This window comes from Paenibacillus sp. P36 (genome assembly GCF_045866505.1).
Lineage (GTDB): Bacteria > Bacillota > Bacilli > Paenibacillales > NBRC-103111 > Paenibacillus_E > Paenibacillus_E chondroitinus.
Window position 1 is genome coordinate 1,933,015 of the sequence record NZ_AP038372.1, and the last position, 115,343, is coordinate 2,048,357.

Annotated in this window: 112 protein-coding genes (2 of these 112 only partly in view); 84 read left to right on the forward strand and 28 right to left on the reverse strand. The window is 47.2% G+C overall.

From position 1 onward, the window contains the following. A protein-coding gene (locus ACKTT9_RS08820; protein ID WP_407871260.1) for an ATP-binding protein crosses the window boundary here: on the forward strand, window positions 1-299 show its final stretch. Its footprint begins 1,594 nt before the window's first position; only the last 299 of its 1,893 coding nucleotides appear in the window; its start codon lies beyond the left edge, outside the window; the stop codon is at window positions 297-299. Between the two features lie 50 nt (window positions 300-349). On the opposite strand, the gene ACKTT9_RS08825 is transcribed toward ACKTT9_RS08820, so the two are convergent. After that, window positions 350-589 (reverse strand): NHLP leader peptide family RiPP precursor, encoded by a 240-nt coding sequence (locus ACKTT9_RS08825; protein ID WP_407871261.1) that lies wholly within the window; start codon window positions 587-589, stop codon window positions 350-352. Window positions 590-873: 284 nt separating this feature from the next. Further along, on the reverse strand, window positions 874-1,812 hold the full coding sequence (locus tag ACKTT9_RS08830) for a hypothetical protein (protein ID WP_407871262.1): 939 nt from the start codon (window positions 1,810-1,812) through the stop codon (window positions 874-876). Window positions 1,813-2,020: 208 nt separating this feature from the next. Here ACKTT9_RS08830 and ACKTT9_RS08835 point away from each other — a divergent pair, with 208 nt between their 5' ends. The 6 genes from ACKTT9_RS08835 to ACKTT9_RS08860 all read left to right on the forward strand — a co-directional run bounded on the left by ACKTT9_RS08835 (window position 2,021) and on the right by ACKTT9_RS08860 (window position 6,697). Continuing rightward, window positions 2,021-2,467 (forward strand): MarR family winged helix-turn-helix transcriptional regulator, encoded by a 447-nt coding sequence (locus ACKTT9_RS08835; RefSeq protein ID WP_127456750.1) that lies wholly within the window; start codon window positions 2,021-2,023, stop codon window positions 2,465-2,467. Between the two features lie 36 nt (window positions 2,468-2,503). Further along, window positions 2,504-2,833 carry a DUF1904 family protein gene (locus ACKTT9_RS08840; RefSeq protein WP_407871263.1) on the forward strand — a complete coding sequence of 110 codons (330 nt, stop codon included), beginning with the start codon at window positions 2,504-2,506 and terminating at the stop codon, window positions 2,831-2,833. Between the two features lie 9 nt (window positions 2,834-2,842). Continuing rightward, the gene (locus tag ACKTT9_RS08845; RefSeq protein WP_127456752.1) at window positions 2,843-3,763 is read left to right on the forward strand and encodes an AEC family transporter; all 921 of its coding nucleotides are present in this window, start codon (window positions 2,843-2,845) and stop codon (window positions 3,761-3,763) included. A gap of 92 nt (window positions 3,764-3,855) precedes the next feature. Further along, window positions 3,856-4,158, forward strand: coding sequence for a hypothetical protein (locus ACKTT9_RS08850; protein ID WP_127456753.1), 303 nt, complete (start codon window positions 3,856-3,858; stop codon window positions 4,156-4,158). Window positions 4,159-4,194: 36 nt separating this feature from the next. Continuing rightward, on the forward strand, window positions 4,195-4,560 hold the full coding sequence (locus ACKTT9_RS08855; RefSeq protein ID WP_164819722.1) for a DUF423 domain-containing protein: 366 nt from the start codon (window positions 4,195-4,197) through the stop codon (window positions 4,558-4,560). Window positions 4,561-4,846: 286 nt separating this feature from the next. Continuing rightward, the gene (locus ACKTT9_RS08860; RefSeq protein ID WP_407871264.1) at window positions 4,847-6,697 is read left to right on the forward strand and encodes a putative bifunctional diguanylate cyclase/phosphodiesterase; all 1,851 of its coding nucleotides are present in this window, start codon (window positions 4,847-4,849) and stop codon (window positions 6,695-6,697) included. Window positions 6,698-6,741: 44 nt separating this feature from the next. Here ACKTT9_RS08860 and ACKTT9_RS08865 read toward each other — a convergent pair whose 3' ends face one another. After that, window positions 6,742-7,239 carry a hypothetical protein gene (locus tag ACKTT9_RS08865; protein WP_407871265.1) on the reverse strand — a complete coding sequence of 166 codons (498 nt, stop codon included), beginning with the start codon at window positions 7,237-7,239 and terminating at the stop codon, window positions 6,742-6,744. 115 nt (window positions 7,240-7,354) lie between these two features. Between ACKTT9_RS08865 and ybaK the strand changes: the two genes are divergently transcribed. The 14 genes from ybaK (at window position 7,355) to ACKTT9_RS08935 (ending at window position 22,635) form a co-directional block, all read left to right on the forward strand. Next, complete coding sequence (gene ybaK / locus ACKTT9_RS08870) at window positions 7,355-7,828, forward strand: Cys-tRNA(Pro) deacylase (protein WP_407871266.1); 474 nt, start codon at window positions 7,355-7,357, stop codon at window positions 7,826-7,828. A gap of 72 nt (window positions 7,829-7,900) precedes the next feature. Further along, window positions 7,901-8,080, forward strand: coding sequence for a hypothetical protein (locus ACKTT9_RS08875; protein ID WP_407871267.1), 180 nt, complete (start codon window positions 7,901-7,903; stop codon window positions 8,078-8,080). 1,405 nt (window positions 8,081-9,485) lie between these two features. Beyond that, window positions 9,486-9,788, forward strand: coding sequence for a YunC family protein (locus ACKTT9_RS08880; RefSeq protein ID WP_127456758.1), 303 nt, complete (start codon window positions 9,486-9,488; stop codon window positions 9,786-9,788). Between the two features lie 261 nt (window positions 9,789-10,049). After that, window positions 10,050-10,844: a basic amino acid ABC transporter substrate-binding protein gene (locus tag ACKTT9_RS08885; RefSeq protein WP_407871268.1), complete on the forward strand. Its 795-nt coding sequence runs from the start codon at window positions 10,050-10,052 to the stop codon at window positions 10,842-10,844. An 84-nt stretch (window positions 10,845-10,928) separates the two neighbouring features. Next, window positions 10,929-11,576: an amino acid ABC transporter permease gene (locus ACKTT9_RS08890; RefSeq protein ID WP_127456760.1), complete on the forward strand. Its 648-nt coding sequence runs from the start codon at window positions 10,929-10,931 to the stop codon at window positions 11,574-11,576. A gap of 13 nt (window positions 11,577-11,589) precedes the next feature. Continuing rightward, the gene (locus ACKTT9_RS08895; RefSeq protein WP_407872994.1) at window positions 11,590-12,312 is read left to right on the forward strand and encodes an amino acid ABC transporter ATP-binding protein; all 723 of its coding nucleotides are present in this window, start codon (window positions 11,590-11,592) and stop codon (window positions 12,310-12,312) included. Between the two features lie 183 nt (window positions 12,313-12,495). Then, window positions 12,496-13,185, forward strand: a complete 690-nt coding sequence (locus tag ACKTT9_RS08900) for an ABC transporter ATP-binding protein (protein ID WP_407872995.1) — start codon at window positions 12,496-12,498, stop codon at window positions 13,183-13,185. Then, the gene (locus ACKTT9_RS08905) at window positions 13,175-14,209 is read left to right on the forward strand and encodes an efflux RND transporter periplasmic adaptor subunit (protein WP_407872996.1); all 1,035 of its coding nucleotides are present in this window, start codon (window positions 13,175-13,177) and stop codon (window positions 14,207-14,209) included. The genes ACKTT9_RS08900 and ACKTT9_RS08905 overlap by 11 nt, the downstream gene beginning before the upstream one ends. A gap of 20 nt (window positions 14,210-14,229) precedes the next feature. Beyond that, a complete protein-coding gene (locus tag ACKTT9_RS08910; RefSeq protein ID WP_407871269.1) occupies window positions 14,230-17,136 on the forward strand; it encodes an FtsX-like permease family protein in 2,907 nt (968 codons plus the stop codon). Window positions 17,137-17,138: 2 nt separating this feature from the next. Next, the gene (locus ACKTT9_RS08915) at window positions 17,139-18,023 is read left to right on the forward strand and encodes an ABC transporter ATP-binding protein (protein ID WP_407871270.1); all 885 of its coding nucleotides are present in this window, start codon (window positions 17,139-17,141) and stop codon (window positions 18,021-18,023) included. Between the two features lie 171 nt (window positions 18,024-18,194). Beyond that, on the forward strand, window positions 18,195-19,490 hold the full coding sequence (locus ACKTT9_RS08920; protein WP_407871271.1) for a homocysteine synthase: 1,296 nt from the start codon (window positions 18,195-18,197) through the stop codon (window positions 19,488-19,490). Between the two features lie 195 nt (window positions 19,491-19,685). Next, complete coding sequence (locus ACKTT9_RS08925) at window positions 19,686-20,534, forward strand: D-alanyl-D-alanine carboxypeptidase family protein (RefSeq protein WP_407871272.1); 849 nt, start codon at window positions 19,686-19,688, stop codon at window positions 20,532-20,534. Between the two features lie 102 nt (window positions 20,535-20,636). Continuing rightward, window positions 20,637-21,650 (forward strand): Gfo/Idh/MocA family protein, encoded by a 1,014-nt coding sequence (locus ACKTT9_RS08930; protein ID WP_407871273.1) that lies wholly within the window; start codon window positions 20,637-20,639, stop codon window positions 21,648-21,650. A 34-nt stretch (window positions 21,651-21,684) separates the two neighbouring features. Then, the gene (locus ACKTT9_RS08935; RefSeq protein ID WP_407871275.1) at window positions 21,685-22,635 is read left to right on the forward strand and encodes a helix-turn-helix domain-containing protein; all 951 of its coding nucleotides are present in this window, start codon (window positions 21,685-21,687) and stop codon (window positions 22,633-22,635) included. A 352-nt stretch (window positions 22,636-22,987) separates the two neighbouring features. Here ACKTT9_RS08935 and mtnA read toward each other — a convergent pair whose 3' ends face one another. Both mtnA and mtnK read right to left on the reverse strand, forming a co-directional pair. After that, a complete protein-coding gene (gene mtnA, locus ACKTT9_RS08940) occupies window positions 22,988-24,064 on the reverse strand; it encodes an S-methyl-5-thioribose-1-phosphate isomerase (RefSeq protein ID WP_407871276.1) in 1,077 nt (358 codons plus the stop codon). Next, on the reverse strand, window positions 24,061-25,287 hold the full coding sequence (gene mtnK / locus ACKTT9_RS08945) for an S-methyl-5-thioribose kinase (protein WP_407871277.1): 1,227 nt from the start codon (window positions 25,285-25,287) through the stop codon (window positions 24,061-24,063). The genes mtnA and mtnK overlap by 4 nt, the downstream gene beginning before the upstream one ends. Window positions 25,288-25,487: 200 nt before the next feature. Here mtnK and ACKTT9_RS08950 point away from each other — a divergent pair, with 200 nt between their 5' ends. From ACKTT9_RS08950 to ACKTT9_RS09015, 14 genes are all read left to right on the forward strand, one after another. After that, window positions 25,488-25,946 (forward strand): Dps family protein, encoded by a 459-nt coding sequence (locus ACKTT9_RS08950; protein ID WP_127458389.1) that lies wholly within the window; start codon window positions 25,488-25,490, stop codon window positions 25,944-25,946. 101 nt (window positions 25,947-26,047) lie between these two features. Next, complete coding sequence (locus ACKTT9_RS08955; protein WP_157323045.1) at window positions 26,048-26,224, forward strand: hypothetical protein; 177 nt, start codon at window positions 26,048-26,050, stop codon at window positions 26,222-26,224. A 115-nt stretch (window positions 26,225-26,339) separates the two neighbouring features. Continuing rightward, on the forward strand, window positions 26,340-26,909 hold the full coding sequence (locus tag ACKTT9_RS08960; RefSeq protein ID WP_407871278.1) for a DUF1802 family protein: 570 nt from the start codon (window positions 26,340-26,342) through the stop codon (window positions 26,907-26,909). 165 nt (window positions 26,910-27,074) lie between these two features. After that, window positions 27,075-27,905, forward strand: coding sequence for a Fe-S cluster assembly ATPase SufC (sufC, locus tag ACKTT9_RS08965; RefSeq protein ID WP_167061273.1), 831 nt, complete (start codon window positions 27,075-27,077; stop codon window positions 27,903-27,905). A 57-nt stretch (window positions 27,906-27,962) separates the two neighbouring features. Continuing rightward, window positions 27,963-29,258 (forward strand): Fe-S cluster assembly protein SufD, encoded by a 1,296-nt coding sequence (gene sufD, locus ACKTT9_RS08970; RefSeq protein ID WP_407871279.1) that lies wholly within the window; start codon window positions 27,963-27,965, stop codon window positions 29,256-29,258. Then, window positions 29,255-30,481 (forward strand): cysteine desulfurase, encoded by a 1,227-nt coding sequence (locus ACKTT9_RS08975; RefSeq protein WP_407871280.1) that lies wholly within the window; start codon window positions 29,255-29,257, stop codon window positions 30,479-30,481. Before sufD ends, ACKTT9_RS08975 begins: the two co-directional genes overlap by 4 nt. Beyond that, on the forward strand, window positions 30,468-30,902 hold the full coding sequence (gene sufU, locus ACKTT9_RS08980) for a Fe-S cluster assembly sulfur transfer protein SufU (RefSeq protein WP_127458394.1): 435 nt from the start codon (window positions 30,468-30,470) through the stop codon (window positions 30,900-30,902). Before ACKTT9_RS08975 ends, sufU begins: the two co-directional genes overlap by 14 nt. A gap of 66 nt (window positions 30,903-30,968) precedes the next feature. Next, complete coding sequence (gene sufB, locus ACKTT9_RS08985; protein ID WP_127458395.1) at window positions 30,969-32,366, forward strand: Fe-S cluster assembly protein SufB; 1,398 nt, start codon at window positions 30,969-30,971, stop codon at window positions 32,364-32,366. Between the two features lie 161 nt (window positions 32,367-32,527). After that, window positions 32,528-33,637, forward strand: a complete 1,110-nt coding sequence (locus tag ACKTT9_RS08990) for a C40 family peptidase (RefSeq protein ID WP_407871281.1) — start codon at window positions 32,528-32,530, stop codon at window positions 33,635-33,637. Window positions 33,638-33,756: 119 nt separating this feature from the next. After that, a complete protein-coding gene (locus ACKTT9_RS08995) occupies window positions 33,757-33,978 on the forward strand; it encodes a hypothetical protein (RefSeq protein WP_127458397.1) in 222 nt (73 codons plus the stop codon). Next, complete coding sequence (locus tag ACKTT9_RS09000; protein WP_407871282.1) at window positions 33,975-34,730, forward strand: hypothetical protein; 756 nt, start codon at window positions 33,975-33,977, stop codon at window positions 34,728-34,730. The genes ACKTT9_RS08995 and ACKTT9_RS09000 overlap by 4 nt, the downstream gene beginning before the upstream one ends. Window positions 34,731-34,734: 4 nt before the next feature. Further along, window positions 34,735-35,931 carry a glutathionylspermidine synthase family protein gene (locus tag ACKTT9_RS09005; RefSeq protein WP_407871283.1) on the forward strand — a complete coding sequence of 399 codons (1,197 nt, stop codon included), beginning with the start codon at window positions 34,735-34,737 and terminating at the stop codon, window positions 35,929-35,931. Beyond that, complete coding sequence (locus tag ACKTT9_RS09010) at window positions 35,928-36,581, forward strand: signal peptide protein (protein ID WP_407871284.1); 654 nt, start codon at window positions 35,928-35,930, stop codon at window positions 36,579-36,581. Before ACKTT9_RS09005 ends, ACKTT9_RS09010 begins: the two co-directional genes overlap by 4 nt. Beyond that, a complete protein-coding gene (locus tag ACKTT9_RS09015; protein WP_127458400.1) occupies window positions 36,578-36,967 on the forward strand; it encodes a DUF350 domain-containing protein in 390 nt (129 codons plus the stop codon). The genes ACKTT9_RS09010 and ACKTT9_RS09015 overlap by 4 nt, the downstream gene beginning before the upstream one ends. Before the next feature lie 7 nt (window positions 36,968-36,974). Here the strand turns inward: ACKTT9_RS09015 and ACKTT9_RS09020 are convergent, their stop codons facing one another. Genes ACKTT9_RS09020 through ACKTT9_RS09030 form a run of 3 tightly spaced genes read right to left on the reverse strand, consistent with a single transcriptional unit; the run spans window position 36,975 to window position 39,852 of the window. Beyond that, window positions 36,975-38,018, reverse strand: a complete 1,044-nt coding sequence (locus tag ACKTT9_RS09020) for an HD-GYP domain-containing protein (RefSeq protein ID WP_407871285.1) — start codon at window positions 38,016-38,018, stop codon at window positions 36,975-36,977. Window positions 38,019-38,064: 46 nt separating this feature from the next. Next, a complete protein-coding gene (locus tag ACKTT9_RS09025; protein WP_407871286.1) occupies window positions 38,065-39,129 on the reverse strand; it encodes a ThiF family adenylyltransferase in 1,065 nt (354 codons plus the stop codon). A 21-nt stretch (window positions 39,130-39,150) separates the two neighbouring features. Continuing rightward, window positions 39,151-39,852, reverse strand: a complete 702-nt coding sequence (locus ACKTT9_RS09030; RefSeq protein WP_407871287.1) for a molybdenum cofactor biosynthesis protein — start codon at window positions 39,850-39,852, stop codon at window positions 39,151-39,153. A gap of 130 nt (window positions 39,853-39,982) precedes the next feature. On the opposite strand from ACKTT9_RS09030, the gene ACKTT9_RS09035 reads away from it, so the two are divergent. The 8 genes from ACKTT9_RS09035 to ytvI (ACKTT9_RS09070) all read left to right on the forward strand — a co-directional run bounded on the left by ACKTT9_RS09035 (window position 39,983) and on the right by ytvI (ACKTT9_RS09070) (window position 50,035). Then, window positions 39,983-40,453, forward strand: a complete 471-nt coding sequence (locus tag ACKTT9_RS09035) for a hypothetical protein (protein WP_407871288.1) — start codon at window positions 39,983-39,985, stop codon at window positions 40,451-40,453. After that, window positions 40,450-41,898, forward strand: a complete 1,449-nt coding sequence (locus ACKTT9_RS09040) for a bifunctional metallophosphatase/5'-nucleotidase (RefSeq protein WP_407871289.1) — start codon at window positions 40,450-40,452, stop codon at window positions 41,896-41,898. Before ACKTT9_RS09035 ends, ACKTT9_RS09040 begins: the two co-directional genes overlap by 4 nt. Before the next feature lie 103 nt (window positions 41,899-42,001). Beyond that, complete coding sequence (locus tag ACKTT9_RS09045; RefSeq protein WP_407871290.1) at window positions 42,002-42,817, forward strand: undecaprenyl-diphosphate phosphatase; 816 nt, start codon at window positions 42,002-42,004, stop codon at window positions 42,815-42,817. Between the two features lie 116 nt (window positions 42,818-42,933). Then, window positions 42,934-44,067 carry an HD-GYP domain-containing protein gene (locus ACKTT9_RS09050; protein WP_407871291.1) on the forward strand — a complete coding sequence of 378 codons (1,134 nt, stop codon included), beginning with the start codon at window positions 42,934-42,936 and terminating at the stop codon, window positions 44,065-44,067. A 65-nt stretch (window positions 44,068-44,132) separates the two neighbouring features. Beyond that, complete coding sequence (locus ACKTT9_RS09055) at window positions 44,133-46,361, forward strand: MMPL family transporter (RefSeq protein ID WP_407871292.1); 2,229 nt, start codon at window positions 44,133-44,135, stop codon at window positions 46,359-46,361. A gap of 118 nt (window positions 46,362-46,479) precedes the next feature. Then, window positions 46,480-47,607 (forward strand): radical SAM/CxCxxxxC motif protein YfkAB, encoded by a 1,128-nt coding sequence (gene yfkAB, locus ACKTT9_RS09060; protein ID WP_407871293.1) that lies wholly within the window; start codon window positions 46,480-46,482, stop codon window positions 47,605-47,607. 29 nt (window positions 47,608-47,636) lie between these two features. Next, window positions 47,637-48,974 carry a hemolysin family protein gene (locus ACKTT9_RS09065; RefSeq protein ID WP_407871294.1) on the forward strand — a complete coding sequence of 446 codons (1,338 nt, stop codon included), beginning with the start codon at window positions 47,637-47,639 and terminating at the stop codon, window positions 48,972-48,974. A gap of 14 nt (window positions 48,975-48,988) precedes the next feature. Further along, a complete protein-coding gene (gene ytvI, locus ACKTT9_RS09070) occupies window positions 48,989-50,035 on the forward strand; it encodes a sporulation integral membrane protein YtvI (RefSeq protein ID WP_407871295.1) in 1,047 nt (348 codons plus the stop codon). A gap of 161 nt (window positions 50,036-50,196) precedes the next feature. On the opposite strand, the gene ACKTT9_RS09075 is transcribed toward ytvI (ACKTT9_RS09070), so the two are convergent. Continuing rightward, window positions 50,197-50,883: a C40 family peptidase gene (locus ACKTT9_RS09075; protein ID WP_407871296.1), complete on the reverse strand. Its 687-nt coding sequence runs from the start codon at window positions 50,881-50,883 to the stop codon at window positions 50,197-50,199. A 205-nt stretch (window positions 50,884-51,088) separates the two neighbouring features. Between ACKTT9_RS09075 and ACKTT9_RS09080 the strand changes: the two genes are divergently transcribed. The 10 genes from ACKTT9_RS09080 (at window position 51,089) to ACKTT9_RS09125 (ending at window position 61,706) form a co-directional block, all read left to right on the forward strand. After that, the gene (locus tag ACKTT9_RS09080) at window positions 51,089-51,313 is read left to right on the forward strand and encodes a spore coat associated protein CotJA (protein ID WP_145659617.1); all 225 of its coding nucleotides are present in this window, start codon (window positions 51,089-51,091) and stop codon (window positions 51,311-51,313) included. Continuing rightward, window positions 51,310-51,576: a spore coat protein CotJB gene (locus tag ACKTT9_RS09085; protein ID WP_157323011.1), complete on the forward strand. Its 267-nt coding sequence runs from the start codon at window positions 51,310-51,312 to the stop codon at window positions 51,574-51,576. The genes ACKTT9_RS09080 and ACKTT9_RS09085 overlap by 4 nt, the downstream gene beginning before the upstream one ends. A gap of 16 nt (window positions 51,577-51,592) precedes the next feature. Next, window positions 51,593-52,162 carry a manganese catalase family protein gene (locus ACKTT9_RS09090; RefSeq protein ID WP_407871297.1) on the forward strand — a complete coding sequence of 190 codons (570 nt, stop codon included), beginning with the start codon at window positions 51,593-51,595 and terminating at the stop codon, window positions 52,160-52,162. A 224-nt stretch (window positions 52,163-52,386) separates the two neighbouring features. Further along, a complete protein-coding gene (locus ACKTT9_RS09095) occupies window positions 52,387-53,409 on the forward strand; it encodes a response regulator (RefSeq protein ID WP_407871298.1) in 1,023 nt (340 codons plus the stop codon). After that, window positions 53,409-55,214, forward strand: coding sequence for a sensor histidine kinase (locus ACKTT9_RS09100; RefSeq protein WP_407871299.1), 1,806 nt, complete (start codon window positions 53,409-53,411; stop codon window positions 55,212-55,214). The genes ACKTT9_RS09095 and ACKTT9_RS09100 overlap by 1 nt, the downstream gene beginning before the upstream one ends. A 95-nt stretch (window positions 55,215-55,309) precedes the next feature. Further along, complete coding sequence (locus tag ACKTT9_RS09105; RefSeq protein ID WP_127458113.1) at window positions 55,310-56,284, forward strand: sugar ABC transporter permease; 975 nt, start codon at window positions 55,310-55,312, stop codon at window positions 56,282-56,284. Window positions 56,285-56,299: 15 nt separating this feature from the next. Beyond that, window positions 56,300-57,193, forward strand: coding sequence for a carbohydrate ABC transporter permease (locus tag ACKTT9_RS09110; protein ID WP_127458112.1), 894 nt, complete (start codon window positions 56,300-56,302; stop codon window positions 57,191-57,193). A gap of 13 nt (window positions 57,194-57,206) precedes the next feature. Beyond that, the gene (locus tag ACKTT9_RS09115; protein ID WP_407871300.1) at window positions 57,207-58,850 is read left to right on the forward strand and encodes an ABC transporter substrate-binding protein; all 1,644 of its coding nucleotides are present in this window, start codon (window positions 57,207-57,209) and stop codon (window positions 58,848-58,850) included. Between the two features lie 43 nt (window positions 58,851-58,893). Further along, complete coding sequence (locus tag ACKTT9_RS09120; protein ID WP_407871301.1) at window positions 58,894-60,375, forward strand: sulfatase-like hydrolase/transferase; 1,482 nt, start codon at window positions 58,894-58,896, stop codon at window positions 60,373-60,375. A gap of 350 nt (window positions 60,376-60,725) precedes the next feature. Continuing rightward, window positions 60,726-61,706, forward strand: a complete 981-nt coding sequence (locus ACKTT9_RS09125) for an SGNH/GDSL hydrolase family protein (protein WP_407871302.1) — start codon at window positions 60,726-60,728, stop codon at window positions 61,704-61,706. Here ACKTT9_RS09125 and ACKTT9_RS09130 read toward each other — a convergent pair. The 3 genes from ACKTT9_RS09130 to nagB all read right to left on the reverse strand — a co-directional run bounded on the left by ACKTT9_RS09130 (window position 61,689) and on the right by nagB (window position 64,554). After that, window positions 61,689-62,507 carry a YdcF family protein gene (locus ACKTT9_RS09130; protein ID WP_407871303.1) on the reverse strand — a complete coding sequence of 273 codons (819 nt, stop codon included), beginning with the start codon at window positions 62,505-62,507 and terminating at the stop codon, window positions 61,689-61,691. The genes ACKTT9_RS09125 and ACKTT9_RS09130 overlap by 18 nt on opposite strands. Window positions 62,508-62,656: 149 nt before the next feature. After that, window positions 62,657-63,829 carry an N-acetylglucosamine-6-phosphate deacetylase gene (gene nagA / locus ACKTT9_RS09135; RefSeq protein WP_407871304.1) on the reverse strand — a complete coding sequence of 391 codons (1,173 nt, stop codon included), beginning with the start codon at window positions 63,827-63,829 and terminating at the stop codon, window positions 62,657-62,659. Continuing rightward, entirely contained in the window at window positions 63,826-64,554 is a 729-nt protein-coding gene (nagB, locus tag ACKTT9_RS09140) for a glucosamine-6-phosphate deaminase (protein ID WP_127458106.1), read from the reverse strand. The genes nagA and nagB overlap by 4 nt, the downstream gene beginning before the upstream one ends. 242 nt (window positions 64,555-64,796) lie before the next feature. Here nagB and ACKTT9_RS09145 point away from each other — a divergent pair, with 242 nt between their 5' ends. Beyond that, window positions 64,797-65,465, forward strand: coding sequence for an HAD family hydrolase (locus ACKTT9_RS09145; RefSeq protein ID WP_407872997.1), 669 nt, complete (start codon window positions 64,797-64,799; stop codon window positions 65,463-65,465). A 71-nt stretch (window positions 65,466-65,536) separates the two neighbouring features. After that, window positions 65,537-65,761, forward strand: a complete 225-nt coding sequence (locus ACKTT9_RS09150; protein WP_127458104.1) for a spore germination protein — start codon at window positions 65,537-65,539, stop codon at window positions 65,759-65,761. Window positions 65,762-66,081: 320 nt separating this feature from the next. On the opposite strand, the gene ACKTT9_RS09155 is transcribed toward ACKTT9_RS09150, so the two are convergent. The 5 genes from ACKTT9_RS09155 to ACKTT9_RS09175 are packed head-to-tail and all read right to left on the reverse strand — an operon-like array spanning window position 66,082 to window position 72,256. Then, window positions 66,082-67,215, reverse strand: coding sequence for a YheC/YheD family protein (locus ACKTT9_RS09155; RefSeq protein WP_407871305.1), 1,134 nt, complete (start codon window positions 67,213-67,215; stop codon window positions 66,082-66,084). 6 nt (window positions 67,216-67,221) lie between these two features. After that, window positions 67,222-68,349, reverse strand: coding sequence for a YheC/YheD family protein (locus ACKTT9_RS09160; RefSeq protein WP_157322986.1), 1,128 nt, complete (start codon window positions 68,347-68,349; stop codon window positions 67,222-67,224). Beyond that, window positions 68,349-69,713 (reverse strand): YheC/YheD family protein, encoded by a 1,365-nt coding sequence (locus ACKTT9_RS09165; RefSeq protein WP_407871306.1) that lies wholly within the window; start codon window positions 69,711-69,713, stop codon window positions 68,349-68,351. Before ACKTT9_RS09165 ends, ACKTT9_RS09160 begins: the two co-directional genes overlap by 1 nt. Before the next feature lie 29 nt (window positions 69,714-69,742). Next, on the reverse strand, window positions 69,743-70,870 hold the full coding sequence (locus tag ACKTT9_RS09170) for a YheC/YheD family protein (protein ID WP_407871307.1): 1,128 nt from the start codon (window positions 70,868-70,870) through the stop codon (window positions 69,743-69,745). A 9-nt stretch (window positions 70,871-70,879) separates the two neighbouring features. Continuing rightward, entirely contained in the window at window positions 70,880-72,256 is a 1,377-nt protein-coding gene (locus ACKTT9_RS09175) for a YheC/YheD family protein (RefSeq protein ID WP_157322981.1), read from the reverse strand. Between the two features lie 160 nt (window positions 72,257-72,416). On the opposite strand from ACKTT9_RS09175, the gene ACKTT9_RS09180 reads away from it, so the two are divergent. The 5 genes from ACKTT9_RS09180 to ACKTT9_RS09200 all read left to right on the forward strand — a co-directional run bounded on the left by ACKTT9_RS09180 (window position 72,417) and on the right by ACKTT9_RS09200 (window position 76,125). Beyond that, window positions 72,417-72,752 carry a YlbF family regulator gene (locus ACKTT9_RS09180; RefSeq protein WP_127458097.1) on the forward strand — a complete coding sequence of 112 codons (336 nt, stop codon included), beginning with the start codon at window positions 72,417-72,419 and terminating at the stop codon, window positions 72,750-72,752. A 236-nt stretch (window positions 72,753-72,988) separates the two neighbouring features. Continuing rightward, window positions 72,989-73,339 carry a hypothetical protein gene (locus ACKTT9_RS09185; RefSeq protein ID WP_407871308.1) on the forward strand — a complete coding sequence of 117 codons (351 nt, stop codon included), beginning with the start codon at window positions 72,989-72,991 and terminating at the stop codon, window positions 73,337-73,339. An 18-nt stretch (window positions 73,340-73,357) separates the two neighbouring features. After that, on the forward strand, window positions 73,358-74,344 hold the full coding sequence (locus tag ACKTT9_RS09190; protein WP_407871309.1) for an FAD:protein FMN transferase: 987 nt from the start codon (window positions 73,358-73,360) through the stop codon (window positions 74,342-74,344). A gap of 21 nt (window positions 74,345-74,365) precedes the next feature. Further along, window positions 74,366-74,938, forward strand: a complete 573-nt coding sequence (locus ACKTT9_RS09195; RefSeq protein ID WP_407871310.1) for a ferric reductase-like transmembrane domain-containing protein — start codon at window positions 74,366-74,368, stop codon at window positions 74,936-74,938. Window positions 74,939-75,075: 137 nt separating this feature from the next. After that, window positions 75,076-76,125 carry an acyltransferase gene (locus tag ACKTT9_RS09200; protein ID WP_407871311.1) on the forward strand — a complete coding sequence of 350 codons (1,050 nt, stop codon included), beginning with the start codon at window positions 75,076-75,078 and terminating at the stop codon, window positions 76,123-76,125. 1,096 nt (window positions 76,126-77,221) lie between these two features. On the opposite strand, the gene ACKTT9_RS09205 is transcribed toward ACKTT9_RS09200, so the two are convergent. Further along, window positions 77,222-78,250, reverse strand: a complete 1,029-nt coding sequence (locus ACKTT9_RS09205) for an NADH:flavin oxidoreductase/NADH oxidase (protein ID WP_407871312.1) — start codon at window positions 78,248-78,250, stop codon at window positions 77,222-77,224. Between the two features lie 180 nt (window positions 78,251-78,430). On the opposite strand from ACKTT9_RS09205, the gene nfsA reads away from it, so the two are divergent. From nfsA to ACKTT9_RS09220, 3 genes are all read left to right on the forward strand, one after another. Beyond that, window positions 78,431-79,159 carry an oxygen-insensitive NADPH nitroreductase gene (gene nfsA, locus ACKTT9_RS09210; RefSeq protein WP_407871313.1) on the forward strand — a complete coding sequence of 243 codons (729 nt, stop codon included), beginning with the start codon at window positions 78,431-78,433 and terminating at the stop codon, window positions 79,157-79,159. Between the two features lie 118 nt (window positions 79,160-79,277). After that, window positions 79,278-79,565: a hypothetical protein gene (locus tag ACKTT9_RS09215; RefSeq protein ID WP_307719955.1), complete on the forward strand. Its 288-nt coding sequence runs from the start codon at window positions 79,278-79,280 to the stop codon at window positions 79,563-79,565. Between the two features lie 190 nt (window positions 79,566-79,755). Then, window positions 79,756-81,084: a DRTGG domain-containing protein gene (locus ACKTT9_RS09220; protein ID WP_127458089.1), complete on the forward strand. Its 1,329-nt coding sequence runs from the start codon at window positions 79,756-79,758 to the stop codon at window positions 81,082-81,084. Here the strand turns inward: ACKTT9_RS09220 and ACKTT9_RS09225 are convergent. The 3 genes from ACKTT9_RS09225 to ACKTT9_RS09235 form a co-directional block, all read right to left on the reverse strand. Beyond that, complete coding sequence (locus ACKTT9_RS09225) at window positions 81,081-81,374, reverse strand: YtpI family protein (protein WP_127458088.1); 294 nt, start codon at window positions 81,372-81,374, stop codon at window positions 81,081-81,083. The genes ACKTT9_RS09220 and ACKTT9_RS09225 overlap by 4 nt on opposite strands. 94 nt (window positions 81,375-81,468) lie before the next feature. Beyond that, window positions 81,469-81,960 (reverse strand): hypothetical protein, encoded by a 492-nt coding sequence (locus tag ACKTT9_RS09230; RefSeq protein ID WP_157322955.1) that lies wholly within the window; start codon window positions 81,958-81,960, stop codon window positions 81,469-81,471. Then, entirely contained in the window at window positions 81,957-82,289 is a 333-nt protein-coding gene (locus ACKTT9_RS09235; RefSeq protein ID WP_127458086.1) for a YtrH family sporulation protein, read from the reverse strand. The genes ACKTT9_RS09230 and ACKTT9_RS09235 overlap by 4 nt, the downstream gene beginning before the upstream one ends. A 123-nt stretch (window positions 82,290-82,412) precedes the next feature. Between ACKTT9_RS09235 and ACKTT9_RS09240 the strand changes: the two genes are divergently transcribed. The 8 genes from ACKTT9_RS09240 to ACKTT9_RS09275 all read left to right on the forward strand — a co-directional run bounded on the left by ACKTT9_RS09240 (window position 82,413) and on the right by ACKTT9_RS09275 (window position 91,608). Continuing rightward, complete coding sequence (locus ACKTT9_RS09240) at window positions 82,413-86,012, forward strand: DNA polymerase III subunit alpha (protein WP_407871314.1); 3,600 nt, start codon at window positions 82,413-82,415, stop codon at window positions 86,010-86,012. A 69-nt stretch (window positions 86,013-86,081) separates the two neighbouring features. Beyond that, on the forward strand, window positions 86,082-86,582 hold the full coding sequence (locus tag ACKTT9_RS09245) for a phosphatidylglycerophosphatase A (RefSeq protein WP_157322951.1): 501 nt from the start codon (window positions 86,082-86,084) through the stop codon (window positions 86,580-86,582). Between the two features lie 173 nt (window positions 86,583-86,755). Next, entirely contained in the window at window positions 86,756-86,944 is a 189-nt protein-coding gene (locus ACKTT9_RS09250; protein ID WP_057307280.1) for a hypothetical protein, read from the forward strand. A 67-nt stretch (window positions 86,945-87,011) separates the two neighbouring features. Continuing rightward, window positions 87,012-87,878, forward strand: a complete 867-nt coding sequence (accD, locus tag ACKTT9_RS09255; protein ID WP_127457415.1) for an acetyl-CoA carboxylase, carboxyltransferase subunit beta — start codon at window positions 87,012-87,014, stop codon at window positions 87,876-87,878. After that, a complete protein-coding gene (gene accA, locus ACKTT9_RS09260; protein WP_127457416.1) occupies window positions 87,868-88,842 on the forward strand; it encodes an acetyl-CoA carboxylase carboxyl transferase subunit alpha in 975 nt (324 codons plus the stop codon). The genes accD and accA overlap by 11 nt, the downstream gene beginning before the upstream one ends. Continuing rightward, window positions 88,835-90,589 (forward strand): pyruvate kinase, encoded by a 1,755-nt coding sequence (pyk, locus tag ACKTT9_RS09265; RefSeq protein ID WP_127457417.1) that lies wholly within the window; start codon window positions 88,835-88,837, stop codon window positions 90,587-90,589. Before accA ends, pyk begins: the two co-directional genes overlap by 8 nt. 133 nt (window positions 90,590-90,722) lie before the next feature. Further along, window positions 90,723-91,199, forward strand: coding sequence for an acyl-CoA thioesterase (locus tag ACKTT9_RS09270; protein ID WP_407871315.1), 477 nt, complete (start codon window positions 90,723-90,725; stop codon window positions 91,197-91,199). A 13-nt stretch (window positions 91,200-91,212) separates the two neighbouring features. Then, a complete protein-coding gene (locus tag ACKTT9_RS09275; protein ID WP_407871316.1) occupies window positions 91,213-91,608 on the forward strand; it encodes an FxsA family protein in 396 nt (131 codons plus the stop codon). Between the two features lie 42 nt (window positions 91,609-91,650). Here the strand turns inward: ACKTT9_RS09275 and ytvI (ACKTT9_RS09280) are convergent, their stop codons facing one another. Then, window positions 91,651-92,787, reverse strand: a complete 1,137-nt coding sequence (gene ytvI / locus ACKTT9_RS09280) for a sporulation integral membrane protein YtvI (RefSeq protein ID WP_127457420.1) — start codon at window positions 92,785-92,787, stop codon at window positions 91,651-91,653. Between the two features lie 174 nt (window positions 92,788-92,961). On the opposite strand from ytvI (ACKTT9_RS09280), the gene ppk1 reads away from it, so the two are divergent. Continuing rightward, on the forward strand, window positions 92,962-95,094 hold the full coding sequence (ppk1, locus tag ACKTT9_RS09285; RefSeq protein WP_407871317.1) for a polyphosphate kinase 1: 2,133 nt from the start codon (window positions 92,962-92,964) through the stop codon (window positions 95,092-95,094). On the opposite strand, the gene ACKTT9_RS09290 is transcribed toward ppk1, so the two are convergent. Further along, on the reverse strand, window positions 95,060-96,595 hold the full coding sequence (locus ACKTT9_RS09290; RefSeq protein WP_407871318.1) for a Ppx/GppA family phosphatase: 1,536 nt from the start codon (window positions 96,593-96,595) through the stop codon (window positions 95,060-95,062). The genes ppk1 and ACKTT9_RS09290 overlap by 35 nt on opposite strands. 300 nt (window positions 96,596-96,895) lie before the next feature. On the opposite strand from ACKTT9_RS09290, the gene citZ reads away from it, so the two are divergent. From citZ to ACKTT9_RS09310, 4 genes are all read left to right on the forward strand, one after another. Further along, window positions 96,896-98,008 carry a citrate synthase gene (citZ, locus tag ACKTT9_RS09295; RefSeq protein ID WP_127457423.1) on the forward strand — a complete coding sequence of 371 codons (1,113 nt, stop codon included), beginning with the start codon at window positions 96,896-96,898 and terminating at the stop codon, window positions 98,006-98,008. 368 nt (window positions 98,009-98,376) lie between these two features. Next, window positions 98,377-99,675 (forward strand): NADP-dependent isocitrate dehydrogenase, encoded by a 1,299-nt coding sequence (gene icd, locus ACKTT9_RS09300; RefSeq protein WP_407871319.1) that lies wholly within the window; start codon window positions 98,377-98,379, stop codon window positions 99,673-99,675. Window positions 99,676-99,732: 57 nt separating this feature from the next. Then, window positions 99,733-100,674, forward strand: a complete 942-nt coding sequence (mdh, locus tag ACKTT9_RS09305) for a malate dehydrogenase (RefSeq protein ID WP_157322941.1) — start codon at window positions 99,733-99,735, stop codon at window positions 100,672-100,674. A gap of 205 nt (window positions 100,675-100,879) precedes the next feature. Continuing rightward, a complete protein-coding gene (locus ACKTT9_RS09310; protein WP_157322939.1) occupies window positions 100,880-101,308 on the forward strand; it encodes a hypothetical protein in 429 nt (142 codons plus the stop codon). 76 nt (window positions 101,309-101,384) lie between these two features. On the opposite strand, the gene yfbR is transcribed toward ACKTT9_RS09310, so the two are convergent. Both yfbR and ACKTT9_RS09320 read right to left on the reverse strand, forming a co-directional pair. Next, window positions 101,385-101,981: a 5'-deoxynucleotidase gene (gene yfbR, locus ACKTT9_RS09315; RefSeq protein ID WP_407871320.1), complete on the reverse strand. Its 597-nt coding sequence runs from the start codon at window positions 101,979-101,981 to the stop codon at window positions 101,385-101,387. A gap of 17 nt (window positions 101,982-101,998) precedes the next feature. Beyond that, window positions 101,999-103,141, reverse strand: coding sequence for a polysaccharide deacetylase family protein (locus ACKTT9_RS09320; protein ID WP_407871321.1), 1,143 nt, complete (start codon window positions 103,139-103,141; stop codon window positions 101,999-102,001). Between the two features lie 77 nt (window positions 103,142-103,218). On the opposite strand from ACKTT9_RS09320, the gene ACKTT9_RS09325 reads away from it, so the two are divergent. The 4 genes from ACKTT9_RS09325 (at window position 103,219) to ACKTT9_RS09340 (ending at window position 108,758) form a co-directional block, all read left to right on the forward strand. After that, the gene (locus ACKTT9_RS09325; RefSeq protein ID WP_407871322.1) at window positions 103,219-104,769 is read left to right on the forward strand and encodes a fumarate hydratase; all 1,551 of its coding nucleotides are present in this window, start codon (window positions 103,219-103,221) and stop codon (window positions 104,767-104,769) included. Between the two features lie 138 nt (window positions 104,770-104,907). Then, window positions 104,908-106,704 carry a two-component system histidine kinase PnpS gene (gene pnpS, locus ACKTT9_RS09330; RefSeq protein WP_407871323.1) on the forward strand — a complete coding sequence of 599 codons (1,797 nt, stop codon included), beginning with the start codon at window positions 104,908-104,910 and terminating at the stop codon, window positions 106,702-106,704. A gap of 96 nt (window positions 106,705-106,800) precedes the next feature. Continuing rightward, window positions 106,801-107,517 (forward strand): response regulator transcription factor, encoded by a 717-nt coding sequence (locus ACKTT9_RS09335; protein ID WP_127457431.1) that lies wholly within the window; start codon window positions 106,801-106,803, stop codon window positions 107,515-107,517. 158 nt (window positions 107,518-107,675) lie between these two features. Next, window positions 107,676-108,758, forward strand: a complete 1,083-nt coding sequence (locus tag ACKTT9_RS09340; RefSeq protein ID WP_407871324.1) for a Gfo/Idh/MocA family protein — start codon at window positions 107,676-107,678, stop codon at window positions 108,756-108,758. 56 nt (window positions 108,759-108,814) lie between these two features. Here the strand turns inward: ACKTT9_RS09340 and ACKTT9_RS09345 are convergent, their stop codons facing one another. Next, on the reverse strand, window positions 108,815-109,693 hold the full coding sequence (locus ACKTT9_RS09345) for a helix-turn-helix domain-containing protein (protein ID WP_407871325.1): 879 nt from the start codon (window positions 109,691-109,693) through the stop codon (window positions 108,815-108,817). 117 nt (window positions 109,694-109,810) lie between these two features. Between ACKTT9_RS09345 and ACKTT9_RS09350 the strand changes: the two genes are divergently transcribed. Beyond that, complete coding sequence (locus ACKTT9_RS09350) at window positions 109,811-110,662, forward strand: phytanoyl-CoA dioxygenase family protein (protein ID WP_407871326.1); 852 nt, start codon at window positions 109,811-109,813, stop codon at window positions 110,660-110,662. Window positions 110,663-110,671: 9 nt separating this feature from the next. On the opposite strand, the gene ACKTT9_RS09355 is transcribed toward ACKTT9_RS09350, so the two are convergent. After that, window positions 110,672-111,550 carry a helix-turn-helix domain-containing protein gene (locus ACKTT9_RS09355; protein WP_407871327.1) on the reverse strand — a complete coding sequence of 293 codons (879 nt, stop codon included), beginning with the start codon at window positions 111,548-111,550 and terminating at the stop codon, window positions 110,672-110,674. Between the two features lie 123 nt (window positions 111,551-111,673). Between ACKTT9_RS09355 and ACKTT9_RS09360 the strand changes: the two genes are divergently transcribed. Together ACKTT9_RS09360 and ACKTT9_RS09365 are read left to right on the forward strand one after the other, a co-directional pair. Next, the gene (locus tag ACKTT9_RS09360; RefSeq protein ID WP_407871328.1) at window positions 111,674-112,447 is read left to right on the forward strand and encodes a phytanoyl-CoA dioxygenase family protein; all 774 of its coding nucleotides are present in this window, start codon (window positions 111,674-111,676) and stop codon (window positions 112,445-112,447) included. 398 nt (window positions 112,448-112,845) lie between these two features. Next, window positions 112,846-113,634 (forward strand): DUF975 family protein, encoded by a 789-nt coding sequence (locus ACKTT9_RS09365; protein WP_407871329.1) that lies wholly within the window; start codon window positions 112,846-112,848, stop codon window positions 113,632-113,634. 70 nt (window positions 113,635-113,704) lie between these two features. On the opposite strand, the gene ACKTT9_RS09370 is transcribed toward ACKTT9_RS09365, so the two are convergent. Further along, entirely contained in the window at window positions 113,705-114,496 is a 792-nt protein-coding gene (locus tag ACKTT9_RS09370; protein WP_407871330.1) for an HAD family hydrolase, read from the reverse strand. A gap of 255 nt (window positions 114,497-114,751) precedes the next feature. Between ACKTT9_RS09370 and phnX the strand changes: the two genes are divergently transcribed. Further along, on the forward strand, window positions 114,752-115,343 hold the 5' portion of the coding sequence (gene phnX / locus ACKTT9_RS09375) for a phosphonoacetaldehyde hydrolase (RefSeq protein WP_407871331.1). 218 nt of this gene lie beyond the right edge of the window; 592 of the gene's 810 nt are visible here — the first part of the coding sequence; the start codon lies at window positions 114,752-114,754; its stop codon lies beyond the right edge, outside the window.

Here is a 115,343-nt window from a genome sequence, read left to right on the forward strand (position 1 = left end):
TTCTGATTAATCTAATTAAAAATAGCATTGAAGCTTTTCAGGACGATGGCGTTGTGGACATATGGGCTTACGAAAAAAATGAAGAGGTTTTTATACATATTAAAGATAATGGAGAAGGAATTGAAGCGGCGCAGTTGGCCCAACTGGGGGTACCTTATTATTCCACCAAAACAAAAGGAACAGGACTTGGGCTAATGGTTTCTTTTCAGATTATCGAAAATATGAAAGGGTATATCCAGTTTAAAAGTCAAAAAAACGTGGGCACTGAAGTTATTCTTCGCTTTCCAGCTAGTAGATAAATAGAAAGAGGTGTTACGTATGAATTACGTAACACCTCTTATGTATGCTATTACCAAGTAAGGGCTGCAGGACCCGTTGTTACCAATACCTTAGCCGGATTCGCCGGAATAACAAGCACAAAGTCCGTCGAAGTTTCTTCTACTGCTTTCAATGTAAAATCACCGGGGAGCGTAATACCAAAGGATTCTTTTAGCGCTGCTTTTGGATTGGCAAGAAGTTGGTTTTTGAATGCTTCATCTTCCCACGCTTTTTGAATGATTTTCGCTTTTAATTGTTCATGTGATGACATGATCAGTCACTCCCCTTTAATTGTAACGGACATGGAAGCCGCTATTTCTGATGTTTGGCGATGAAATGGGAAGTTATCGGACTGAGGAGGCGTTATTCACTGTTACTACCCTTGTTATAGGCTAATTTGAGTGGAATAGCGTCGCTCAGGTCCGTTAAATCCTATTTCATGCTGAAAAACCATGAATAAGGGCATTTCAGTCCGTTAGACTCAGCAACTTTGCATGAGTTATTGGTTAATATTCCCAATAAGTGGAGTATAGCATGAATATTCAAAATATTCTATCAAAAATTACTAGAATTCGACATAAAATAGGATAAACCACCAGAAAGAAGTTGGCTGCGCTTTTCTTTGATCTCTTTTGCTGTTACACGCAAACGATCAACAAGACTAAAGTGAAATTGACTAAGCTCTTTCATCGATAAATCTAACGCTAGCAGCTCCTCATGATGCCTAACGGCCACCTCGCTATATCCCTCCAACCCATCACGAACATATATCATCTGCTTGACCCAATCAGGAGTTGGTGAACCAGCTTCCGAGCCTCCAACACTTCCACGCAAAAAAGCAAGCAAACAATTATAGGAACCCTCGCCCAAATCTTCCTCCCAATCCGCCCAATCATCAAGCATTTGCAGCGTCACGAGCACTTGCTCAACAGCTCCCGTCACAGCGGGGATCAGCTCAGCTTGACCGGCGAGGAGCAGAGCTCCAGTGCTGGCGTTTTTGACAGGACTGGCTTTCCAGGCAACCTTTCTTTTGTCCGTATGAAAGTAATTGCCACCCGGCTCGCCGGCTACTGCGTCGGCCCATTCCAGCACGTAAGTCTCGTAATAATGCCAGAAAGGAGAATGCGGCGGGAACAATGCGCGGTACATCATTTGATATTGCAATTGAAATAAGTTCGCGAGTGGAAGCTTGTCCGTATGCGCCCCTTTAGTAGAATCCATAATGTCATCTACCACAAAGTAATAGAGCATAACGAAAACGTTAGCTAAGCTCAACCTTTTGACCGAATCGTTTGGCAAATGGGTGATTTCCTGCATCCAATAGGGTAGCAAGTAGCAGATATAATTTTTCGTGCTCTCTTGCTGCCGCAAGTCAAATTTAGCGAAGTAGGCTAGGCCATGACGATTCAGCGGTTCCGGAAATGCGCGAATAAGATGTTCCGCTTCTCCGAATACCTCATCCATACTCACTTTATGAGCAGAAAACCAATCCATAGGTCATATTCCCCTTTATTGGTATAATTTTGAAACAAGCGTAGCATGAATGCGGCGCGGATACAATTCCTTTTTAAACCCTGTCTGATCAACGTTTAGCAACATTTATGAACTTATCTGACTATTCGCATTGACAGTAAGATTATTTTTATATACATTTGAAGCAAATCGATTGTTCGCAATATGAATGAGAAAGGAAGCCGATGGTATGAGCACCAATGAAGAATTATTAAAACTTGATAATCAGCTCTGCTTCAGTTTATACGCCAGTTCGAGAGCTATCACACGGATGTATCGTCCTTTTCTGGAAGACTTGGGAATTACCTATCCGCAGTATTTGGTGCTGCTCGTTCTGTGGGATCAAAAAGAGAGCACCGTCAAGGAGCTCAGCGAGAAGCTGGATCTGGATTCAGGCACGTTGACGCCGATGCTCAAACGGATGGAGACTCAGAAGTTGGTAGAGCGGAAAAGGTCAATCGAAGATGAGCGTGTTGTGAACATTGTCATTACAGAAACGGGACTCGCGCTTTATGAAAAAGCATTTTGCATCCCGCAGACGCTGCTTGAATCCAGTGGGTTGTCCTTGGAAGAAATTCATAATTTCAATGTACAGTTGAAACGTATCATTAATAGTGTAAACGCATCAACGAAATGAGAAGCCGTATGGCGATAAAGGATTGGAGTTTGGAGCATGCCTAGATTAACGTTTAGAGGAGTAACGATCGAACAAGTTTGTGGAATGAGTGAGAGCTTAGTTGAACAGCTTGCAGCGATCTGCGAGTGTGACAGCGATAATTTTACGCTGGAGTGTGTCCAGCATCCGGCTATATTCGGTGGTAAAATCGTGCCCGCCTATCCGTTTGTTGAAGTCGCCTGGTTTGAAAGAGGGGACGAGATCAGGGATGCCGTCGCTGCGGCAGTTACGACCCATGTCCTTGGGCTTGGCTTGCCTGAGGTTGAAGTTGCTTTTACGACCTACAGCAAGGATGCGTACTACAGCAACGGAACTTCATTTAAGTGAGGAACAGAAATGAGTTATTTTATTTATATTCTAATTAATAATATTGTGCCGATTTCGATCATGATCGCGATTGGCGCAGTCATGTATCGTGCCTTTCATCTTGATATTAAAACGTTATCCAAGCTCAATTTCTATGTGTTTTCTCCTGCAATCGTTTTCGTCAAACTGTATGAGTCTGAAATGAACCTGAATGTCATTCTGCAAGTCCTTTTGTTTTTCGCTTTATTTTTCAGCCTTCTGTTTGCAGTGATTGAGATCTATATACGCATTAAGAAAATGAAGCGGGGCATGCGGATCGCCATGCGAAACAGCGTTATTTTCTATAACAGCGCCAACTACGCGCTGCCGCTTAATCAAACCGTATTCGGCGGGAATGCCTATACGCTTTCCATCCAAATTATTATCATGATTATGCAAAATTTGATCCCTAACACGTACGGCATTTACACGTTAAATGCCCACAAATCAACCTGGAAGGCAACGATGAAGACGATCTTGTCTTTACCTGTTATTTATGCCATTCCGGTTGCTCTATTGCTGAGATACTTTCATTTACCCGTCCCGTCGTCCATTCATCTGCCGCTGACGTACATTTCCAATGCCTTCATGGCAACTGCGCTCTTAACACTTGGCGTACAGCTTGGCGGGATGAAGTGGGAATTTCACTTCTCGAATGTGGCTGTTTCGAATATTTTACGGCTGATTGCGGGGCCATTGCTCGGATTTTTGGTCGTGTGGATGCTTGGAATCAATGGTCTGACTGCACAGGCGCTAGTTCTTTCATGTGCTGTGCCGACCTCCCTTAGCAGTGTGCTGCTGGCGATTGAGTATGAGAATGAACCGGAGTTTTCTTCACAGGCCGTGTTTACCTCCACCTTGTTTAGTATGTTTACTATTCCTGTTGTCATCTATTTTACGGGTTTTCTGTGAACATTCTTGGTCATACTGAATGATGCAGGAATTTCGACATTTTCCGGCGAATTGGTAAGTACATTTTACTAATTTAAAGGGGGCAGTTTTTGATGAAGTACCAATTTTGCCAGTATGTTACGATTGTGGACATGAATGAAGAAATTTTATCCGAGGTATTGTTTGAGCACGGGGAGTTCGAGTCTAACGCGCTTTCCATCGGTTCTTCCGTTCTGATTTATCAGTTGGGACTCAAGCAATTCGAGGTCGTTTATGACAAAAGAGAAGGCAAAATAGCCCGCAATAAAATTGTAGATATTGAGATCGATTTAATTACACATCCGACAGTCACCAAGGTTTACCTGGAGCCAGTACGACTGATCGTTGGACAGCATGATATCGGTGAAGTAGAATAAATTTAAGCTTTAATGAAGGGAAGTTTGGAAACGATGATGAAACTTTTTGTGCTGATCGGCAGCTTGAACGCGTTTCTTTCTGTCGCATTGGGCGCTTTCGGGGCACATATCTTGAAACAAAAATTAACGCCTGACAAACTAGAAGTTTTTCAAACGGGTGTGCATTATCACATGATTCATGCGGTTGCGTTAATCGCCATTGCCATTTTGTCAGATAAGCTTGGAAACACTTCGATGGTGAATGCTTCCGGATGGGCGATTTTTATCGGAATCATCTTATTCTCGGGCAGCCTATATGCGCTTAGCTTGACAGGAATCAAATTTTTTGGACCGATTACACCGCTTGGCGGCTTGAGTTTCTTAGTGGGATGGATTCTGCTCGCGATTGCCGCTCTAAAATAATAAAATTGGAAAGAGTCAGGAAATTCCGACTCTTTTTTCTTTATTTTGTGCCCTATTTGCAGGAAAAGCTCGACTTATGTAGAAAGTAGTAGTTAACGCAAATGGTTTTAAAATACATATTGATTTTCCCATAGGTGTCGGATGAATCACACAAGGAGACAAGTGAAGTGCGGGCTTGTTTCTTTCATTGCGGCAAATTCGTTATGAAGATTAAGCGGGAGAAGGAACGATAGTCCGTGCGACGCTTCCTATTACCTAGAGTGAGATTGTAAGAGGAGGCAAATTTGTGAAAAACCGGCTCTATATTGGCGGATATTTGATTGTCGCCATATTCGTAAGCCTTTACGTAAAGCCGTATGCTGTATGGATATGCGTTCTAGCTGCCCTGCCGCTGTTTATTCAGCTGCTGAGAAAAGAAAGGGACGTACAGCACTTATCAAAACCAGCTCTGCAGCATCACTCCTATCAGCATGTGCTGGATTCCTTATTTGAGCATAATCCGAATGCGATTGGTATTTTTGACCAAGAGGGGACATTCATCCGGATTAATGCAGCGGCAGAAACGATCCTCGGATATTCGGCATCGGAATTGTTGGAGAAACGTTTCAGCCATTTTGTGACGCAAGAGCAGTATGAGTTGACGATCAATCAACTTCAACTGGCGACGGATGGAGAGCCGCTTACCTTTGAAACTTCCGTGTCTCACAAAAGCGGCTATCGAGTTGACTTGCATGCAACAGCCGTTCCCGTTCAACTGAGCACGAATGATATGGGCTTTATCCTCATTTGTCAGGATATAACGGAACGTAAGCGCAGCGATGAACAAGTCCGGTATATGGCCTATTACGATGACATGACGGGGCTGCCGAATAGGCGTATGTTTAGAGACCACCTGAATGAACGGTTGAGCCTGGCCAGATCAGCGGGGCAGCAGGTCGCCGTCTTTTATCTGGATATCGATAGGTTCAAATTAGTCAACGATAGCTTCGGCTACGATTACGGCAACATGATGCTACTGCAGCTTGCTGAACGCTTCACAAGATGCATTACGGAAAATGATTATTTGGCACGGACCGAAGGCGATGAGTTTGCTTTTTTCTATACGAATGTCGCTGATTCCAATGATGTCATTGCTGTAATCGCAGAGATTAATCGCGTGCTGGAGAAACCATTTGTTCTTGAACAGTACGAGCTGCATGTTACAGCAAGTATTGGTGTCGCCATCTCTACGGCAGATGAGGAAGATGCGGATACACTGATGAAGTATGCCGATATCGCACTCGCCAGAGCGAAAGAGAAAGGGCGCAATGACTTCCAGATTTTTAACGCGGATATGAAATCCGTATCCATCAATCGCCTCAAGTTGGAGAATGAACTCCGCAGAGCGATCGCCTTGGAGGAGTTTGTTTTATTCTATCAACCACAGGTTGATATTGAGACAGGACGCATTGTCGGTGTAGAGGCGTTGATTCGCTGGAATCACCCGGAGAAAGGGCTGATCTCGCCGAACTATTTTATTTCCTTTGCAGAAGAGTCCGGTTTGATCGTACCGATCGGCGAATGGGTGCTGCGCGCGGCATGCAAGCAAAATAAAGCCTGGCAAAATCAAGGCTTTTCCCCGATGCCGATTTCTGTGAATTTATCCATGCGGCAGTTTTTCCAGCATAATCTGAAAGGCAAGATCTCTCATGTGCTGGAGCAAACGGGGCTAGATCCGCAGTATTTGGAGCTTGAAATTACGGAAAGCATGACCATGGATGTCGATCACGCGATTCAATCTCTGCTCGAGCTCAAGGAGCTGGGTGTTCACGTGAGCATTGATGATTTCGGGACCGGCTACAGCTCCTTATACTATTTGAAAAAGTTTCCGATTGATAAGTTGAAAATAGATCGTTCCTTTGTCCGCGACATTATGGTGGATCCCAATGACGCCGCAATCGTTACTACGATTATCGCCATGACGCGTCATCTGAACCTGAAAGTCATTGCGGAAGGTGTAGAAACGGAAGAGCAGCTGCACTTCCTGCATCAGAACCGATGCAACGAAGTACAGGGCTATTGGTTCAGCCCGCCTGTGAACGCCGTCCAGCTGGAGAATATGCTAAGCCATGGCGTGCATGCCGCGGCTTCGGGTTAAGAAAAAGAGGATGTCCCTGGTCGATCAGGGAACATCCTCTTTGTTTAGAAAGCGACGTAATCGTCGATTTCATTCAGTTTAAATGAGTAAACTTTCTTCTCATCCACATGATACACGGCAACGTTTTGATTGCTGCTGTCATAATTCAAAATCCGGCAGGGAAGATTGAGCTTAATGCCCTGACCTTTGATAACGGTTAGCCGAATCAATGTGTTGTTAGCTTTGTAGCCTTCTAGCTGTGAGATAATGTGATCGGCCGCTCCGCTTGGCGCTGTCGACGTCGTCGTTGGCGCGGGAGTTGCAGGCGGGGGAGAAGTTACTGCCTTTTTGCCAGTATATGAAGGAGGCGTGCTCTCTTTTTTCGTTGTGTTCAATTCAATTAGCTTACCGAGCTCGATGCCCTTGAGGATTTGATAATCTTTGACTGTCTCTGCGTTAAGAAGATGTAGGAGCTTTTCCATCGCAAGACCATTTGTAGCCTCTTCAATTAAAATTTCTACAGTGAATAAGTGACCTGTGTGGTTCTGTTTACCTTGACTCATATGGCCTCCTTGCAGCCTAGAAATTGCTCATGTCCTAACTATATCATGTTATGATATCCAAATATAGATTGGTTTTTCATTCGTACAACTTTTGTATATAAAAAGAGGAGGACCTATGTCGAACAAAACGAATGCCTGCCGAATCCTCGATTCTCTCCATATTGCTTATTCGCTACACGAATATGAGTGGGATGAGGATCAGTTGGATGCCACTACCGTTGCTGCTAAAGTGGAGCTCCAACCTAGTCAGCTGTACAAAACACTCATCTTAAAAGGGGACAAGACAGGTGTCCTCGCAGCCTGCATTCCCGGCGACCAGGAACTGAACTTGAAGAGTCTCGCTTCCGTAAGCGGGAATAAAAAAATTGAAATGGTGCCTGTCAAAGACATTCAATCCCTTACAGGCTACATACGAGGCGGAGTTTCTCCGCTGGGCATGAAGAAGAAGTACCCCTTTTACCTGCATTCGACTGTGGAGTCGATGGAGTTGGTTAGCATCAGCGGCGGCCGCCGGGGGTTGCAGATATTTCTGAGGGGGGAAGATTTGGTGACCGCCTCTGAGGGGCGGTTGGTGGATATCGCTTATTAGCCAGAGGGATCGAGGGGCCACAGTCATGCGCCGGCGAGGCGACGTGCGCCCGGATTTCGCGGGAGTTGGCTTGTGGGGAGCGTAACGGGCGAGAGTGCGCGGGTCGTGGAGAGCTATCGGACTGCAGAGCCGAGGCTTGGAGCGCTAACGACCACAGTTTCGTGGCTCGTGGAGCTAACGGACCGCAGAGCCGTTATTCTCCCCCAAATGGCCCTTTTCGCAAACCTAACGGACTCCAGAGCCGCTAATTGATCCATAAGCAGCTAAATTTCATGCTTTTCATGAGAATAGCAGCTGTGGAGTCCGTTAGAATTTGAAAATGGCCTATTTTCTCCGAATAAGGGCCGCTCGGTCCGTAAGGTTTTCGTACGGTGTAAAGTCCGAGAACGTCCAGATACTTTAGACAATAGCCTCGAGTTAACTCGGCTTGTCGTCTGAGCTAGTGGGGAGCGTAATGTGCGACTGTGCGCGGGTCGTGGAGAGCTAACGGACCGCAGAGCCGTTATTCTCCCCCAAATGGCCCTTTTCGCAAACCTAACGGACTCCAGAGCCGCTAATTGATCCATAAGCAGCTAAATTTCATGCTTTTCATGAGAATAGCAGCTGTGGAGTCCGTTAGAATTTGAAAATGGCCTATTTTCTCCGAATAAGGGCTGCTCGGTCCGTAAGGTTTTCGTGCGCGCAGATCCCGAGCTCGTCCAGTTTCTTTAGACAAAAGCCTCGAGTTAACTCGTGGTTAGTCGTCTGAGCTAGTGGGGAGCGTAATGTGCGACTGTGCGCGGGTCGTGGAGAGCTAACGGACCGCAGAGCCGTTATTCTCCCCTAAATGGCCCTTCTCGCAAACCTAACGGACTCCAGAGCCGTTAATTGATCAAAAGACTGCCAAATTCCATGCTAATCACGAGAATAGCAGCTGTGGAGTCCGTTAGAATTTGAAAATGGCCTATTTTGTCCGAATAAGGGCCGCTCGGTCCGTAAGGTTTTCGTACGGTGCAAAATCCGAGCTCGTCCAGATTCTTTAGACAATAGCCTCGAGTTAACTCGGGGCTTGTCGTCTGAGCTAGTGGGGAGCGTAATGTGCGACTGTGCGCGGGTCGTGGAGAGCTAACGGACGTGGCTCTTGGAGAGCTAACGGACCGCAGAGCCGTTATTCTCGAAAAAATGGCCCTTCTCGCAAACCTAACGGACTCCAGAGCCGCTAATTGATCCATAAGCAGCTAAATTTCATGCTTTTCATGAGAATAGCAGCTGCGGAGTCCGTTAGAATTTGAAAATGGCCTGTTTTCTCCGAATAAGGGCTGCTCGGTCCGTAAGGTTTTCGTACGGCGAAAATCCGAGCTCTTCCTGGCTTCTCGGTCTGTAATCTCCTCGAAATTTCGCTCGGTCCGTAAGCACCTGGAAGGGCCGCTGGGTCCGTAAGGTTTTCGTGCGGCGCAAATCCCGAGCTCTTCCTGGCTTCTCGATCTGTAATCTCCTCGAAATTTCGCTCGGTCCTTAAGCTCCTCGAAGTTCCACTCGGTCTTTAAGCACCTCGAAGTTCCACTCGCTCCCTAAGCACCTCGAACGACCCAAAAATTCTTTTTCCACCAAACATCACACCGTACTAGCCGCACGCGCATATACTACCGTAAGACTGCAAAGAGGAGCTGTGCAGAGCATGATGCGCGTTGAACCTATTCTCCTTGAGGGACATACTGCAATTGCGATAGAGGTTAAATTGCCCAAGACGACGCTGCTGGTAGTAACGACAGATAAAGGATACATTATGTGCGGCGCGTTAGACGTTGCACTGCTCAACGAGCGTTTGAGCGAACGCAACATTGTTGCGGCAAGAGCTACTGGCGTTCGCACGATTGAGGAGCTTTTGGAAGCTCCGCTTGAATCGGTGACGTACACGGCGGAAGACCTGGGCATTTATGCTGGAATGACGGGAAGGGAAGCCATTTTAAAAATGATGTAAGGGTCTGCATTCGGCGACGGCAACTTACGTAAATAGAACGCTTCGGATCAGCAGATCCGGGCGTTTTTCTATTTATTTTTCTATTTTTTATCAGTAAAAAGAACAAAGGCTGTCCGTTTCCATTGTGCGAAAAAACAAAAATGAAAGGGAAAGGCAATTACCTGCAATTTCCTGAGTATTTTTCTAAACACAGGCGTTGTCATTTTATTGACCAGATGTTAAAATATGATTCGTTCCATACATAGCACGGGGGGAATTTTAATGAAAAAAATATCATTTCTTGTTTTAACAGCAGCTCTAGTCATCGGATTAACGGGTTGTGGGGCTAAAGATAGCGGCGCCGGAGGCACGAAGGTCAAGTTTGCGACAGATGCTGCTTATGCGCCAATGGAATATATGGACAAAGACAAGATGACCGGTTTTGACGTCGATTTTCTTGCAGAAGTTATGAAAGAAGCAGGACTTTCCTATGAGCTAACGAATACTGGTTGGGATACCATGCTTACAAGTGTTAAACAAGGTAAAGAGTATCAAGGTGGTATTTCCAGCGTTTCGATTACGGATGAGCGTAAGCAGTCTTATGATTACTCCATCCCATATTTCGAATCCACCAACATGATTCTGGTCAAAGAAGGCAGCCCGATCAAAAGCGCGACTGACCTGAAAGACAAGAAGGTTGCTGTTCAAATCTCTACAACAGCTGATACGCTTATGAGCAAAATCATGGGTGATAAAAATCCATCCTTGAAACGTCTTGATAACAACACGCTTGCGCTGATGGAACTTGAAAGTAACGGGGTAGACGCAGTTGTTGCGGATATCGCCATCGTTCGTGAATATGTGAAAAATAACCCGAACAAAAAATTAGTCGCGATTCCTGATCCTAAGAACTTTGAGTCTGAATACTACGGTATCCTGCTTCCAAAAGGCAGCGAGCTGAAAGCGAAACTTGATCCGGCAATCAAAAAAGTGATTGAAAACGGGGCTTATGCAAAAGTGTATAAAAAATGGTTCGGTCAAGAGCCAGACACGAAAAAATTGCTTGAACAAAAATAAGAAGAGAAGCAGCATGCGTGACTTCAACCTTACGCATGCTGTTGTTCTGTTATCAGCATAATAAGGTAAGAAAGGAAGTGTGGAATGGAGTTTCGTTTTGATATTATTATTGAATATTTACCGCTTTTATTAAAAGGTACACTATGGACCATTGGGATATCCATTCTATCCATTTGTTTCGGCTCCGTGCTGGGGTTGGCAGTTGGATTAGGCAAAATGTCTCACCGCGGCTACTTAAGATGGCCAACTAGCATTTACGTGAACTTTTTCCGCGGTACACCGCTGTTGGTGCAAATTTTGCTAGTACATTTCGGGGTCGTTCCCTTATTTCTAGGTACAACCAATGCTATCATTGCTTCTATTGTTGCATTATCTTTGAACTCCGCAGGATACATGGCTGAAATTTTCAGAGCAGGTATTCAGTCCATCGATAAAGGCCAAACGGAAGCCGCGCATTCGCTAGGTATGACCCATTATCAAACGATGAAAAAGGTCATTTTACCGCAAGCGATCAAGCGGATGATTCCTCCATTTGGGAATGAGTTTATCGTGTTGATCAAGGATTCCTCCCTTTTCGCAATTATTGCTGCACCGGAATTGATGTATTGGTCTAATGCGATGCGCAGCCAATATTTCGCTGTATGGGAGCCGTATTTGACGGCAGCATTGATTTATTTCATCCTCACTTATTCTCTAAGCAAGCTGCTTAGCTATGTGGAAAGGAGAGTGTAGAGAAATGACCGCGATGATTGAAGTTAGAAATCTTCAAAAAGCTTTCGGCAATAACGTTGTTTTGCGGGATATTTCCGCAGATATTCAGCACCAAGAGGTTTTGGTTGTGATTGGTCCTTCGGGATCGGGGAAGTCGACGTTTCTGCGTTGTCTGAACCTTTTGGAGCAGCCTAATGGCGGTTCCATCAAGGTTGAGGGGAAAAACATCATGGACCCGACGAATAAAATCAATGAGATCCGCATGGAGCTTGGCATGGTGTTCCAACGTTTTCATCTTTTCCCCCATATGAAAGTTATTGATAATATTATGCTGGCGCCGATTCAAGTGCGTAAATGGCCGGAGGATAAAGCGCGTAAAAAAGCGTTGGAGCTTCTAACGAAAGTTGGGCTCGCTGATAAAGCTGATGCTTATCCGGATTCGCTTTCCGGAGGTCAAGCGCAGCGTGTTGCAATTGCTCGCGCACTTGCGATGGAGCCGAAGATTATGCTGTTCGATGAGCCGACATCCGCGCTGGATCCCGAAATGGTCGGAGAGGTGCTGGCCGTGATGAAGCAGCTGGCGAAGGAAGGGATGACGATGGTTGTCGTGACCCATGAAATGGGCTTCGCCCGCGAGGTTGGCGACCGCGTTATGTTCATGGAGCAAGGCGTCATTGTTGAAGAAGGCAAGCCGAAACAAATTTTTGAAAACCCGCAACAAGAGCGGACGAAGTCGTTTTTGTCCAAAGTGCTTTAGTACGGTGAATAAGAATAGTAGAAGCAGAAAAAAGGAGCTATCACATTGGGGCAGAAATGACCTGATGGGTGGCTCTTTTTTCTGTCTATCTTTTTGGCAAAAAATAGATTTATAATGTGTAAAGGCTTACATTTAGAAGGAGATCCAAGATTTAGGAATAAAAATGAGGTGCTAACTTTGACGATGCAGGTAGATCAGGTGCCAATGGTGCAAGCTATCGGTGTTACGCGAGTGTTTGGAAAAGGATCTGGAGCGGTCCACGCATTGCGGGGAGCTCATCTCAGCATTCCCAAAGGCAATCTCGTGGCCTTGCGCGGAAGATCAGGGTCCGGCAAGACTACGCTGCTCAATATTCTTGGGGCACTCGACCATCCCTCGGAAGGCGCCGTTTATTTGGAAGGCCTGGAGATCAGCAGCCTATCCGAGGCCAAGCGCAATGAAGTCAGACGGAAGCAGATCGGTCTTATTTTTCAATCTTTTGCCTTAGTTCCTTATATGTCCGCGTACGAGAATGTTGAATTTGGTTTGCGCATTTCGGGGATTTCTCCCAAGCATTACAAACAATTAGCTGAAGAAGCACTGGATTTCGTCGGTTTGAAAATGAGAATGAAGCATCGTCCTTATGAACTTTCTGGCGGTGAGCAGCAGCGGGTAGCAATTGCCAGGGCGATCGCTCACAAACCCAAGCTGATTTTGGCCGATGAGCCTACAGCGGAGCTAGACAGCAGAATGGGGCTTCAAGTGCTTAAATTGTTCAAAGATTTGGTGCAAGAAGGAATGACCATTATTTTGACCACGCATGATCTCGCAATTATGGAAATTGTAGATAAAGTGTATGCATTGGAGGATGGTACCATTGTCGATGAAGGTTAATCCATTTGCGTCTAAGCTCGTTCTGATCACGGGAGTTGTGCTAGTCCTGGCAGGGTGTTCCCTATTGCCCAAAGAAGAGGAGGCTCTGAAGCCGCCATTAGTTAAACCGGTGAAAGAAAACTTTGATCTTTATGAAGTGAAGAAAGGTAACATCACGAAAAAAGCGGTTTTTATGGGGACGTTCAAGTCTAGCCAAACGAGCAATTACTATTTTAAAGAGTCTGACCATCACTTATCTGGTTTGCGCGTCAAATTAGGCGATGTGGTCAAACCTGGCGATGTGCTTGCTGAGCTGGAGCAGGGGGATCTGGTAACAAGGATTGCCCTGCAGAAACTGAATTTGGAGAAAGCCCAGATTGCTAGTGTGCAGTCTAGGCAGGCTGATCCTGACCAAACGCTTGCGCTGCGTTTAAAGGATATTGATATAGAAGCTGCGCAGCTGCAATTGACTTCCTTGCAAGATCAGCTGAATAAGACAAGGTTAGTGGCAGAGACCGGTGGCGTTGTCACTTTTGTAACGGATGCTCAGCAAGGAAGTGTAATAGATGCTTTCAATACGCTTGTGGTTCTGTCCGATCCTGAGCATTTGGAGCTCTCTTATGAAGCTACAGACGTTGGGACACTTACGGGAATAGAAGTTGGTATGAACGTTGAGGTCAAGCTCACGAAGTCGGGGAATACGGTACAAGGCAAAGTGCTGCGTACTCCTTCAAGCTCGCCGCCAACAGATAACAAGGCGCAAGCCGAAAGAAACGCCAAAACGATTATTATTGGGGTTCCTGCCGGAACAGAAGGTGCAGAGATCGGCGCGTCCGGCGATATGACGATTGTTGTTGAACATCGGGAAAATGTCATCGTAATCCCGAGAAAAGGCCTTCGGACTTATTTGGGCAGAGATTATGTGCAAGTGCTGAATGGAGAGAGCCGAAAAGAAGTTGATGTCGAAAAAGGCCTTGTCACCCCAACGGAAGTTGAAATCCGGACAGGACTTAAGGAAGGCCAAAATGTCATTTTGGAGAACTAGATCAACTTAGGAGGATTGCAATGGCTTTAATTCTGATGATTCTCCGTAAAATGGTTAAAAATCGTTGGCTCGAGCTGAGTTTATTAGTTGGGCTCATTATTTCCGTAGCTCTTGCAAGCTCGATGCCTATTTATACGCACGCCATTTTACAGCGCATGCTGATTAAAGACTTGGAAGTTCTGCAAGCAGACACCACGCAATATCCGGGGCAAGTGTATGACTACGCGTACTTTGTGAGATCTGAGAAGGATCCGGATGAAGATCGTCTTCTCGCGGAAACGGATGCTTTTTTGACGGAAAAAAGTAAGGCATTTGGCGTGCCTGTTCTGCTTTCAACGACTACGCGCAGTACGATGAATTTCAATTTTAAACCTAGTGATCCGAGTAAAGTCGACCCAAGTGTAAAGCGTCTAGGCGAGCTGACAGCGATGTCGTCGTTAGATCAGCATATTCGTCTTGTGGACGGTGTCATGCCTTCCGCAGAGCCTGTGAACGGCGTGTATGAGGCATGGGTGTTCCCTGAACTGCTGACAGAGATGAAAATTGTACTTGGTAATGAATTAACCATCCAAGATGAGGATTTGAAACAAAGTATTCGCATTAAACCCGTAGCGGTCATTGATCGCAGCGATTATGCCGATCCTTATTGGACGAATAATACGTATGACTTGCGTTCAAGATTTTTCATTCCTTTTGGACTATTTGAGAAAGAAATTACGAATAACAAAGCGTTTACTAGCCTGTATTGCTTTTGGAATTACGTACTCGATTATCATCAATTAAAGTTGGAGGGGTTGGGAGCTTATACCGCTGCACATGCACAAATGGAAGGCTACTTAAGCAGTCGGTTCAATTCCTATAAAACGGAGAATCCTTCGCTTCCTACCTTGAAAGTGTACGGTGAGAAAGAGAAGAAACTAAGAATGATGTTATGGTCGCTGAACGTGCCCGTCAGTATTTTGTTAGCCTTTTATTTATTCATGGTGGCCAATTTGATTACGGAGAGGCAAAAAACAGAAATTGCCGTTCTTCGCAGTAGAGGAGCAAGCCGTACACAAATTATATTAGGTTATGTGCTGGAGGGAGCCTTGCTGGGGGGAATTGCTCTTCTGGTAGGACCAGCCATCGGCATGCAGCTGACCAAAATTTTAGGTGCCTCCAATGGGTTCCTGGAGTTCGTACAGCGCTCTGCTATGGAAGTGAAGCTGAATCAGGAAGCTTACCAATACGCTTTGGTCGCTGTGGTGGCATCGGTTTGCATGACGCTCATTCCGGCCGTTATGGCGACGCGCACGACCATTGTCGGGCATAAGCAATCGCTTGCGAGGAAAAATAAGCTTTCTTTTGTTCATAAAATCTTTCTCGATATTATTTTATTAGCGGTATCCATTTATTTATTGCAGAGTTTTAATCGACGGATGTCGGATCTGGTAGCACTTGGGCTGGATTCCATGGATATGAAGGTCGATCCCCTCCTTTTTGTTGTACCGGCTTTATTCATATTTGCAATGGGCTTGTTCCTCCTGCGGATCTATCCGTGGGTGATTCAACTGATCTATACGGTGGGGCGCAAATGGTGGCCGCCTTATCTGTATTCGACCCTCCTTCAGGTAGGCAGGTCTACTACCCAGTACCAATTTATCATGCTGTTTATTGTGATGACATTGGCCACCGGCTTGTTTAGTGCAAGTGCAGCCCGGACGATGAACAAAAACATCGAAGAGAAGATCCGCTATACGAATGGGAGCGATATTGTTTTGCAAACGCCATGGGATAACGACGCCCCACCGCCACAGTCTGGCCCTTCTGGACCTGCGGGTGATGCGAGTTCTCCTGCTAATGAAGTTATCATGAAAAAAAGAGTGCAATATACGGAGCCGCCGTTTCTCCCATTTACCCAACTGACGGGTGTAGAATCTGCTGCTCGTGTTTTTCAGAAGAAAGATGCTTACCTCTCAATCGGCAAAGAAACGAAGCGGACAACGCTGATGGGTATCGATACGGATGAATTCGGCCAAACGGCCTGGCTACGCGATCAATTGTTGGATCATCACTTCTACGATTATTTGAATTTGCTCGCTGGGGATTCCAAAGCTGTGCTTATTTCCAGGTCGATTGCCGAAGAAACAGGAGCTAAAGTTGGCGATACGGTGAATATTGGCTGGGGGGATGTAAGAGGAACCTCATCCATCGTCTATGGAATTATCGACTACTGGCCAAGCTGGAACCCTAATCCGATACTGACAGCTCCGTCGAGTAGTGGGAGCACGTCAGGCACGGCAAAGAAGACGAAAGTGGATGCGCCTAAGCTCGTCGTGGGACATCTCTCCTACTTCCAAAATAATTTGGCTGTGGAGCCGTATGAGGTATGGCTTAAACTAAAACCTGACATGACCAGTCAAGCCTTGTATGAAGCGCTAGAGCTTAAGAATATCAAGATTACCAGCTTGGTTGATACAAAACAGATGTTAGTCCGTTCCAAAAACGATCCCTTTCAACTTGCCGTTAACGGCGTTATGACGCTTGGCTTCTTGATCGCGATTGGCATCAGCTTCATGGGATTCCTTTTATACTGGGTGCTCTCCTTATCCGGTCGAATTCTACAATTTGGCGTACTTCGCGCGATGGGAATTTCTTATGCTCAATTGATCGGAATGCTGGTTGCCGAGCAGCTCTTAACCTCCGGCGCAGCCGTCCTGATTGGGATGGTTACAGGGAATACGGCCAGCCGTTTATTCGTTCCCTTGTTCCAATTAACGTTTGACTCATCGACGCAAGTACCGCCTTTTCAAGTGAGTTTCGATCCCAACGACCAGCTGCATTTATACGTCATTGTTTTAGTGATGATAGGGATTGGACTGCTGCTGCTTGGCGGGATGCTCTCCAGAATTAAGATTCATCAAGCCATTAAGCTTGGGGAGGATTAAGCATGATTCACTGTGAAAATTTGGTTAAAATTTATAAGGCCGCCGATCTTGAAGTTGTCGCTTTGCAAGGGCTTGACCTTCACGTTGAGGAAGGGGAACTGATGGCGATTATCGGGAATAGCGGCAGCGGGAAATCGACGTTGTTGAATATGCTGGGAGGGCTGGATCGGCCCTCAGCAGGCAATCTCCATGTGGATGGGAAGGATTTGTTGAAATTTAAGGAAGCTGATCTGGTCAAGTATAAAAGGGAAACCGTTGGCTTCGTCTGGCAAAATAATGCGAGAAACCTAATTCCTTATTTGACGGCTTTGGAAAATGTGGAGCTGCCCATCCTTCTCCAAGGGCGGCGCAAGCGTCACCGTGCTTTGGATTTGTTGGAAGCAGTAGGTTTAAGCCATCGTAGAAGCAATAAACTTAATGAGCTCTCTGGCGGGGAGCAGCAGCGTGTCGCTATTGCGATTGCGCTAGCGAATCAGCCCAGGCTCCTGTTGGCGGATGAACCCACGGGATCTGTCGATACGAAAATGGCGAATCAGATTCTTGATCTATTTCGTGAGCTTAACCGCAGCTTTGGATTAACCGTTGTGATTGTTACGCATGATCCGCTTTTGGCCAAGAAGGTGGACCGGGTGGTTGCCATTCGGGACGGCAAAACGTCCTCGGAGATTCTAAGGCGCAAATCCTATCAAGAGGAATTGCTGGAGCTTGAACAGGGCATCCTGGCTGCCGAAGAGGATTCCCATGTGGAATATGCCGTTGTTGATAAAGCGGGCAGACTGCAAATTCCGGCCAATTTCCTCGACTCGTTTGGAGCTTCACGGACGAATAAGGTGCGCGTTGCTATGGAGGATGGACGCATCGTCCTGTTACCGCCAGACAAGACGTGAAAGGAAGCTGGCAGAAACCTTTTCGTTCAATGAAACAGGTATAGAAAATAATGCCAGTATGGTATATTGACTAGGACTAGATATTTCCATTAGAATGAATACATAGTATTCCAGTAGGAATTATCAAGTTAATATCCACGAATCCATCCACCATCCAAGGAGGCATGTGCAATGTCAGATTCAAAACGCCAGTACTTACCGGAAACACTAGCCATTCATGCAGGTCAAGAGATCGATCCTGCAACCAATTCAAGAGCTGTTCCGATTTATCAAACAACGTCTTACACTTTTAACGATACGGACCACGCCGCTAATTTATTTGCGCTCAAAGAGTTTGGCAATATTTATACGCGAATTATGAATCCAACGACCGATGTTTTTGAAAAGCGGATTGCTGCACTGGAAGGTGCCCCAGCGGCTCTTGCCGTAGCGTCCGGGCAGGCTGCTATTACGTTTGCCATTTTGAACATCGCGGGAGCCGGCGATGAAATCGTATCGGCAGCTTCCTTGTATGGCGGAACTTATAATTTATTTTCAAATACACTAGCTAAGCTAGGAATTAACGTTAAGTTCGTTGACCCAAGCAATCCGGAAAATTTCCGCAGCGCTATTACGGATAAAACAAAAGCAGTTTACGCCGAGTCAATCGGCAATCCCAAAGGAGATATCCTTGATATCGAAGCTGTGGCGGCTATTGCACATGAGAATGGCATTCCATTGATTGTCGATAATACATTCCCAAGTCCTTACCTCCTAAGACCCATCGAGCACGGTGCTGACATTGTCGTTCACTCGGCAACGAAATTTATTGGCGGCCACGGAACGACAATCGGCGGCGTCATTGTTGACAGCGGCAAGTTCGATTGGGTAGCGAGCGGCAAATTCCCGGGCCTGACGAAGCCTGATCCAAGCTATAACGGTGTTGTCTACACAGATGCGGTAGGGCCAATTGCCTATATTATCAAAGCAAGAGTTCAGCTGCTTCGCGACTTGGGTGCCTCACTGTCACCAAACAGCGCGTTCTTGCTCCTGCAAGGACTGGAGACCCTGCATTTGCGTCTGGAACGCCATAGCTCGAATGCCTTGAAAGTGGCTCAATATTTGGAGTCTCATGATGCTGTAGAGTCGGTAAGCTATTCTGGGCTGGAAAGCCATCCTTCCCATCAGCTTGCCCAGAAGTATTTGCCTAAAGGTCAAGGGGCTATCTTGAGCTTTGAGATCAAAGGCGGCATTGATGCGGGTAAGAAGCTGATTCATTCCGTCGAGCTCTTCTCACATTTGGCCAATGTTGGAGATTCCAAATCACTCATTATTCATCCGGCGAGCACGACGCACGCTCAATTGAATGAACAGGAACAAATTTCCGCAGGCGTGACTCCTGGACTTATACGTTTATCCATTGGAACGGAAGCTATAGAAGATATCATCTATGATCTAGAGCAGGCAATTGCCGCAAGTCAAGCTTAGGCAAACGCTGCGAAACAGAAGAAACTTGTAACCAACAACCGTTAGGCATAAAATATGAGAAGGCTGCGATTTAGGCGCAAAACCTAGATGGCAGTCTTTTTTACGTTGAAATTCGACTTCATGCAACTTTTACTGGAGATGAGAAGTCTATTTCATGTGTAAGTTTTTCAATTTCGAGGAGGCATTCACCTGAGCATGAACAAAATGACAACATACTCGCTTGCCCTACTAGTGGTGTTATCCATACTAGCGGGATGCGGCAAAGAGGAAGCTGTACCAAGCACGAGCCCAACTGCCAGCGCGACGACAACGGCTACACCAAATACGGCGACTTCCACAACATCGCCTGTGACAACGGCGACAGCTTCGCCGCAAACAAGTACTAAGCCGGTTCAGAGTCCTTCGGCTTCTCCGAAGACATCCAGCACACCTTCCAAAAGCGATGGACTTCAAGTCATTGCCAAACCGGAAAGCGTAACGGTCCTTGTGAATAAACAATTTTCACTTCCTTCAAGCTATGAGCCGACGGATTTGGTCTATCCGGATATCCCTTTTACATTCGCGGAGAAGATTGAAAAACGCAAAATGCGCAGCGTCGCAGCGGAAGCGATTGAAAAGCTGGTTGCAGGCGCGAAAAAGGATGGCATTAACATAGCCGGTGTCTCGGCTTATCGGTCCTATGCCACGCAGAAGTCGCTATTCCAACGTTACGTTCAGAAGGATGGCGAGGAGAAAGCGAAGATGTACAGCGCCGTGCCGGGAACCAGTGAGCATGAAACGGGGCTTGCTATCGATGTCTCCGGCAGTGATGGGAAATGTGCCGCGGAAGACTGCTTTGGTGGGACCAAAGAAGCGAATTGGCTGGAGAAGCATGTTCAGGAGTACGGATTTGTGATCCGCTATCCTAAGGGAAAAGAGAAAATTACCGGATACCAATACGAGCCATGGCACATTCGGTATGTAGGTGTTGATACGGCCAAGGATATGGTTGCCAAAAAGATGACGATGGAAGAGTACTACAATGCAGTGCCTGTAAGCAAGTAAAGTGATGTCGTTATTTTGCACCCTTGTCTGTCGCTAATTCGAAATTTATCAAGCTGCTTAGGCATGTTAAAATGAAGCCAAGTCACTTATTTGGAGGTTAACATGATTAAAGTAGCAATGTTAAGTTTTTGGCACGTGCATGCAAGGGACTATGCAAAACAGGTTACTGAGCACAAAGATACCGAGATTGTAGCGGTGTGGGATGAAATTCCTGAGCGCGGACAAGCAGAAGCGTCGCAGCGTGGTGTTGCCTTTTATACGGATCTTGCTGAGTTACTGGCAAATAAGGATATTGACGGCGTCGTTGTAGACACACCGACAAACATGCACCGTGATGTGATGGTTGCCGCTGCCAAGGCGGGTAAACATATTTTTACGGAGAAAGTTATTGCTCCTACGTTACATGAAGTGAATGAAATTTTGGACGCGGTGAATGAAGCCGGTGTAACTTTGACTGTTTCATTGCCGCGTTTGAATCCAACGTATACATTAGCGGTTCAAGAGATTATTGAGAAGGAACTGCTGGGCCAGATTACTTTGGTGCGCACTCGTCTATCCCACAATGGCGGTATTTCGACAGATGTGAATCCGAAAGGCTGGTTGCCTGAGCATTTCTATAATGCTGAACAATGCGGCGGCGGCGCACTAATCGATCTTGGCTGTCATCCGATGTATTTAACTCGCCTATTCTTGGGTCTTCCTGAATCTGTAAGCGCTTCTTATGGCTACGTGACAGGCAGAGAAGTTGAAGATAATGCTGTAGCTACGCTTCAATATGCGAATGGCGCTCTAGGCATCGTAGAAGCTGGTTTTGTGAATGCTCATTCACCATTCGTGATTGAAGTTCATGGTACGGAAGGCAGCGTGCTGTACTCCGATCATGACGGAAGAGTTCTAGTGCGCACAAGAAAAAATGCTGACGCTGGCTGGACAGCCTATGAGAATGGGCCGAAAGAGAGACCGTCTGCTTTTGATCAATGGGTAGCTCACATTCAAAACGGAACAAAAGCTACTGAAAATATTCAATTGGCTGTGGACTTAACGAAGCTGATGGAGGCTTCCAACCGCTCCGCCGGGTCCAAACAACAAGTACGTATTGATTCTCTAGCTCAGTAATACATCATCTGCACAGAATGGATGGAGGTTCAGCATGAGTCAGCCCTTTTACTTCGAACCGATGCTTGAAAATCCAACGGCTCTTGATCGTTTGGACTTACGATTTCGGTGGGGTTCTTACGGAATCCGTGTGCTTCGCTGTCATCTGACCTCCTTTCCGGCTGGAACGGTAATCGATTTCCATCATCATTCCGAATTCGAGTTTCATTACATCCCTAGCGGAAAAGGCAAAGTCATCCTGGATGGGGTTACTCATCCTTTGCAAGAAGGGATGCTGTATGTCACAGCTCCAGGCGTTTTGCACCGCCAAGAGGCGGATGAACACGAGAAGATGGATGAGCTGTGTTTGCATGTTGATTTTGTGAGGCTGGAAGGGTCGCCGCTGGACGGAGACGCTGGAAGCGAATCGCAGGCTTGGGGTGAAGCGTGGGAGATTGCAGAGGCAGATGCATGCATCAAGCAGCTAGGCGAGCTTCCGCATCTTCCTGCCTTTGACCGTCAGGAAGCGATGAAATGCTTTCTGGTCGCCTTTGAAGCTTGGCGGGACAACCAGCTCGGCCAGTATACGATCATCAAGCAATCGATTATCCAGATGCTGCTCAGAACCATCGGCGCCTACAAAGCGGATCATCAAGGTCTCGATTTGCCGGCACGCGATATGAAAAGCTACCGCTACCAGCTGGCCGTACAGTTCATCGAAGACAACTTCCGGCGTCCGTTGACACTTGAAGGCGTTGCCGAGCGGCTGCAAATCTCCTCGCGGCAGCTTCAGCGCATCTTTAAAGAACAAGCGAACATTTCATTCAGTGAATATTTGGAGCAGGTTCGTTTAAAGCACGTGTGCACAGAGCTGTTGCAGACTACGATGACCTTGGAGAAAATCGCGGAGAAGAGCGGCTTTGCTTCCAGCAATTATTTGCATTATGTCTTTAAAAAAGCGCATGGCGTCACGCCAAACCGGTATCGTGAGCGCCTGCATGGATAAGAAAAAGGCTGTTTCTGCCGTTATCTTAGTTGAGTTCAACTAGGATACGGCAGGAGCAGCCTTTTTAGTTGGTAAGTCATTAAAGGGAGCGGACGATGCCAGGGCAGGGCAGGGTCCGAGGTCCAAGATCCGAGGTCTTGCGGCTCGGCGGGGAACTACAGGGCCCTATTTCTGCGAAAACAGCTCTTGACGCGCGGAAGGGGAACTATAGTCCCTTATTTCAACGGATTGGGCTGAAATCACGCTCAAAACGTTGAAATAAGGACCCGTAGTTCCCCAGTAACTTGAAAACGGACCGATTGGGCAGAAATAGCGTCCTCAGGTTCCGCTAATTGTGCAAAAGGCTGCCAGCTTATTCAAAAAGCTTACGCAAGTTCTCCGCATAAGGAGCACGAACGATGCCTTTTTCCGTAATAATCGCCGTTACATACTCGTTCGGTGTGACATCAAAGGCAGGGTTAAACACTTTCACACCTTGCGGTGCCGTACGTTTGCCGAAGCCTTGCGTGATTTCATCCTCATGGCGTTCTTCAATCGGAATGTCCCCACCCGTAGGTGTGTTCAAATCGATCGTGGAGATCGGGCTCGCCACGTAGAACGGAATCCCGTGTGCTTTCGCTAGCACCGCCACGCTGTACGTGCCGATCTTATTGGCTACATCGCCGTTAGCCGCAACGCGGTCGGTTCCGACGATGACCGCCTGGATCCAACCCTTGGACATGACCGCGCCGGCCATGTTGTCACAGATCAGCGTCACGTCGACGCCGGCCTGCTGCAGTTCAAAGGCTGTAAGCCGCGCGCCTTGCAGCACGGGCCGAGTCTCATCCGCGAACACTTTCAGGTTCACGCCTTTTTCCTTAGCCAAGTAAAACGGCGCTAGCGCCGTGCCGTACTTGGCTGTCGCCAAACCGCCGGCGTTGCAGTGCGTCAGCACGCCGAAGCCATCCTCGAACAGCGTCAGCGCGTGTTCGCCGATTTGGCGGTTCGTCTCCTCGTCCTCCGCTTGAATGTTCTGCGCTTCGTCGAGAAGCGCTGCTTTGAAAGCGTCAGGGCTAACGCCGGCCGCTGCCAAAACGCCTGCTTGCGCTCTCATCCGATCGAGCGCCCAGAACAAGTTCACCGCTGTCGGACGAGACGTCGCCAGGTAGTCGGCTTGCTTCTGGACTTCCGCCAGAAGCCCATCAACTGCAGCATCCACGTTACGGATGCCTAAATATACACCATACGCGGCGGCGATTCCGATAGCCGGTGCGCCGCGAACTTTCAAGTGACGAATCGCTTCCCACACCTCAATCGGTGTTTCAAGCGGCAAATACACAATCTCTTCCGGCAGCAAACGTTGATCTAACAGATCAAGCTGCTGTCCATTCCAACGCAAGGATTGCAAGGCACCTTGCGCCTCTACATTTTCTAAGTTCTTGTTAGTCATAGAACAAATCCTCTTTCTACTGCTGATTCTTTGGTGACGATGGCAATGAGCTCATCGATGGAAGTTACTTGACGGTTAGCGCGAATGCAGCTTGTGCCGATCGCTAACGCCAAACGCTGAGCGCGTTCTCTAGCGGCGTTATCCTCAATTTTATCAATATCTGCAACATGCGCAAGTCCTACGATACGGCGGACCATTTTTGCTCCGGTGAAGCCTACTGTGTCCTGAAGCAGGTTTTTAAGGAAATGATCCTGGTAGCCTGGCGTTTGGAAAACACGATCTACACCATGTTCGTTCCACAAGGCGCGGAAATTCGTTTCGAAATGCGTCCATACCTCTTTCACCGTTTTCAACAAATAAGCGCGGAAAGCTTCACGGCTTTCGTGATCTTGACTCCAGCCTTCCTGTCCGGCAAAGTTGAGAATCAGATTCGCGAGCACAGCCCCGATATCGAAGCCCATTGGTCCATAATAAGCGAATTCCGGGTCGATGACTTTTGTGGAATCCGGTTTAATGAAAATACTTCCGGTGTGCAAATCGCCATGAAGCAGCGCTTGCGCGTTCGTCAAAAATTTCTGGCGAAGAATCGCGACTTCCAAGTGAAGCTCGCTGTCCGCCCAAAGCTGCTCTGCTGCATCGCGGATCTGATCTTCAATACTGTTCGTATCGGCATCGCGGTACGGATCGTCGAAAATCAAATCCTCCGTAATTTTGCAAAGCTCCGGATTGATGAAGCGGCCTTGCTGGATTTTCTTTTCCTGTTGATTTTTGCCTAGATCCGATGTGAAGAAAAGGGTGTTTGCCATAAAGCGGCCGATATGCTCGGCGAACAGCGGATATTCGTTCCGTTCAATTAACCCTCTGCGCATAATGATATGATCGCTTAGATCCTCCATGACCGTCAGCGCGAGATCCGCATCATATGCATAAACATGTGGAACAAGATCCGGAACTAATCCTTCTTCAATAATGAGCGCTTCGCTTTCAATACGTGCCCGATCAAGCGTCAACGGCCAGGATTCTCCGACAACTTTTGCATAAGGTAAAGCTTGCTTCAAAATGATGCTTTTTCCTGAAGTCTTTTCTGAGATGCGAAAAACAAGATTTAAGTTGCCGTCGCCGATTTCCTGGCTGGTCAATTCCGATTCCGGCTGGAACAAATCCGGGATTTGACGAGCGTATTCAATCGCTTGAGCTTCACTTAAAGGATGATATGTAGACATGGTTTGCCTCCTAATAAGTCATTGAAATTAATTCCAACTAGTTTACTGTGTATTAATCGTCTTTCCCTAGTATAAGGCAAAAAGGGGCCGCTTGAAATACTCTCTTCGGAAATGTTGCACAAATTACATAAAATAAGGGCAAAGAACGCACAGTAACGTGTACATGCTCTACCGACAACAACAACTAGGAGGCATTTCTTATGGCAACTACGACCTTAACATCAGCTCAATCCATCCAAACCATTCTCAATAAGCAAATTGCCAATTGGGGCTTGCTTTTTGTGAAGCTCCATAACTTCCACTGGTATGTAAAAGGCAATCAATTTTTCACGCTGCACGTCAAATTTGAGGAACTGTACAATGAAGCAGCTCTGCACATTGATGAACTTGCTGAACGTCTTCTTTCGATTGGTGGTCAGCCTGCGGCTACCATGAAAGCCTATATTGAACTGTCCTCCTTGAAAGAAGCGCAAGGAACCGAAACAGCAACCAAAATGGTTGAAGCTGTCATCGAAGATTTCACGATTCTTACCCAAGAGTTAAAAGCCGGTATGCAGGCTTGTGAAGAAGTGCAGGACGAAACGACTTCGGACATGCTGTTAGCCATTCAGACTTCGTTGGAAAAACACCGCTGGATGCTGCAATCTTTCCTTGGATAGGTTTAAATTACCAACCTCTTTACAATTTCTTTAAGCTGAAAAAACATGCGCCTAACGATACTTCGTTATACTGGTACCAAATTCGCTTTCGGAGGATCTTTATGATGATGAAAATCCTGAATGTGCTGCTGGTAATGGCCGCGTGCTTTTTCTTGTTATTCATGGCTTTCGAGGCGGAGTCTCCCGGGAAGAATCAAGACCCAAATCCGATGAAACAGAATCAAACACAGTTTGCCCGTATACAACAATCGTATTACGCCGAAGATGTAAATAAGTAGACTTAGGGATGGCCTGAGAGCCATCCCTTTCTTTTCGTCCTTCAAGGTGTGTTGTTTTGCTTCTCCAAATTCCTTATAATAAATGGATTATTGGGTGAACAAGGAGTTGGCGTCGGTGGAAAAACCAAAAGCCCTGAAAGAATGGGCTTCGGCTATCAAAGCACTGGAAGACGGCACACAAATTTTTATTATGCGCAAAGGGGGTATTGTTGAAGAAACGAGGGATTTTCAAGTCGAATCGAATGATTTTTTTCTTTATCCTACTTACGAGCATCAGAGAAAAGAGTTACTCAAGGAAAATTATCGAAATGTGATTGACGAAACCTTGGCCCTCTGGAGTGCGCAGGATGATCAGGTCACAATCCGTTCGTATGCCCGGATGATCGAGGATATTGAGATTAGTGATGGAGAACTGCTGAATAAGCTGTATCCTTATCACATTTGGACGGAAAATTTCACGGAAGAAAGATTGAAGTGGAAACGAAAAAATCCGCTGCATCTCATGCTTTTAAGAGTGTATAAACTGGCAGAACCTTTACATATTCCAATTGAGGAAGCCTATATCGGCTGTAAATCATGGATTGCGCTTGGGGCCGAAACACCGCCCGAATCCTCGTTAGTACCGGTTTTGAGCGATGAGGATTTTGCTGCACAGGTTGCTGAAATCAAGCAAACTTTGTCGTAAATAAATGGTTGCATTTTCACAGAATGCCCATCTTTTTCAAGCAATTGCCCTTTCTTGATTTGACATAGTAAGTTATAATAGAATTATTCTAATGAGAATCAATGATAATCATTTTATGATTATTGTTTATCTAGAACATTTAAACATTATGGAGGCTTAATGAAAATGGCAAACTCACCAACATTTACAATAGACGGTCTTAGAGCGAACGTCGAAGGAAAGGAAATTTTGAAAGGGCTGAGCCTTGAGATTAAAGGCGGAGAAGTTCATGCGATCATGGGACCGAACGGTACTGGTAAAAGTACGCTTGCATCCGCGCTGATGGGTCACCCGAAATATGAAGTGACAGAGGGTTCCGTTACTTTAGAGGGCGAAGATGTTCTTGAAATGGCTGTTGACGAGAGAGCGCGCGCTGGTTTGTTCCTTGCTATGCAATACCCAAGCGAAATTACAGGCGTAACGAACGCTGACTTCTTGCGCAGTGCAATCAACGTGCGCCGTGGCGAGGGCAACGAGATCTCCCTGATCAAGTTCATCCGCCAAATGGAAGCGAAAATGAAACAGCTTGAAATGAACCCTGAGTTCATGCACCGTTACTTGAACGAAGGTTTCTCCGGCGGTGAGAAAAAACGTAACGAAATCCTGCAAATGCTTTTGCTTGAGCCTAAATTCGTTATTCTTGATGAAATTGACTCCGGTCTGGATATTGATGCTTTGCGTATCGTTGCTGAAGGCGTTAACGCTATGCGCAGTGAAGAACGCGGCTTCTTGATCATTACGCATTACCAACGTTTGCTGAACTATGTTAAACCTGATTTTGTACATGTTATGATGCAAGGTCGCATCGTGAAATCCGGCGGTCCAGAGCTAGCTGAGCGTCTGGAAGCGGAAGGTTACGATTGGATCAAAGAAGAACTCGGCATCGTGGACGAGACAGTTGGCCAAGACGAGGAAGAATTCAAAATCCCTATGAACACGACTGCGCCGAAGTACTAAAGAGAGGAGAGACTTTGATCTTAGGGTCAAAGGTCCTTATATATTAGGAGGAATACCATGAGTACTCAAACACAACTTTCCATAGATTCTAATGCTGTCATCGAGCTCTCCCGCAGCAAGCAGGAGCCGGAGTGGATGACTGCCCTTCGTACAGAAGGGTTGGCGTTAGCGAATTCTTTGGAATTACCTACGCTTGAAAAGACAAGAATTGATCGTTGGAGCATTTCCTCCTACGGTTCCTATAAAACGCAAGCCCCTCTAACTTCCCTTGAGTCTTTACCGGAAGTTGCCCAAGGTCTGACGAATTCTGATAACCTGATCGTTCAACGCAACTCCGGAGTTGTGTTCAGCCAGGTTTCCGAAGAGCTCAAAAAGCAAGGTGTTATTTTCACTGATTTGGAAACAGCGATTCGTGACCATGTCGATCTGGTGAAGCCTTACTTCATGAAAGCTGTCGAAGCGAACGAAAATCAAGTGACAGCTTTACACGCTGCGCTTTGGAACGGCGGTATTTTCATCTACGTGCCAAAAGACGTTCGTGTGGATGTTCCGCTTCAAGCGTTGTTTGTTACGGATGATGCTGAAGCTACATTCGCTCCGCACGTGCTGATCGTTGCAGAGCAATTCAGCTCTGTTTCATACGTGGATAACTTCGTATCCTCCCTTTCGGGAGCTGAGCTCGTACAAAACGGTATCGTTGAAGTGTTCGCGAAGCCGGGTGCACGCGTAAATTACGCATCCGTTCACAACTTTGAAGAGTCCGTTACGGACTTAACTTACCGCCGCGCTATCCTGGATAATGATGCTAGCATCGCGTGGGTAGTTGGAGAAATGAACTACGGGAATACCATGTCGGATACGACGTCTATTCTGAAAGGCAAAGGTTCTGACTCCGATGCCAAAGTGATCTGTGTGGGTACGCAAGAGCAGAAGCTTAACTTAACGACACGCGCTGTTCACTGGGGCAAAGCTTCCACGAGCGATATGATTACGCGTGCTGTTATGCGAGATGGCGCAACGGCAATCATCAACGGGATTACGAAGATCGAAAAAGGAGCTCAAGGCTGTAACGGTCAACAAACGGAGAAAGTGTTGATGCTTAGCCCGAAAGCTCGTGGAGACGCGAACCCGATCCTTCTCATCGATGAGGATGATGTTAAAGCAGGCCATGCTGCGAGTGTTGGTCAAGTAAATGCCGAGCAAGTGCATTACCTGATGTCCCGTGGTATTACCAAAGAAGAAGCTCAGCGCTTAATCATTTACGGATTCTTGGCGCCAGTCGTTTCCGAAATTCCGATTAAAAGCGTTGAAGAACAGCTGCAAAGCTTAGTGGAGAGGAAGCTGGGACAATGAAAACAGCCGAGATACGTGAACTTTTTCCCATTCTAAAACAAGAAGTGAACGGTCATCCACTGGTGTATTTGGACAGCGCTGCTACATCCCAGAAGCCCATTCAGGTGATTGAGGCACTCAAGCATTATTATGAATGGGACAATGCGAACGTACATCGCGGTGTTCATACCCTAGGTTCCCGGGCAACAGATGCGTACGAAGGAGCACGAGCGAAAGTCGCTAAGTTCATCGGCGCATCCAGCGAGCAAGAAATTATTTTCACCAGAGGCACGACAACAGCCATCAATATTGTGGCAAGCAGCTATGCCAAAGCGGTACTCAGCGAAGGCGACGAAATCGTCCTCACGCCAATGGAACATCACAGCAATTTGATTCCATGGCAGCAAGCCGCTAAGGCAACAGGCGCCACTTTAAAATATATTCCTTTACAGCCCGACGGATCGATTTCTCTGGCAGATGTAGAGAACACGATTACAGACCGTACCAAGATCGTTTCGGTTGTTTATGTGTCTAACGTGCTGGGTGTTATCAACCCTGTCAAAGAGATCGCCCAAATTGCCCACAAACATGGCGCAAAAATGGTGGTTGACGGCGCACAAAGCACACCGCATATGAAAGTGGATGTGCAGGATTTGGATTGCGACTTTTATGCGCTTTCCGGACATAAAATGTGTGGACCAACCGGAATTGGGGCATTGTATGGCAAGAAGGCTTTGCTCGAAAACATGGAGCCCGTTGAGTTTGGCGGCGAGATGATCGACCATGTGGATCTGTATGAATCGACATGGAAGGAACTGCCTTGGAAGTTCGAAGGCGGAACGCCAATCATCGGAGGGGCCGTTGCCCTTGGCGCGGCGATTGATTTCCTGCAAGAAGTCGGCATGGACAATATTTTCAAACATGATATTCAGCTCACGAATTATGCGATGGAACGTATGACGCAGATCGAGGATCTGACTGTCTATGGACCAACTAGCAACCGTGCGGGACTTGTTACGTTTAACTTGGGTGATGTTCATCCACATGACGTGGCAACGGTTCTGGATGCAGAGGGAGTAGCTATTCGTGCAGGCCATCACTGCGCTCAGCCTTTGATGAGATGGCTTGAAGTAAGCAGTACGGCTCGTGCCAGCTTTTATCTATACAATTCAGAAGAAGATATTGACCGTCTTGTGATGGCCTTACAAAAAACAAAGGAGTACTTCGGCCATGCAATTGGATGATTTATACCGTAGAGTCATTATGGATCACTATAAAACTCCTCGTAACCGGGGGAAATTTGAGTCTGGTGAAGCGGTCACCATCGATCTGAACAATCCAACTTGCGGTGACAAAATTTCGCTGCAAATGCTGGTGGAAGACGGTGTCGTGAAACAGGCGAAATTCACAGGTGAAGGTTGTTCGATCTCGCTGTCTTCCGCATCCATGATGACGGATGCTGTCAAAGGCAAAACGATCGAAGAGGCGCTGAAGATGGCCGAAGATTTTTCTGGTCTGATGAAGGGCGAATCTGTTGAATTTGAATATGAAGATATAGAGGCTCTATCCGGGGTGAATAAGTTCCCTGCGCGGATCAAATGCGCAACCCTGGCATGGAATGCACTTCGCAAAGGTATTGAACATACCCAAAAGACCGATAACTAACGCATTTCGCGATCGCATAGAACTTGTTATTGATCTGTAAACCATAACGCTAAGGAGGAAATAACCATGGCAAAACAAATGCCAGATCTCGAAGATTATAAGTATGGTTTCCGAGATGAGCACAAATCGATTTTCCAATCAGGAAAAGGTTTGACTCGTGAAATCGTTGAAGAAATCTCCAGAATGAAGGGCGAGCCGGATTGGATGCTGGAATTCCGTCTGAAATCCTTGGAGCAGTTCTTCAAAATGCCGATGCCTCGTTGGGGCGGCAACATGGATGATCTTGATTTTGATGACATCCAGTACTATGTGAAACCGTCCGAGAAACAAGGGAAAACATGGGAAGAAGTTCCGACCGAAATTAAAGAAACATTTGATAAACTGGGTATTCCGGAAGCAGAGCAAAAGTTCCTTGCCGGCGTATCCGCGCAATACGAATCCGAAGTTGTTTACCACAGCATGCAAAAGGAACTCGAAGATCAAGGCGTTATCTTCACAGATACGGATACAGCGCTTCGTGAACACCCTGAGCTGTTCAAAAAATACTTCGGTACCATCATCCCGCCAAGCGATAACAAATTCGCTGCTCTCAACAGTGCGGTATGGTCCGGGGGATCCTTTATCTACGTACCAAAAGGCGTTAAATGTGAAGTTCCGTTACAGGCTTACTTCCGTATTAACTCCGAGAACATGGGTCAATTCGAGCGTACATTGATCATTACGGATGAAGAAAGCTTTGTGCACTACGTAGAAGGCTGTACAGCTCCTATCTACAGCACAAACTCGCTTCACAGTGCGGTTGTTGAGATCGTATGTCTCAAAAACTCCCGTGCTCGTTATACAACGATCCAAAACTGGGCACCGAACATCTACAACCTCGTTACCAAACGTGCAGTTGCCGAAGAAGGGGCTACAATGGAGTGGGTCGATGGTAACATCGGTTCCAAGCTGACTATGAAGTACCCGGCAGTTGTATTGAAAGGCCGCGGCGCGAAAGGGATGGTTCTTTCCATCGCTGTAGCCGGCAAAGGACAACACCAAGATGCAGGCGCGAAAATGACGCATCTGGCTCCGGATACAACATCAACAATCGTATCCAAATCGATCTCCAAACACGGCGGTAAAGTAACATACCGCGGTCTGGCTTCCTTCGGACGCAACTCCCAAGGTTCCAAAGCAAATATCAAATGTGATACGTTGATTCTCGATAACGAGTCAACATCCGATACAATTCCTTACAATGAAATCATGAACGATAACATTACGCTTGAGCATGAAGCTACGGTATCCAAGGTTTCTGAGGACCAATTGTTCTACCTCATGAGCCGTGGTTTGACGGAAGCAGAAGCAACGCAAATGATCGTTATGGGCTTCATTGAGCCATTCACCAAAGAACTTCCAATGGAATATGCCGTGGAAATGAACCGTCTCATCAAGTTCGAGATGGAAGGTTCGATCGGTTAAGATTTGACGAAGCGTACCCGATGTATCGGGTACGCTTTTTTTGTGCGTCTGCTTTCCAACAAGCTCCATGCATTTCTAGACATGGCTAACGTATATTTATTTCCCACAATTCTCACCCTATAGAGGATCATAATGTGTCCCTAAAGGAGAGAAGTGAAGGTATGTGGAAAAGGCTGAAACTTGCAGCAATCGGGAGTATGGCTGTCGTCCTTGCGACAACAACAGCTTGTGGGAAGGATAATGCGGCCCCTAATCACTCAGCACCAACACCGAACGGAGTGACACAATCAGGTGCAGGCACAGCGATGCCGCACAGCTTGTCGCAAGCAGGTAACGGAATAACGAAATTAGGCAATGACGATGCTGTTTTACCCATTAAAATGATCAACAATGTTAAATATGTAGCAGCCAATCAACTCATTCAAACCTTGAAGTTTCATTCCGAGTGGGAAGCAGGAGCACAGAAGCTGCTAATTGGCGATAATGACGCGAGTTTTGAATTATCGGCAAATTCCAAAAAGGCGATGAAAGACGGAGCAGAAATCCATGTAGGTGAGCCATTCGTCAAAGAAGGCGATGCCCTCTACTTGCCGGTCTCGGCCATAGCGGACTTATTCCAAGACGAGATGTCGTATGATGTTAGTGGCAATCAATTAAACATACATCCCTCACCAGGTGCTCAGCTTGAGAATGAAGATTCTTCTGACCCTAGCGCGGATATCCCTGAGCTTGCATTTGCAGACGATCCGAATGACCCTTTCAAAGACAACACAGCGCATGGAGCGAACCCAGCCTCATTAGGAATACAGCTCAAAGACGATCTACAAGTGTGGGCATCTTCTGAAGAGAAAGCAATTCCGGTTCTGAAAAATATCAACATTAATGCGTTGATCAGTAAAGGTGAGCAGTACGAAGGGGTTAAATATAAATTTGGCACAGGGCCTTATCCTCAAACCGGAAAATTTGATTGCTCAACGTTTACCCAATACGTGTATGGTAAATACAGCGTTAAGCTTCCAAGATTGGCGCGCGAACAAGCAGCGGTGGGAAATTTGGTTAGCCGCAAATCTTTGCGGAAAGGGGATTTGATGTTTTTCTATGTCCCCGGCCGCTTCAAAACAAATAAAAAGGTAGGACATGTAGGAATCTATATTGGTGGTAAGAGAATGCTCCATGCCTCCCCAGAACCGAAGAATGGCGTTCAGATCAGTAATATCGATAAAGCGTACTGGAAAAAAACATTTCTGCGAGCAAAACGTGTTGTAACTTAAAGCTTTCAAGTCTATCCTTTAGGGGTAGGCTTTTTTTTATTTTTGGCCATTATGAAACAAAAGGCCGGTTCATGCGTTTTATCTAATAGGAAGTCATCGATGAAGGAGGAGGAAACCGAATGACAATTACACTTTTCGAAAAATTGGCCGACGGACAGCTTTTGAAAATTAGTGAACGTCCATGGGATGAAAAGCTGATGCAGGCTCTAGATGCAGCGAATTATGTGCTCATTGGCGGCAAGGAATATGAAATGATTGAAGGAAGATTGAATTTAGATTTGAATGTGTTTGAGCTTCTATTGGTTGCAATTGGTTCTGAAGGGGGAGGGAACAAGCAGTGAAAAGACCGCTCAAGGTATTTTCAGCTTCGATAAGTCTGGTATTAGTCGGACAACTGCTGCTTTTGCCAGTTAATGCCGCGGAGACGCCGGCACCGAACACAGCCTCTTCCAAGCTGGTCGAATGGTCGACCGATGAAGTGAAAGCTTATTTTGACCCAGCCGTTGACTGGAATTTACCTGTTCCTCCGGCAGCAGGCACAGCATCGCCATCACCTTCTCCAACGCCGACTGCAGGCAGCGGTTCAACGGGAGGCAGCACAGCCCCTATCATTGTTAATAACTATGGTGGAGGCAGTGGGTTTGGATGGGATGATTTGCTGCTATATCATCTTATTTTCAACAGCCCAAGTCCTTATTCCTCAAGCAGCTGGGGGAGCAGCCATCGTTCTTATTACTATCGTTCTAATACCCCTTATGTGACAAAAACATATCAACCAAGCTCGTTCTCCAATCGATCAACGACCAAAGCGCCAACGACATCAAGCGGAACGGGAACCTTTACCACCAATAAGTCATCTTCATCTAACACGAAATCGGGAACAACAGGAAGTACAGGAAATACAGGAAATACAGGAAGTACAAAAAGTACAGGTAGTACAGGAAATGTAGGAAGCACCGGGAATACAGGCTCCGTTAGCAGCTCAGGCACGAGCAGCGGTACAACTTCAAGCTCGAAATCTACATCAACTTCAACGGGCAGCATTGGCGGCAAATCGAGCGGTTTCAGCTCCTCTTCCAGCTCAGGAGGTTAACACTGTGGTTTTCGAAGTCGTAGGCACGCCAGCTCTGGATAGAGAACATCGCGTTCAACAACTATATGAGCTTGGCTTTACATGGGCTAATCTGGAAGATGAAGCGTACTGGATTGATCAGTTAGTCCTTATGGAACAATCAACTTATAACGAGCTAATTCTCGCGGCAAATTTTTTGTGGCGCGTCTTTGATAAAGCTGTTCGTTACGTGAAAGGGAACAGGCTGTTATACCAACAGTTGTCGATTCCCGAAGTGCTTTGGGATGGACTTGATCGGCTGGAACTGAATGACATAGGGGCTATAAGCCGTTATGCAAGATTTGATTTCACCGTGGATCAACAGGGCGGAATCAAGCTCTTAGAGCTAAATGCAGACACTCCTACCGGCTATGTGGAAGCAGCAATTGCGACACCATGGTTGTGTGAGCAAAAAGGTTACGCCTCCCCGAACACGGAGATGAAGGACCTGGTGCGAGCTGCATGGGCCATTGAGGCGCCCGATTTCGCAGCATGTATCGCCTATGGTCAGCATGCCGAAGATACAGGAACAATTGATGCGCTCGTTGCTCATAGCGGGAGAAATATGACGTGTGTCGATTGTCTGGATTTGTGGATTGACGAGGGAATCGTTAAGGTCGGCGAACAACAAAACATTTCCCGTATGTTCGCGCTGTATCCAAAAGAATGGATGGGTGTTGATGACGGGGGAGAGGCACTCTCTTATGCGATTGAAGAACAATTCATCGAATTGTTTAATTCTTTGCATGCGGTTATCTTGCAATCTAAAGGGCTGCAAGCCATTGTCTGGGGATTACACACGGATAACGCAGCGTTGTTCACCGCGGATGAGCATAAAGCGATAGCTGATTATATGCTGCCTACCTTTTTTTCTCCCGAGTTATCAGGGGATTATGTGTCCAAATCGATGTTTGGAAGAGAAGGAGGCTCCGTTGAGCTTTACGACGCTGAGGGGGAGCTTGAGGTTAAAGACGAAGTTGGCTTTGATACCAGTGTCTTTTTTAAACGCATCTATCAGCAGAGAGCTGACTTGCCCGAGTTAACTTTTACTCACGGAAGTAGGCATTTATTAACGGGACTGTTTGTATTGAACGGAACACCTTGTGGACTTTTAGGGCGAGCCGGCGGGAAAATTACAGGCAATGCAAGTCAATTTGTACCGATTGGAGTGAAAATACCTTGAAACAAAGACGATTCTGGCTTATGGCGTCCATTGTCCTGGTCGTCATTCTGATGATCTGGGGCATTAGCAGCCTGTTCAATAAGAAGCCTTCTGTCTTAAGCAAACCAGCTGTTGGAAGCTCGGCAGCGACAAATGTTAGCGGCATGAATGGCGATGTGCCTTGGGATTATAAGGTGCAGCAAGCAAAAGTCGGGGATTTGCTCGACGGAGATATGGTTTTGCTGCCGAACAACGAGCGCATTTCGAATGATCAGAACTTTGCAACCGGCGATCAAATCTATGTGCTTAGTTATATGCAGGCCACGATGACAACGGACAGCCAAGGGAAAAACGACGTAACACTTTCGCAATGGAAACCGATTAAGACGTTCAAAACCAAGGAAGAAGCCGATAAAGATTTGGCAGAACTGAAAGTTGAAATTAAGACGGATGTGAAGCTGATCGGTGTTTATAAAACGGAGCTGGATGGCAAATTCCGCTATTTCGCAGTGGCTGATCTGCCGACAGGGCAAAAGGTGAAACAGCCAATCCCTGAGGATCGTTATGCAAGCTTTAAAAACAAGAAGGAAGTTCAGGTTATTTTAGAGGAAGTACACGATTACAGCAATTATGATCAATCTATGGCGAAGTTCCGGGGGTGGGCAGAATGATAGTATTAAATATTGTGATCAGTTTATTTGTCATAGTCCTGCTGCAATTTGCGGGGATGTATGTGTTTAGTTTAATGACGCCCTACCGCGATATGGAAGAAATAAACAAAGGAAATGTAGCCGTCGGAATCACGATGGGCGGTAAATTTGTAGCAACTGCCATCGTGCTGGCGATTGCCGCATATAGTAATTCATCGATCTGGCACATGAGCTTGTGGTTTGCGGTAGGTTACGTCTGTTTGTTAGCGACTTATTGGGTGTTTGATTGGTTAACGCCTGGCGTTAAGCTATCCGATCAGTTAAAAGACGGCAATGTAGCCGTCGGTACATTGCTGGCTGCCGTCTATATCGGTATTGCACTAGCAATAAGTTCTTTAATCATCTAAAGAGCGGCTAAATCGCAATCGTTGCAATTTCGACGTCGCGAAGCTGCGAAAGATCCAGGAATTGATTATTGATTTTGATTAGCGGGCGGAAAAAGTCGGTAGGATTGGTCAATACGATGGTACCGACTCGTCCGTCGCTAAGGGACACTTTTTTTCCAATAAAGTTAGGAATCATGTTGCGAATAAATACCTGCGTGATTTTCGGATCAAGCTGTCCGAAGCTCATCCGGTGAAGTTCCTTAAGAACGAACAAGAGGTCACGCTTATCTTGGTATACGCGCTTGCTGATCATTGCGCTATAAACATCTGCAACGGCAACAATGAGTGAATAAGTATGTATTTCCGTGCTTTTTTTGCGTAACGGATAGCCATTGCCGTCCAAGCGCTCATGATGTTGTAAAGCTACCAGCGCCAGTGTGTTGTCCTTCAAAGAGTTTTTGATGATTTCGTACCCGTAGATGGTATGTTTTTGAATCTCATTGAACTCGTCATTCGTCAGCTTGCCAGGTTTAGATAAGATTTCATGCGGAATTTTACACTTTCCTACATCGTGCAAATAGCCGGCTTTGCCAATAGTAAGAGCTTCTTTTTCACTTTTGTTCATCCATTTGGCAATATAGTAGGAGAGCATACCGACTTGTACACTATGCTGAAAAGTGTAATCATCCTGGCTGTTTAAGGAAAGCAGCAAGGAAACGACGTCATTTTCTTCCTCAAAGCTCGCAATTAAGGGATTGAAAGCGGATTCTATCATCTCGTTGGAAAGAACATCCCCGCTTTTAGCAGAGTGGAATATGTCTTTGATGCCAGAAATGCAATCATGAAAAGAATTTATTTGAGCCGGCTTTACTTTCGGAGATTCCGCCGGCTCACTTTCTATTTCGTTAACCCTCGGCGCAATATCCACATATTCCACATTATGGCGATTAAGCATCATGATGTCGCCCGCATCAACCACGGTACCTGCTGATAGAAGATGAAGTCCTTTTGTATTGTAGGAATCGGAAATCAGTTTATCACCAACAATTAGTTGAAGTACGTGTATATGCATTGAAATTCCTCTCCCAGTCCTATATTCGTGTAGGTATATTGTAATACTACATCCCTATATAACGGCTGTAAAGACTTTTGGCTTGAATTAAATCATCCGTTCCTTGAACAAGGACGCGACCATCCGGGAAAATAACCATATACAAATCTGGGCCGGCCTGGAATTTCAAGAGGAACCGGTTTCGCTCAACCGAGCCCAGTGGTCTCAAGCGCTCTTCCCAGTATTCAAGCGGCTTGGCAGCCGGAACAACAGGATGGATCTGAACCGAATTACGACCGCATAAGGATTGAATGGTGTCGCTGTCCATGTCAGTCTCCAAGTAGTCGTACTGCTTGCTCGCACAGGCAGGGCAATCCGCTTTTAGGGCGCTGGTCACGTTAATCGCAGAGTGCTGATTGAACCAAAGGTCCCATTGCTGCATCCGGAGATTCAGCTGCTCTGTAGCGCCAACTAGTAGTTTAAGAGCTTCAGTCGCTTGGAATGAAGCGACGACATGAATAATTCCGCCTATAACACCTGCTGTATCGCAGGTTTCTGTTGTGCCCGCAGCGGGAGCTTGGGTGAACAAACAACGCAGACATGGCGTCTGTCCCGGAAGAATCGTCAAAGAGACGCCTCTTGAGGCAACGGCACCGCCATAAATCCACGGAATCCCCAATTTGATACTCACATCGTTGATAAGGAAGCGGACGGAGAAGTTATCCGTACCATCTAAAATTAAATCTACATCCCCTAACAAGTTTTCAGCATTCGTGGCATTGAGATCCATGACATGAGGTTCGACTGTAACAAGTGAGTTTACCAACTGCAATCGTTTGGCTGCGGCAATAGCCTTGGGCGTCATTGTTGCCGCATCTTCTTCGTCGTACAACATTTGCCGTTGCAAATTGCTTGCTTCTACAAAATCGCGATCAATCAAGCGAACATATCCAACCCCGGCGCGCACCATATGGTTGGCAAGCACTGTGCCAAGAGCGCCCATACCAACGATGGCGACACGGCTGCCGATTAGTTTGCGCTGCCCTTCCAGACCGATAGGGGAGAACAGCACTTGTCTTGAATAACGCGCATCTACACCATTTTCCTGCTCCGTATATAAAAAGGTATCCACGTAAGTCATCTCCAGTTCTATCTATTCCTTACTTGTCGCTTGAAGCGGGTTCCAGGGGCCTGTTTGACTGCCCTTCCATTCCGATCCATCTTCCCAAATTTCTTTTTTCCATATGGGTACAATTTGTTTCAATCGTTCTATGGCGTAGCGGCTTGCTTCGTAGCAGCTTTCCCGGTGAGGGGAAGAAACGGCAATCACGACGCTGGCTTCTGCAATCGCCACCTTGCCCAGACGGTGGGTAATCGCACTAAGCGTTCCCGGCCAACGGTCGGCTATTTCTTGACCGATTGCTTCCATTGTTTTGATCGCCATAGGCACATAGGCTTCATACTCCAAGAGGACTGTGCGCTGCCCGTGCGTCATCTCTCTCGTAGTCCCAATGAAGAGGAGCGAAGCCCCATGATTGGGATGGTTGACTTTGGCGGCAACTTGTCCGGCATCTATCGAGTCGTAGGTTATTTCATATAAGGCGGGCTGCCCTCCGGACACAGGCGGTATGAGAGCAAGCTCATCAGCAGAAGTGACCCAATCGGTCTCGCCTGCGTAAGCTTGATTTTTAGCGAAAAAACATGTTTGCAGCTGTGAAGCTGCGGCCGGATGCTTATCCGTGATCAGTTTTCTGAGATCCTCGATGGAAATGGCATCTTGATCAATCGTTATATGTAGGACGGAAGTCCCGAAAAGTTCAACAAGTCCTGCGAAAAGTTGGATGTTTATATTCACAATTTTGCTCCTAAATGCTTAGTGTGAGATTCCCTTACAGCATATCATATTTTGACCAAGGAATGGTATAATGGATGGGGCCTTGGGAAAAGCAAAAATGAGCTTATCGGATGAAAGGAGAATGGTCAGGATGCAAGCAGATTTACGCATACAAGTGTCAGACCCCCATCTAACAAATGAAACATTTACTGTACAAGAACTCGTTGATCTGGCGGAGATGAAATTGGCGCTTGAGGACCGTGTTCCGAACGTTTCAGGGGATGCCTTTGATTTAAAAGCCTGGTACCGCAGCTGGAAAACCAGTCGTGGCGGACAAGCTGAAAGCGAGCCTACGCATGTAAAGGTCGAAGCCGTTGATGAATTTCAGGCGTTAATGTCGTGGTCGGAGGTAGACTCAGCTCTTATTCTCTACGCCCAAGACGATGAACCTTTGAAGAAGGGGTACCCGATTCGCCTGTATGTGCCGGATGGAAGCAGTGAATGCCTTAATGTCAAGAGTGTTGTACATATCTGGTTTCTACATGATGCTACACTAGGCCAAAAAGCCACCTTTGGATTTAAAAATAAAGTAACACTCGATGAGTTGAAAATTAAAAAATGAGACGACTCCTGATTTTACATACGAATGATTTGCACAGCCATTTTGAGATGATGCCCAAAATTAGCGCCTATTTTAACCAAGCCCGCCGGGACTGGCCCTCCGATCAAGTGTTGACGCTGGATATTGGCGATCATATGGACCGGATGAGTCCGGAGACAGAAGGCACCAATGCCATTGCCAATGTGGAGATTATGAACGCAACCGGCTATGATGCGATGGTGCTTGGCAATAACGAGGGGCTGACGTTTACGCCGGACTTTTTAAGAAATGTGTTCAGAGAGAATGCGCGTTTTCCTGTTCTTGGAAGTAATATTTACGAAAGAGCAACCCACTTGACTCCGGATTGGCTGCTGCCTGCTTTGACCATTGAAAAGTCCGGTTTAAAGATCGGAATTATCGGCGTGACAGCGGCTTATCCGGCTTATTATGAGCTGCTCGGTTGGGATGTGACAGATCCTTACGAAGCTGTGAAGAATCTCACGGAGCAGCTGCGTCCGCACACGGACCTCATCGTGGTCATGTCACATCTCGGTCTGCCGATGGATCGGCGCCTAGCGGAAGGCATCGAGGGCATCGATGTGATCCTTGGCGGCCACACGCATCATGTCCTGGAGGAGCCGCTCCTAATCAGCGGCACCTATCTGGCTGCGGCCGGCAAGTTCGGGCAGTATGCCGGCCATATCGAGCTGGCCTACGATCCGGCGCAACGCCGGATCGTCCAGTTCCAGAGCCGCGTCGTCCCGATGACGACGGCCAGCGAAGATGACAGCAGCGTAGCCGCGCTGCTGGACCGCTTTCGCATCGCCGGCGCAGCGGCGCTGGATGAAGAAGTGGCGCAGCTGCGGGAACCGCTGCGCCTGGATTGGTACGGCGAATCCCCGCTGGGCAACTTGCTTGCCGCCGGGATTCGCCGCTGGACCAGCGCCGATATCGGGCTGGTTAACAGCGGCCAGCTCCTTCAGGGGCTGAAGGAGGGGCGCTTGACGCGCGGCAGATTGCTGGACATCTGCCCGGGGCCGATCAACCCGTGCCGCATGCTGCTTAGCGGCGCGGACTTGCTGCAGGCACTCGAAGAGTCGCTGCTGCCTGAATTCATGGAGAAGCCGATTCGAGGACTCGGCTTCCGGGGCGAAGTGCTGGGCGCGCTTAGCGTCGACGGCCTCACGGTCGAGTGGGACAGCTCCCGCGCGCCTTATGAACGTATCCTCGCCGTGCATGTAGGCGAGGAGCTTTTGGACCTTGGCCGTGACTATGTTGTGGGCACGATCGATATGTTTACGTTCGGATCGGGCTACTTATCCTTAAGTCGAGGGAAAGACGTGGTATACATGCTCCCGGAGTTTATCCGTGACGTGCTGGCCCGCGAAGTGACGGATCGTGAGGCGATGGCAGACAGCCACAAAGCAAGATTTATTGACAAAATGTCCTTCGATGCAAGGGGATAGATTCACGCATTTCGTCAATAAAGTTGTCAGATCGTACATGTTCCAAGTAAAATAAATAATTGGACAGGAGTCCGACCATAAACTCTACCTTTAGGGGGAAACCATGCATACTATTTTTGAAGCGATCATTATCGGGATTGTAGAGGGATTGACTGAGTTTTTACCGGTATCCTCAACAGGACATATGATTTTGGCGCAAAGTTTGCTCAACACGCAAAACGACGAAGTGATGAAAACCTTTGATTTTGTGATTCAGCTTGGGGCCATTATGGCTGTCGTCATTATTTATTGGAAACGAATCTTATCGCTGTTTGGATTGGTGAAAAGAAAAAGCGAGAGCAGAAGCGGGAAAAAACTGAATCTGCTGCATATTCTGATCGGTATTATTCCTGCTGGAATCGTCGGCGTATTATTTAATGATGTTGTGGATGAGAAGTTGTTTAATTCAACGACGGTTGTGATCGGACTTATTCTTGGCGGTATTTTGCTCATTATTGCAGAGCAGAAGAAAGGGAGACCGAGCACCGAGGTATTGGATGACTTAACTTACCGCCAAGCCTTCTATATCGGCTTATGGCAGCTTGTGTCAATTTGGCCAGGATTCTCTCGTTCCGGTTCCACTATTGCAGGGGGGATGCTTTCCGGCGTTAGCCGTGCAGCGTCTGCTGACTTTACGTTTATCATGGCGATCCCAATCATGTTCGGAGCTTCCGGCGTCTACTTTTTGAAAAACTATGAAGCTCTTTCTTCCAATGACTTCGCATTTTTCGCAGTAGGGTTCGTAGTAGCTTTCATCGTAGCTCTATTAGCGGTTGTTTCTTTCATTAAGTTTGTCCAAAATATGAAGTTGACCTATTTTGCCTACTATCGTTTCGCAGTAGCCATTGTATTTGCTCTTTATATGTTTTTAAGTAAATAGTCTTTGAAATAAAGTAGCGAACCGCGTCGAAAGATGCGGTTTTTTATGTTGAACTTTTAGGTGAAATCTATTACATTTAGATAGATAATAACGTTCAGCTACTCGGGGGTCCTTACATGCTGTTAATGCCGATCAACAAGTGTCATCCTGGAATGAGGCTGGCAAAGAATATTTACAACGAAGATGGTATGGTTTTGCTCGCTGTTAACGTTGAGCTGACACAGAGACTAATCGATCGGCTATTTTCATATGGTATCGACTATATTTATATCGCAGATTCCCGGACTGATGACGTTATTCAAGCCGATATTATTCAAGATGAAACACGAAGCAAAGCTATTCATGAAATTCGGCATACCTTTAAGAAGGTTATGGAAGATTCGAACAAACGCGGAGCTGTTAGTTATTACGATATCGGACGTAACTTCCGTGATGTAATGAACATGATTATTGATGATCTTAGTGCACATCAAGGTGCAATGGTCATGTTAAACAACATGAATATTAAGGATAATTATTTATTCCAGCATTCTGTGAATGTTAGTATATATGCGATCATGCTCGGCATTAGCTATGGATACAGCCGTGAAAAGCTGGAGACGCTTGGACTTGGCGCTTTGCTTCATGATATTGGAAAGACCAAAATTCCGCTAGGCATCCTGCGCAAGCCTTCACAGTTGACTAGTGATGAATTCAGGGAGATGAAAAATCATACCACGTATGGTTTTCAAATTCTGAAGGATGAACCGAACATTCCGTTGCTGTCAGCGCATTGTGCTCTGCAGCATCACGAACGGATAAACGGAAGCGGATATCCGCGAGGTTTGCAAGGTCCGGATATTAATGAGTTTGCGAGATGGATTGGCTTAGTGGATTCTTATGACGCTATGACAACTACGCGTGTATATCGCAGGCCGTTATTGCCTCATGAAGCGATGGAACAACTTTTTGCAGGTTCAGGTACGATGTATGATCAAAGTCAAATTGCTTTATTCCGCGATAAAATTGCTATCTACCCGCTTGGCATCACTGTGAAATTGAACACAGGCGAATTCGGGATTGTTTCCAAATTAAACTTAACGGTTCCTCAGAGGCCGGTCGTTCGCATCCTGCTGGATGAAACAGGCAGAGAACTCAAAGAGCCGTATGAAATCGATCTCTCCATTAAGCATTCCATCCTCATTTCCGAAATCGGTGAAATTAAAATAGAAGAACTCGACACGGAATCGGGTATGCCAACCCTACTTTGAGATAAAATAAAAGATAACAAACATGAAGAACCTGGGACCCCAGGTTCTTTTTGCAGATCAGGGGGATGTGTGTGAGAGAATCAGCGGTGAAAGGGAAATTTTGGAGATGGGGATATGCCATGCACCGTTATCGCTGGCTGGTCCTTACGCTTTGCGTGCTATTGTTCCTTAGTTTCGCGCTATTTGCACAGAAAACACCCGGCATACTCAAAGATAATGGTTTTACGCCAAAAGGAAGCGAGTCGGATCTCGGTCTCATCCAACTGCGGGATGAGCTTGGCGTACCCCTTACGACGATCAATCTGGTCTATACGGGGGATGGCCTCGATATGACCAAGCAAGAGCAGCAGCAAGCCATCATGGATTCACTCAGTGAATTAAAAAAGCTGCCCTATGTAGAAAATGTGAATTTCGTTGCTGCACCTAGAAATGAAGGGCATTTAAATGTCCAGGCTGTGAACGTTTCGCTGGATTTGGACACGGACCCGGCACTGGAGAAATACCCCGAGTTGAAGGAACGTGTGCAACCTCCCGCTGGCATGAAGGTTTATGTAACCGGGGGACCCGCTATTTTGCATGACATGCAGGAAGCAAGCAAACATGATATTGCCAAATCGGAAGCCATTGGCCTCCCCATCGCGCTTATCGTATTGTTAATTGTTTTTGGGACGTTAGTCGCGGCGCTTCTGCCAATGATCGTGGGACTCATGAGTGTTACTCTCACGCTCGGGATTACCTATTTTATCGCCCAGCATCAGTCCTTATCGAATTTTCTTCCCAATATGGTGACGATGTTGGGACTAGCCGTAGGCATTGATTATGCCTTGTTTCTGGTTAGCCGTTTCCGGGAGGAACTGAAGGTTCAACCCAATGTGGCTGAAGCGGTGGCCATGACTTGCCAGACCGCCGGGAAATCCATTTTTTTCTCCGGCATTGCCGTACTGATTGGATTATTGGGCATGCTGTTCGTGGATCTCACGTTTTTTCGCTCCTTGTGTTTAGGCGGGATCATTGTCGTTTCCATATCTGTTGTTGTCGCCAACACGATGCTGCTTGCGCTTCTGGCGGTGCTCGGCAAGCGAATTAATTCGCTTCAGGTGCTGCCTAAGCGCTTCCGGAAGCAGGAATCGTCCCGTTTCTGGGAAAAGATGGCTTATGGTGTAATGAAACACCCTGTTTTGCTTGTCATTCTGGTTGGGGGCGCTTTGATCTACGCGATGACCCCCATTGGTCAGATGAAGCTGAGCGTGCCTAACGCCGAGGTGCTGCCTCCTAACTATGAGTCGCGCTACGGATCGGACTTGCTTAAAACGGCTTATGATCCACGGATGACGGGGCCGATTCAAATCGTCGTACATACAGGCGATGACATCTGGGAAGAGTCTGCGGTCCGTCAAGTTCGGGCGTACGGCGATAAAGTAAAAGGCGTTTCAGGCGTGAAAGAGGTTCAAAGCTACCTCAGCTCGCTAGGACAACATACGGATGGAGAATTAGCAGGTATGTTGAAGGCTCCAGGAGTTAAAAAGCAGATCGAAGGGGCCAAGCTGGCGAAGGGACATACTGCGCTGCTCGTTGTTGTGCCTGAGAATGACCCGGATGATCCTTCTACGGACGACCTTGTACGGAAACTTCGGTCCTTGGAGCGGGAGGGTCTGGATGTGGCGGTCACTGGCGGACCGGCTTATCGGCTTGATATCATCGATCGCATTCAAGATGAAATACCTTATGTGCTCACTTTTGTCATGGGGATTACGTATTTCGTCCTTCTGATTGCCTTCCGGTCCATTCTGCTGCCTCTGAAGGCTGTCCTTATGAATATGTTAAGTCTAGGGGCGAGTCTAGGGTGTGTGGTGTTAGTGTTTCAGCACGGTTATCTGGCAGATTTGCTGCATATCACATCCATTGGTTATGTCAGCGCAACGCTGCCGGTTATTATTTTTTGCGTGGTGTTCGGCATCTCGATGGATTATGAAGTTTTCTTAATCTCCCGCATTATGGAGGAATATGAAGCGAGCGGAGATAATGACAAGAGTACAGCGGAAGGGCTCAAAAAAACAGGCAGCTTGATTACAAGCGCTGCTTTCATTCTGGTTGTAGTCGTCGGTTCGTTTATCTTCACAGACATAGAAATCATGAAGGCGCTAGGTCTAGGTCTTGGCCTCGCGGTCCTCATTGATGCTACGATTGTTCGCGTCATGCTCGTTCCCGCTTTGATGAAGCTGCTTGGCAACGCGAACTGGTGGGCACCGAAGTGGCTGCGGGTGAAATCGCCGATTCCAGCGGAGAAACCGTAGCGATTGACAAGGTGGTTTCCTTTTTTTCGCATCATAAGTTACAATAAAGGGCATAGGTATAGGCATGATAAGAACAAAATGCAAGTGAATAGGAAATGATAGGTCAGGTGTGAACAGCATGAATATGAATGAAACACGCTCCTTTTTACCGGAGCTATCTCCCGCTTATGACCCTTGGGACCCGATTCGGTCTTATCGGCAATACGGGAAACACGTACTTACTAGTGTAGAGTTGACGATTACCAATCTGTGCAATATGCGCTGTGAGCATTGCGCGGTAGGCGATTCGTTAACGATGACGGAAGGGCCACGTATTCCCTTACCCGTTATTTTGAATAAGCTGGATCAGGTAGAGCATTTGGAGACAATCAGTTTGACTGGCGGAGAGCCTTCTTATCACATTAAGATTGTCAAAGATTACATGCTGCCCATCCTTAAATATGCACGGGAGCGGGGAATTCGTACCCAAATCAACTCGAACTTGACGCTCGACTTGGAGCGGTATGAGCTGCTTGCTCCCTATCTAGATGTTATGCATATCTCCTTTAATTACTTGAATGCTGATGATTTCCACCAAGTCGGTTTCGTTAATTCCCAGCATCCGGTAGGCCGTGAAACAGCGGTGCGCATGTATGAACGTATGGTGGACAATACGATAGCGCTGAGCAAAGGCGGATTGTACGTATCGGCGGAATCCATGATCAACACGCGAACGCATGAGAAACTTCCGCAAATTCACAAGCTGATTGATGAAATGGGCTGCAAACGGCATGAGGTTCATCCGATGTATGCAAGCTCTTTCGCCTCGCACCTGCCCATGGTTTCACTAGACGAGTTAAGAAGCAGCATTCATCGCTTGCTGGACAGTCGGAATCGCGATATGTGGATGTTATTCGGGACACTGCCGTTTTTTGCTTGCAATGAGCTCGAAGAGGACCGATTACTGGTGAAAAGACTTCGCGAAGAGCTAAATGTCACGGTCCGGAACGATCCGGATGGACGAAACCGCTTAAATGTGAGCACATTTACCGGTGAGGTGTTCGTCACCGATTTTGCGAATGAACCGCCTCTGGGCAATATCCATGATGATCATTTGGATACGATTTTTGCAAGATGGGAGCATAATCCCCTGAATCAAAAGGTGAATTGCTTCTGCAGCGCAGCTTCCTGCTGCGGCCCGAACTTGCTGGTGGCCGATTCGTATTATCGTTCCATTGATTTTAAAAGCCGACAAGCTATTATCTAATATCATCTATCTGAAGGAGATATCCGCACTTGCCACATACTTCCTTTGAAATTGGACCTATTGTTCTTAATCTGGTATTAGTAATTATCCTCGTTCTGCTGAATGGTTTCTTCGTTGCTGCTGAATTTGCGCTTGTTAAAGTGCGGCATTCCCGCATTCAGCAGCTGCTCAATGAAGGCAGCAGCAAGGCAAAGTATGCCGACAAAGTTACATCGGAATTGGATACTTATCTGTCAGCTACACAGCTCGGAATTACTTTAGCCTCATTAGGCTTAGGTTGGGTAGGGGAGCCGGCTGTTTCCGAGTTGATCATGGAACCGCTCTTCCACACGTTAGGTCTAGAAGCATCTGTGTACACGCATGCGATATCTTTCATCTTCGCCTTTGGTTTCATTACTTTCCTTCATATCGTGCTGGGGGAACTGGCGCCTAAGTCTTTCGCCATTCAGAAAGCGGAGTTAACCTCCCTGTGGCTCTCAGCACCGCTGCTGTACTTCTATCGCTTGTTTCGTCCGATCATCTGGGTGCTTAATGGCGCGGCCAATAAGTTTTTGTCCTGGATTGGCGTCGAACCCGCAAGTGAGCATGAGGCGGCGCATACCGAGGAAGAAATCCGCATTCTGATGGACGAGAGCGTCAAGAGCGGGCATATCGATCAGGATGAAATGGTGCTTTTTGATAACATTTTTGAATTCTCAGAGCGTATAGCAAGGGAGGTCATGCTGCCGCGGACCGATATGGATTGTTTGTATCTGGAGATGAGCTTTATCGACAACCTGCGGATGGTTCATGAAACGAAGCATACCCGGTATCCCGTCGCTGATGAGGATAAGGATCGAATTGTAGGATTCGTACATATTACCGATTTGTTTACGGCTGATCCTGATGTAGAGCACGAGATTAGTGAATTCATTCGGCCTATTTTGAATGTGCCGGAATCGATGGAAGTAAGCCGTGTTTTGAAGCTCATGCAGAAAAAACATTCGCAATTAGCGATTGTTGTGGATGAATACGGCGGTACCGCGGGTCTTCTTACTTTAGAGGACATTATGGAGGAAATCGTTGGCGAGCTGCACGACGAATTCGATATCGACGAACGGCCTGAAGTTGAGGTAAAAGATAAGTATACATCCGTTGACGGGCGTGTGCTCATTGAAGATTTGAATGATATGCTCGATTTGGAGATTGAAGACGAGGATGTAGACTCTATAGGCGGATGGTTATTTAAGAAGCTGGAAGGAGCCCCGGTTAAAGGTAAAAGAGTGGCTTCAGGCAATCATGTTTTTGAAGTTTCTGAGGTAGATCGATTGCGTATTGTGCGTATACATATTACAAAAATCAACGTTATAAAGCCTGGAAATGAATAATCGGAGGAATTCCTATGTCGCTTAAGACGACACTAATCATAGTGCTTGGATTGCTGGTCCTATACGGATTTTTTACGATAGGATTACCTTTCCTGCTTGCTTTGGTTACAGCTATCTTTTTGGATCCTCTAACGCTGCTGCTCATGCGAGCTATTAAGGTTAACCGGTTGGTTGCCGCGTCGATCATCAGTACCATTTTTACGCTGCTATTGGTGGCTTTGTTCTATTTCATAGGATTTAATGTCGTGACAGAAGTCATTGAGCTGGGGCGGAAAGCCCCTAATTATATGGACGAAGTCAATAAATATGTCGATCACGCCGTTAGCCAAACGCAGGTGTTCTATGATTCCTTGTCGCCCGAAATGGCGGCTCAGGTGCAAACGTGGGTGGAGCGAAGCACCGAAACGTTAACCGCGACGTTAACGGACATGTTGAGCGGGATTTCCGGATTTTTCTTAAATATGGCTGGCAAAATTCCGAATTTCTTTATCGTTATGATCGTCTACGTCATCGCTTTATATCTGTGCATGTTCAGCTTGCCGAAATTGAGAGTCGCGTTCCTATCTATGTTCGAGGAGCAGACGAGAGCCAAAATGGAAAATGTCCTTGTGTATTTGCGGGAAGCTATTTTCGGATTCATTCGTGCTCAGCTCATCATGGCGATATTAACGTATTTGGTCACTTTCATAGGCTTGCTGGTGCTTAGAGCGGAATATCCGTTAGCGATCTCTTTACTCGTAATGGTTATGGAATTCGTCCCTGTCATTGGTACGGGGCTAGTGTTCATCCCATGGCTGGGTTATCAGCTGTTAGTTGGGCATACGGGGATGGGAATTGGACTATTGGTCCTGTTCCTAGCCTTGACAATCTTCCGCCGCATTGTGGAGCCTAAGGTGCTGAGCGAAGCAGTAGGGATTAATGCCCTTGCCGCTTTAATAAGCTTGTACATTGGCTTTGAACTGCTGGGCGTAGCCGGGTTATTTTTGGGACCATTGGTCGTCATTATCTATCAGGCGATGCGGAAGGCTGGACTTTTGAAATTGAATATTAAGTTGGATTAAAAGCGTGGATGTTTTGCGCTGCTTAACATGAAAGTCCCTGTTGGCTGCCGATTATGGCAGGAGCAGGGACTTTTTTTATTGGCAAGAATATGCCTTCGCCGTCTGAGAGGTCAAAAAAAGCCGTCTCATGCACACTTAGGTTGCTACCAGCGAGCGAAAAATTAATATACGCGCTTAGATCCCATATACTTAGGACCCCAATATGAGCTTGTCAGGCTTTGCGGGTAAATGCCTGCTGAGCGTGTGGCAGATAGGAATTGCCCGTTCCCCAAATAGAATCCTACATGGTCAATAACGCCCGGGGATGCTATAGCGAAGAACACCAGGTCGCCCGGCTGCAAATTAGCCTGACTTACGGCTGAGCCTGTGTTATAAAGCTCCTGGGAGGTTGTTCGAACAGCTGGAATCCCATGCTTTTGAAACATGTAATAAATAAAGCCGGAGCAGTCAAAGCCTTGTGGAGTCGCTCCGCCCCATAGGTAGGGGACATGCACAAAGTTCATCGCATCGTCCAGCAGCAGCCGTTTTTTTATCGAGTGGGAGATGCTGGTTTGGGTTGCGGTATCCACTACGCCAGTCGGAGATAACAGATAGGCCTTTTGATAATCTTTAACAGCTTGAGCTGTGATTGTGCCGAAGTAACCGGTGATGGTTGGATATGTAAAATAACCAAGTGTTTTTAAATTGGATTGCAGAGTAGACACGGATGAGCTTGTCATTCCTTGCGTTAAAGTCATGCTGCTTGTTGAAGCCGACGCCGCAGATGCAGGTGGTGCGGGAATAAGGCTATTTATTGTGACGCTTACAAGAATGGCTGCAGAAACAATGATTTGTTTAGATCGTGTCATCGTGATTTCCTCCAAGCTGTTAGATTGTGTAAGTCATGGTATCACATGGATTGTTCTTATTGTAAGCGCTCAAGCGCCCTCTGACCATGAGGAAATATTGGAATATCTGTGATTTTGGTCAAGTTGTGCCGCATATACGTGCTTATAGGCCTCTCTGCCGCTATGACTATTTCTCACGCACCAAAGTGAGAAGAGGAGGAGACGTATGCAATCGCAATTCAGAAAGTACTATCCCTATATTAGTCCATTTGATCCTTGTCCACCGATTCAAGTGAAATTGTATAATGTACCGCCGCACCTCTTTATTACCTTCCAACCACCCGGTTTACCGCAATTCAGTCCATATGAAGCTTTGAAAAAAGGGACGCTATGGCCCGCTCTATACGGACCTTACGAATCCAAAATAGAAGAAGGGAGCCCATGGTTATGAATCCACCAGCAGTACCGGAATCTTACTACAAGATGATGTACGACCTGCAGGCTGTTGATTTCGTATTGGTCGAGCTAACGCTGTATTTGGATACACATCCGAACGATCTCGCAGCCATCCAGCAATACAATCAATTCGCACAAAAAAGGAAGGCGATGGTTCAGGAGTTTGAGCTAGAGTTCGGCCCACTTATGCCTTTTGGTCATGCCTATAGCAAAAATCCTTGGCAATGGGTGGATACGCCATGGCCATGGCAGGTCTGAAGAAGGAGGAAGAAGCATGTGGATATATGAGAAGAAACTTCAGTATCCGGTCAGAGTCAGCAAATGCGACCCAAGGATGGCGAAGCTTCTACTGGAGCAATATGGGGGAGCTGATGGCGAGCTGGCAGCGGCACTGCGTTATTTGAATCAGCGCTATGCGATTCCGGATAAGGTCGTGGGGCTGCTTACGGATATTGGGACGGAGGAATTCGCTCATCTCGAGATGATAGCAACAATGGTTTATAAGCTTATGAAAGATGCAACGCTTGATCAACTTAAGGCTGCTGGTATGGACGATCAGTACGTGATTCACGATAGGGCGCCATTCTATCAGAACGCGTCAGGCGTACCGTGGACGGCTGCTTACATACAAGCGAAGGGTGATCCGATAGCAGACCTCTACGAGGATATAGCTGCCGAGGAGAAGGCTAGAACGACTTACCAATGGCTGATTGATTTGACCGATGACGTCGATCTGCAGGATAGTCTGAAGTTTCTCCGTGAGCGGGAAATTGTGCATTCCCTTCGTTTTCGAGAAGCCGTAGAAATTTTGAAAGATGACAGGGCACAGAAGAAGATTTTTTGAGGGTTTGACGGTGATGGTACACCTGAGTTAAAGGAAATATTGTGATCATTATAATCCTCCACTGGCTGTGATGGCTGGCGGGGGTTTTTTATTGATGAAAACGGAAGGGAATTTTCGATTTTGATGACTGTGTTTAGATTTTAAGGGGTATTCAGGCTAAAAACATATGTAACATAATGAAGGCATGAAGCTAATTCGTGAAATTATCGGCAGGGGGTAAGCGAATGGCTAGAATCTTTATTGTTGACGATGAACCTATCATCGGTGTTGGCCTCAAAACGCTGATTGGGGAATATAAACGGTTTAGTGAGATCGAAACGTTTACTAACAGCGTATCCGCGTTATCGAGCATCAGGGCTAATCCACCGGACGTTGTGATGACGGATATTCGGATGCCTCGTATGGACGGTCTGGAGTTATGCCGGAATATCCAGCAGCTAAAGCTGCTCACCAAAGTCGTTGTGCTTTCGGGATACGGGGATTTTGTGTATGCGCAAAAATGTATGTCGTACGGCGTGCAGGAATATTTGCTGAAGCCTATTACAGAAATTGAGCTTTATCCTGTGCTGGATAAACTGCTCGCTACGCGAGACGCGGCACTTGTTTCCTTCTCCCTTTTTGAACAGTGGGTTGATCAATTGGAGGAAGCGGTTTGGATGTTGGACAAGATCCGGGTCAGTGAACTGCTCGAAGAGGGAAAGAGAGAGTTGTTCGCCGGTGAAACGGATGTTCAACAGTACCAGCGGGTATACGATGCTGTCAGCCTGCTGCTCAAAAAATTGAATGCCAGAGGGACTTACCGGATTGAGGCAAAGCCGCTTTTCGAAGAGAACACGGTGATCACAATTACGTACGAATGGTTTCAGGCTGAAATCGGTATATGGATGCAGCGACTGAGCGAGTACCGCAGGTACGAGAGAATTAATGTTTTGGAGGCGGCTATCCAGTACATCGATGAGCATCTTTTCGAGGAGGAGCTTTCGCTGGATAGGGTTGCTGGGAAGTTAGGCATAACGCCAACCTATTTCAGCCATTATTTTAAGAAAAATACGAATGAGACCTTCGTTCAATACCGAATGCGTAAACGCATTGACAAAGCCAAACAACTGCTTGCCGTTCCGCACTACAGAATTACTGACATCGGAGCCGAAGTCGGTTACGAAAGCTACCCCCATTTTTCCAGAGTCTTCAAGAAGGCAACGGGCTATTCCCCTACCGAATATCGCGCGCTGCTTGGGATTAAGTAATGAAAAACAGTTTGGTACGCAAGGTTTATCTGTACTTTGTCATTATTATCGCGCTGACTTTGGTGACGGTGGGGGTTACCGGTTATTGGCGATCGTCCAACGAATTGGAGAATCAATATGAAGGGTTGTTGACTCAAATTGTTGATAATGTGTTGCATGAAACCGATTTATTCCTGAAGAGCTACGAGCGGGCAACGCTTTCTATTCTAATTTCTCCTGTCGTGAAAGAGGCGTTGGATCTTCCAACCAATTCGACCTCCGGCTTTTATACATCCGAAATTGCAATGAAGGGGGTCTTTCAACCTGTTCTTATCAACAACCCGGAAATATCCATGACGTACATTGTCGGTTATAACGGGTTTCAGGCAACGGATTTCAATGTCCATATTGTTCCTTTTAATTACAAAGGATTTGAAGAATATATCGAACAGATGAAGGAAGACGATAATATCAACGGGGAGTTGACGATTCAGGAATCCGGATTTCTGGACGGTCATCTCACTCTCATTCGCAAATTGGCGGACCGTACCTCATCGAAATCATTTAAAGGCATTATGGGCTTTGAACTGAAGATTGGGGAATTGAACACACTCTGGAAGGGCATAAAACTCGGGCAATCCGGTTATTTTTTTATCGTCAACGACCGTGGAAGAATCTTATACCATCCGGACCCGAGCCGGATCGGCAAACAGCTTGACGGTATGCATTTCAATACGGTTGAGGCCAATAAAGACCAAATATTCGAATTGCCCGGTGAACCGGGGCGGGTTTTCTTTAGTCGAAAGTCCGACTACTCGGGCTGGACGCTCGTGGCCAGCATGTCGGTTGCTGAGCAGAGCAAACCGATTTCAGACCTGCGGCAAACAACACTGTTTGTAGGTATCTTTACTTTGATTCTGGCCTTATTTCTAGCCTATCGTTTCGGACAATCGATTGTTCGTCCAGTTCGGCTTCTGGAAAATGGGATGCGCCAGACGGCCAAAGGCCACTGGACCCGAGTACCTCTGACGGGAAGCCGTGATGAGATGGATCAGCTTATTACCAGCTACAATACGATGGTTACCCGACTGGAAGAGCTGGTCGAGCGGGTTTACGAGACGGAGCTGCGCAACCAGGACAATTTAATGAAACGGCAGCTGGCCGAATTCCAATCCCTGCAATTACAGATTAATCCTCATTTCTTGTACAACACATTGGAAATTATTATTTGTTACGCCGTTATCCAGAAATCAAACGAGATTAAAGACATTGTTCGCTCTCTGTCTTATATGCTGCGCTATTCCATACGCACCGATTTGGAGAAAATTACGGTTGCCAACGAGCTTAAACATATTCTGTATTTTATGTCCATTATGAAATACCGCAACCAACGCGAGTTTGAAATCGATGTTCGCATAAGCGCAGATTATTTGCTGGACAGTATGGTCCGTTTGACTCTGCAGCCCTTGGTCGAAAACGTATTCAAGCATGCATTTCCCGAAGGGATCGAGGATGCTCACACAATTATTATTGACGCTTGGAAGGATGCCGAGGATCTTTACGTCACGGTAAAAGATAATGGCTGCGGTATTGATGCGGATTCCCTTTTGCAATTAAACACAAGACTGCTGCACAGCAAGGAGGAGAGGCTGCTGGATGCACAACCAACATTCGAAGGCAGCATCGGGCTGCTTAATGTGCATAACCGGATTCAAATGGTGTTCGGACAACAGTACGGCCTTTCTATACAAAGTGAGCTAGGCGTGGGTACAAAGGTTACGATTCGGATGCCGGCGTCCAGCACAAAAAAAGTCATGCCAGTATAAAACAGCACAATGCTCGGCCGTCCTTTTTTCTGTATGCTACATATCGAAAGACATGAAACATACCGAGTCATGGACATCGAGAGAGGGAGGGATTTATGGAGGTTTCCGCTAGCAAGAGCCATACATTGTCTGTAACTGTCGGTAAAAAGGAAAATTACTTGTCTAGACTGAAAAAGAACGCATCCAGCCATTGGCAGCTCTACCTGCTTATGCTGCTGCCGATTATTTATTTGCTCATATTCAAGTATGTACCGATGTACGGGGCGTTGATTGCGTTCAAAAATTATATCCCGACTAAAGGTGTATGGGGTAGCGAATGGGTAGGCCTGAAGCATTTCGATCGTTTTTTCCATTCGTATGAGTTTGTTCGGATTATGAAAAATACAATCGTTCTCAGCCTGTATAGTTTACTTGCGGGGTTCCCGTTCCCCATCATTCTGGCACTTTCCTTGAATTACGTAAACGCTCGTTTTTTTAAGAAAACCGTACAGATGATTACCTACGCGCCGCATTTTATTTCCGTAGTTGTTATGGTGGGTATCATTCTGCAAATGATGGACCCACGGGTTGGCCTGGTTCAAACCATTATGAAATACTTCGGTTTGCCGGCAATCAATTTCATGGGCATACCTGAATGGTTTTCACACGTATTTGTTTGGTCGGGGATTTGGCAAAATGTTGGTTTTTCCTGCATCATCTATTTGGCAGCGCTTGCAGCTGTAGATCCTTCGCTGCACGAGGCAGCGGTTGTGGATGGAGCCAATAAAGTGCAGCGAATGTGGCACGTTGACTTGCCAGGTATTATGCCGGTTGCCGTTATTTTGCTGATTATGAACACTGGCCATGTGTTGGACATAGGCTTCGAGAAAGTATTGCTGATGCAGAATCCGCTCAATATGAGCTCATCCGAGGTCATCGATACCTTCGTGTATAAAGTTGGTTTGGCATCAACAGCCATTAATTATTCCTACTCATCTGCTATTGGATTGTTTAAATCAGTTATAAATTTGCTTCTACTGGTTCTCGTCAATCGGCTAGCCAGAAAGTTGGGACAAACGAGTCTGTGGTAATAAGGAGGCGCATCGATGACAGGACGCATACAAGAAACTGCGGATGACAGGCTTTTTACAATTCTGAATTACATCATCCTATTTATTTTTACAATTACGATTCTTTATCCTCTGGTGTACATTGTCAGTGCTTCCTTCAGCTCATCCACAGCGGTTATTTCCGGCAGAGTCTGGTTGTATCCGGTTGAGCCAACGCTAGCGGGTTATGAGGCGGTATTTAAGCATCGTTTAATTATGTCGAGCTTTTTGAATTCGGTCTTTTATACGGTAGTGGGAACAACGATTAATGTGCTTTTTACCCTTATTGCGGCTTATCCGCTTTCAAGAAAAGATTTTATGCCACGTAATGCCATAATGGCCTTGTTTGTATTCACCATGATGTTTTCAGGCGGATTGATCCCGTCTTACTTGGTTGTGAAAGAGCTCGGTATGATCGACACAAGGTGGTCTTTACTTATTCCGGGAGCGCTTGCCGTTATGAATATGATTATTGCCCGCACGTATTTCCAAACGACCATTCCGGAAGAATTGCTTGAAGCCGCTCAAATGGATGGATGCAGTGATTTTACGTTTGTGCGGAAAATCGTGATTCCTTTGTCAGGTCCGATCATAGCTGTCATTTCCTTGTTTTATGCCGTGGGACATTGGAACCAATATTTTAACGCGCTGCTTTATTTAAAACATCAGGAGCTGTACCCGATTCAATTGGTATTAAGGGATATTTTGGTGCAAAACGAGGTGGATGCGTCGATGATTACTGACGTTGCGGATCAAGCAGCAAGGGATGGCCTGCGGGAGCTTTTGAAGTTTTCCCTTATTGTCGTGTCTACGCTGCCCGTGCTGATCATCTATCCATTTATACAAAAGCATTTTGTCAAAGGCATGATGATTGGATCACTCAAAGGCTAAAGGGGGCTTTTACATGAAAAAAGGTTTAACAGCTTTAGTAGCGATTACGGCGTCTCTAGCGCTTCTAAGCGCATGTGCGGACAGCGGACCCAAGGAAGCTGCCCAAAAGACGGAAGCAAGTATAGACGATCAAGTGACGCCAGCGGGCGAATTCCCGATTACAAAAGAAAAGACGACGCTTAAGGTCATGGTCAAAGGCTCCAGCATTGTCGAAAACTTTGCAACGAACGAGTTCACCAAGTGGCTGGAGGAGAAAACGAACATTCATATCGATTGGGAAGTCGCTCCTGAAAAAACATTTGCAGAGAAGCTTAACGTTTCACTCGCAAGCGGGGATTATCCGGACGTACTGCTTAATATGAGCGTATCTCCGATTCAGCAGTCCATTTACGGTAAGGATGGCGTGTTCATCCCGCTGAATCCGTATATTGATAAATACGGTGTGGAAATGAAGAAGATGTTCGAGCAGGTGACCTATGTCAAAGATTTGATTACGATGCCGGATGGCAAAATTTATTCGGTTCCTCAAGTTAATGATTGCTACCACTGCTCGCTTGGTCAAAAAATGTGGATTTATCAACCATGGCTAGATAAACTCGGCTTAAAAATGCCGGAAACGACGGAAGAGTTTTATCAAGTGCTTAAAGCTTTTAAAGAAAAAGACCCTAATGGAAACGGTAAAGCAGATGAAATCCCGCTTGTCGGTGCTACGAATGGCCCCTCCTCGACGTTGGACCTCTTTCTGACCAGTCCGTTTATCGAGAAGGATTTCAACCTGCGCTTTGTTAAGGATGGAAAAGTTCAAGTTGCCTATAATCAACCGGAATGGAAGGAAGCTCTGACGTATCTTCATAAGCTGTTTGCTGAAGGTTTAATCTCTCCGCAAACGTTTACACAGGATAGAAACCAGTTGAAACAAATGGGGATGAACCCGGAGATTCCAATCGCAGGAGCTATTGCCTCACAAAACCAAACGGTATTTGTCGATGTCGATAACCCGAGATTCAAAGACTACGTCTCCGTACCGCCACTCAAAGGGCCGTCAGGTATACGCTCAACGGCGTACAATCCATATGCGGTATCTACCGGTCAATACGTCGTTACCAATAAGGCGAAAAACCCAGCTGCCGCATTCCGTATGGCCGACTTGCTGCTTTCAGAAGAAGCAACACTGCGTAGTACGCAGGGCCGTCCTGATCAGGAGTGGGTACGTCCGGCGCAAGGTGAGCTTGGCATTAACGGGAAGCCGGCAAAATGGAAACCGGTTGCCACGTTCGGCAAACTGCAAAACATCCACTGGGCACAGGCGGGGCCGTCGCTGCGAACAAACGATTTGCGATTAAGCGTAGTAGCGGATCCGAAAAATTCGCTTGAACTTATTTTGTATAATGAGACGAAAAAATACGAGCCATATGCCACCGATCCGAGCAAAATTGTACCGCCACTGTTCTTCACCAACGAACAAGCGGAAGAGCTTTCTACGATTGAGAAGACGCTTACGGACTACAGAACGGAATTTTTTGCAAAAACGGTTACAGGGTCGCTGGACATTGATAAAGAGTGGAACAACTACTTGAGCACTTTGGACAAAATGAACATTAAACGCTACTTGGAAATCTATCAACAAGCCTACACCCAGTATAAATCGAAAAAGTAGCCAAACTCAGAATCAATCCTGTCCCATGAGAGTGAGGTAGAAGATGAAAGAAAAGAATACGAAGAAGCTTTCGTCTGAAGGATTTTCACCTGGTAAACCTGCAATCGGCAAACCTTCACCCAGTAAACCTTCACAAGGTAAACTTTCACCTAGTAAACCTAATGTTGTGTTTATCATAGCGGACGATCATCGTGGCGAAGCTATTGGCGCGTTCGGTAACGAAAAGGTAAAGACGCCGGTATTGGATTCGCTGGCTGCCGGCGGGACATCATGTCGCAACACGCGTATATTCGGCGGCCTTAGTGGAGCGGTTTGTGCGCCAAGTAGAGCGTGTGTGCACACGGGCATCCCTATCTTCCGGGCGATGATCGGTAAAGACATGAAGAACCGGGAGCATTCGAGCGTGATTCGTCCGGATGTTCGACTCATGCCGCAAACGATGCAGGGAGCCGGTTACCTGACGCATGCAATCGGCAAATGGCATAACGACAAAGCAAGCTTCGCCCGAAGTTTCGGGGGAGGGGATAAGCTGGCGTTTCACGGTATGAGTGAGCATACGAGTGTTCCTGTGAACGACTACGACGTGACCGGGGTTTATCCCAAGGAAAACGAATACATGGAACATACGTTCTCAACGGAGTTGTTTACGGACGCTGCCGTCAACTTTATTGAGAATTACCAGGTGGATCAGCCGTTTTTCCTGTATGTGGCTTATACAGCGCCGCATGATCCACGAACCGCGCCGGAGCCGTATGCCAGCATGTACGACAAATCCGATATTCAGCTGCCTCTCAACTTTGTGAGCGAGCATCCATTTGATACCGGCGATATGACGGTTAGGGATGAGAAGCTTGCCCAATGGCCGAGGGACGAAAGCGAGATTCGTGGGCATATCGCTGATTACTATGCCATGATAAGCCATCTGGACGCACAAATCGGCAGAGTCGTTGAAGCGCTGAAGGCTAAGGGCATCTTTGACGATACGCTGTTCGTGTATACCGCCGACCATGGCTTGGCGGTTGGGCAACACGGGCTGATGGGCAAACAGAACCTCTACGAGCACAGTGTGCGAATCCCGCTTATATTCAGGGGGCCAGGCGTGCCGGAGGGCAAGCAGGAGCTTGCGTTGGCAAGCAATATCGATATTTTTCCTACCGTTGCCGGACTATGCGGCGTCGAGCTGCCGGAGGAGACGGAAGGTATTAGTCTATGTCAACTCTTTGCAGGGGAAAGTGACGATATTCGCAATATCGTGGGTGCGGTTTATCGAGATGTCCAGCGGATGGTAACGGATGGCAGATGGAAGCTGATTCGTTATTATCGTTCTCCTGAAACGAACATAGGAACGGAACGCATCCAATTGTTCGATCTACTAAGAGATCCTTGGGAAACGCAAGACGTGTCGGCAAATCCTGCAAATGCCGGGGTTATCGAAAGGCTTGCCTCCGAAATGGCTTCGTGGATGCAAGAGAGCGGCGATATTTTGCAGGATAAACCGGTAAATCCCGTTGCGCCCTTGGCTTGATGAGTGCACGAAAAGTCGCGGAAATCGCGACTTTTTGTTTTCATCATGCATTTGGTGTGGAATTACCCGGCTACTTCGAGCGGGGGGTGCCCATCCTTCTCGCACAGTGGGAACTACAGGAGGCTATTCCAGTCAAAAGTGTCAATAATGCGAGGTTGGGGGAACTATAGTACGCTATTTTGCTGTTACTTGGGAAATTCAGCACTTTTTGTGGAAATAGCGCCCTGTAGTTCCGCTAGCACTCTAGCATCTCAGCTTTTAGCCGTAATAACGTCCCACAGTTCCCTTATACAGAGATCTCCCCCACATTGGCAGAATAGGCTATCTATTATAAAGAGGTGAATGTAAGCATGCAAAAGATTGAACTAAATAAACAGTGGTTTCGGGGCGCCGTTTCAATAGAAACGACGGATATTGGACTCCGGCCATGGCGATTGCCACATGATCAGCTCGGATTATTCGCATCAAAATTAGTGGAGACGGCAGGGGAAACCGCAGGTGTTAGAGTTGCTTTTATAAGCGACTCTACTTCAGTGGAGCTCCATATCGCAAGAACGGATAAAGAGATACGGTTTGACATCGTTATTGAAGATGAACTCGTTGATACCAAAACGCTTCATGCAGGAGAGGAAGTTTGTCTATTTGCAAACTTAACAGGCAGCATGAAGAGGATCGAGGTTTATCTGTCACAAGAAGCTGCTGTTATTGTGAAAGCACTAAAAGTCGATGATGGAGCATCGGCGGCTTTCTTGCCCAGCAATCAACCCCGCTGGATTACTTATGGAAGCTCGATCACACAGTGCCGATCAGCTGAAAGCCCCGCTCTGACTTGGCCGGCAATCGTAGCGCGAAACAAAGGTTGGGACTTAACCTGTATGGGATATGCGGGACAATGTCATTTGGAACCAATGGTCGCTCGCGTCATCCGCGACCGTCCCGCTGACATTATTTCCATGTGCCTCGGCATTAATGTGATGGGAGGTAACACTTTAAATATCCGAACGTTTCGGTCCGCCATTATTGGCATGGTATCGATTATTCGGGAAAAGCATCGGAGCACGCCCCTGCTTTTAGTTTCTCCTATTTATTGCCCGCACAGGGAAACAGGTGAAAACTTAGTGGGAATGAACCTAGTTACAATGAGGAAAGAAATTCAGGAAGCGGTGAACATTTTAACTTTTTACGGGGACACAAATCTTACTTATGTAGATGGTCTGGATATTCTTGGGGAAGCCTATGTGGACCACCTGCCAGACCACCTGCATCCAAACGCTCAAGGAAATAAAATTATGGCTAGTCATATACAGGAAAAGCTAATTCTTAGCCGCTAGCAACCCTAAGTACTCCTTCAACGCAATTGAAGTATTGGACAATCCGCTGGAAGAGGGAATAAATTTACTTATACTGAGTGTCTGCTGCCCCTGCGAAATGTAATCGGTTGGATAAGGGGTTACCTCCACCTTGAGCTTTTGAAACTGCTTGACGGAGCGGGCCATATGGAAGGCAGAAGTCACGAGAATGGGATGCTGCCAGCCATTTGTGGTTAGCATAGCTTGGGTATGCAGCGCATTTTCTTCCGTGTTGCGGCTCGTATCGTCCAGAAAAATTGAAGCTTCAGGAACGCCGAGTGCGATAAGATGACGTTTGGAAATTTGCGATTCATTGCCGGAGTCCGTGAAAACTTGTCCACCCGAGAGGAGGATGGGCAGCTTCGTGCTGCGATACAGCTCCGCTATGGTCAGCACACGGGCAGCTGTGTTCCCTGTCAAATATCCTTCGCCTTTGGTTAAAGGGTCTGGTGTGTCAAGCGTCGCGCCGCCTGTCAACATGACAATTACATCACCGCTCACCTGAGCCGGTGGGGTGTATCTTCGTTCGATTGAATTTAGGAGCTCGTTACTGAAATAGGGCATGGAGCAAACGTACAAGAGAAGGGCGGCCAGCCCGATTAGGAGAGTACCCATGTACTCTTTTTTTTGCTGCAGCCATAAGGCAATGCAGAAGAGCAGCAGAATAACAATCCCCGGGGGAAACACTAACGTATAAATGATTTTGATCAAATAGAGCATAGGGATGATTAGATCCTTTCTTTGGAAAAAGCAGCTATTTGCGTTATTAAGCTTTTTCGACAAACATAGGGAATATCCTGCAAAAAAATAAAGAGAGGCTGTCTCGTAAGTCATCGAATGACCGAGTGAGAGCCTCTCTTTTGTATATTTGGAACGGCAGGGGAAACATTGAATCAACCAAGAGAACAGAATCCCCGCGCTGGGAAGCTGCGTTACGCTTGCAGCTCCTTACCGCGAATCCACACGCGTTCGAGCTCCAGCTCAGGGCTGACCAAGAGCAGGTCAGCCTGCTTGCCTTGGGCAATCGAGCCGTGCGAAGCCTGCAGCTGCAGCAACCGCGCCGGGTTGCCGCTCGCGAAGCGGCTCGCTTCTTCCACGCTGACCCCAACCTCGCGCACCATAAAACGGAGCGCATCGATCATCGTCAGCGTACTGCCGGCGAGCGCGCCGCCTTCCGTCAACCGGGCCACGCCCGATTGGACGGTAACGGCTTGCCCGCCAAGATCGTACTGCCCGTCGCCAAGCCCCGCGGCCGACATGGCATCCGTGATCAGCAGCAGGCCATCCGGCTGCTTAGCTTTCACCAGCAGGCGAATCGCTGCCGGGTGCACATGGTGCCCGTCGGCGATGACTTCGCCGCTGATGCGATCGTCGGTAAGGACCGCACCGACGGTTCCGGGTTCGCGATGATGCAGCGGCTTCATCGCGTTGAAGGTGTGCACCGCGTGCGAGAGCCCCGCGCCAACCGCCGACTGAATGTCGGCGTAGGAAGCGTCGGTGTGGCCGCACGCGGCAACGATGCCACGATCGCGCAGCCACGCGATCGTCTCAAGTGCACCCTCGACCTCAGGGGCGAGGGTAAGCTGTTTCACGAGCTGCGGAAAGCGCTCGTGCCAGTCTTGCAGCCAGGAAAGCTGCGGCGGCAGCATCAGCTTCGGATCTTGCGCGCCGGCCCACTTCGGCGAGATGAAGGGGCCTTCCATATGCACGCCGAGCAGCTGTGCGTACGGCATTGGTTCTTGCATGTAGCGGCTTACTTCGCCAAGGACGCGGTCAATCGCTTCATGCGTTTGCGTCATTGTCGTAGCCAGCATGGCGGTAGTTCCGTTCTTCGCGTGAAACCGTGTAATGGTATCAAGCGTTTCGGGGCTGGCTTCCATGAAGTCAGCGCCATACCCGCCATGCACGTGAACGTCGATGAAGCCCGGCAATAACCAGCTGCCGCGAGCATCGACGGTTTCAGCAGCCGGATCAGCCGTGCTGGAATTCCACGCTGAGCTGCTTTGGACGGAAGCGATAACGCCATCTTTTAGGTGAACGACACCTTGTTCGATGACGCCTTGTTCCGTAACGATCCTGGCACCTGTAATGACAAGTTCGCTCATTCGAACAACCTCCCTGCCTCAGCATCCAGCAGAACGACAAGGTGTGGGTGAGTTTGCAGCAGAGTAGCCGGGACTTCTGTTGTGATAGGTCCTGTAAGCGCGCGATGCACGATTTCAGCTTTGTCAGCACCGCGAACGATCAGCAGAATCGTTTTGGCTTTGAGAATCGTGCCTACGCCCATCGTTAGAGCGTGAGTCGGAACTTCTTCGATCGAGTTGAAAAAACGCGCATTCGCTTCACGAGTTTCTTCCTTCAATTCGACGAGATGCGTCCCGCTGATCAGTGAATCGTCAGGCTCGTTAAAGCCGATATGTCCGTTATGGCCAAGGCCAAGGATTTGCAAATCAATCTGCTTAGCTTCTTCAAGAAGTTCATTAAATCTGGCACATTCCGCTTCCAGGTCGGGCGCATTTCCGTTAGGAAGATGAGCTGAAGCGGCAGGCAAGTCAATATGAGCAAATAAATGCTGCTGCATATAAGCGTGATAACTTTCTGGATGATCTACCGGCAAGCCGACATATTCGTCCAGATTAAAGGAAGTGACATTTTTAAAGCTGACGCGGCCCTTCTCATAGGCTTTCACCAGCTCTTCATAAATACCTACAGGCGTACCGCCCGTGGCTAAGCCTAGAACAGCTTTTGGCTGCATTTGGACAAGGGATGTAATAATACCGGCTCCGGCCTCATTAAGTTCTTGTTGATTTTGAAAAATATGAAGATTCATAGGGGTGTTCCTCACTCTCATGGACAAGTTATTTGCATTAGATGCATGATTTATGAAATCATTTTGCATAAAAATATCATTTTTCATATTAATTCTACTCATTTCAATCATAACTGAATTCATTAGTATCGGCAACAGGCATTTTCCCAAATATGAACATTGACTTACATGGGTATGTTTGCCATTCTTAACTAAGATCATTACACGTTTTATATAATTCATGATGGTGAAGGAGCTTGATGATGAGTACACAGAGAAACTTACCTGAGGCTATGTTTTTTGACATGGATGGCACGTTATTTCAAACCGAGACGATTCTATTGCCCGCTTATCATGCGACATTTGATGTGCTCAGAGAGAAAGGTCTTTTCACGGGAGAGACGCCGCCGGAAGAAAGAATTCTGGGAGCGCTCGGCATGCTGCTTGAGCATATTTGGCAGCGGGTTATGCCGGACGCTTCTGTAGAAGCGCGTCAAGCCGCTGATGAGCTGTTGCTTCATTTTCAAATGGAAGCGCTGAAGCAAGGACAGGGGAAATTGTACGATGGTGTGGCAGAGACCTTACAGGCTTTGCGGGACAAAGGTGTCCGCTTATTTGTGGCGAGCAACGGATTAGAGGACTACGTCGGTCATGTGACCGAGGCGATGGGCTTGTCCCCTTTATTTGAGGACCTGTACAGTGCGGGGAAATATCAAACCAGATCCAAAGTGGATTTGGTTAAAATAGCGCTCGACACGCATCAAATCAGCTCCGCGTGGATGGTGGGAGATCGTTCCTCCGATGTGGAGGCAGGACTTAAGAATAATCTGACTGTAGCTGCCTGCGATTACGCCGGCTTCCGTGAAGCGGGGGAGCTCGAAGGCGCGCACATTCGAATTCGCAGCTTTGCTGAGCTGCTGGAATACGTTTAGATGAAGTTGTCGCAAACGCGGTCGTCTGGGCATACACTATAGCACATTGACAGATAAAGGTGCTGATTAGAATGCCTTCTTTTGTAGGGATTTTCAACATTATAAGGAACGAAGGAAGCCTGGTGAACGGTGATACGTTAGTGATTGCTCCGACGAGCGCAGCCAAAACGTACTCCGGCAGCGGTGGCGGCATAACAGGAGATTTCGCCGTTTCTAATGTTCTATTTAGCGCGACGATATCGCTGGACCCGGATGTTGTGGATGCGGGTGCTAATAAGGTAGCTACTGGGACGTAAATGTATGGCAGAAGATTGGCTTCAAGCTCGGGTGGTGACGGGCTTGGAGCCTTTTTTTTGCGTGTGGGCACACTATCTGGGAACTAGTACGGTATTTCGTGGACTCCAGTTCCTCTCAGCAAGCCTGAGCGAAATTCCTATGCGATGAGGCATGTACAGGTACGGGGGCTGCCAAGGAAGGGGATTACCTGCCTATGACGGAGGATCTGGCGGTGGGCGTAGGAGCTTTGCGTCCATGATTTTTCGAAACTTCTTTCGATGGGGCAATATGTAAATCGGAAGCTCCTTACAGCTTAGTGCTGCTGCTTCCGATTGCGCGCTTAATCACTTTCATTGGATGCATCGCCGGCAGGCGATTCTATTCTTCGAGTGTTTTGCCTTAACATCCAGACGGCATACTCGAGAGGGCGTGAAACCGCCTTCTGATAGGTGGCGATTTCGCCGATTTTACGGAATACTTCTCGGGAAGGCTTGGGATTGACTTCCAGCAGCCAAACATTTCCTTTCGGATCTACGGCAATATCCATGCCTAACTCACACAGCTTGCCGAATTTCGTTTCTAGAAAATCTGCCAGCTTATAGGCGAAATTGTTCATTTCTTTCTTAATGCTTTCCGTTTTCTCAGGTGAAGCGAAACGGTATGCTAGCAGCTTATCTTGCGAAACCGCGCTTCCGCCTCCGTGCAGGTTCGAGGTGATGCTGCGGTGAGGACCGATGCGGCCCGCACAGCCCGTTACTTCCCATTCTCCGTGGCCGTTTTTCTGAATCAGCAAACGGTAATCATGCACGCGTCCATCCTTCAGCGTAAGCTGTATGCCTTGTTGAACCACATAGTCCGGACTCAGCTTTAGCGTATGCAGCTTAATTGACAGCTGTTTTTCGCTCGCGCGGTAAGGGGCGATGATGGTTCTTTGCTGATTTCTTCCTTGCAATAAAAACAGGTCGGGACCCAGCTGCTCAATACGCAGGATGCCTCTTCCACCTGTACCGTTTTTCGGTTTGACATAGACAAGCGAATGCTTCTTTGTAAACTTCAGCAGCTCTTGCACGGTACTGTATCGCACGGTAACCGGCAGGAAAGGGCGTATGCCTTCATTTTCAGATAAAATTTGATGCATTGACCATTTATTGGCCAGTGGTCTGCTCAGAAAGATCAGCTTTGCATGCCGATTGCGAAATGCTTTGAGCATTTGATAGTTCGCAGCTGCTTTGTAGCGGCAACGGTCATAAATGACAGGCGGCATCGATGTGCGGCGGCGAACCCATTTGCGTAAGGAAGCGTCATAAGTTAATGAGCGCACCGAGTTGTCAGCTTCGACATCGGTCGGTGAAAAAACTTCGACTTGAACCCCCATCTTTTTACCTTCTTTACTGAGCTTTTGAAAGTAAGAGAGTTCTTCGAGCCGAGTTTTGCTTAAATAGATAGCGAGTACGCCCAGTCGTTGTGAAGACAAGCATAATCACCTTCTTCTTCCATTATTAATTAAATAAAGGCTATAACGAATAATACGTTCAAGTGATTTTTTGCGGATTTTCGGTTCGTCGAATTTCATTGGCTTGGAGTTCGCTTCGAAGAACCAGATATGGCCTCCAACATCGACGCCGATATCCATCGACATTTCGCCAAGTTGATTGCCGGATGATTTTTCAATCTGCGTCGCGAGTGTGACGGCAGCTGTTTCAACTCGTTTTAGTATGCTTTTTGCTTCTTTTGGTCCAAAACCCTGTGAAAGCAGCTTGAACGGATCATCGATCGAACCGCCTCGTGGAACGTGCGTGGTGATGCTCGCTTTCCCCGCTACACGTGCGCCGACGCCTGACACGCTCCATTCCCCTTTGGACGTTTTCTGGATGAGAGCGCGCAAATCATAAGCCCGCTGTTTGTACCTTGCTAAAGCAATGCCTTGCTGAACAATGTATTCGTTGGAGCCGCGGTGCCGATTCCATTCGTTCCAAAGTTCGGAAGTGGAGTGATGCACACTGTAAGTCATTTGCTTATCTACCTGACGACTTAGCCGGTATTGCGTTTGACTGCCTTTCGTTGTTATTCGGTCAATCCGCATAATGCCTTTTCCCGCTTTGCCTTTCACCGGTTTCAAATACAATACGGCGTGTTTGCGCAAAAGGGAAGTCAGGTCGTCAGCTGAACTTAATTGTTTGGTATCGGGCATATAGGGCTTGCTATCTTTGGCTCCATTAAGCCAACTGAATAAGGTCCATTTGTTAAAGAAGGAAGAATTGAATAAATGTACGCTGGAGCTGCGATTGCAAGCTTGAATCGTTTGTTGAACTTCGGGCTTCATTTCCATTTTGCGATAAGGAATGCGATTGTAGACAACTTGAGGAGCGGGAACGAGTTCCCTGCTCCATTTTTTGGTTTGGTTATTGTAGCGATAACCGTGAATTTCATTGCCTGATAGGTTGAAATCCTTGGTGGTCACGACGTAAACATCAACCCCAAGCCGCTCACCGGTCTGAATGAGATCAAGGAAATTGTGCAAATTCCCTCGAAATACGCGATTGCTGTCCTTAACGGTGAGAATGGCCAGCCTCGGATTCTGCTCTTTGTTGTGCAGGAAGAAAGCCATTAGTTTTCCCTCCTAGCACGAAATCGGCTTAAATATAGGCAGTGCTCGTAAATGTTTTGTAAAGTAGCGAGGTCTCCTTCTTTCAATGAAGGGTGTTTGAAGATCGATCTGCCTGGTTTGGCATTGGCCTCAAACATCCAAATTTTCTCATTTTGATCGATACCAATATCAAATCCGAGCTCTCCGAGCAAATGGTTATAATTATTCTCGATGCCTTCAGCGAGCTTGATCGCCGTTTCTTTGGCATTGCTAAGCACGGACTCTGCACGGCTGCCGTAGATTTGACGAAGCACCTGCTCTGGCGTCATTAATTGACCGCCGTTGCGGATATGGGTGGTTACGCTGCCTTTGCCGGATTTTTTGGCCCCGATGGCGGCGACAACCCAGTTATTGCTGCCGTTTTTCGTCATGTGGAAACGGAAATCAATAGGGCAGTTGTCAATTTCTATCAGGCGGATGCCTTGCTGTGCCACGTAATTGGATAGGCGACCCCGTCCAGTCCCGAGCATTTGCATAAGCCCTTCGAATTTTCCATAACGGATGAGCACGTTTTTGCCGCCTTTGCGGTAGCGAACAAAATAACCGCGTTTCGGGTTATAGGTCACCCTGAAAATACCAATGCCCAAACTGCCCGCTGTTGGTTTCAAATAAATGAATTTATGCTTGTCGAGCATTTCTTTAATTTGATCCGCAGATGGATTAATCTTGGACTCTGGAACGAATTTGTAAGCATCGTCGCCAGCTAACATTTTGTACACATCCCATTTGTCAAAAAAGCTCCAGTTAAACAGCGGGATGCCTCTGCGTACAAAACGGTCCTTAAAACCCTCCATCCCGGCCGACTTCTCTGCTATACGGCTGGATAGGCGGTTATAGACGACGTCCGGCAGCGGGAACGTTTTACGAATCCAGCCTCCGCCTTCTTTGGGAATGATCCCCGTAACGGTTTCCTGTACCCAATTGACCCCTTTTGGGCTGAAAGCGAAAATAAAAGATTTGTTCGAACCTGTATTTAGAACCTGACGGATGAACCCGGTTTTTGTACCAAAGGGAGATGAACCGCCTGCAATATTCGTTAAAACGCCGATGAGCGGTCCGATGCGCAGTTCTTTATTATTCGCGCTCGCGACCATTACGCTCCCCGAGCGAGGAACTCGCAGAGAAGCCATCAAAGAAAGCGGAATGTACATATGCTGGCCACTTTTTTTAATCAGGCGGATCGGTAGGGTGGCTGTTTTGCTGCCGACCTTTACAGTAATCGATTTGGTACCGGTTAACCGTAAAGCTTTGACGACTTCACTTGTTAAGTAGACCGATCTATCTGTTCGTTGTACGGCGTGGAGCATACACGTTGTCAAACTCATTAGGTTACCCTCCTAAACTTGTTCCAAGCTTAACTCAGCTTTTTGTGCAGCAAATATCCAGCATAATAAATAGGGTTAGCTATGGATTTCAACCGTGCTTTCTCGTTGCGCATGCGCGCGAAAATCGTTCTGCCTGGCTTGGAATTCACTTCGAGAATCCAGACGCGCCCCCACGTATCGATCCCAAGATCGATACCGAGCTCAGCCAATCGTCCGTGATGGGTTTCCAGAAGCGGTGGGATTCGATTCGAGAGCATGGTTAGTGTGGCTATGAGCTCACTAGCCTTGGTATCGCCGAATTCCCTGGTTAGAAAGGCGGAAACCTCTTCAGCACTTCCTCCGCCATGCAGATTGGAAGTCACACTGCCAGGTTTGCCGACACGAACCGCCATGCCGGTACTTTCCCATATGCCGGAACCGTTCTTTTGGACGAGAGAGCGAATATCGTAAGCCATTCCTTCTGAAGAATGCAGGTGCAGATATTCTTGCATCAGATACGGCCTGGTGCCGATACAGCTGCGCAGCCATTGCCAGCAGGAATAGAAATCATGAAACTCATGATCGACGAGCCCGTTTTGAGCATTGCGACCTTGTATATGGTAGGTGCTTTTTCCGTTCATTGTGTTTACTTTGTGAAGATGCAGGGCACCTTTTCCTTGACTGCCGCCCTGTGGTTTAAGAAACACATCTTCTCTTGTTTGAAGCCAATTTCTAAGAGTGGTGCCGCTTGTGAGCAAGTTCGTTTCTGGCAAGTAACGGCTGATTATGCCGTCTTTCTGCAAAATTTGATCAACTTCCCATTTTCCTCCCAGTCCATAGCCTAGGAAGCGTATAAGCGGTGATTCGCGCAGCTTTCTCACATGGTACTGATACTGTTCATAGCTGCGTTTATTGCTAAAGAAACATCGATCATAAATCAGTGAGGGCAGCGGAACGAGTTTGGTCACCCATTCCTTCGTTTCCGTCAAGTAGGTGTAACCCTGTACCGTATGCCCTTTCCAATCGATGCGATTCGGTGAGAACACGACGACGTCCAGACCTTCACGGGCGCCATAATAAGTCAGATGCTTATAAAAGCCTGAGCTGGCAAAAGGCAGTTCCCGTTTCAATTCTGTGACCATAATCCCGAGCAAGGGACGTTTGGTGCTTAACCGCATAGTTCCACCTCAAATCTTTGCTAAGAATTTGGCGTATTGCACGAGTTGTTTCACGGAAGGTCTTATTTTCTTCTCCGTATTTAATGGCGTATTATCATCCTTAGAAGGTTTGGAGTTTACCTCAAGCAACCAGACCTTCCCCATTTTATCTACAGCAAGGTCAATCCCCAGCTCTCCAAAATGACTTGGGATTTGGGCTTCAATCCCTTTGGCAATGTCGATAGAGGCCTTGCGCAAACGAGCCGTTACAGAGACACGAGTGGCAGAAGAAAACGGCGTTTTGGCAAGTGCGCCCACTACATTGGTCAGACTTCCGCCTCGTGCAAGGTTGGAGACGAAATGCTGAGATCCGGCAATGCGGCCGACAATGGAGGTGATAGCCCACTCACCTTTGGCACCACGCTGGACAAGCGAACGGAAATCAATCGATCTGCCGTCTGTTGTGATGAGATCAAGTCCTTGCTGCAGCTGATAGCGCTGGGTCTTGAGTTTGCCGGATATTGCTTGAAAGACAGCAGAAAGGGAAGGAAACGTTTGTTTGCGAACGCCGGTTAGATTCGTATAATGACACGTATAGACGTCACCGGGCTCTCGGCGAATGCGGATAATCCCTTTTCCCAAGCTGCCGGTAATTGGTTTGAGGAATAGAACGGGATGGCGGGAGGCCATCGATTTTAGCATTTGATAATTTTTGAAGAGGTAGGATTCCGGTAAATACCCATGAAGGGAACTATCTTTGCGCAAAGCTTCGAACACTTCCGTTTTGTTCAAATATTTCTCGTTGAAGACCTCGGTTCCATAACGGCTCTTGGCATCTTTCAAAAATTGTTGAACATTCGGCAAGTTCTCGTATTTACGCGAAGTAAGCCGGTTGTAGATCACATTGGGGATCGGAAACGTTTTTTTGCTCCAGGAACCATTGGCATACGCATACGCGGAAATGGAACTGGCATTCGCTTGCATTTCACCAGGCGGGAAGAAGCAGACAACAGCCCCATAACGTTCACATGCGTCGGTCATTTCTTTACAAAAAGCGGTAATCGCACCAAATGGGCGGTCGTGTGAACTTGAATAAACGCGGCTGATCATCACGCCAATTAAAGGTCCAATCGACAAAGTGCCCACATTTTGCCTATAATGGATATTGAGCTGCGCCCCTTGATGAATACCGATCTTGGTAGCGAGGACAGGATTGAACCGTAAACTGTTCGATGTAGCGGCGGTGACGACCTTGACATCCTGTTTGGCAGAGCCGAAGCGCAGAGTCATCGATTGATTGGACGGAACTTTCCATTTTCTTGCAATGGCTTCACTTAGAACAACGGTCCGATCATCCAAATAGATGCTGGTGCCTTGAATGGATATTCCGACTTTCGTCCTGGTCAATAGCGAACACTCCTTCCAGCATCAAAAATGGCATTGCTGTTTAAGCAAAGTAAACTACTCCATCATATGAGGACATATATACCTTGGTGCTTGGTATGTCGTCGAAACTGTTTGGAGGAAGAGCCCAACCGCGTTTGGGTTAAATTAGGAGGTCATGGAAATGAACGTACACGATAGAGCTTATGAGCTGGCAAAAGCGATTAAGGAAAGCAGCGAATACAAGGATATGCTGGAGATTCGCTCGAAGATTAACCAGGATGCGTCTAGCAAAAACTTACTGGAAGATTTTCGCTCGCGTCAAAATGAACTTCAACAGAAAATGGCTGTAGGCGAGATGCCGCCTGAAGAGGAGATGGAGCAGCTGCAGAAGCTGTATGACGTACTTGCTCTGAATCCAGGGATTAAACAGTTGTTTGATGCGGAACGCCGACTATCGGTTGTGCTTGAGGATGTGCAGCGTATTATTGCCGAGCCGTTGCAAGCAATGCTGCAGTAGAAGAAAGATGCTCAAATAGAAGATACTCAAATAAAAGATAAATGTAAGGCTATTTAGGAAGAAGTAGTTGATCTACTTACCTGAATAGCCTTTCTTTGTGTATACCAGAGTCGAATGGAATGCGTTATTGATTCAGTTAAGTTTCAGTCTTTGTTAAGGCTATGCTCAGGCAAGTGAACCAGCTAACAAATATAATGAAGCTAAGATCAGGCCATTCGTTAGGAGGAGAGATAGGAATGAAAAAGTCCAAGTGGACAAAATGGCAGATTGGGATGGTCGTGGGCGTTCTCCTCTTCTATTTATTTCAAGAAGTGAAAGAAAGTCCGCAGTTTCTATCGGCAGTCTCCGCAGCTGCCTTATCCAAGGATCAAACTGCAACGGTAACGGCTCAAAAGGAAACCTCCAACAATCGGGTGGCGGAAAATACGCCGGTCCGTCGGGGGAGAAACCATGACCGGATGGCAGCGGGGACAGGGTCCACCGGATCAACAGGCTCCTCAGGCTCATCGAGCTCTTCAGGTTCCACAGGAAGCGCCGAATCTTCACAGCCACAGTTGAAAGCACATACTAGAAGTCAAGCTTCATAAAACAAGGAGATGGGCGTTATGCTCCAGGAATCAAGCTTTCGTTCGATGAACACGCAAATTCAGGTGATACTGGCTGCAAGCCGTGAGATGTCTGAATTTGAGCCGTTGATTCAGTCTTATTTTGCCAAGGCAGAACGGCGGTTTAGCAGGTTTTTGCCATCAAGCGAATGTTCCCTGCTTAATAGGAACTCAGGAAGCCGTTGTATGATATCGGATGAAATGGCGAATGTACTTGAGCTGTGCCAGCATTATTTTGCAGTGACGGAGGGCGTGTTTAATATTTTCATTCTTCCTGCGCTAGAGCATGCTGGTTACCAACGTAGTTTCGAAACGATAGCAAATGACGATGAATTCGCAGAAATATGCAAACATCCGCTGCTGCCATTCCCAAAGGATCGGTTACAGATAGATCTGGACACGACGATGTCATCCGTACGATTTCCTGCTAATCAGCAAATGGATTTAGGCGGCATTGTAAAAAGCTGGACCGTTCAGGGGGTATCGGATTTACTTCGCATCGAGCGGCAAATGCAAAGAGGTCTCGTGAATGCCGGCGGTGATGTTGAAGTATGGGGAGGCGCTTCAGACACGGAGCCATGGGTAATTGCTATTGATAGACCGAATAGCAGTCGTATACATCGGTTGGATGAACTTCTCCTCTTGCTAGCAGATGGGGCAGTTGCTACCTCGAGCACACAAAAAAGAAGTTGGCGGAACAGCGGAGGCAGTATGCATCATCTCATTGATCCTAGTACGATGAAGCCTAGCCGCTCATCCGTGATTCAGTGTTCTGTCGTAGGGGAGCATTTGGTTGAGTGCGAAATTTGGGCTAAGGTCATGTGCATTCGTGGGCTGGAAGATGGACTACCTCTTTTTAGACGCCATGCGCAGCGGTTGGAAGCTCTTATTTTTACAGAGGATGGAACTCTCCATCATGTGAAGCCGTCGGCGAATAGATTCAAGGATCAATGGTTAGGGCTTGAAGCAGACTTTGTATATGTTTGAAAAGGTTAGGAGGGAGTAAAATTGATTCAAATCCTGCTAGATTTACCCATTTGGATGTTGATTCGCGTATTTGGCATCTTATCTTATCTCAGTCTATTCGTGGGGATGGCGCTGGGCATTGCGTATAGCTTTCCTCAGTGGAAGGGTCAAACGAAGGCGCGGTTGCTTCGATCGCATACATATGCGAATCATTTGGGTACTTGTTTGGCTTTACTGCATACCGTGCTTTTGGTCATCGATACGTTCATGCCGTATGATTGGAAAGAGATCCTTGTTCCATTCGCGGCCAAGCATTCTGCGGTATTGAGTGGTACCGGCTCGATAGCACTGTATGGCTTGCTGTTGTTAATTTTCACGACCGATATCCGTCAGAAGCTGAAGAAGAAGCTTTGGTTCGCTTTCCATTTGCTATCGTATCCTATTTTTGCGTTAGCCCTGATTCATGGGTTATTTATAGGGACGGATAGCTCGAACATTTTGATCAAAACGATGTATGTGACTACTGCGCTCCTCTTGATTGGTTTAACTGTTTTACGTGCTGTTGTACGTCCCCGCAAACAAGCGGCCAGGGCGAAGGAGACGTATTCCGTTTAGCGCTTAGAAGGCTTCTATTTCAATGAAATAGGGGCTTTTTGCGTAGAAAAGAAAGTCATCTAAAAAGTTGCGAAATGTGTCGAAACTGTCTATAGTAAAAGGGATTGTTGAATACGAAAAGAGGACCTTAAACCGATATGGCCAAACAAAAAATTACGGAGCTGGATATCGTCAGAGCGATAGCTATCCTGGCTGTCGTCACGATCCACGTTACGGCAGACTGGACAGTAGATCCGACTTTGAAGGGCAGCAGTTCGCAGTTGCTCGTCTTATTTTTGAACAAAATGAGTTACTTTGCAGTTCCCGTGTTTATCTTTTTAAGCGGAATTGTGCTTTTCTACATTTATACGGATAATTGGAGCGCCAAGCAGGCCGGTGTCTTTTACTGGAAGCGGGTTAGGCAAGTCCTTGTTCCCTATATTGTATGGTCGTTTTTCTACTATATTTATAATCCGTGGCTATGGACGCCAGGGCATCCATTCAAGCTGGAACCACGTGTGTTCCTGGAGCAGCTAAAATGGGCGGATTCCGGCTATCATTTGTATTTTATGATCATTATTGTGCAATTTTATTTGTTGTTTCCGCTGCTGGTTTGGGCTGTAAGGAATGCGGCCTGGTTCCGCAAAACGCTGGCGCTTTGGGGGCTGGCTATTCAAGCCGGCGTGTACATATACAACCATTGGTTCGGGACCATCGACCACAAGCCGGAGCTGTGCATCACCTACTTTGCGTACTTCCTTATCGGAGGCGCAATCGGCATGAACTACGGGGCATTTCGCGCATGGCTGGAACGAAGCAAAGGCTGGGTCATTCCGGCTTCGATCCTCAGCGGCCTTGTCTATACGGGACTTTATTTGCTAGGCCTAAAAGGATATACGTTTGAGAATACTTGGTTCGAGGTGCTTTGGCTCCTGTATAGCATCGGAATCGGCATCAGCTTCATCTGGGCAGGCAAATGGCTTTTGCAAAAAGCCGCGCCAGTCGGCCGCTTCTTTGTCTCACTAGGCTCTGTATCTTTCGGCGTGTACCTGATGCATCCAGCGCTACTTTCTCTGTGGAAATATAAAGTGCAAACGCCGGGCTCTATTGTGCTCTTTCATATGTACAATGCGATCGTGCTGGTGCTAATTGTAGCGATTCCTTGGTTACTAACGCTGCTGTATCGGAAGGTAAGGAAGCTGATTTGATGAAAAAGACAGTGCAGGTGGTGTTTCCTGCACTGTCTTTTTTGGTGTTTGGGGATGATTCTGCCGATAGGGCGCGTAATCTTCAGAAGCGCTGAATTCGAAGCGTGCATTCAGCGAAGGGGAACTTCAGGGCGCTATTTCATCGAAATGCGCCCTTTTGCGCGCGGAGGGGAACTGGGGGCTCTTATTTCTTCATATTTGGCTGAAAACCAGCCAAATGTGAAGAAATAAGGCCTTGTAGTTCCCCTGGAGCTGCCATGACCCCACTGTTTACCGAAATAGTGGCCTGTAGTTCCGTTTTGTTGGCCGCTCAGCCTGGCTGTAATAAGTACAAAGGAGAAGAGCGAAGGCGCCCAAATCCAGGCGGTACGTTGTACAAAATGCAACCATTTCAGCTAAAACAGCCCAAATGAGCTCCTTGACGCTCTCTCCGTTGTAATAAGTACAACGGAGAAGAGCGAAGGAGCCCAAATCCAAGCAATATGTTGTACTAAGTACAACCATTGCAGCTAAAACGGCCCAAATCAGCTCCTTGACGCTCTTTCCGTTGTAATAATTACAACGGAGAGGAGCGAAGGCGCCGAAATCCAGGCTGTACGTTGTAGAAAGTACAACCATTGCAGCTGAAGCGGCCTAAATCAGCTCCTTGACGCTCTCTCCGTTGTAATAAGTACAACGGAGAGGAGTGAAGGAGCCCAAATCCAGGCGGTACGTTGTAGAAAGTACAACCATTGCAGCTTAAACGGCCTAAGTCAGCTTCCTTGACGCCCTCTCCGTTGTAATAAGTACAACGGAGAAGAGCGAAGGAGCCCAAATCCAGGCGGTACGTTGTAGAAAGTACAACCATTGCAGCTAAAACGGCCAAAATCAGCTCCTTGACGCTCTCTCCGTTGTAATAAGTACAACGGAGAAGAGCGAAGGCGCCCAAATCCAGGCGGTACGTTGTACAAAGTACAACAACTTCAGCTAAAACAGCCCAAATGAGCTCCTTGACGCTCTCTCCGTTGTAATAAGTACAACGGAGAGGAGCGAAGGCGCCGAAACTCAAGCATTACGTTGTACAAAGTACAACATACCAGCGGCGCCGACCAAGAACTCAGTACCCGCGCTGATACTGCCGCGGGATATAGGGCTGCTCATGCCCTAGCTGCACGGCAGCATGCGTTGCCCAATACGGATCGCGCAGCAAGCCGCGCGCGATGGCGACAAGATCCGCGTCCTCGTTAGCGATGACCGACTGCGCCTGTTCCGGATCCGCCAGCAGGCCGACGGCGATGACCGGCACTTGCAGCGCTTCGCGAATCTGACGCGCGAAAGGCACTTGATAACCGGGGGAGTTGCCCGGTTTCCGCTGCCCGGCAAGGCCTTCCCCGCCTGAGCTCACATGAAACGCATCGACGCCTGCGGCTTGATACGCTTTGGAGAGCTCGATGGCGTGATCGATATCATAGCCGCCGTCCGCGTACTCAACGGCAGAAATACGGAAAATAAGCGGCATGTCGGCAGGCATTTCTTTTTTCACCGCTTGAATGACTTCCACACCGAATTGGGCCAGATTTTGCCCATAGATGTCGTCTCTTTTATTCGTTAGCGGCGACTGGAATTGATGGATCAAATAACCGTGAGCGCCATGCAGCTCGATGGTATCTACCCCTGCTTGCACCGCGCGACGGGCCGCGTCGCCGAACAGCTTCACGATGTCCCGTACTTCATCTGTCGTTAACGCTCGCGGCATTTTGTAGGCATCACCCGGGAACGGGATAGCCGACGGCGCGACAGGAACTTCCGCGTCTTCTGCTTTGCGGCCTGCATGAGCAATTTGAATGCCGATTTTTGCACCATGCGCATGAACGCCGTCAATGATTCTGGCGAATGCAGGGATATGATCGTCCGACCAAATGCCCAAATCATGATCTGTGATACGGCCATCCGGATGCACATCCGTCATTTCCATAATAAGCAGGCCTGTTCCACCAATTGCGCGTGTAAGATAGTGGACGTAGTGCCATTCATTAGGTTTTCCGTCCTTAGCTGTTACTGAATATTGACACATCGGCGCCATGACGATGCGGTTTCTAATTTGCAAGCCTTTCAGCTCATAGGGAGAAAATAAATCTTTTTTCATGATGATGCACCTCCGATAATATAAATATCTAGATATCTAGATATCTTCTGCCAAGTTAGGCTGCAACGTATGGCAAAACTATGTACCCTAGTATCGGTTGTATTATAATTAAATTCAAGTAGCCACTTTTAAGTGCTATAGTTACTAAAAGTATACTATTGGGAGAAAGGTTGCATCGATATGAACGAAATCATTCAGTTATTGCAAAATCATCGCTCGATTCGCAAGTTTACGGATCAACCTGTCGCCGACGAGCAGCTAAAAAACATCCTGGTTTCCGCACAAGCGGCTTCAACCTCCAGTAACATGCAGGCATATAGCGTCATTCACGTATCGGATAGCGAGTTAAAAAACCAACTTGCCGCGTTCGCCGGCAATCAGAGTTATGTCAGCGAATGTCCGGTGTTCCTCGTATGGTGCGCGGACTTGCGGCGTTATTCGCAGGCTTCACACCGGCATGCGGATACGCCAATAACCGGCAATGCGGAGAACTTCATCATTGCCACAGTCGATGCTGCACTCGCTGCGCAGAATGCAGCCATTGCGGCCGAGTCGCTCGGGCTCGGCGTCGTCTACATCGGCGGGCTGCGCAACAAGCCCGCTGAGGTCTCCCAGCTGCTGGGCCTGCCGCAGCTGGTATATCCCATCTTCGGCATGTGCATCGGCACGCCGGATCAAGAGCCGCTGCAGCGTCCGCGGCTCCCTCTTGAAGCCGTATTCCACGAGAATCGGTATACGGATAACGAAGAAGCGGTTCGTCAGTATGACGAGACGATCCGCGACTACATGCACGTTCGTTCGGGTGGCAAAGTCGATACGACGTGGTCCAAGGAGATGGCGGGCAAGTCGCAGCGCCCGCGCGAGCACATGAAAGCTTTCCTTAACTCGCAAGGCTTCGGAGAGGTCTGAGCTAAGCTCTAAACTTTCGATTCTTTTCGCAGATGAACTCATATTGCAAGAACTTGTCTCATACATATGAATGAGGACTATGAAGACAGGCTTGGAGAGTTCATCAGGCGAAAGGAGTGTGATCAGGTTGAAAGGCTTTAAAAATGTCGTGTACATGAGCGTAGCGCTAGGCATGCTGATTTATTCGCTGCCCCAATTGCAGCTGCGGGAAGTTGGTTCCCTGCCGATGATTTTTAGCAGCATTTGGATCGCTATGGCGCTGCTCGTTATTGCGTCTCATTTGCATCAGATTCTGGGTGTGGATGAAGAGAAGCGGAGAGAGCTTAAGCGCATTAATCGGATGAAAAAATGGCAGCTGGAGCAGCTCGTTCAAGGCCGCAGAAAAATGCTGCAATTTCGTAAATAGCCCGGAACGGGCGATGCTAAGCTTTACCTTTTGACAACGAACATATGTTTGGTATAATACAAATGAAGCATCCAATCCAATAGGGTTGGATTTTTCTTATTATAGATGTTGTTCGCATTGTTCTTGCTCTTTCGAACGTTTATACTAGTAGTACAGAGTAGTACAGGAACAGGCGAATGGGGTGTAACAGTTGGATACTCAATCCGTTGATGCGTTAACGAAACATGAACAAATTTTACGTCATATAGAAAGCTTGAAGCTCGGCAGTCGAATCTCCGTTCGCAAAATTGCCAAGAACATGGAAGTAAGTGAAGGCACGGCTTACCGGGCGATCAAAGAGGCCGAGAATCAAGGTCTCGTCTCAACCAAAGAACGAATCGGAACCGTGCGAGTGGAGAAAAAGCTTCGGCAAAACATCGATAAACTCACTTTTGCAGAAGTCGTGAACATGGTGGACGGACAGGTGCTTGGAGGCTCGCGAGGACTGCACAAAACGCTGAACAAATTCGTCATTGGCGCGATGGAGCAGGACGCCATGATGCGATATATCGAAGCCGGCAGCCTGCTTATCGTCGGAAACCGGAACGAAGCACATAGTTGTGCGCTCGAATATGGCGCAGGGGTGCTGATTACAGGTGGATTCGATACCAGCGCAGAAGTGAAGCTGCTTGCCGACAAGCTGGAGCTGCCGATCATTTCAAGCAGTTACGATACTTTTACGGTCGCCTCTATGATTAATCGAGCGATTTACGATCGTTTAATTAAGAAGAAGATTATGCTTGTCGAGGATATCTTGGCGTCGGGTGCCTCGCTCTATGCGCTTAAGGCGAACAGCACGCTGAGAGACTGGCAGCGACTGTCGGAGGATACAGGCTATAGCCGTTTTCCGGTCGTCGATGAGTGGAATCGCATTATCGGCGTTGTGACGTCCAAGGATATGGTCGGGGCGAACGCTTTGCAGACGGTCGATAAACTCATGACGCGCAGCCCACTCACGGTCACACCGCAAACATCGGTAGCTTCTGCTGCCCACATGATGGTGTGGGAGGGCATCGAGCTGCTGCCTGTTGTGGATTTGAACCGCAAAATGGTGGGCGTGCTGAACCGCAGCGATGTGCTCAAAGCGATGCAGTATATTCAGAAGCAGCCGCAGAACGGGGAAACGTTCGAGGATTTGATTTGGTCCGGTTTGGAAGAGGTCAGAGATGAGAAGGGAACACTGCAGTTCCATGGCGTCATAACCCCTCAGATGACGAATCATCTGGGCACCGTGTCAGAGGGAGTTCTTACAACATTAATGACCCAAGCGGCCTACCGCATTGTGCAGGAATTTAAAAAAGGCGACCTCGTCATGGACAACATGTCCACCTATTTCCTCAAACCGCTGCAGATTGATTCTAAAATAGAAATACGACCCACCATTATTGAGGTGAGCCGTAAATTTGGCAAAATCGATGTGGAAATTTATCATGCCGGAGCTTTGGTTTCCAAAGCGATGCTGACCGCTCAAGTCATCTAGCGCAGCAAGCGATCGAAGTGCCCGTGATTGCGAATGCCTGCGAATAAGTTAAACAAGCCGAGCAGGACCAGTACGGTGCCGAAGATCCGGCGGAAGCTGGATTCGCTGAAGAAGAAGAGCTGCGTGATGGCAATCATCACCAGCATCAAGCCCATGCAAATATTCATGCGAGCGGAGTAGAGACCGCGTTTGGCGGGTTCCTTTTCACGGCGCGCCCGAAAGCTGAAAAAGACCGATAGGGCAAGCAGCAGGCAAATGAGAGAAAATAAAGAAACTTGAATCGCGAACATGTGGTTCATCCGTCCTTTTAAGCGAGTTTACTGTTAACTTTAGCGATTTTGGGCGGAGAATGCAATCACATCTCGTACAGATCATTCCAAATAATTAAGTTCGCTTTTCTTGGGCGGTGATCCAAACGGTCAATTCCGTCTGAATTAACACGATCGATTTCACTTCAACAATATATTTTTTATCATGCAAAACGTAGGTTTTTTGAGTAATCAACTTCTCATAAAGCGGTTGAGCGTCTTTGACATAAGTGGCTTTCTGGCCGATGACGAGCTTGAGCTCGCTTTTAATATCACTCTCAATTTCCTTCTGAATATCTTCGCTAATAAGCTCATCCTGATTTTTGGGAACCAGATGCACATTGACGACATTAATTAAGGATTGTTTATTTTTTGTCTTGTTTAAACTGTCGATATCGGCCCGCAAATCACGATTTTCTTGCAGATATTTATGCATTTCCACATATAACTGCGTGTAGGTATGCTGATGAATGCTCATATAGACGGCGCTCCCAATGATGGCTCCCGAAACCATCAGTGCAAAGTTCGCAAGCAAGCGCTGATAGCGGGCAAAAGGAGGAACCCTCAAGGCTGGTGGCCTCCCTTGCAGATCATTTGGATGAGCGAGGTACCGATTTGCGCTCCCACGAAGGCGACGACAATCAGAATGATTTGTTTGATCGCAGGATTCAAATGTCCAACGGCTACATGACTTTCTATATAGCGTATCGGATCAATCGTGCCGCCTACTGCAGCCACCATGGCCCAGATTTTAATATTTTCAGCCACAGTCATCATTTTCTCCGTCGGTGATTGGAGGGTCAGCACAGCTGCAATGCCGCTTAACATGCTGCCCCCGAAGACGACCCCGAAAGCAATGCAGAAATATAAAATAATATTTGCCCAAAAGATTCCCATGACTTTACCGCTTCCTTTCCCATCCGTTATGGAGGACAAACTCTCTATACTTAATGTATGGGAATGCACGTCTACAATATGATAATATGTAAGGAATAAAATGAGAGCAGGGAGGAAATGCTGATGAGTTCGTTTGTACACTTGCACGTGCATAGTGAATACAGTTTATTGGATGGTGCCGCACGCATGGAGGAGCTTGTTACACAAGCAGCTAATCTGGGCATGACCTCTCTGGCTTTGACGGATCACGGTGTGATGTACGGAGCTATTGCCTTCTACAAAGCGTGCAAGCAGCGTGGCATTAAGCCCATTATTGGGTGTGAAGTTTATTTTACAGCAGGCTCCATTCGCGAAAAAGGGACAAGACAAGAACAGCCGATCTATCATCTTATTCTGCTTGCCAAGAACTACCAAGGTTATCAGAATCTGATGAAGCTTTGCTCGATTGGGCATTTGGAAGGCTTTCATTATAAACCGCGCATTGATTTGGAACATCTATCCAAGCATTCTGAAGGGCTTATCTGTCTGAGTTCCTGTCTAGGCAGCGAGATCTCGCAGCATTTGCTGCATAATCGGCACGATGAAGCTAGAGAGGCAGCAGAGCGATATCAACGTATTTTCGGGGATGACTTCTTTCTGGAGATCCAGGATCACGGCATGATTGAGCAGAAAAAAGTCATGGTTTCCATGATCGAGCTGAGCAAGCAAACGGGCATTCCGCTGATTGCGACGAACGATGTCCACTATGTGACGGAGCCGGATCATGTCATGCAGGATATTCTGATCTGTATTGGCACTGGCAAAACCGTGGATGATACGGATCGGCTCAAAATGGGAACAAGCCAGATGTATTTGAAAAGCGAAGAGGAGATGCGGCGTTTATTCGTCCATGTGCCCGAAGCGCTGACCAATACGGCTGTTGTGGCTTCGCGCTGCGAGCTCGAGCTTGAGTTTGGCAAGTCGATTCTGCCAAGCTTCCGTCCAATTCCTGAACAGCTAACTTCAGTCGAATATTTAAGAGAGCTGTGCGAGAAGGGCTTGAATCAGCGGTATGGGGCAAAACCGGAATGGGAGCAGCTGGATTCGCCGCTGAGGAAACAAGCGGAAGAGCGCTTGGCTTATGAATTAGGCGTTATTGAGAAAATGGGATTCTCCGATTATTTCTTGATCGTATGGGATTTCATTCGTTTTGCCCATGAGAAAAATATCATGACAGGTCCAGGGCGGGGTTCCTCGGCCGGAAGCCTCGTCGCTTATGTGCTGCGCATCACCAATGTCGATCCGCTTCAATATAAGCTGCTCTTTGAGCGCTTTCTGAATCCAGAGCGGATTACAATGCCCGATATCGATATCGATTTTAGCGATGAACGTCGGGATGAAGTTATTGATTACGTCGTTGCCAAATACGGGCATGAGCATGTCGCGCAAATTATTACCTTCGGAACGATGGCGGCCAAAGCGGCGGTCAGAGATGTCGGACGTGTGTTGAACGTTCCTTACGGAGATGTTGATCGCGCGGCGAAAGCCATTCCGAATCAGCTCGGCATGACGTTGACGGAGGCGCTGCAGGTCAGTTCGGATCTCAAGTCGCTAGTCGCCAGACAGCCCAAGACTGCAGAACTGCTTGAAATGGCTATGCGTGTAGAAGGCATGCCGCGCCATGCATCGACGCATGCGGCCGGGGTCGTCATTTCCAGAGAGCCGCTTACGCAGTATGTCCCCCTGCAAGAAGGGACGACTCAGACGGCGCTAACGCAATATACGATGGAGCATTTGGAAGCCATTGGACTTTTGAAAATGGATTTTCTAGGTCTGCGGACTTTGTCGATTATTGAACGAACCGTGGATTGGATTGCCCAGATGGAAGGCTTGCACCTGGATTTTGATGGGCTGGATATGGACGCGGACGCGGTCACTTACGGCATGCTGAGCAAAGGGGAAACGACCGGTGTTTTCCAATTGGAGTCAACGGGTGTCCGCAAGGTGCTGAAGGACTTGAAGCCTTCTGTTTTTGAGGATATCATCTCCGTTCTGGCCTTGTACCGTCCGGGCCCGATGGAGTTCATTCCCAAGTATATTTACGGGAAACATGGTCAAGTGGAAGTGGTGTATCCGCATCCGACGTTAGAGCCGATCCTTCGGGATACGTACGGCATTATCGTGTATCAGGAGCAAATTATGCAAATTGCCTCCTCGATGGCGGGTTTTTCCTTAGGAGAAGCAGATTTGCTACGGCGCGCGGTTTCCAAAAAGAAGCGGGAAGTACTCGACGAAGAGCGTGCCCATTTCGTGAAAGGCAGCTTGCAGCAAGGGTTTAGTGCGGATGAAGCGAATCATGTTTACGATATGATCGTCCGTTTCGCCGACTATGGCTTTCCTAGAGCTCATGCTACGGCCTATGGGGTATTGGCCTTTCAGACCGCCTATCTCAAAGCACATTACCCGATTTATTTCATGGCTTCTATGTTAACTGCTGTGATGGGTAATCACAGGAAGGTGGCCGAATATGTCGATGAGTGCAGACGGACGAAAATCGCTGTTCTTCCGCCGGATGTGAATAAGAGCGGAACGGTGTTTACGCCGGATCCTCAAACAGGAGCGATCCGCTTTGGGCTTGCGGCTATCAAAAATGTAGGCACGCAAGCGATCGATGCCATTTTATTTGAACGTAAGAAGTCTTCCTTCGAGAGTTTGCTTGATTTCTGTAGACGTGTGGATCTCCGGGTCTGCAACAAGCGGGTCATCGAATCATTGATTCAAGGCGGAGCGTTCGACTCCCTGGGAGGTCACCGTGCTCAGCTTATGGCCATTCTCGACGAAACGATCGCTTCCGCTACAAAATGGCGCAAGGAGCGGGATGACTTGCAGCTTCACTTGTTCGGCTTCGTCGAAGAGCCGAATTGGGAAGTCGAGTATCCGAACATACCGGTCATGCCGCAGAGCAAGCAGCTGGAACTGGAGAAGGAGCTTTTGGGCATGTACATCTCGGGGCATCCGCTGGATGCCTACACACAGCCTCTTGAGGAGATGGACGCGGCCATGGTCTATCAGCTCGCTGACCTGCCGGATAACAGCGAAGTGCTTGTAGCCGGGATGATCCTGTCGCACAAGACGATCATTACCAAGAAAGGGCAGCCCATGGCGTTCATGGAGCTGGAGGATCGCATCGACAAGGTCGAGGTGGTGCTCTTCCCCGAGACCTGGAAGCACGCGGCTCCGCTCGTGCAGAAGGGCAGACTCGTCCTCGTCCGGGCGAAGCTGCAGCTTCAGGACGAGGATCCGCCCAAGCTGCTCGCCGATCAGGTGGCCGCGCTGGACGACCCGGCGGCCGTTCAGCGCCTTCGCCGGCAGCCTGCGGCGCCTAGGCGCGCGGTTGGCGCAGCCGGCGGCCAGCCTGCTCGCGCGGCTGCCGTTTCCGGGGCAGCGCGCAGCGGCGCCGCGGTCAAGCAAGCGGCCCCGGATGCGGGCCGCCAGGCACCCGCTGATGAGGCGAAGCCTCAGCGGGTGTTCGTCAAGATCTCGGCTGACTGCGAGCAGCCGGATAAGCTCTTGCAGCTGAAGGCGCTGCTGAAGCTGCACAAAGGGCCGCTCGCGGTTGCGCTTTTCTACGAAAGCAGCAACAAGCTTTTGGCCCTGAGCGACCAATACTTGATCGATCCCTCCAAGGATCTGATCCGGATGATTGAAACGATCATGGGTAAAGATTCCGTAAGGGTGAAATAAAGCATGCTTCCTCCGCATATGAATAGGAACCCGGCATTTCAGGGGCATTCCATGTGTAGGAGGGGACTTATGACCGAACAACATATGATCCAATTGCTGCAAAAACGCGGTGTGACGGTGGAACAAATTTCCGAAATTGTGTTCAAGCTGCAGAAGCCCTATAATGTTCATCTGACGGAACAAGAGTGTACCGACAGTGTAATGGCTGTACTTGCCAAGCGGGAAGTGCAGTACACGCTGTACACGGGCATTGCACTGGATGAGCTGGCCGAGAAAAAGCTGCTGCCCGAACCTCTGCAATCCATCCTTGAGGCAGATGAACCCTTGTTCGGTGTTGATGAAACACTGGCCCTAGGCATTGTGCATGTATACGGAATGATCGGATTAACCAGCTTTGGCTACCTGGACAAAGAAAAAATGGGAATTATTAGGGCTCTCAACGATGATAAGACTTCTGTGCATGTTTTTCTGGATGATTTAATTTGCGGATTAGCGGCTGCTGCGTCTGCAAGAATCGCCCATCAGAATGAGCATGCGCCTGATTATAGCAGTAAATTACGTCTGGACTAACTCGTTTAGTTCAGACTTCACTTTTTTTTCATGAACGTGCTCTGTTGCGGGAAAAAGAGAAATTATGATATCATTATTCCATTGTGTGTGCCTATGCTTATTACAGGATGTTTATTATCATCGTACTAAATGCCCTAATCCATGTAGCAGTACTTCATAGGAGGTTTTTTTTCATGTGGACGGTGATATACATAGCTCCTACCGCGAAAATTGCAGAGCGGATTAAACAGAGGCTGACCGAAGAAGGATTTCTCGTACAAGTAAGAGGCATCTCCTTATCCAAAAATCAGTTTGAAATTGTCGTTCCCGCAGGGGAAGTTGAAGAAGTACAAGAAGTACTCAATTCTATTTTACATAGATAATGAAAAGTAGAAGCAAGTAACCTGGCTTGTCAGAGATTCACGATAACAGCCAATTAGAGGTGGAAATGTGCTAAAGGATTTATTTCAAAAGCGTAAATACGCAACGATTCCTTCCGAGAAAACAAAAAGGGAAATTCCCGAAGGGTTAATGAATAAATGCCCGAAATGCGGTACCATTCAAACGAGTAAAGAGCTAGAGAAAAACTTAAAAGTCTGTACAGCTTGCGGCTACCACTATCGTTTAAGCGCATTGGAACGTATTCAATTAACGCTCGATGAAGGCCAGATTCTGGAATACGATGCGGATATGATTTCTGAGGACCCTTTGCAGTTTCCTGATTATGTTGAGAAATTAGATAAAGCGAAGAGCACGACGAAATTACAAGATGCGATTATTACCGGTGAAGGCACCATTGGCGGCTATCCGGTTGTGATTGCGGCAATGAGCTTTGATTTCATGGGCGGATCACTTGGGTCCGTTGTAGGAGAGCGAATCACGAGAGCTGTTGAAGCTGCCATCGAGAAGAAAGTTCCTATTATTATTTATTCCACTTCAGGTGGCGCTCGTATGCAAGAAAGTATTCTAAGTTTGATGCAAATGGCCAAGACAAGCGCAGCCTTATCCAAGCTGAGCAACGAAGGCGGGCTGTTTATTTCCGTCATCACGGATCCAACTTTCGGCGGTGTATCCGCAAGCTTTGCGATGCTGGGTGACATTATTATCGCTGAACCAGCAGCACCGTTTGGATTCACAGGCCGCCGTGTTATTGAACAAACCATTAAACAAAAGCTGCCGGATAATTTCCAGACATCAGAATTCAATCTCGAGCATGGTCAGCTCGATAAGGTCGTACCTCGCAAGGATCTGCGACCTACGTTAATCAAGCTGTTGGACATGCACGGAGTGAAGGGGGAAGCGACTTATGGCGGGTGAAATGCCGTTTGAACAGCCGCTGGCGGAACTGAAGAGCAAAATTGCTGAGCTGCGCAAATTTGGAGCAGAGAAGCAAATTGACTTTTCGGAAGAAATTCGCCGTTTGGAAGAAAGATACGCAGAGCTTGAGGATGAACTTTATGCAAGTATGTCTTCTGCGGAAAAAATGCAATTGGCTCGTCATCCGCAAAGACCGACGACGATTGATTATATTTTATCTATTTTTACTGATTTCATAGAGTTTCATGGAGATCGCTTGTATGGAGACGACCTTGCGATTGTAGGTGGACTAGCCAAATTTAACGGCATTCCCGTTACGGTTGTCGGGCACCAAAAAGGGAAAGATACGAAGGATAATATTGCTCGCAACTTCGGTTGTCCCCACCCGGAAGGCTTCCGTAAGGCGCTGCGCATGATGCGCCAAGCGAACAAGTTTAACCGTCCAATTATTACGTTTATTGATACGAAGGGCGCATTCCCCGGGAATGCCGCTGAAGAGCGTGGTCAAGGAGAAGCGATTGCCAGAAATTTGCTGGAAATGGCCTCTTTTCGCGTGCCGATCATCTGTATTGTCATTGGTGAAGGCGGCAGCGGCGGCGCGTTGGCATTAGGAGTTGGCAACAAGGTGTTGATGTTGGAAAATGCGATTTATTCGGTTATCAGTCCGGAAGGCGCGGCTTCCATCTTATATAAAGATGCTTCCAAAGCTTTACATGCGGCAGAAGCAATGAAAATTACGGCAGATCACATTAAGGATCTGAACGTCATTGACGGCATCATCCCAGAGCCAAAAGGCGGCGCACACCGTGATCTGGCTGCACAAGCAGAATTTATTAAAACAGCGATCTGGGAACAGCTTCAGCCTTTGCTGAGCTTGACCGAACAGGAGCTGTTAGAGGACCGTTACCGTAAATTTAGAGACATTGGTCGGTTCACATTCACTCAGGAGGGAAACCATGCGTAAAACGAAAATTGTCTGTACCATTGGACCAGCAAGCGAATCACAAGAAAATTTGAAAAAACTCTTGTTAGCGGGAATGAATGTTGCCCGTCTCAACTTCTCCCACGGAGATTTTGAAGAGCATGGCGCACGTATCCGCAACCTTCGCGCTGCATCCGCTGAGACTGGCAAAGTAGCAGCTATCTTGCTTGATACGAAAGGACCGGAAATCCGTACCGGTAAATTGAAAGAAGAACCGATTGAGCTTGTTCAGGACAAGCACATTGTTTTGACAACAGAAGAAATTTTGGGAGATGCAGACCGTATCTCGGTTACTTACTCGGATCTGCCGCGTGACGTTGAAGTAGGATCCACGATTCTGATCGATGACGGCTTGATTGGTCTTACTGTTGTTGACATTCGTGGAACTGAAATCGAGTGCCGTATCGTCAACGGTGGAACAATCAAAAGCAAAAAAGGCGTTAACGTGCCAGGCGTGAAAATCTCCCTTCCAGGTATCACAGAAAAAGATGCCAACGATATTATTTTCGGTATCGAGCAAGGTGTTGATTTCATTGCAGCTTCCTTCGTTCGTAAAGCGAGCGACGTTATGGAAATTCGTGAATTGCTAGAAAGACATAACGCAACGCACATCCAAATCATCAGTAAAATTGAGAACCAAGAAGGCGTAGACAATCTGGATGAAATCCTCGAAGTTTCCGATGGTTTGATGGTTGCCCGTGGAGATCTTGGTGTTGAGATTCCAGCTGAAGATGTGCCGGTTGTTCAAAAACAAATGATCAAAAAATGTAACATCGTTGGTAAGCCGGTTATCACGGCAACGATGATGCTTGATTCCATGCAGCGCAACCCGCGTCCAACTCGCGCAGAAGCAAGTGACGTGGCGAACGCCGTATTCGACGGAACAGACGCAGTAATGTTGTCTGGTGAGACAGCTGCAGGGAAATACCCAGTTGAGTCCGTACAAACGATGGCTCGTATTGCTGAGCGTGCAGAAGAAGCTTTGGAATACAAAGAAATCTTCCTTCGTCAAGCACAAGCACAACAAGTTACAGTTACGGAAGCTATCTCTCAAGCAGTAGCTAACTCGGCGCTGGAGCTTGGAGCGAAAGCGATTTTGACAGCTACAGAAAGTGGATATACAGCAAGAATGGTATCCAAATACCGTCCAAAGTCACCGATCATCGCGATTACACCAAGCGAGCAAGTGATCCGTCGTTTATCTCTCGTTTGGGGTGTTATCCCTGTAATGAGCGAACAAGCCAAAACGACAGACGAGCTGTTCAACCTTGCAGTGGATAGCAGCATCAAAACAGGACTCGTGTCCTTAGGTGATATCGTTGTTATCACGGCAGGTGTCCCAGTTGGACGTTCTGGAACAACGAACTTGATCAAAGTTCATCATGTTGGCGAAATGCTTGCCAAAGGTACTGGTATCGGTATGCAAACGGCTACGGGCATCGTTGTCACAGCTCGCACACCTGAAGAAGCTAATGCCAAAATGGTTGATGGAGCCGTGCTAGTTACGGTAACTACAGACAAAGAGTACATGCCGGCTGTACAAAGAGCTTCCGCGTTAATTACGGAAGTTGGCGGTATCACTTCTCATGCGGCTGTTGTTGCGCTTAGCCTGGGTATCCCAGTTATCGTAGGCGTTGAGAACGCTGTTGAACTTATTAAAGATGGTACAGAAGTTTCGATCTATCCGGAAGTAGGCATTATCTACTCTGGACAAGCGAGTGTTCTGTAGGATATAAACGAAGAGGTTATCTAGAAAGGGCTGTTAAGACCCGTCTGGATGGCCTCTTTTTTGTTGCCGAGGGAACTATGCTCCGCCCAAAAGAGAGTTCCTCCATCCACTATGTTATACTTAGCACATAACAATGTCTCAGGAGGAATGGATAATCATGAACGAGGAACACTGGTATCAGCACCAGCTGCGCGTGCGATATGCGGAAACGGATCAGATGGGTGTTGTGTATCATGCCAATTATTTGAACTGGTTCGAAATCGGGCGAACAGAGCTGATCAGGGAGCTTGGCTATCCTTACCGCAGAATTGAGGAACAAGGTCTGCTGCTTCCCGTTGTAGAAGCGGATCTGAAGTTTAAGAAGCCGGCTCGTTACGACGATTTGGTAAGTGTTAACACTCGCGTATTGGAGATGACCTCGGTGCGCCTCCATTTTACCTATGAGATTCGTAAAGTGAACGAGGATGCGGCGGAAGGCGTAGAAGAGAATTCGGGGGAATTACTTGTAACAGGAACAACGCGGCATGTTTGGGTGAATCCTTCTTGGAGGCCAGTACGTATAGAGAAGGAAGCGCCGGAATTGTGGCAGCTGTTATCTAAGTACTCTTAAAGGGGATGGGCTAATGCTTCGTATCATTCTTGCTATTTTCATCATAGTGCCTGCCATTGAAATCTCTGTGTTGATTGCACTCGGTCACTTTATCGGCGGCTGGACGACATTCGGGCTTATCCTGTTAAGTGGTTTCCTGGGCATTTATTTCGCTAAGCGCGAGGGGCGCAAAGTGTTGGAATATGCGCGATTCGAGTGGTCGCAAGGGCAACTGCCGGCGCAGCAATTGATGGATGGCATTTGTATTTTCCTCGGCGGTATTTTGTTGATTACACCAGGCTTTATTACGGACATCTTTGGGTTTCTGCTTGTTTTTCCGTATACGAGACCGATATTCAAAGTCATGCTGCTTGCTTTGATCCAAAGACAAATTAGTAAAGGTAATATTCATTGGATTAACCGAAGATAAGCCGCACAAAAGCAAATCATCACAATAAAAGCTCGGACCCTCTTATTCAGAAGGTGCCGAGCCTTTTTTTATGTAGGTAGCGATATCATGAAAGATTCTTGCCCGATAAAAAGCGGAAATGAGAATGAGGGACACAGGGCCAATAATGAGCCCAAGGAGACCGAACAGCTTCAGCCCCACGAACATCGCAATTAACGTAGCCAAAGGATCTAGACCGACGGAGGAGGCGAGTACTTTAGGCTCCATAATCTGTCTGGCTATCACGATGACGCCATACAGGACACTAAGTCCGATCCCCAGAACCAGATTGCCTTGCGCAAAAAACACGTACAAAATCCACGGTACCATAACCGCGCCTGTTCCCAAGTAAGGCATCAAGTCTGCCAAACCAGTCAGTAAACCGATGGTGATGGCATAGTCGACACGCAGGACAAGCAAACCGATAATGACAACCAATGCGGTCAGCGATACCAGGATAAGCTGTGCGCGTATGTACCCGAACAATGCTTTTTGCAAATCGTTGCGAATCAATTGCGTGGTTTTCACGATGAGATCGGAGAAAATGCCTTTGTATCTTTGAATGAGTTGGTACCAGTCTTTACTTATAAAGAAAGTAGCTAACATGATGATAATCGTAATTGTTGCAATATTCGGCAGCGAGGTGAGCAAGCTTTTGAGCGTGTTAAAGACATAATTAATAATAAATTTACTCACATCAGCAATGGAGCCTGCCGTGGACGAGAGGTTGTTATTAACGGTTTCCTGATATTTGGGGTTATTTTCAAAAAACTCATTGATTTTCTCGATCCAATCTTGGAAAGCTGTTGAATTGATGAACACATTGAACTGCTCCACCCAACGGTTAATCTGAAGCTGCAGGGTATCCGCAAGCGATCCTAATTCCACAACAATATTGGCAACCAACAGGGTGATGGCCGTAACCATGGCTGCTAAAAAGAGAAGCATAGAGAAACTGACGGCAAGCCATCGCGGAAATTTGAGCTTGAATTGAAAAAAATTCACAATTGGATTGAGCATAAGCGCCAAAATCCAGCCAAAAATAAAAGGATAAATCAGTGGGATAACGTAGTAGAAAGCGTAGGCGATTCCAGCTATGATTAAAGCCACCCAAATACCTCTGAAAATCTGGTGAACTAAGCGCGGATTGAGGATACCCATCGTTCTTCTCTCCTTGGTTCAGTTCCTTGTATTGTAACATGAACATGGATAAATACGGAAACGAACATCCCTTTACAAAATCTTAATATAATAGTGGAGGGGGATCTGCATTGTCGGTATTCCAGACACATAGTACAATGAAACCATAAACTAGATAATTTAATTGGAGGCTTTATGAGTATTGCGCGAGAACCCGATCTGAAGGAAGTTAAAGAGCTCAAGGAACAAAAGGAACTCAAAGAGATTTCGACCAAATACTTAAATCGTGACTTAAGTTGGATCGAATTCAACTGGCGAGTTTTGGAGGAAGCTCAAGATCCAAGCACTCCACTGCTTGAGCGTGTGAAATTTCTGGCTATCGTATCTAGCAATCTCGACGAGTTCATGAGTGTTCGTGTTGCAGGTCTGAAGGATCAAATTAAAGCTGGATATACGAAAAAAGATTTTACCGGCTACACACCTGCGGGGCTAATCAAACGGATTATGAAACGCACGAACAAAATGGTGAATGAACAGTACAAAACGTATCGTGAAGTCACGAGATTGTTGACGAGAGAAGGCATCGTGTTCACCGAATACGAGGACTTGAATACGAGTCAGAAGAAAGCGATGGATGCTTACTACCACGATATTATTTTTCCGGTATTAACGCCGATGGCCGTGGACCAGAGCCGACCGTTCCCACTCGTACATAATCATTCTGTCTATTTGGCTGTCCTGCTCATCCGAGAAGGCGATGATCCGGATGATGAGCCGTATTTTGCCATTGTTCAAGTTCCTAGCAATTTATCCCGTTATATCTCCGTACCTTCACGGCCTAATAGCAAGAAACAGGAATTTATTCTACTTGAAGAATTAATGGAGCATCACATACAATCGTTGTTCAGCGGCTACATCCCGATATCGGTTCATGGCTTCAGGGTGACTCGTAATGCCGATCTAACGCTCAATGAAGAAGGGGCGGAAGATCTCCTTGAGGAGATCGAGAAAGAGCTAAGACGCAGGCGCTGGGGCTCTCCTGTACGGCTTGAGGTTCAAGAAGGCATTCACCCTTATGCGCTTGCCCAATTGCAGGAAGAGTTCGAAATCGAAGAACAGACCTTTGAAATTGATGGGCCGCTCGACATCACTTATTTTATGAAACTGGCGAATACGCTGAATGGTTTTGAAAATCTTCGATACCCGAGGGTGAACCCTAAATATCCGGTGGAATTTGAGGATGAGGTGGATTTCTTCGAAGTGCTGAAGCAAAAGGATGTCCTCGTTCATCACCCTTATGAAACTTTTGATGCCGTGACGGATTTCATTGTCCATGCGGCTTATGATCCAAAAGTACTTGCGATTAAAATGACCTTGTACCGGGCAAGCGGGAACTCGCTGATTATTCAATCCTTGGCACGAGCCGCGGAATCCGGCAAGCAGGTTACGGTGGTTGTGGAGCTGAAGGCGCGTTTCGACGAAGAACGGAATATCGCTTGGGCGAGAATGCTGGAAAAGTCAGGCTGTCATGTCGTTTACGGACTTGTCGGGCTTAAGACACACGCCAAAATTACCTTGGTCGTACGTCAAGAAGAGAATACCCTTCGCCGATATGTGCATGTGGGGACAGGGAACTATAATGACAATACAGCCCGTCTCTATACAGATGTAGGGCTTTTCACCTCCAATAGTATCATTGGTGAGGATGCTTCGGCGTTGTTCAACGAAATTACCGGCTACTCGGCTCCGCATGACTGGCAGTCTTTTGCCGTAGCTCCTACAGATCTTAAAGATAAGCTGTTCGAGCTGATTGAAAGGGAAGCGGCCCATGCGAGAGAAGGCAAACCGGCGAAAATCATAGCCAAAATGAATTCATTGTCGAATCAGGAAGTCGTGGATGCGCTGTATGCGGCGTCGCAAGCAGGCGTGAAGATTGAATTAATTGTTCGCGGCGTCTGCTGCTTACGTCCAGGAGTTCCTGGACTTAGTGAGAATATTACGGTGCGGAGTATCGTAGACAGGTTCTTGGAGCATTCACGGATTTATTATTTCCAAAATGGCGATCTCGTTGATGTTTATTTATCCTCCGCGGATTGGATGACACGGAATTTGACGCGTAGAATTGAGTTGATGTGTCCAGTTATTGACCCGCAGATGAAGAAAATGATGATTTCGATTCTGAACGTCAGTCTGAATGATAATGTGAAAGCCAGAGAGCTTATGTCTAACGGCATGTATGCCAGAATAAAAAATGAACTGACCCCTTATCGGAGCCAGTTCGAGGCCATGAAAATTACGTCTTGGAAAAAACTCCAGCTTGAATCTTAAGTTTGAGGCCCCACGCTTTTTCGAAATCTTTGGTTATGGCTGCGAGCTCTTTTAACTCTAAAATCGGGTTGTGTACGCAGAGCAGTTTAAGCGTCAAGGACGTATCGGATCGTGTAACGACCAACTTTTGAACAGGCTGAGTTTCACTGTGATCCAGCGCAGTTGCAAGCTTTAGAAGCGTGCCTAACTTTACAATCAACATCTCGTCGGATTCTTTCAACAAATCCTTGTAAGCAAGGGATTGCTGATGGGTCCGGCTTTTTGTTTTGTACGTCGCGATGAGCGAGCAGATCACGATCTCACGATGCGTGAGCCCATCGATGCGGGCATTTGCCAGCATATACTGCGTATGCTTTAGATATTGATAATAGTGTACACTGACACCAATACGATGCAGGAGCGCGGTAGTGTGAAGATAACGCCAACTGCCTTCTTCAAGGTTCGCATGAACCTCAAGCTTGTCATAGAGCAGCATGGCAAGCTGGTCGACGCGTCGAACATGCTTCTCCGCTCCATTGGGATGAAGGCACAGCAAGTTGTGGATGCTGGCTTCCAGGACATCCTGCTTAATAGGGTGCTTGGGATCGAACATCTCGAAGAATATACCGTCTCGCAGTCCTGAACCGCTGACGATGCACTGGGAGGCATTTGCAGCTTGGAACAAGGTATCTAAAATAAGAAGTCCCGGCACGATAATATCGGAGCGTTCTTTGGATAGGCCGTCGACTTTCTTTCTCTTTTCGATGGGAAGGGACGACAGCAGGGTGACGAAGGATCGAAGCTCTCCGGGCTTCAGTTCGTAGTTATGCGCAAGCTGCAAGGAGTACTTCGAGCGTTTCTGGCTCATTTTGCCGAGCGTTCGAATCGTACCGCCGAGTCCGATCATCGGCAGATTCGGAGACTGGGTAATCCAGGGATGGTCGGCGATCGCCTCTTCAACCATGCGACGAATATCGGCTGCCCCTTGTTCCGTGAGATTCGCGTTTTTCATAAATTGATGAGTTGTGTTCACGGCACCGAATGGAAAGGACACACTGTTCATCAGCTTCCGATCGCGCAGTAAAGTTACCTCTGTGCTGCCGCCGCCAATGTCGATGACGAGAGCGTCCCGAATATCGATGGTGTTGATGACTCCCAAATAGCCATAGCGCGCTTCTTCCGATCCGCTGAGCACTTCAATCTGCAGGCTGGTCTGTTCCTCAAGGACACGTACGATCTCTTCTGAATTGACCGCGTTGCGAATGGCTGCAGTTGCTACGGCTCTAACCGTTTGAACTTCATGTACCCGGCATAAAAGCGCATAATGCGAAAGAATGGGGACAATAGAAATAATATCTTTGCTATGTAAAATGCCATCATAACCGATGCGCTCGCTGAGCCTTGCGGAATCCTTGTGTTCGCTTACTACCCGGTAGGCTCCCAGCTCATTGATTTCATAAATCACAAGTCGTATCGAGTTGGACCCGATATCGATGATGCCGATTTTTGTGCCGCTGCTCATGTATTTGCTCCTTTATCCGAGAAATCACTGATACTTTGCCTACATTGTATCAAGGGAAGGGCGACTCGACAAACTTTTGCAAATTTCTTGTATAATTCGGGGAAATAAACAAAAACTTGTAGCGTGTGTTTTTCGTTGTGAAGCAAAATAAAATGGCTTTTTTGTGTCAAAAAGATTCTTTATGGTAGTGATAATGAAGTTTTATGTCCTCTTTTGTTCACTTACCGAGTAAAATACTTTATTATTAAAGTTAGGAAAAAAGCAATTTTTTGCTAATAGAGTAGCTAAGGAGAGATTCCAATGACTGCAACCAAAGGTTTAGAAGGAATTGTAGCCACGACCTCGTCGATTAGCTCCATTGTAGATGGAGTGTTAACATATCGCGGGATTGATATTGATGACCTCGCAGAAAATGCGACATTTGAAGAAGTAATTTATTTGCTTTGGTTCGGCAAACTCCCTAACCAAGCTGAGCTTGAGAAACTGCAAAGCGACCTGAACGCTTATAGCAAGGTGCCTGATGCGGTGATCAACCAGTTGAAAACATTCCCGAAAGATGTTAATTCCATGGCTGCGCTTCGCACGGCTGTTTCCGCTCTTGCTCTGTACGATGAAGAAGCGAACGACCTGAGCCAAGAATCCAACGTTCGTAAAGCGATCAAATTGCAAGCGCAAATCCCTGGCATCATTGCAGCTTTCGCTCGTATCCGTGAAGGTAAAGAACCGTTAGCTTCCCCAGGATATTCTTCCGTAGCGGCTAACTTCTTGTACCAATTGACGGGCAAAGAGCCGGACAAAGTTGCGATTGAAGCTTTGGACAAAGCGTTAGTGCTTCACGCTGACCACGAACTGAATGCATCTACATTCGCGGCACGCGTAACAGTTGCTACACTTACTGATATTTACTCCGGTATTACTTCAGCTATCGGCACGCTCAAAGGACCTCTTCACGGTGGTGCGAACGAAGCGGTTATGGCTATGCTGGAAGAGATCGGTACTGTAGAGAACGTAGTTCCTTACATTAACGGCAAATTAGAGCGTAAAGACAAAATCATGGGCTTCGGCCACCGTGTTTACAAAAACGGAGATCCGCGTGCGAAGCATTTGCAAAAAATGTCTTACGAGCTTGGCAAATTGACTGGCAACCTGAAATGGTATGAAATGTCCGTCAAAGCGGATGAACTGGTGACAGGACTTAAAGGCTTGAAACCGAATGTAGACTTCTACTCCGCTTCTGTCTACACAACACTTGAAATCCCGCGCGACCTGTTCACACCGATCTTCGCGATCAGCCGTACATCCGGTTGGACTGCACACATTCTTGAGCAGTACGAAAACAACCGCTTGATCCGTCCTCGCGCTGAGTACACAGGCCCGGTTAACCAAAAATACATTCCGATTAGCGCTCGCTAATTCGTTTGAATTAGATGTAAACTCAAGGTGCGGGCAGTTCGGTACCAAAGCTTCAGGGACTTATGCTCCCCGGGGTGTACCGCAACTCCCGTCGCTTTTTGTGTGTCTGCCACTCTTCTGCCTCTACTACGGTGACGAGTTGCATTTGTGTAAAGGGTACTCTTTGTAGTAACGTAACTAGTGGAGTGCTTGGCAGTGCCTGGAGAAACGTAGTGCCCGCCTTTATAATCGATTTATTTACATATGAAAATTGTTCAAAGAAAATGGATTATAACAAGCGGTCGGAAGGGACTGCCATAAGCATGCAGCGTATTGCACCATAGTTAACTCATTAATGCTATTTTAAACAAATCTTAGGAGGAACTATCATGCCACAATTCGAATCTTACGAACTGCCAACAGAAGGTCAAAAAATCACCATCGAGAATGGCGTTCTGCAAGTACCTAACAACCCAATCATTCCTTACATTGAAGGTGACGGTACAGGTCCTGACATCTGGGCGGCTTCCGTACGCGTTCTTGATGCTGCTGTAGAGAAAGCTTACAAAGGCGAGAAAAAAATCGCTTGGTACGAAGTTTTCGCAGGTGAGAAAGCTTTTAACAAATTCAACAACTGGTTGCCTAACGATACACTAACAGCTATGCGCGAATACATCGTTTCCATCAAAGGACCTCTGACTACACCAATCGGTGGCGGTATCCGTTCCCTGAACGTTGCGCTTCGTCAAGAGCTTGATCTATACGTGTGTTCCCGTCCAGTTCGCTACTTCAACGGCGTACCTTCACCGGTTAAACGTCCTGAGTTGGTTGATATGGTTATTTTCCGTGAAAACACAGAAGATATCTATGCAGGTATCGAGTGGGAAGCTGGTTCCGATGCGGTTAAGAAAGTAATTTCCTTCTTGCAAAACGAGATGGGCGTTAACAAAATCCGTTTCCCAGAAACTTCAGGTATCGGTGTAAAACCAGTATCTTCTGAAGGTACAGAGCGTTTGGTACGCGCTGCAATCGAGTATGCAATCAAACATGGCCGTAAAACGCTAACTTTGGTTCACAAAGGCAACATCATGAAGTTCACAGAAGGCGCGTTCAAAAACTGGGGTTACGAGCTGGCTGAGCGTGAATATGGTGATAAAACATTTACATGGGCACAATATGATCGTATCAAAGAAGCAGAAGGCGCTGAAGCAGCTAACAAAGCTCAAAAAGATGCAGAAGCTGCTGGCAAAATCATCGTAAAAGATGCGATTGCTGACATCGCGTTGCAACAAGTATTGACACGTCCAACTGATTTTGATGTTATCGCAACATTGAACTTGAACGGTGACTACCTGTCTGATGCACTTGCTGCACAAGTAGGCGGTATCGGTATCGCTCCAGGAGCAAACATCAACTACTTGACTGGTCACGCGATCTTCGAAGCTACACATGGTACAGCTCCTAAATACGCAGGTCTTGACGTTGTTAACCCAGGTTCCGTTATCCTTTCCGGCGTTATGCTTCTTGAGCACCTTGGCTGGTTGGAAGCAGCTCAATTGATCTACAAAGGCTTGGAAACTTCGATCAACAACAAAACCGTTACTTATGACTTTGCTCGTTTGATGGATGGCGCAACTGAAATTAAATGCTCCGAATTCGCGAATGAAATCATCAAAAACATGGCTTAATCATTTTTAACGCTCCAAGGGTACGATAACTAATCATTATTAGGAGGCACATCTCAAATGGCAATCCGTCGTAATAAAATTACTGTTGTCGGTGCAGGCTTCACAGGAGCAACAACTGCTCTTATGTTAGCTCAAAAAGAACTTGGTAATGTTGTTCTTCTAGATATCCCGCAATTGGAAAACCCTACAAAAGGGAAAGCGCTCGACATGCTCGAAGCTGGCCCGGTTCAAGGTTACGACGCTCAAATCACTGGTACTTCCAGTTATGCAGATGCAGCTGATTCCGATATCGTGATCATCACCGCTGGTATCGCCCGTAAACCGGGAATGAGCCGCGATGATTTGGTAAACACGAATGCGGGTATCGTGAAATCCGTTTGTGAAAACGTAAAAGAAGTGGCTCCGAACTCCATCGTTATCATCTTGAGTAATCCAGTTGATGCAATGACTTATGTTGCCTATCAAGCTCTGGGCTTCCCGAAAAACCGTGTAATCGGCCAATCGGGTGTACTGGATACAGCTCGTTACTTGACGTTCATCTCACAAGAGTTGAATGTATCGGTTGAGGACGTTAAAGGAGTTGTAATCGGCGGACACGGCGATGACATGGTTCCACTTGTTCGTTACACTTACGCAGGCGGAGTGCCAATTGAGAAGCTGATTCCAGCTGACCGTATTGAAGCCATTGTACAACGGACTCGTACGGGCGGCGGGGAGATTGTTAACCTGCTTGGTAACGGTAGTGCATACTACGCGCCAGCAGCGTCCCTTGTGCAAATGACCGAAGCTATTTTGAAAGATAAAAAACGTATCATTCCTACAATCGCTCTTCTTGAAGGCGAATATGGCTATGATAACTTGTTCATGGGCGTTCTGACTGTCCTTGGTGGGAATGGTATCGAGAAAATTATGGATATCGAACTGACTGAGGCAGAAAAATCAGCTTTGGACAAAACAGCAGCCTCTGTTCGCAGCGTAATTAAAGTTGTAACAGGCTAATTGGATAACAAACGAAGAGTCGGTCTCCCTCAAGGGGATTGGCTCTTTTTTTGTTGAATGCGCTAGTTATGACAGAGTTGGTCACATTTATATGGAGATATGGTGAAAAAGAACAATTGTTGACATCGCTTTCTTGTCCCAAAGAAAGGTATTCGGTATACTTAGATAAGAACGATTCTAATTCAAAATTGCGGAGGTTATTAGAATGTATCAAGTCATGATTTTTTTACATGTACTTAGTGCCTTGCTGCTTGGCGTATACGTCGTGTTCCCGTTCATTGTGGGACGTGCCGCAACGTTAACTGGCGCTGCATTAGAGGGTTTTATGGGGCTGCTGTCTACGTTAAATCGCATTGGACAATTTTCATTAATTGTGACCTTCATCACGGGCGGAGCTATGGTTTCCAAAGTTGATGCATCTGTATTGTGGATGGTGCTGGCAGTTGTTTTACTGCTTATCGTGGGAGCTGTGACTGGCATGATCGGCGGAAGAATGAAGAAGTTGGTAGCTAACGCCAAGGCAGGAAACAGCACGGCAACCGATGCTGCGAAAATCAAAACATTCAGCTGGATTGCAGCAGTAGCTGTAGTAGTTGCTATTTTATTCATGACGAATCCTCAAATATTGGCTTAATGACTGAAATAAAGGGGCTGTTTCAAACGCAGAGATTTTCTACGTTTGGAACAGCCCCTTCTTCATTGTGGAATGATTATTCTCCTGGACTTGGATTAAGCGTAATTTCGTCCAGCGTTTTCTCAAACGAAGCGCTCATATGTTCAAGGAAATAATCCACTTCCGGCATATTCATTTTCTTCAAGCTTTCTAGAATTTGCTGCTTCGCAACGACGAATTCGCGGTTGCCAGTGGAAAGCTCTGTTAAGCATTTGATGTAAGCCTCGAGCAAGTCGGCAGCTTTCACCCAACGGTAGAGCTCAGGATCCGGTTCCTGGATCAGCTTGCGGTAGATGTCGCTAATTTCTGGCGGAATCGTCTGAATGAGCCGCTCTACTGCGACATCTTCAATTTCGCGGAAGTTGCGAAGGATCTGCTCGTTGTTGTGTTTGACGGGCTGAGGGATATCGCCCGTTAATACTTCAGACGCATCGTGGAACAATGCGATAGAAACAACGCGATCCGTTGGGACATTGCGGCCATAGACTTCATTAGCGATCGTACAAAGCATATGCGCGATCGTGGAGACGTAGAAAGAATGCTCAGCTACGTTTTCCCTGCGCATGTTCCACATGAGGCTCCAACGATCGATATATTTGAGGCGGTACAAATAGGCAAAAAAGTGATGATTCATGAGGTTCCTGTACTCCTTCAGTTTGATTTCACGCTCGGCACCACCCGCGCAGCCACCGTTCCGGTGGACGGGGTGTAGACGAGCGGAAGCTCGATCAACGCGCTCAAATCCTCGAGCGCGATCGTGACCTGCCCGTGCTCGCGGAGCACGGGCTCCTTCAGCTTCACGCGCGCCGAGCCGCGCGTGGCCTCAGCCGCATTCACCTGCAGGGTGAATGCCTCTTGCCCCAGGCGGAGGCGAAGCGCTCCGCCTTCTGCACTTGCGCTGCCGCCGAGCTGCGCTACGGCAGCGGCCGCGTCAACGCGCAGCGGGGCGCTGCCCGGCTGCGCCTGAATGCGGCGCTGGATCGAGCGGTCCAGCAGCTCCGGCGTGATGCCGGGGCTGCCCGCGTTGATCCGCGGGATCAGCAGATGGTCGGCGCTGCGCGTCGCCATCTCGGGGGAGATCGTGAAGGCGTAGCGGATGCCCGCCTTCTGAATTTGTTCCGTCGCCGCAGGCGACGTGATGCCGTATGGATACGCCATAACGTCGAGCGGCGCATCCGTAAGCCCCGCAAGCTTGCCGACGCAAGCTTGTGTATCCTGCAGCACGCGCTGCTTGTAGGCGTCGTCGTTTTCTCCATCCATGCGGCCGACAAGTGCAGCATCGCCGCTCGGCAGCTTGTTATGCAGGCTATCGGTGTGGCAGCCAATATCGATGAAGTTCGTCGCATGGGTCATTTCACTGATCTGCTCTTTGGACATCGAAGGAATATAGGATGCCAGCGGATCGGCCAAATCATGCGTGATAACAAAATTGACAGCGGGAACTCGCAAGCTTTTCAAAATCGGATAGGCCCCGGTATAAAAGCTTTGATACCCATCATCAAACGTCACAAGGACTGCGTTGGAAGGTACTGTGGCTCCAGCCAAATATTGCTTGAATTCATTCAGGGAAATAAAATGATAGCCTTTGCTTAGTAAATACTGCAGCTGATTTTGAAACAGCGAGGATGTAATGGTGCTGGAGCTTGTATCCGTTTCATGAATATGATGATACATGAGGACAGCAACTTGATCCTGATAGTAGATATCTTGAGATCGCTTAGCGGAGAGCGGCGTAAGCAGAAGCGTGAGCCCTATCAGACTCAGCAGAATCGTGATCCCGATTCTTTTGGACATGTCAGCGTAACTCCTTATATGGTATAATAGTTTGTAATGATTATTATTTGTTAAGTCGAGAGGAGCCATTTTTAGTCATGCAGCATTTTTATCAAAGCGTCTACGATCTAATTGTCGAAACGTCCACAAACCTTCCGGGTGATGTACGTCGTGCGGTACAAGCCGCAACCGAAAAAGAAGACAAAGGAACTCGCTCAGCGCTCTCCTTATCCCGTATTGCCGATAACATTCATATGGCGGAATGCAATGTCTCTCCGATTTGCCAAGATACAGGCATGCCAACGTTTATTATACACTGTCCGGTTGGGGCAAACCAAATTATTATGAAGAAGCAGATTCTTGAAGCCGTTGCTAATGCGACCAAAGCAAGCAAGCTTCGTACGAATTCGGTGGATTCCTTAACAGGCGCCAATACTGGCGACAATTTGGGACCTGGAACTCCGGTTATTCATTTTGAGCAATGGGAACGCGATGAAGTCGAAGTGAAGCTGATCCTTAAGGGCGGCGGTTGCGAAAATAAAAATATTCAATACAGCCTGCCAGCTGATCTGGAAGGCGTAGGCAAAGCCGGGCGCGATCTTGACGGAATCCGCAAATGCATCATGCATGCCGTGTACCAAGCACAAGGACAAGGGTGCAGCGCAGGCTTTATTGGCGTTGGTATTGGCGGCGACCGGACTAGCGGTTACGAGCTGGCGAAGCATCAATTGTTCCGCCATGTTGATGACGTGAACCCGCATCCTGAGCTTCGGAAAGTTGAAGAGTATGTGATGGAGCATGCGAATACACTGGGAATTGGTACAATGGGCTTCGGCGGGCAAGTGACATTGCTAGGCTGTAAAGTTGGCGTGGCCAACCGTTTGCCAGCTAGCTTCTTCGTTTCCGTTGCCTACAACTGTTGGGCGTTCCGCCGTCAAGGTGTGCTTCTTAATCCCGAAACTGGCGAAATCAACGGCTGGTCGTATCCGAGAGGAAGCGAAGTCTCCTTCCAGGAAGCTTTTGAGGCGAGTGCGGAAGCTGCGAAAAATGTGAAAGAAGATGAGCGTCGCGAGATCGTCTTGACGACTCCGATTTCCGAAGAACAAATTCGCAGTCTGAAAGTTGGCGACGTGGTCGTTATTAACGGTACGATGCATACAGGACGCGATGCGCTGCACAAATATTTGATGGATCACGATGCTCCGCTTGATTTGAACGGTGCGGCGATTTACCACTGTGGACCGGTTATGAGCAAGGATGAAGCCGGCGAGTGGCATGTGAAGGCGGCTGGCCCGACGACAAGTATTCGTGAGGAGCCTTACCAAGGCGATATCATCAAGAAGTTCGGGATTCGTGCAGTTATCGGAAAAGGCGGAATGGGTCCGAAAACATTGGCTGCTTTGCAGGATCATGGCGGTGTTTATTTGAACGCTATTGGTGGCGCAGCGCAATACTACGCTCAATGCTTTAAGAAGGTAGAAGGCGTTGATTTCATGGAATTCGGTATTCCAGAAGCAATGTGGCATTTGGAGACAGAAGGTTTCGCAGCTATCGTTACCATGGATTCACATGGCAACAGCTTGCATGCCGACGTTGAGAAAAACGCATTTGAGAAGCTGTCAGCGTTGAAAGAGCCTGTTTTTAAATAAGCTTAACGGTTATTGCTTTTGCACTTTTTCATCTTTACAATTAAATAACTGGATTTGGTACGGGAGAAAGGGTTACTATGTAGAGTAGCCCTTTTCTCTTTGAATTCAGACTTGATCTATCGGAGGCAAGATAAACAGATGACGAAATTCCGTGCCAAACTAACATTTATTTTGATTGTATTGATTGGTTCATCCATGCTGCTTGCCGGTATCTTTATGGCAAAGGTGCTTGAGGATTCTCATGTCAAGTCCCTGGAGGAGAATATGGAGCGCGAGCTGCATGTCCTTGTCGCTACGGGGGATTGGGGCAGGATGGGATCAGAACCTGAACTTGTATCTTATTTCTCCGAACAAGCCAAACGGATTAAAGCAGCAACGAATGAACGGCTGACCTTTGTTCGTGCAGACGGCAAAGTGGTCGGGGACTCCGATCAAAACCCAGAGCAAATGGACAACCATTTAACTCGTCCGGAAATTGCTGAAGCTGCTTCTAACGGTGTAGGTTACGCTACGCGATACAGTGATACCCTGAATGAGAAGATGCTGTACGCCGCCATTCCCGTGAAGAATGAGTCGAAGGTCACAACCGGCTTTTTACGCATTTCGTTGAGCCTGGAACAAGTGGATAATTCAATCCGCAGCTTGTGGTATTTTCTGATTGTCGGTTTGATGATCTTATTCGTGATCGCCGGTCTGGTTAGCTATCGAATTGCGAAGGGGATTACACATCCGATTGAGAAAATGACGAAAGTCGCCCAGCAAATCACAAATATGAATTATGAATCTCGTGTTCCAGCCTATAGCAATGATGAAGTTGGGCAGCTGGGGCAGGCCATCAATCGGATGTCCGAAAGCTTGCAGCAGCAAATGGCGCGGATTCAGGAGAATGAACGCAGACTCCAAGGCGTTATGGAAAATATGCTGAGCGGCATTATGATGATTGACCGAGAAGAACGGATTATGCTGTTAAATCCTTCAGCTGAATACATTTTGGGCTTTTCTTCACAGGAACTATTGGGGAAAAGATATAATGAAGCCAAGCAGCAGTTTGAGTTTACGAAGCTGATTCAGGAATGTATAGAGACGCGCGAATCCATCCGTGACGAAATGATTTTTTATTATCCGGCCGAGCGCATTCTGGATATTCATTTAAGCCCAATTGCCCATGAAGACGAGGAATGGTCAGGGGTACTGATCGTGATTCATGACATCACGGCTGTTCGCAGACTTGAGCGGATGAGAAGCGAATTTGTTGCGAATGTATCCCATGAGCTCAAGACGCCGATTGCCGCAGTCAAAGGTTTCGCTGAGACACTGCTGGCAGGGGCGCTGAATGATAAGGAAACGGCGGTATCGTTCCTGCAAATTATTTTTGATGAGAGTGAACGGTTGAACCGGTTGATTGGGGATATTCTCGAGCTGTCCAAAATTGAATCCAAGCGGATTCCAATGAATTTTTCGCCGATTTATTTACCTGAGTTTCTGGAAAGATCACTTAACGTGTTAAGGAAAGAAGCCGAGAAAAAGCATATCGAGCTGGGGTTGCAGGTTGATGAAGATATGTATATTGAAGCGGATGAAGATCGCCTGCGCCAAATTATTATCAATCTTCTCTCCAATGGTATTGCGTACACGCAGGAAGGCGGCAAAGTCAAGCTGCGGATCGAGCCGCTTGATCCGAATAGCGAAGGCGATTACGAGCGTCTGCGTCTAATCGTCTCCGATACCGGCATGGGGATACCGAAGAAGGATTTACCGCGTATTTTTGAACGCTTTTACCGGGTAGACAAAGCTCGTTCGCGAAGTTCAGGTGGAACAGGACTGGGCTTATCCATTGTGAAACATTTGGTTGAGCTGCATAAAGGGACCATTCGCGTGGATAGCGAGGTTGGAGTTGGAACGAGATTTACCATTGAATTGCCAGTCATCCACTAAATTATATGGCGAAAATGCAACATTTACATTCACGTAGCAAAATTGTGTTATTATATGGATGTGCAATGTTAATAAACTGTAAATACGGGGGATCCCATGGCACAAAAAATATTAGTTATTGAAGACGAGCCTACCTTGGCTCGATTGTTATCGTACAATCTTTCCCAGGAAGGGTATCATACAAAAGTTGTGGATCATGGTGGAGATGGTCTGCAAGAAGCGCTTCAGCAGTCCTATGATTTAATTATTTTGGACATTATGCTGCCGGGCCTGAATGGGTTTGAGGTGCTGGCTAAGCTTAGACAAAAAGGAAATAGCACGCCAGTTATTATCTTAACGGCCCGCAATGCAGAAGATGAGGTTGTCCAAGGCTTGAAGCACGGAGCGGATGATTATATCACGAAGCCTTTTGGTGTAGCGGAGTTGCTGGCACGAGTATCCGCCGTATTGCGCAGAACGATGTCGGAGGATGTCACGGTAGACAAGCAGGGAACGAATGAGAAAGTCATTCAGGCCGGCGAACTATTCATCTATCCAGAGAAATATGAAGTCGTTCTGAATGGCGAATCGATTCCTTTGAGACCTAAAGAGTTCGAGGTACTGCTGTATCTCGTACAGCGTCCAGGCGTAGTCGTGACGAGAGATGATCTTATGAATATTGTTTGGGGCTTTGATTATATCGGCGGACAGCGTACCGTGGATGTTCACGTAAGTTCGCTGCGCAAAAAGCTGGAGATGAATCAGCAATCTGTGCAGATTGATTCGATTCGCGGGGTCGGATATAAGCTGGTGGCGTCGATTATCAAAAAATAGGGAGCCTAGGGTGCTGGTGAAACAGCTGCCCGGGCTTTTTTTTTGCCTAGATAACACAATCGGATATAATTATCGCCAGATCAGAAATTTTATTTTTGCAGGTTTTTGATATACTGATAAATAGTACGAGCTCAGACGAAAACCTAAGGAGGACCATCATGTCCAAAACGTATCGAATCGCCATTATCGGCTGTGGAGGCATTGCCAACGGCAAACATATGCCAAGTTTGAACAAATTAAAAAACGTAGAAATGGTTGCTTTCTGTGATATTATTCCTGAAAAAGCGCAAGAAGCTGCCGACAAATATGGAAAAGGCGAAACTCGCGTATATGAAGATTACCGTGAGCTTCTGAAAGACAGCACAATTGATATCGTTCATGTTTGCACACCGAATGATTCGCATGCAGAGATTACGATTGCGGCATTGGAAGCCGGCAAACACGTAATGTCCGAGAAGCCGATGGCGAAAACAGCAGCAGATGCTCGCCGAATGGTGGAAGCAGCGAAACGCACAGGCAAAAAATTGACCGTTGGTTACAATAATCGTTTCCGCAGCGACAGCCAACACCTGCACCAACTTTGTTCGGAAGGTGAGTTAGGCGATATTTATTTCGCCAAAGCTCATGCGATCCGCCGCCGCGCAGTACCAACATGGGGCGTGTTCCTTGATGAAGAGAAGCAAGGCGGAGGTCCTTTGATTGATATCGGGACGCATGCCCTCGATTTGACGCTGTGGATGATGAACAATTATGAGCCGAAAGTTGTTCTTGGTACTTCGTATCATAAATTGTCCCAACGCGAAAACGCAGCAAACGCATGGGGCCCTTGGGATCCATCCAAATTTACGGTGGAAGATTCTGCATTCGGTATGATTACGATGAAAAATGGCGCAACCATTATTCTTGAATCAAGTTGGGCGCTGAATACACTAGAAGTCGATGAAGCTAAGTGTACACTTAGCGGTACAGAAGGCGGCGCGGACATGAAAAATGGCCTTCGCATTAACGGCGAAAAGCACAGCCGCTTGTATACAACAGAGGTTGAGCTGAATGCCGGAGGCGTTGCCTTCTATGATGGCGAAACGGAAAACGCGCCTGATCTGGAAATGCGTCTTTGGATTCAAGCCATTGAAAACGATACGGATCCAGTCGTTACACCGGAGCAAGCTTGCGTCGTTTCTGAGATTCTAGAAGCAATCTACGAATCCGCTAAAACAGGTAAAGCTGTTTATTTCGACTAATTTCAACGATTTCCCAGGAAATAACCAAGAAATAAAGAATCCCCTTTTTCGAGTGGTTAAGCTCGAATGAAGGGGATTTTGCTTTTTTTTAGCTCTCCTGGCGTTAGACCGGTTCGTTTCTTAAAGGTTTTGGAGAAATGATGCAGATCCGCAAATCCGCAATAGCTGGCAATGGATTCCTGACTAAGATCCGTATGGGTCAGCAATTCTTTGGCATGATTCACCCGCATGTTCATCAAATATTGGTGAGGGGAGATGCCATAACGCTGTTTGAACACCATGCTGAATCGGGAGATCGACAGATTCGCTCGTGCGGCCATATCCGCTAAGGAGATAGGATCACTTAAATGATGCGAAAAGTAAGAAGTAATCCAATCAAACGACTGTGACGTTGTGTAGGGTTCTTGATAGTAGGTCTCTAATAAAGAGAGGATGATCTCAGTAACTAGATGCTGCGTCTTAAGTTGGATGAGCGGATCCTGCTTCTCGGCTTGCTCGATAACTTGCAGCAGTGTTTCTTTCAATTTTAACGGCTTGGACGGTTCAACCTGCACAGGCATTTCCACCCCGTACAAGTCTCTGATGGTTGGCTGTAAGAGATGCTGATAAGCCGATAAATCAATTTGTCCTGGGCGGGTAGGAAAACTGTGCTCACGTTCAGGGTTAAAACTGAGATCAAAATGAATATACGGCGTAACGGTATTCGTTAACCCTTCCAAAGACAGTAAGCTGCCGAGCTGCACTAGGCAAAATTGACCAGCATTAAACATATATTTTTTATGATCGACATGGAAACAACAAGTGCCTTCTTGAATGTAGACCAATAAATAATCAAGTAATCTGCGCTCCGGGGAAGACCATGGTTTACGAACTGCAAAGTCGCTTTGTCTAACGAATGGCACGATGGGATGTTGTTTCAGAAAATCGCTTAGCATCGAAGATCCTTTCCACTTCAGTTGTTTTTGACAATAATATAACCTTGTTTGACAAAGATTTGGGACAGCTTGAACCCTATAATAAAGCTATAATTATACAAATTGAGGTGATCCTAGATGAGTATGAAAGAAACAAGCCATACCCAATCGTTGCCTTCTTTGGAAGACAGCTATATCTTGTCGGAGCAGCAGATACAAAGCTACCAGCAGAAAGGGCATATTTTACTTCGTCAGGTAGCTAGCCCATCGGAAATTACTTCTTACGAGCCGGTTATTACGGATTTAGTGAAGGAACTGAATTATCATAACAAACCGGTTGAGCAGCGGGATACGTATGGCAAGGCTTTTATCCAAATCTCTAACTTGTGGGAAAAAAGCGAAGCAGCTCGCAGGTTCGTATTAGCCAAAAGATTTGCCAAAATCGCAGCGGAATTGATGGGCGTCGAAGGCGTGCGCATTTATCATGATCAGGCTTTGTATAAAGAGCCTCATGGAGGACACACCCCATGGCATCAAGACCAAATCTACTGGCCGCTGGATACAGATAAAACGATTACGATGTGGATGCCGCTGGTGCCCATTTCCGAAGAAATAGGATCCATGACCTTTGCTTCTGAGTCCCACCGCATTGGTTACATTAACAAAATGGTGATTTCCGATGAATCCCATCGTACTTTAGCCGGTTATATTGAAGGCAAAGGGTATGAAACGATGTCCCATGGCGCAATGGAAGCCGGAGATGCAACATTTCATGCCGGGTGGACACTGCACAGCGCGCCTGGGAACCCGACGGATGCCATGCGCAAAGTGATGACGGTCATCTACTATGCGGACGGACTGCATATTGCGGAGCCGGATAGTAAAGCGCGCGAAAGCGATTTGAAAACGTGGTTTCCTGGCGCTAAGCCCGGCGATTTGGCGGCAACCGCCCTTAACCCGTTGGTTTACAGCCGATCCGCCGCACGATAGCCATTGCTGCTACCTGTTGGTTTGTTCCTGTTTGCGGAACTTGCCGGGGGGTAGCTTTTTTTCTTGTTTGAACGTATGAGTAAAATAATGAACGGATGAAAAGCCGGTAACCTCCGAAATGTCGTTAATCGACAGCTCACTTGTCAGCAGCAGGTGGGCTGCTTGGCGTATGCGCTCACTGCGGATGAAATCCGTATAGGTTTCGTGAATTCCCTCGGAAAACAAGCGCGAAAGATGGCGCTCAGAAACATTGAGATAGCCGGCGACATCGCTAAGGTGAAGTGGTTGAGACAGGTTGTCACGGATATAGAGTTTGGCCCGCTGCAGCAGGATGTTCGTATTTTTACGGATGACCATAGGTTTGCCAGTCTCTTTACCAAATAAGCTGAGAAACGACACGAGAAGTGTGTAGGCTAAGGTTGGAACTGCGGCAACAGGCAAGCTGCCATGATCCTCACGAATCAAAAGTGACTTCCACAAGAGGGCCGTCGGGTGATGGTCACCATCATACAGACAAACCTCGGCATGCTCAGCTAACTCCTGAAAGGCATCCCGCATCGCATCTTCACTTTGTGTTTCATCCAATTCAAATGCGACGAACAGAATAAAGAGACCCTTTTGGGTGCGGATTTGATGTTTGATGCCGGGTCGAGAGCAAAAGTGGGTGCCTGCGCGCAGCGGGTAGAGGACACCTTCTTCGGTATATTCACCTTCTCCGCTAATGACATAGCAGACTTCAAAGAAAGAATGTTTATGGGGTTGGTTATCGAATAGGCATGGATCTACGCCCCAATATTGAATTTTAAAGCATGCCGCAGGTCCATGAATGACGGTTGCCACCTCGTTCAGCAGGGATCTGGTTTCTTTGCACAAGTACACATGCATCATCCTTCATGTCCTTATTTTGCAAAAAGCTGTCCTTTGCAGAAAAAGACAGTTCTCACTCTCATTCCTTATAATTATAGATAAGAAAGCGGTTTATAATCAACTTCGATGATGGAGGAATGAATAGTGATTACTCGTGAGGATGTAGAATTTTATAAAGAAAATGGGTATTTGCTTGTTAAAGGGGTATTCAATCAGCAAGAAGTAGAGGAAATGAGGCAAGCTGTAGAAGAAATTATTATTCGCGCCGCTGAGGCAAAAGCAGACCGTAATGATCAATGGAGGGGCGATTTCCTTCCACCGGAAGAGCTGAAGAAGCTGGTTTTAAAAGGCTTCCACGACGTGCACTATCACGATGCTGCGTTTATGCGCGCTGTGATTCATCCCAATATGGCGGCTGTGCTGCAGCAAATCATTGGACCTAACGTGCAGCTGCATCACTCCAAAATGCTCGTGAAGCCGCCGGAAAACGGTGCTGCCTTCCCTATGCATCAGGATCACCCTTACTTTCCGCATGAGAAACATACGATGCTAGCTGCAAGCGTGCATTTGGATTATGCGGATGAGGAGAACGGCTGCCTGCGAGTAATTCCGGGCTCACACCGCACAGGCAGCATACCGCACGTGGGTCAGCATTACTTGAATCACAAAGAGTATCCCGTCAAAGAAGGCACGCCTTGTGTGGCAGAAGCTGGCGATGTGCTGTTCTTTAACTACTTGACGATTCATGGCTCGGAATCGAATCGGAGTTCCAGAACAAGACGGAACGTGTTGTTCCAGTATCGGGATCCGAGCGATTTCCCGACGGAAAATACGCATTTTGACTGGGGCATGGGCCTCATGGTCACAGGGAAAAACCCGCATTTCACGAAGGTGAAACCGGAATATAAAATTCTTTAAGGATGAGAAGGCGCCTGCGGGTGCCTTTTTTTGTTTGATGTGTAATGCTCCAGCTTGAAGCTGCAGATAATGAACACGTGTGATGCTTTGTTGTTGGAGCAGAAACGCTACTAGAGAGTGGAACAGAGGTATGTTGTGCGTGGAGTTCAGCTAACGGACACAGGAAGCGCTAATTGGTGGGAAAACAGGACTTTGGAGTAACTAACGGACATACGAAGCGCTATTCGCCGAAAATGGGTGGAAAATCAGTTGAAACAGGTACAATAACGTCATTTGGGCCCGTTAGAATTTTTTTTGTGAACATTCAGCGGAATAGCGGCACTGGAGTCCGTTAGAAGTTGTTGCTTCACGCAAAGGGTTCTACTTTTGGACATTCTGTTGTAGGATAGTTAGTAAATATGTGGAAATTGGAGCGTGATTTCTTGGACTGGACGCGAAGAGAACTAAAGGGGCGAGCCAAGCAAGTCTTGCGAACGTCCTACTGGAAGGCTTTTCTCGTAAGCCTGCTGTTAACGGTGCTGAGCGGAGGGGTGTCGAGCTGTTCCTTTAATTCGAACGGAGGAACTTCGGTCAAATTCCCCTTGACCGGCAGTCACGACAGTTGGACCGATTTTTATAACAGCCCGGTATTTGTTGCCGTCGTTGTTGGAGCGATCTTGTTATTTATCCTCCTTATCCTTGCTTCCATTGCTTTTCATGTTTTTGTTACAGCGCCTTTCGAAGTGAGCGTTATGCAATATTTTAAACAGGCTGCCTCTGAAGATGTGAATATGAATTATCTGGTCTACTCGTTTCAAAAAGGCAGGTATCTAGCTATTGTCAAGGGAATGTTCTGGAAAAATTTTCTCAACTTTCTGTGGTTTTTGCTGCTGATCATTCCGGGAATTGTAAAAGGTTATGCGTACAGCATGGTGCCCTTTCTTCTGGGAGACAATCCAGGGATTGGCACGAAGAGGGCGGTTGAGCTTAGCAAACAGATGACGAATGGCCATAAATGGAAAATGTTCGTATTGGACCTCTCTTTCCTTGGATGGTATATCCTAGGTTTCCTGGCACTTGGCATCGGCGTTCTGTTCGTCATGCCGTATGATCATTCGACCAAGGCTGAACTTTATAAAGTGCTCAGGCAGCAGGCGTTGTATGATGGGCTTAGCAACAGCAAGGAATTGAATCTGCCCGAGGTATGAATCATAGGCGGGCATATAAGAAGGACTTTCCCAATAAGGTCACACTAGACCTTGTTGGGAAAGTCCTTTTTCATGGCTGCACGATTTCTAGCAGCTCCACTAGCGCAGCGATTTCATGGCTCGGCAAGTTGTGCGGCGGCGCCGTCCGCTGATGATGATTGATCCAAACATTTCGCATGCCTATCGCTAAAGCTCCCTTGATGTCGGTATCCAGATTATCACCGACCATGAGTGCTTCTTCCGCCGTGACACCAAGCAGCTCCAAAGCGTGCTCAAAAATAGACGGATCAGGTTTCCCGCGGCCAAAGGTACCGGAAATCAAGATATGATCAAAGTAATCCGCCAGACCCGGAATACTATCTACCTTCTCCTGCTGCAGGTCAGGCGCGCCATTCGTCAACAAAAGCAGCTGATATTTCGGTCTTAAAGCATCTAATACTTCGAAAGTGGTTTCATACACTAACGGACGTTCTCGACGCTCCTCAGCAAACCTCAGCGCTAGCGTTGCGCCTAACTCTGGATCGTTAACGCCTAGTTTGAGCAGGCCCTGCGTCCACGCGCTTTTTTGATACTCTGGCGCTAATTGGCCCAGTTCCAGAAAGGCAGGATGCTCTTTCGCGTCAAATCTTCCCCACAGCGCTTCCAAATGGGTGACTTCAATCATTTTAGCATAGTCATAACAGGCCATTTCCTCAAATAAACGTTCGGATAATGCGCGCACCACGTGCTCTAATTCGGACGGGTTTACGTTCACGGAAGCTGCCGCTGCCTCGCAAGTCGCCTCAAATGCTTCCTGGATACTTCTTTCATCCCACAATAACGTATTATCCAAATCGAAAATAATCGCTTTGATCGGCTTCATTTCTATGATCCCTCCCAGTGTCCTATCCTTAATTTCCAACATAATAACAAGGAAGTCAACAGAAAACTGAAGGACGGATTTCGAGTAAGAGGATGTCGAAACAACGAAATCAAATTAAATCAAATTAAAAACACAAATTTTACACGCGTTTAACGCTGCGATTACAAATGCGGGTTATTATGTACCTATAGACGCAACCAAAACCAACAAAAGGTGCTCGAATAACAAGTCAAACAGTCATACAGGAGGGTTTCAATGATACAAGCAGTTGTTTTTGATTGGGCGGGGACGATGGTGGACTATGGATGTTTTGCTCCCCTTAACGTATTTATGGAGGTCTTCAGAAAAAGAGAGATTGCTATCACCTTGTCAGAAGCGAGAGCGCCGATGGGACTTCTCAAACGCGATCATATCAGCGAAATTTTAAAAATGGAACGTGTCGCCGGCTTATGGCTGGAGCGCTATGGTCAATTGCCGCAGGAAACGGACGTTGACGCACTATATGCAGATTTTGAACCGATGATGCTGGCTGTTGTTCATGAATATGCTGAACCTGTCCCTGGTGCGCTTGCACTCGTAGATCGTTTACGTCAAAACGGCATTCGAATCGGTTCCACAACGGGGTACACGGCTGAGATGATGGCGATCGTCACGGTCGAAGCGAAAAAGCGCGGGTATGCGCCGGACCACTTGGTTACCCCAAATGATGTGCCCGCAGGACGTCCATATCCTTGGATGATCTACGAGAACGCGGCTGCTCTGAACGTGTATCCCATGTACAACGTAATAAAGGTGGGAGATACGGTCAGCGATATAAGGGAAGGCGTCAACGCCGGCACTTGGACAA

Bases quoted from the DNA above. Each gene is read 5' to 3' on its own strand.
- ACKTT9_RS08825 (WP_407871261.1), bottom strand. From the start codon at position 589: ATGTCATCACATGAACAATTAAAAGCGAAAATCATTCAAAAAGCGTGG.
- ACKTT9_RS08830 (WP_407871262.1), bottom strand. From the start codon at position 1,812: ATGGATTGGTTTTCTGCTCATAAAGTGAGTATGGATGAGGTATTCGGA.
- ACKTT9_RS08835 (WP_127456750.1), top strand. From the start codon at position 2,021: ATGAGCACCAATGAAGAATTATTAAAACTTGATAATCAGCTCTGCTTC.
- ACKTT9_RS08840 (WP_407871263.1), top strand. From the start codon at position 2,504: ATGCCTAGATTAACGTTTAGAGGAGTAACGATCGAACAAGTTTGTGGA.
- ACKTT9_RS08845 (WP_127456752.1), top strand. From the start codon at position 2,843: ATGAGTTATTTTATTTATATTCTAATTAATAATATTGTGCCGATTTCG.
- ACKTT9_RS08850 (WP_127456753.1), top strand. From the start codon at position 3,856: ATGAAGTACCAATTTTGCCAGTATGTTACGATTGTGGACATGAATGAA.
- ACKTT9_RS08855 (WP_164819722.1), top strand. From the start codon at position 4,195: ATGAAACTTTTTGTGCTGATCGGCAGCTTGAACGCGTTTCTTTCTGTC.
- ACKTT9_RS08865 (WP_407871265.1), bottom strand. From the start codon at position 7,239: ATGAGTCAAGGTAAACAGAACCACACAGGTCACTTATTCACTGTAGAA.
- ybaK (WP_407871266.1), top strand. From the start codon at position 7,355: ATGTCGAACAAAACGAATGCCTGCCGAATCCTCGATTCTCTCCATATT.
- ACKTT9_RS08880 (WP_127456758.1), top strand. From the start codon at position 9,486: ATGATGCGCGTTGAACCTATTCTCCTTGAGGGACATACTGCAATTGCG.
- ACKTT9_RS08885 (WP_407871268.1), top strand. From the start codon at position 10,050: ATGAAAAAAATATCATTTCTTGTTTTAACAGCAGCTCTAGTCATCGGA.
- ACKTT9_RS08890 (WP_127456760.1), top strand. From the start codon at position 10,929: ATGGAGTTTCGTTTTGATATTATTATTGAATATTTACCGCTTTTATTA.
- ACKTT9_RS08895 (WP_407872994.1), top strand. From the start codon at position 11,590: ATGATTGAAGTTAGAAATCTTCAAAAAGCTTTCGGCAATAACGTTGTT.
- ACKTT9_RS08900 (WP_407872995.1), top strand. From the start codon at position 12,496: ATGCAGGTAGATCAGGTGCCAATGGTGCAAGCTATCGGTGTTACGCGA.
- ACKTT9_RS08905 (WP_407872996.1), top strand. From the start codon at position 13,175: ATGAAGGTTAATCCATTTGCGTCTAAGCTCGTTCTGATCACGGGAGTT.
- ACKTT9_RS08910 (WP_407871269.1), top strand. From the start codon at position 14,230: ATGGCTTTAATTCTGATGATTCTCCGTAAAATGGTTAAAAATCGTTGG.
- ACKTT9_RS08915 (WP_407871270.1), top strand. From the start codon at position 17,139: ATGATTCACTGTGAAAATTTGGTTAAAATTTATAAGGCCGCCGATCTT.
- ACKTT9_RS08920 (WP_407871271.1), top strand. From the start codon at position 18,195: ATGTCAGATTCAAAACGCCAGTACTTACCGGAAACACTAGCCATTCAT.
- ACKTT9_RS08925 (WP_407871272.1), top strand. From the start codon at position 19,686: ATGAACAAAATGACAACATACTCGCTTGCCCTACTAGTGGTGTTATCC.
- ACKTT9_RS08930 (WP_407871273.1), top strand. From the start codon at position 20,637: ATGATTAAAGTAGCAATGTTAAGTTTTTGGCACGTGCATGCAAGGGAC.
- ACKTT9_RS08935 (WP_407871275.1), top strand. From the start codon at position 21,685: ATGAGTCAGCCCTTTTACTTCGAACCGATGCTTGAAAATCCAACGGCT.
- mtnA (WP_407871276.1), bottom strand. From the start codon at position 24,064: ATGACTAACAAGAACTTAGAAAATGTAGAGGCGCAAGGTGCCTTGCAA.
- mtnK (WP_407871277.1), bottom strand. From the start codon at position 25,287: ATGTCTACATATCATCCTTTAAGTGAAGCTCAAGCGATTGAATACGCT.
- ACKTT9_RS08950 (WP_127458389.1), top strand. From the start codon at position 25,488: ATGGCAACTACGACCTTAACATCAGCTCAATCCATCCAAACCATTCTC.
- ACKTT9_RS08955 (WP_157323045.1), top strand. From the start codon at position 26,048: ATGATGATGAAAATCCTGAATGTGCTGCTGGTAATGGCCGCGTGCTTT.
- sufC (WP_167061273.1), top strand. From the start codon at position 27,075: ATGGCAAACTCACCAACATTTACAATAGACGGTCTTAGAGCGAACGTC.
- sufD (WP_407871279.1), top strand. From the start codon at position 27,963: ATGAGTACTCAAACACAACTTTCCATAGATTCTAATGCTGTCATCGAG.
- ACKTT9_RS08975 (WP_407871280.1), top strand. From the start codon at position 29,255: ATGAAAACAGCCGAGATACGTGAACTTTTTCCCATTCTAAAACAAGAA.
- sufU (WP_127458394.1), top strand. From the start codon at position 30,468: ATGCAATTGGATGATTTATACCGTAGAGTCATTATGGATCACTATAAA.
- sufB (WP_127458395.1), top strand. From the start codon at position 30,969: ATGGCAAAACAAATGCCAGATCTCGAAGATTATAAGTATGGTTTCCGA.
- ACKTT9_RS08990 (WP_407871281.1), top strand. From the start codon at position 32,528: ATGTGGAAAAGGCTGAAACTTGCAGCAATCGGGAGTATGGCTGTCGTC.
- ACKTT9_RS08995 (WP_127458397.1), top strand. From the start codon at position 33,757: ATGACAATTACACTTTTCGAAAAATTGGCCGACGGACAGCTTTTGAAA.
- ACKTT9_RS09015 (WP_127458400.1), top strand. From the start codon at position 36,578: ATGATAGTATTAAATATTGTGATCAGTTTATTTGTCATAGTCCTGCTG.
- ACKTT9_RS09020 (WP_407871285.1), bottom strand. From the start codon at position 38,018: ATGCATATACACGTACTTCAACTAATTGTTGGTGATAAACTGATTTCC.
- ACKTT9_RS09035 (WP_407871288.1), top strand. From the start codon at position 39,983: ATGCAAGCAGATTTACGCATACAAGTGTCAGACCCCCATCTAACAAAT.
- ACKTT9_RS09040 (WP_407871289.1), top strand. From the start codon at position 40,450: ATGAGACGACTCCTGATTTTACATACGAATGATTTGCACAGCCATTTT.
- ACKTT9_RS09045 (WP_407871290.1), top strand. From the start codon at position 42,002: ATGCATACTATTTTTGAAGCGATCATTATCGGGATTGTAGAGGGATTG.
- ACKTT9_RS09050 (WP_407871291.1), top strand. From the start codon at position 42,934: ATGCTGTTAATGCCGATCAACAAGTGTCATCCTGGAATGAGGCTGGCA.
- ACKTT9_RS09055 (WP_407871292.1), top strand. From the start codon at position 44,133: ATGTGTGTGAGAGAATCAGCGGTGAAAGGGAAATTTTGGAGATGGGGA.
- yfkAB (WP_407871293.1), top strand. From the start codon at position 46,480: ATGAATATGAATGAAACACGCTCCTTTTTACCGGAGCTATCTCCCGCT.
- ytvI (WP_407871295.1), top strand. From the start codon at position 48,989: ATGTCGCTTAAGACGACACTAATCATAGTGCTTGGATTGCTGGTCCTA.
- ACKTT9_RS09075 (WP_407871296.1), bottom strand. From the start codon at position 50,883: ATGACACGATCTAAACAAATCATTGTTTCTGCAGCCATTCTTGTAAGC.
- ACKTT9_RS09080 (WP_145659617.1), top strand. From the start codon at position 51,089: ATGCAATCGCAATTCAGAAAGTACTATCCCTATATTAGTCCATTTGAT.
- ACKTT9_RS09085 (WP_157323011.1), top strand. From the start codon at position 51,310: ATGAATCCACCAGCAGTACCGGAATCTTACTACAAGATGATGTACGAC.
- ACKTT9_RS09090 (WP_407871297.1), top strand. From the start codon at position 51,593: ATGTGGATATATGAGAAGAAACTTCAGTATCCGGTCAGAGTCAGCAAA.
- ACKTT9_RS09095 (WP_407871298.1), top strand. From the start codon at position 52,387: ATGGCTAGAATCTTTATTGTTGACGATGAACCTATCATCGGTGTTGGC.
- ACKTT9_RS09100 (WP_407871299.1), top strand. From the start codon at position 53,409: ATGAAAAACAGTTTGGTACGCAAGGTTTATCTGTACTTTGTCATTATT.
- ACKTT9_RS09105 (WP_127458113.1), top strand. From the start codon at position 55,310: ATGGAGGTTTCCGCTAGCAAGAGCCATACATTGTCTGTAACTGTCGGT.
- ACKTT9_RS09110 (WP_127458112.1), top strand. From the start codon at position 56,300: ATGACAGGACGCATACAAGAAACTGCGGATGACAGGCTTTTTACAATT.
- ACKTT9_RS09115 (WP_407871300.1), top strand. From the start codon at position 57,207: ATGAAAAAAGGTTTAACAGCTTTAGTAGCGATTACGGCGTCTCTAGCG.
- ACKTT9_RS09120 (WP_407871301.1), top strand. From the start codon at position 58,894: ATGAAAGAAAAGAATACGAAGAAGCTTTCGTCTGAAGGATTTTCACCT.
- ACKTT9_RS09125 (WP_407871302.1), top strand. From the start codon at position 60,726: ATGCAAAAGATTGAACTAAATAAACAGTGGTTTCGGGGCGCCGTTTCA.
- nagA (WP_407871304.1), bottom strand. From the start codon at position 63,829: ATGAGCGAACTTGTCATTACAGGTGCCAGGATCGTTACGGAACAAGGC.
- nagB (WP_127458106.1), bottom strand. From the start codon at position 64,554: ATGAATCTTCATATTTTTCAAAATCAACAAGAACTTAATGAGGCCGGA.
- ACKTT9_RS09145 (WP_407872997.1), top strand. From the start codon at position 64,797: ATGAGTACACAGAGAAACTTACCTGAGGCTATGTTTTTTGACATGGAT.
- ACKTT9_RS09150 (WP_127458104.1), top strand. From the start codon at position 65,537: ATGCCTTCTTTTGTAGGGATTTTCAACATTATAAGGAACGAAGGAAGC.
- ACKTT9_RS09160 (WP_157322986.1), bottom strand. From the start codon at position 68,349: ATGGCTTTCTTCCTGCACAACAAAGAGCAGAATCCGAGGCTGGCCATT.
- ACKTT9_RS09165 (WP_407871306.1), bottom strand. From the start codon at position 69,713: ATGAGTTTGACAACGTGTATGCTCCACGCCGTACAACGAACAGATAGA.
- ACKTT9_RS09170 (WP_407871307.1), bottom strand. From the start codon at position 70,870: ATGCGGTTAAGCACCAAACGTCCCTTGCTCGGGATTATGGTCACAGAA.
- ACKTT9_RS09180 (WP_127458097.1), top strand. From the start codon at position 72,417: ATGAACGTACACGATAGAGCTTATGAGCTGGCAAAAGCGATTAAGGAA.
- ACKTT9_RS09185 (WP_407871308.1), top strand. From the start codon at position 72,989: ATGAAAAAGTCCAAGTGGACAAAATGGCAGATTGGGATGGTCGTGGGC.
- ACKTT9_RS09190 (WP_407871309.1), top strand. From the start codon at position 73,358: ATGCTCCAGGAATCAAGCTTTCGTTCGATGAACACGCAAATTCAGGTG.
- ACKTT9_RS09200 (WP_407871311.1), top strand. From the start codon at position 75,076: ATGGCCAAACAAAAAATTACGGAGCTGGATATCGTCAGAGCGATAGCT.
- ACKTT9_RS09205 (WP_407871312.1), bottom strand. From the start codon at position 78,250: ATGAAAAAAGATTTATTTTCTCCCTATGAGCTGAAAGGCTTGCAAATT.
- nfsA (WP_407871313.1), top strand. From the start codon at position 78,431: ATGAACGAAATCATTCAGTTATTGCAAAATCATCGCTCGATTCGCAAG.
- ACKTT9_RS09225 (WP_127458088.1), bottom strand. From the start codon at position 81,374: ATGTTCGCGATTCAAGTTTCTTTATTTTCTCTCATTTGCCTGCTGCTT.
- ACKTT9_RS09235 (WP_127458086.1), bottom strand. From the start codon at position 82,289: ATGGGAATCTTTTGGGCAAATATTATTTTATATTTCTGCATTGCTTTC.
- ACKTT9_RS09240 (WP_407871314.1), top strand. From the start codon at position 82,413: ATGAGTTCGTTTGTACACTTGCACGTGCATAGTGAATACAGTTTATTG.
- ACKTT9_RS09245 (WP_157322951.1), top strand. From the start codon at position 86,082: ATGACCGAACAACATATGATCCAATTGCTGCAAAAACGCGGTGTGACG.
- ACKTT9_RS09250 (WP_057307280.1), top strand. From the start codon at position 86,756: ATGTGGACGGTGATATACATAGCTCCTACCGCGAAAATTGCAGAGCGG.
- accA (WP_127457416.1), top strand. From the start codon at position 87,868: ATGGCGGGTGAAATGCCGTTTGAACAGCCGCTGGCGGAACTGAAGAGC.
- pyk (WP_127457417.1), top strand. From the start codon at position 88,835: ATGCGTAAAACGAAAATTGTCTGTACCATTGGACCAGCAAGCGAATCA.
- ACKTT9_RS09270 (WP_407871315.1), top strand. From the start codon at position 90,723: ATGTCTCAGGAGGAATGGATAATCATGAACGAGGAACACTGGTATCAG.
- ACKTT9_RS09275 (WP_407871316.1), top strand. From the start codon at position 91,213: ATGCTTCGTATCATTCTTGCTATTTTCATCATAGTGCCTGCCATTGAA.
- ytvI (WP_127457420.1), bottom strand. From the start codon at position 92,787: ATGGGTATCCTCAATCCGCGCTTAGTTCACCAGATTTTCAGAGGTATT.
- ppk1 (WP_407871317.1), top strand. From the start codon at position 92,962: ATGAGTATTGCGCGAGAACCCGATCTGAAGGAAGTTAAAGAGCTCAAG.
- ACKTT9_RS09290 (WP_407871318.1), bottom strand. From the start codon at position 96,595: ATGAGCAGCGGCACAAAAATCGGCATCATCGATATCGGGTCCAACTCG.
- citZ (WP_127457423.1), top strand. From the start codon at position 96,896: ATGACTGCAACCAAAGGTTTAGAAGGAATTGTAGCCACGACCTCGTCG.
- icd (WP_407871319.1), top strand. From the start codon at position 98,377: ATGCCACAATTCGAATCTTACGAACTGCCAACAGAAGGTCAAAAAATC.
- mdh (WP_157322941.1), top strand. From the start codon at position 99,733: ATGGCAATCCGTCGTAATAAAATTACTGTTGTCGGTGCAGGCTTCACA.
- ACKTT9_RS09310 (WP_157322939.1), top strand. From the start codon at position 100,880: ATGTATCAAGTCATGATTTTTTTACATGTACTTAGTGCCTTGCTGCTT.
- yfbR (WP_407871320.1), bottom strand. From the start codon at position 101,981: ATGAATCATCACTTTTTTGCCTATTTGTACCGCCTCAAATATATCGAT.
- ACKTT9_RS09320 (WP_407871321.1), bottom strand. From the start codon at position 103,141: ATGTCCAAAAGAATCGGGATCACGATTCTGCTGAGTCTGATAGGGCTC.
- ACKTT9_RS09325 (WP_407871322.1), top strand. From the start codon at position 103,219: ATGCAGCATTTTTATCAAAGCGTCTACGATCTAATTGTCGAAACGTCC.
- pnpS (WP_407871323.1), top strand. From the start codon at position 104,908: ATGACGAAATTCCGTGCCAAACTAACATTTATTTTGATTGTATTGATT.
- ACKTT9_RS09335 (WP_127457431.1), top strand. From the start codon at position 106,801: ATGGCACAAAAAATATTAGTTATTGAAGACGAGCCTACCTTGGCTCGA.
- ACKTT9_RS09340 (WP_407871324.1), top strand. From the start codon at position 107,676: ATGTCCAAAACGTATCGAATCGCCATTATCGGCTGTGGAGGCATTGCC.
- ACKTT9_RS09345 (WP_407871325.1), bottom strand. From the start codon at position 109,693: ATGCTAAGCGATTTTCTGAAACAACATCCCATCGTGCCATTCGTTAGA.
- ACKTT9_RS09350 (WP_407871326.1), top strand. From the start codon at position 109,811: ATGAGTATGAAAGAAACAAGCCATACCCAATCGTTGCCTTCTTTGGAA.
- ACKTT9_RS09355 (WP_407871327.1), bottom strand. From the start codon at position 111,550: ATGATGCATGTGTACTTGTGCAAAGAAACCAGATCCCTGCTGAACGAG.
- ACKTT9_RS09365 (WP_407871329.1), top strand. From the start codon at position 112,846: ATGTGGAAATTGGAGCGTGATTTCTTGGACTGGACGCGAAGAGAACTA.
- ACKTT9_RS09370 (WP_407871330.1), bottom strand. From the start codon at position 114,496: ATGAAGCCGATCAAAGCGATTATTTTCGATTTGGATAATACGTTATTG.